Raw genomic sequence first — 113,341 nt, 5'->3', positions numbered from 1 at the left:
GCGCAGGCCGGTCACGGCCTTGTTCAGGCTGAGCGGCAGCAGGTCGGTCACGCGCACAGCCGAAGCCGTGGCGTCATCGCCCTGCTTCGGCGTGCCGAGCGATTGCAGATCGGCTGCGGTGCCACTCAGGTACTCGGCCTGCAGACGGACCAGCGATTGCAGGCCGCTCAGCAGCGCGAGATTGACGCCGGCCAGCGCCTCGATGTCCTTGCGACGGGACTCCAGGATCGCCACCGGATCAAGGCGGTTGTGTTTGACGAAGTCAAACAGCTTCTTGTGCGGGGCGAACGCGCCCGCGGTGTTGGTCGATTCCATCTTCATGGTCTCCATTCAGGTTGCGTTGAAAAACTGGGAACACTGCGACATGGCCGGGCGTCAGGCTTCGATCACGTAGCGTCCGGGGGCTTCGCCGCACGGCGCGTGGCGTGCGTTGCCAGGCGCCAAGGGTGCGTTGCGCTTCGGGCCGGACCGCTGCTTCAGCCACTGGCTCCAGTGGTTCCACCACGAATCGGACGTGGCCTCGGCACCGTCCAGCCAGGCTTGCGGGTCGGTCGTATCGTCGCCGTTCACGAAGAACTTCGCCTTCGCGTTGCCGGGCGGGTTGATCAGGCTTTGAATGTGGCCGCTGGAGCTCAGGACGAATTCGGTCTGTCCGCCAAAGGCACGTGCGGAGCGGTACACGCCCTGCCACGGGGTGATATGGTCGGTGACGCCGGCCAACACGAACTTGTCGCAGGCGACCTTCGACAGATCGATGGGCTCGCCCAGCACCGTCAGCGCGCCCGGGGTGGCAAGCAGGTTGTCCGAGAGGATGTCGAGCAACTGGCAATGGAATCCTGCGGGCAGCCGCGTCGTGTCGTTATTCCAGTACAGGACATCAAACGCCGGCGGCGCCTTGCCAAGCAGGTAGTTGTTGACCCAGTAGTTCCACACCAGATCATTGGGCCGCATCCATGCGAATACCCGGCCCAGTTCCTCGCCGTCGAGCACACCCCTCGCCTGGCTGCTTTGCCGCGCGGTGGTAACGGCCTCCGGCGTGGCGAACAGGCCTAGCTGAGACTGCTCGTCCAGGCCGAAGACGGACACCATCAGCGTGGCGGCATGTACCAGTTTCTCGCCACGGCTTGCGCAATAGCCCATCAGCGCCGCCATTGTCATCGCGCCGGCGCAGGCGCCATGCAGGTTCACATCATCACTGTCGGTGATATCGCGGATGGCATGGATCGCTTCGATCAGCGCCGCCACGTAGGTGTCGAGATTCCACTCGCGCTGCGCGGCAGTCGGATTGCGCCAGCTCACCATGAACACCTGGAATTCCTGCCCCACCAGGTACTCGACGATGCTCTTGCCCGAAGCGAGGTCGAACACATAGAACTTGTTGACCTGGGGCGGCACGATAAGCTGCGGGCGAGCGTGGACTTTGGCCGTGACGGGCGTGTACTGGATCAATTCGAGTACGTCATTGCGGAAAACCACCGTTCCCGGTGTCTTGGCCAGATCCTTGCCAACACGAAACGCGCCCTTGTCGACCTGGGAAGGCATGCCCTGATTGGTCAGGGCATCGGTCAGCAGGTTGGTCATCCCGGAGAGCAGGCTGAGACCGCCCGATTCGAACGTCTCCCTGAGCGCCGCCGGGTTGCCTAACAGCATATTGGTCGGCGCCAGGGCGTCGAAAACGAGTGATGTGAAGAACTGCGCGCGCTCCTTGCTGCGTGCATCCATGACAGAGCGGCTGACAAAGCCGGCCGCGGCATCCCGCCACGCAAGGTAGCCCTGCAGCGGCATGCGGAACAGCGGGTTGTCATGCCACTCCCGGTCCGCAAAGCGACGGTCGCGGGCTGGCGGGGCACTGGCCGTGCCGGCGAGCACGCGCAGCAGGTCATGCGCCAGTTGCGTCTGCTGTTCCAGCAGCAGCGCGGGCTCCTGAACGCATTGCGTGCCGATCTGGTGGGCGGTGGAAGCCAGATCCTCCGGGCGCAGGCCCACAAAGGGATTGGGGACGGCGGCGATGGCGCCACCGCTGTCGGGCAAGGCCGGCCGATTGGCCTTGGTTGGCTTGCCGGCCTTGCCTGTACGTTGCTTCGTCATTTCCATGGTTTCTCTCCTCAGGCCACCAGCAATGCCAGCGACTCGGCGACCAGAGCCGGCCGGGTCTGGCCCTCGATCTCCATGGTGTTCTCCGTCCTCAGCATGATGCGGCCTTCGCCTTTGTCCTCTGCCGCGAGCAGCTTCACACGATTGCGCACCCGGGCGCCGGCCCTCACCGGCGTCAGGAAGCGCGTTTTCTCCAGCCCGCAGTTCACGGCCGCTTTCGCATCGACCGGGACGATGCCCATGCGGGTCAGCTGGCCGCCCAGCAGGGAAAGCGTGAGGAACCCGTGCGCGACGGTGCCGCCAAACGGGCTTTCGCGACCCGCCCGGTCCACGTCCACGTGGATCCACTGGTGGTCGTCCGTGCAGTCTGCAAATGCATCGATGCGCGCCTGATCGATCTCGACCCATTCCGATATGCCCAACTCCTGGCCGACGAACGCGCCAAGCGTCGCCATGCTGTAACCGTCGATTTTCATGCTGCTGTCCTTCAATGTGTCTGGGTCTGGTCTGACTGCGTCAGAACTGCGCGTCGTTCAAGGCAAGGAATCCGTCCGTGCCGGCGACACTGGTGATCGCCGCTTCCATGGCCGGCGCGCGCACCAGGATATGGTTGGCAAAGAACGCCGCGGTGGCGATCTTGGCGCCGTAGAAGGCCTCGTCCTCGTGATGCTTCTCGATGGCAACGATGAGTGCCCGCGCCATTTGCCATCCGGTCAGCACAATGCCAGCCAGCTTCAGGTAGGCCACGCTGGCACCGAACACGGCGTTGGCATCGGTACGCGTTTTCGCGACGACGAACTCGATGACGTTCGCCAGTGCGGTGTGCGCCGCGCTCAGACGCTTGTACATTGCGCTGCATGCCGCATTGGCGCCACGTTCCGCGAGCGCGACAAGCGTGTCGTCGATCTGCGCGAGGATGGCCCGTGCGGTGGCGCCGCCGTCGCGCACGGTCTTGCGGCCAATCAGATCGTTGGCCTGGATGGCGGTGGTGCCTTCATAGATCGGCAGGATGCGCGCATCGCGGTAGTGTTGCGCCGCACCCGTTTCCTCGATAAAGCCCATGCCGCCGTGCACCTGCACGCCGAGGCTGGTGACCTCCAGCGACATCTCCGTGCTCCATCCCTTGATGACGGGCACGAGGTATTCGTAGACCGCGGCATGTTGCGCGCGCGTCTCGGGATCGGCAGCGGCGTGCGCGATGTCCGAGTAGCCGGCCGCCACCAGCGCGAGCGCCCGTGCGCCTTCGGTCAGCGCCCGCATTTCGGTCAGCATGCGGCGAACGTCGGGGTGCCGGATGATCGGGACGGGTTCCTTTGCCGTGCCGTCCACCGGGCGGCTCTGCACGCGATCCTTCGCGTAGGCGACGGCCTGCTGGTATGCGCGATCCGAAATCGCGATGCCCTGCACGCCCACGCCAAAGCGCGCCGAATTCATCATGACGAACATGTATTCCAGGCCGCGGTTCTCTTGCCCGATCAGGTAGCCCGTGGCGCCGCCGTGATCGCCGAACTGAAGCACGGCGGTCGGGCTGGCCTTGATGCCGAGCTTGTGCTCGATCGACACGCACTGGACATCATTGCGCGCCCCCAGCGAGCCGTCATCGTTGACGAGGAACTTCGGCACCAGGAACAGCGAGATGCCCTTCACGCCTTCGGGTGCGTCCGGCGTGCGTGCCAGCACCAGATGCACGATGTTCTCGGCCATGTCGTGCTCGCCGTACGTGATGAAGATCTTGGTGCCCGATACCTTGTAGGCGCCGTCCGCCTGACGCACGGCACGCGAGCGCACCAGCGCGAGGTCGGAGCCGGCCTGCGGCTCGGTGAGGTTCATCGTCCCGGTCCATTCGCCTGCGATCAGGCGCGGCAGGTAGCGCTGCTGCAGTTCGTCGGAGCCCGCCGTGAGCAGTGCCTCGATGGCGCCGTCGGTCAGCAGCGGACACAGCGCGAAGGACATGTTTGCCGCGTTCATCATCTCGATGCATGGCGTGGCGACCAGCTTGGGCAATCCCTGTCCGCCGAATTCGGTCGGATGGACCACGCCTTGCCAGCCGCCTTCCCCGAACTGGCGAAACGCCTCCTTGAAGCCGGCCGTGGTCCGCACTTCACCGTCGTGCCAACTGCTCGGGGCCCTGTCCCCTGCCACGTTCAGCGGCGCCAGGACCTCGCCGTGGAATTTCGCGGCCTCATCGAGAACCGCCTCGACCGTCTCCGGGGTGGCGTCCTCGAAACCGGGAAGCGTGGCAATCTTTGTCAGTCCGGCCAGATCCCGGATAACAAACAGCATGTCCTTGGTGGGTGCGGTATAGCTCATCTCGTGCCTCTTTATCTTGAGATGCAGCGCCCGCGGCTCGGTGGCCTGCTGCGCTGCGACATTGACGGAGTGATCGTAATGTCGGGCACCGCAAAGCCGATTACCCGAACTGGCCCATTCGCTGACAAATCGTGCCGCTTTCGGCCTCGAAGCCGCGCACGCACCCGGCAGACGGCGTGAGCGTCGCCTGAAGTGGCAGGATTTGTTAGTCGACGGCCAGGATTGACAGTCCGCACCGATCGACGCCAGCCGACGCCGATCGACGGATCAGAGCGGGCGACGGTAGGCGTTGGGGGTGCTGCCCGTCCAGTGCCGGAACGCCCGATGGAAGGCGGTGGGATTGTCGAAGCCTACGTCGTAGGCAATCGCGGCAATGGGATCTTCGGAGCGCGTCAGGCGCTGGATGGCAAGATCGCGCCGCACCTCGTCCTTGATGGCCTGGAACGTCGTGCCTTCGGCCGACAGACGCCGGCACAAGGTGCGCACGGAGTGGTGGAGTGCCTGCGCGACCGCATCGATGGTCGGCGACGCAGGCAGGCATTCGGCAAGGTGCTGGCGCACGCGGTGGCAGGTCAACTGCTCGGCGAACGCGACGAATATCCAGTCTTCAGGCGCGCGTGCAAGAAATGTTTCGAGGTCCGGCTTGCGTTGCCTGACCGGCAAGTCAAGGTAGGCCGCATCGAAACTGATCTGCGTGCGTGCGCAGTCAAAGCGGACCGGGCCTGGAAACAGATAGAGATGATCGCTGCTCTGCGGCGGGTGCGGAAAGGCGAACTCGGCACCATTGAGCACGATTCTATGGCGGATGAGCCACGAGGCCATCCCATGCACCAGCTTCAGCATCAGTTCGCAGCCCAGCACGCTCACGCCCGGGCCATCCGGGTTCGCCACCAGTTCGACATACCCCTCCCCACCCTCACGCCGTAACGTCAGACGAAATTCATCAAGGATCAGGTGGAAGAACTGGCCAAAACGATGCAGGGCTACCTCCAGCCTTGGCGCGTCTAGCAGGCTGAGACCCAGGAACTTCAGCACGCCATTACGCAGCGGACGGCTGAAGATGCCAGGCATTTCATCATCAAGCTCCATCGCCAGCAGCCGATAGAGCGTGGCGAACTGTTCCTGGGTGACCCGCGCGGCGGGTTGTTGCAGCAGTTCATGCGCAATACCCGAGCGGTCGGCAAGCCGCGCGATAACAGCCGGATCCGCGCCCGACAGGAAGCCGTTGACGACGGATATCGGGACGGTAGCGGACAGGCCTGTCAAGTGAGGGAGCCGGCAGTGTCACATCCGCAGGATCCCAGGTCGGGGTGGGAGCCCCGCCCGCCTGCCACCACCCAATCGATCTTCGCGCGTACGAAGCGGATCATCGAGTCCAGTTCCGCCGCCTTCGCTTCGAGTCCGGCAAGTTGTCCCTTCAGGATTTCGGTCCTGCGATCCGGAGAGAAGCCGGTTTCTCGGCGCTCGGTATCCAGGGCGGCGATTTCCTTGAGCGATAGGCCGAGGGACTGCCCCACCCGGACCACCTCGGCGGCCCGGCGATCCTCGTCGGTGAAAAGCTGATAGGGACGTCGCCCTCCCTTGCCGCTTGTTGTCGGCCGGAAAAGCCCGAGCCGTACGTAGAAGCGCACCGTCTCCCGCGACAGTCCCGTGATGTGGGAAAACTCCGAAATCATCATGATCGGTCTATTGACTATGTAGTGCAGTACACACTTAGAGTGTACGCATCTTCAACGACCTGTGGAAAAACATATGTCAAACGGCTCGCTTGGTTGGAAATCGACAGCAAACGATGTGCTGGCCGGGATCGACCTCAAGGGGAAACGGGTGCTGGTCACGGGTGTATCCGCCGGACTGGGCGTCGAGACTGCGCGATCCCTCGTGGCGCACGGCGCTGAAGTGGTGGGTGCGGCACGAGATCTGAGGAAGGCCGAGGCGGCGACTACCGACGTTCGCGCGGCGGCCAGCGGCGGCAATGGGCAATTCGAAATCGTGGAGATGGACCTGGCTTCCCTTTCGAGCGTCCGGCGCTGCGCCGATACGCTCCTTGCAGCAGGAAAACCTTTCGATCTGGTCATTGCCAATGCGGGAGTGATGGCAACGCCGTTTGGACGCACCGTAGACGGCTTCGAGATGCAGTTCGGCACGAACCACCTTGGCCATTTCGCATTGGTCAACCGGATCGCAACGCTCATGCCGGCTGGCGCGCGACTGGTCATGCTCGCGTCCTCGTCGCATCGGGTCGCAGACGTCGATCTGGAGGATCCGAACTTTGAACACAAGCCCTATTCCGAAGGACTAGCCTATTCGCAGTCCAAGACCGCCAACGTCCTGTTCGCCGTCGAATTCGATCGACGCAACAAGGCGCGCGGCGTGCGCGCGACGGCGGTCCACCCCGGCACCATCCAGACAGAGCTGGGGCGTTACGTAGATCCGGTCATGATCCAAGAACGAATTGAGGCGCTGAACGCCCAACTGGCGGCCGAAGGTAAGGCGACCATCCGCTGGAAGAGCATTCCTCAGGGAGCGGCGACTTCGGTCTGGGCTGGCGTCGTCGCATCGGCAGAAGACATCGGGGGACGTTATTGCGAGAATTGCCATGTCGTCGAGCCTTCCTCGGACGGCAGTTTCGTGGACGGCGCCAGCCCCCATGCCTTCAATCCGCAAACAGCCAAGGCGCTCTGGGCTAAAAGCGAAGAACTGGTGGGCGAAAGAATCGGGTAAAGCTTGCTACGGTGGCAGGTCCGATTAACGCCGTTTGGCAGCAGCGGCCTTCACGTCCAGGCGTACGATCCAAGCCACGACAATCACCATTGCGACGATGATTGCGTTCGATAGCGCGCCGCCCGCCTCGGCGCGGAGTGCGCCCATCAGCCAGCCGCCGCAAATCAGGACAACCAGCACCTTGACGATGGTGAGGCCGTAGGAGCGGATCAGGTTCGCTATGTAGTCGATCATGGTTAGGTTCCGGTTGCGAGCGCCGGGCTGCTCCGCCAGCGCCCTACAGGTAAGGCGCTGGCATTATGGGGCTCAGGCCTTGCCTACTCAAGGGCCACCCGTTGACGATGCATGCACAATTTTGCGCTTGCGCACGCGGACGGCCCCCGCAGGCGGTACCATGCCCGCTCCCACCCCCTAATTGGAACCCCCAATGCAAGTACTGGTTGACGCAGACGCCTGCCCGGTTGTCGTCAAGGAAATGCTGTATCGAGCCGCGCAGCGTGTCGAAGTGTGCGTCACGCTGGTGGCAAACCAGTACATGCGCACGCCGCCGTCCCGTTTTATCAAGACGATCCAGGTGCCGGCGGGGTTCGATGCCGCCGACAACCGTATCGTTGAACTGGCCTGCAGCGGTGACCTCGTGATTACGGCGGATATCCCTCTGGCCGCCGCGGCTTTGGACAAGGGCGCTCACGTGCTCGACCCTCGGGGAAGCTGGTTCAGTCGCGAGAATATCCAGGAGCGACTGACAATGCGCGATGTGATGGATCAGCTCCGCGCCTCAGGCATCGATACCGGCGGGCCGGCACCGTACTCGGCACAGGACAGCAAGGCGTTCGCTGGCCAGCTCGATCGATTCCTGGCACGCCAGGTGCCATCGGGCGGGGGCGCCCGGAACCCTTAGGCGAGCCACCTCCCCTGTTACTGGCTTCCCGACGTTACCGTCGCGCCCAACTATGGCGCGGGCAGCCGCGCGCAGAGCCGCGCCGCGCCGACCGATCCCGCCACCGCGAGCAGGACCGCCGGCACCAGCGCTTGGGGCAAACCGGTGAACTCCGCCACCAGAACGATGGCCGTCAGGGGCATGCGCATCGACGTAGCGAGGAATGCCGCCCCGCCGACAATCGCGCAGGCGCTTGCCGAAACGCCGGGCAAGGCGGCATTCCACAGCGCGCTGCACGCAATCGCAAGCAGCGCTCCGCACGCAAGCCCGGGCGTCAACAGGCCGCCGATGGCCCCCGCGCGCAACGATGCGCAGATGACGATCACCTTGAGTGCGAGCAGCGTGCAGGCCATGCCCAGCGCCATCTCGCCCTGGAATCCGAGCTGCGCCGGGCCCTTGCCGTTGCCCAGCAATTCCGGAAAACGCATGCTCAGGAGCCCCAGCACCGTAAAGCTCAGCATGCAGAGCACGGGCAGCAGCACGCCGCGCGGCGCGTGGGCGCGGGCAGTGGCAGTCGCCCGCCTGAATGCAAAGCCGGCGACACCGAAGATCGGCCCGAACAGGAGCGCCCACACCGTGAGCCAATGGTTGAGCGATAGCGTAGGAACAGCGTATTGCACGCCCGAACCGAGCCCGAGGGACGCGATGAGCGCCGCCAGCGCGGACATGAACAGCGCCAAGGCCGCCGCGCTCGGGTTAAACGTGCCGAGCAGGACTTCGAGGGTGAAGACCGCGCCGGCCAGCGGCACGCCGTAGACCGCAGCCAGCCCGGCTCCTGCGCCGGCGGCCACGATCCAGGTCCGTTGTTCCGCCGGTAGCGCGAAGACCGCAGCGAGGCGCGAGGCAATCAGTGCGCCGATCTCGCGCGGCGCCACTTCGCGGCCCAGCGGAGAACCCATGGCAACGGTGACGATCTGAAGCAGCGCGTGGACAATGGTCGACCCGGGCGGCATGGGCGCGCCTTCGTCGACAGCACGTTTGATGCTGACCAGCGGACGTCCATAGCGATAGAGGGCGAACCAGCCGACGCCCGCCACAACGCCCGCGCCCATCGCCACCGCCAGCCTCCGGTGCGGCGTGGCGCTCTCCACGCCGGCCAGGAAACTCTCACTGCTCACCACGTGAGAAAGGCTGTAGTGATAGGCCAGATGCTGGATCGCATGGAGTAGCAACGCCAGTGCCATCCCGCCCAGGCCTGCACCTACTGCCGTGAGCGTGGCAGCGAGGAGCAGGCGCCCTATCGCGGCGGTGTCGCGCACTACCGTGCGGTGCCTGTCGTCATCGATGCCAGCACGCCGTCACGCCGGATCATGCCGTGGTACAGCGCGGCCGCGATGTGAAGCAAGAGGACGGCGAGCAGCAAGAACGCGCCTACAGTGTGTGTCTCCCGCAAGAACGCATAGAGATGAGCGCTGTGCGGCAAGATGGGCGGCAGTTGCACCGCGCCGGCCAGCACCACCGGATAGCCGCCCGCCGAGAGCATGCCCCATCCGATCAAGGGCATGGCGAGCATCAAGCCGTACAGCACCACATGCGATGTCTTGGCCGCCACGCGTTGCAGCCGGGGCATCGACTGCGGCAATACCGGCGGCCGGCTCAACAGCCGGTTGCAGACACGAATCAGCGCCAGCAACAGAATGCCGATGCCAATCGCCTTGTGCAGCGACAACAGCGCCAGATACCGCGAGGACACCGTCGCCACCATGCCAATCCCGATGAACAGCATCGCAAGGATGAGCACCGCCATCGCCCAGTGCAGGATGCGGGAAGGCAGCGAGAAATCACGGACACTGGATTTCATGATCGACCTCCTGCCTGGACTTCGGCTTCTGTGACGGCACTGGGTGGCTTGGCGGTGCGCTCGCGTTGCCGCAGCGTGAACGATTTCGCGTACGCAGCCGAGCGGGCGCTCGGGATTGCATCCGCCGACGTGCGCATGCCGGCGGGCAGCACGGTCGGATCGAAATTGATGTCAGCGCAGGTGCCGCGCTCTTCCGCCGTCAGGTGGTCGAGCGTCACGGTGCCCACCTCCACGCGCGTTCGGTCGTCGGGCCAGGGAACGTTGGGACTGACCGGATCGGTGGGGTGGCCAATGGTGACCACCATCTTCCACTGCAATGGCTGTTGGGCGGCATCGGCAATCAGGCCATCGAAGAGGTAGTTGGGATCGTTGTGCGATGGGGGACCGGCCGGCGCGAACGCTCGCACAGGAACGGCGGACCACCGCACCGGTATGGCGACGCCTGCCTTGTTGACGAACAGGAAGGTGTCGAGTCCGTTGTAGGTGTCGTTTGCAAAGCCAGAAGACACCGCACGCTTGCTCACGATGGCGATGGCTGACCCGAACTCTGGATGCGTCGCGGCGAACGCCTTCATCTTCTCGGGGTCTGGCTTGCCGGTCCGCTGATCGGGAACCGAAGCGATCATCTGATCGTAGAACGCCTGCACGTTGGCGAACGGGAAGACCGGAATGTCGATCATCGCGGTTCGCCATTCCTCTCCGCCCCGGGGGTTGAACTGCAGGGCGAGGCTGCGCACCAGGGTCGGCGCATCCGGGATGAAAGGCATGCCCCCCGCAAAGGCGAAGCGCCCGGTCACGGGCACGCGCCCCGGCGCCAGCACATCGGCCTTGCTGAACGCCGTGCCCGCGCCCGTGCTGTCGAACCATCCGGTTGCGCACAGCCCCTTGGCGTGGTTGCGCCGGAAGCCGATGTGCCTGCCGTTGACGGCCTCGAAGCCGTCAATCACCTTGCCCTGGGTCAATCTCCCGGGCGTCAGCCATCCGCCGGCATAGGCGAAACCGCCTGCAATGCAGAGGATGACTGCGCCGATGGTGCCCAGCCGGATTGCCACGGCGGCGGCGCCAAGCTTGCTGGAGTCTTCGTCCATATTCGGTCCTCGTTGTACCGGCCCCTAGGGCAGTGAAGACCAATACTTGTCGATACGCCAGTGGTGCCCGTTTGGCGCGGGCAACCTATTGTCCGATCTGCACACTGATGCGCGGGCAGGCGCCTCTTAATGCGCATCCGCCGACGGCGCCTTGGGGGCGGCCACCTTGCGCATCAGCGGCACCATCGCCGTGGCAATGGCGAAGCACACCAGAATCATCAGGTAGATGTCGCCAAAGGTCTGCGTCTGCGCCTCGCGCCAGGCCAGCCCCCATAGTTGCCGCAGTGCTGCCGTCTGCGCATCGAGGGCGTCGTGGCCGGCCGCCATGAACCGCTCGGCAACGCTCTGCAGCAGGTTGCCCATCGCCTCATTGCGGATGTTCAGATGCTCCGCCTCGCGCAGGAAGTGCATGTTTCCGCGATCGTTGAGCACCGTGGCGCACGCCGCAATGCCGATGGCGCCGCCGAGGTTTCGCATCAGGTTGAATAGCCCCGACGCCAGCTTGAGCCGTTCCGGCGGCAGGCTGCCGAGCGTCAGCGTGACCGTCGGCGCCACCGCAAACTGCTGCGCCATGCCACGCAGCGCCTGCGGCAGCAGCAGCTCTGCCGATCCCCAGTCGTGCGTGATGGGCGCGAAGTACCACATCGAGATGCCGAACATCGCCAGCCCGAACATCATCAGCCAGCGCAGGTCCACCCGGTTCGCCAGGAAGGCATAGAGCGGGATCGACGCCATCTGGAACACGCCCGTGGAGAACACCGCCAGTCCGATATCGAGCGCGCTGAAGCCGCGCACGCGCCCCAGGAACAGCGGCGTCAGGTAGATGGTGGCGAAGATGCCAATGCCTGTGACGAAGGAGAAGAAGCAGCCGAGTGCGAAGTTGCGCTCCTTGAGCGCGCGCAGGTCCACCACCGGATTCGCATAGGTCAGCGAGCGCCAGATGAAGGCCACGCCCGCCAGACCGGAGATCCAGGCCGTGGCCAGGATCACGTCATCGCCGAACCAATCCCAGCGCGGCCCTTCTTCCAGCGTGTATTCGAGGCAACCCAGGAACAACGCCATCAGCCCCATGCCGAGGTAGTCCGCCCCGCGCACCAGCGACCAGTTGGGCCGGTCGACCTTGACCAGCAGCGGCACCGCCACGGTGACGAAGATGCCCGGCACCAGGTTGATGAAGAACAGCCAGTGCCAGGAGAAATGATCGGTGATCCAGCCGCCAACCGTCGGTCCCAACGTCGGCGCCAGCGAGGCCAGCGCGCCGACCGTGGCGGCGGCGATCACGCGCTGCGGCCCGCTGAAAAACGCGAAGGCCGTGGTGAACACCATCGGGATCATCGAGCCGCCCAGGAAGCCCTGCAGCGCGCGGAACGCGATCATGCTCTGGATGTCCCACGCCATGCCGCACAGCAGGCTGGTCACGGTGAAGCCGGCTGCGGAGGCGGCGAACAGCCAGCGCGTCGACATCACGCGCGAGAGCCAGCCCGACAGCGGAATGACGATGATCTCGGCGATCAGGTAGCTGGTTTGCACCCAGACGGTCTCGTCGGTCCCGGCGGAGAGCGCGCCGCCGATATCGCGCAGCGACGCGGAGACGATCTGGATGTCCAGCAAGGCGATGAACATGCCCACGCACATCGTGCCGAAGGCAAACACCTTGGCGGCGGTGGACATCTCGCCCGGAGGCGTCTCCGCCACGGCGCGCGGCGGGCTGGTCAGGCTGGCGGCCGTCATCACTGCACCTGCTTCGGCGGCAGCGTATTGACCTGCGCGATGACCGAGAGGCCCGGGCGCAGCACGCCAAGCCGGGCATCCTGCTCATCCAGTTGCACCCGCACGGGCACGCGCTGGACGATCTTGGTGAAGTTGCCGGTGGCGTTCTCCGGCGGCAATACGCTGAACTGCGCGCCGGTGGCGGGCGCCAGGCTTACCACGTGGCCATGGAAGACGCGGCCGGGCACCACGTCGGCCTCGATCTCCACCGGCATGCCGGGGCGCATATGCGCGAGCTGCCCCTCCTTGAAATTGGCGTCGACCCACAGCCCGCCCGCCGGCACGATGGCCAGCAACTGGCTGCCGGCGCCGGCAAAAGCGCCCACGCGGGCGCGCCGGTTGCCCACGGTGCCATCCACGGGCGCGCGCAGTTCCGTATAGCTCAGGTTCAGTTTGGCGATGTCCCGCTCGGCAATCGCCTGCGCCAGCGCGGCCTGCGCCTGCTGCTTCTGCGTGCCGATCACATCCAGTTGGCGCTGCGCGGCGAGCAGCGACGCACGCGCGCGCTCGCCATTGGCCTGCGCCTGCTTGTAGTCCGAATCCGCCTTTTGGGAGCTTTGGATCGAGACCGCCGCCTTGGCCACCAGGCTGGCGTAGCGGGCCTGGTCGTCGCGGGCGCGCACGGTGTCGGCGTTGGTCGACGCAATGCCAGCCTTTGCCTGCCCGATCACCGCCTCCTGCAAGCGCGCCGTCGCATCGAGGTTGGCCAGCAGTGCCTGCTGGGCCGCCACGGCGCCCTCGGCCTTGGCCAGCGCGGCGCGATAGTCGCGGTCGTCGATGCGCACCAGCAGGTCACCGGCGCGGACGGACTGGTTGTCGGTCACCGCCACTTCCGCGATATAGCCGCCCACCTTGGCGCCAATCACTGTGACATCGCCGCCGACGTAGGCATCGTCGGTGCTTTCCACGAACCGGGCGGATGTCCACCAGTGGTAGCCGTAGCCCACCCCGGCCAGCCCGGCCGCTACCAACAGGCCAGTCGCCAGCAGCCGCTTGGCGCTGACCTTGGATTTCGTCGCGGGAATGGAGTCGGCTCCGACCCGTTCAGTCAGCGCATCGCTGCTCATGGCACTTCCTCTCTGCATGCGGGGATTGCCCGCTGCCTGCGCAGCGGTGTTGATAAAGGGGGATGGATTCAGGGGATCGGCTCAGGCCTCGGCCGAGCGCTCCAGCCGCTGGCGCAGGCGCTCGGTGGCGGCGGGGCCGGGCACGACGTGGAAATCGTGTCCGACGATGGGACGTCCGCTGGCGGCATCCACCAGCACCGGCTCGACGCGCTCGCCGGTCTGACGGTCCACCAGTTGCACGCTTTCGCCTTCGGGCGCGAGATGCCTGTTACCCCAGGCGAGCATCGCCAGCAGCACCTGGCGGAAGTCACGGCCGCGGTCCGTCAGGATGTATTCGAAGCGCGGCGGGCGCTCGCAGTATTGGCGGCGCTCCAGCATGCCCTCCTCCACCAGCGAGTTCAGGCGGCGGGTCAGCATGTTCGGGGCGATGTCCAGGTTCTGCTGGAACGCATCGAAGCGGGTGATGCCGTAGAACGCCTCGCGCAGGATCAGCACGCTCCAGCTGTCAGCGACCCGGGCAACCGTGCGGGCGATGGGGCACGGCGTCTCGCCAAGTGGCTTTTTCTGCATCTCCGGACTCCTTGAAATACACGTTGCTATCAATTTGAAAGTTAGTCTAGACTAGTCACTATCATCATGCAAGTTAGTTGATGCAATTCTCCCTAGTTGCTGTCGAAAGGTGTCCGCAATGCCGCTTCATTCGCCCCGCCCCACCCGCGCCGGTCTCCCGCGCCTTCTCTCTACCTTGATCGCCGCCGGCGTCGCCGCCACCCTCGCCGCCTGCGCAGCCGGCCCGGACTACCACGCGCCCGATGCGAATATGCCGGCGGCCTATCCGCATGCCGCGGCCCTGGCTGCCCGCGAAGCCACCCAGCCCGCACCGTCACTGGATAGCTGGTGGCTGGGCTTCGACGATCCCGCGCTCACGCGGGTCATCCAGCGCGCGCTGGAGCAGAACCTGGATCTGGCGGCGGCCATCGCCCGCGTGGATCAGGCCCGCGCCGCCGCGCGCCGGGCCGGTGCCGAATTGCTGCCGCAGGGGTCGTTCTCCGCCAGCGTCGGCAAGCAGCGCCAGTCTCTGGAAGGGCCGCAAGGCAGGCTGGGCAGAAACCTGCCGGGCTATGACCGCAACCAGACGCTGTACAGCACGGGCGTGGGGGCAAGCTGGGAGATCGATGTGGCCGGTGGCCTGCGCCGGGGCGCCGAGGCGGCCAGCGCAGAAGCCCAGGCCGCCGAAGCCGAGCATCTGGGCGTGCGCGTGCTGGTGGTGGCGGAAGCCGCCGATGCCTACTTCCGCGTGCGCGGCGCGCAGCAACGCATTGCCATTGCACAGGAACAGGTGCGCACCAATGCCAGGCTGCTGGAGCTGGTGCAACTGCGACTGGCCGATGGCATCGGCGCCGAGCGCGAACGGGCCCAGGCGGAAGCGCAGCTCGCGCAGACGCGCGTCACGCTCCCGCCGTTGCAGATCGAACTGGAGACCCAACTCAACCGCCTCGACGTGTTGATGGGCGCGCAGCCGGGCACCTACAGCGCCGAACTGACGACGCCCACCGAGCGTATGACCGTACCGCAGATCTCCGTGGCGCAAGGGCCGGCCAACCTGCTGCAACGCCGGCCGGACGTGATCGCGGCCGAACGCCGTTTGGCGGCATCGAACGCCCAGATCGGCGTTGCCACGGCGGAGTACTACCCAAAGGTGTCGATATCGGCCCTGCTCGGTTTCGAGAGCCTGACCGCCAGCAAGCTGTTCACCGCGTCGGCATTCCAGCCCGCCGCTATCGCCGGGCTGCGCTGGAGACTGTTCGATTTCGGCCGGGTGGACGCCGAAGTGGCACAGGCCAAGGGCGCCAACGCCGAGGCCCTGGCCAACTATCGCAAGTCCATGCTGCGCGCCACCGAGGACGTGGAGAACGCGATCATCGCGCTGACCCAGCTGGAGGTACAAAGCCGGGAACTGGCCGTGGAAGTGGCAGCCCACGCCCGCTCGCGCGGCGCCGCCGAGGAGGCCTACAAGGGCGGCGCGGTCAGCCTGTTCGAAGTCCTCGAAGAAGACCGCCTGCTATTGGCGGCGCGTGACCAGCAGGCCAGCGTGCGCGCCGACAACGCCCGCGCAGCCGTGGCGACGTTCCGCGCGCTGGGCGGCGGGTGGACGGAGTGAAAGCGCGGCCACGCTAGCCGCGTCAGCCCGGGCGCGCGGGGTCTGCCGGCAAATTCAGATAGTCATCCACTGCGCTGCCCACGGTGGGATGAAAGCGATCATTGCTGAAGACCTCGGTCAGTTCGAAGCGCCTGAGCTTGTCGCGGACCGGGTCCTTCATCTCGGCGAAATGCAGCGCGATGCCGTCCGCGCTCAGGGCGTGGCTCAGTTCGCGCAGCATGTCCGCCGAGGTGACGTCGACACTGGTGACCGGCTCGGCGGCCACCACCACGCGGCGCACCGGGGTGGGCGAGTCCGCCACCGCCTCGGTGAGCCGTTGCTGGAATTGCTCGGCATTGGCGAAGAACAGCGGCGCGTCCCAGCGAAACAGCACCAGCCCGTCGATGCGCGCCGCCTCGGGGTAGCGCTTCATGTCGTGATAGCCGCGCAGCCCGGGCACCCGGCCCAGCACCGCGAAGTGCGGCCGCCAGCCGTCCCACAGGAACTCGATCACGGCGACCACCACGGCGAGGCAGATGCCGGGAATCGCACCGAACACGGCCACGCCGGCAAAGCACAGCATCGACAGCCAGAACTCCCATTGCTGGATGCGAAAGATGCGCTGCAGGTCCTTGAACTCGAACAGCCCGATCGCTGCGGCGATGACCACGGCGGCCAGCGCGCTGGTGGGCAGGTAGCGCAGCAGGTTGGGCGCGAACATCAACAGCGCCGCCACGGCGATGGCGCCGACCACGCCGGTCAACTGCGTGCGTGCGCCGGCCGCCTCCGCCACCGGGGTGCGTGACGCGCTGCTGCTGATCGGAAAGCCCTGGAAAAAGCCCGCCGCCAGATTAGCGGCGCCGAGCGCCACCATCTCCTGATTCGGGTCCACGCGCATATGCGCGCGCGCCGCGAAGGTGCGCGACAGCACGCTGGTATCGGCAAACGCGATCAGCGCCACGGCGCAGCCGCCGAGCACGATCTTGACCAGATCCGCCTCGCTGAGCCACGGCACCGCAAACGCCGGCAGGCCCTGCGGAATTTCGCCGAGGATCTTCACGCCGCGGCTATCCAGATGGAACAAGGCGACCGCCAGCGTGGCCAGGATCACGGCGATCAGGATGCCGGGAACCCGCTCGAAGCGCTTGAGCAGCAGGATCACGACCAGGCTGGCCGCCCCCACCGCGAAGCTGTAGCCGTTGGTCTGGCCATCGGCAATCGCCCGGCCCAGCTCCCACAACTCGCGCAACGGCCCGGCATCCTCGATCTGGATGGCGAACAGTTTCGGCAGTTGGCTGACCAGCACGGTCAGCGCAATGCCATTCATATAGCCGTAGCGGATCGGCTTCGACAGCAGCTCGGTGATGAACCCAAGGCGCAGCAGCCCCAGCACGATGCAAAACAGGCCGGAAACGATGGCCATCAGGCTGGCTGTGGCGATGGCGCGCGCCGGATCGCCGGCGGAAGCGGTAATGACGACGGCCAGAATCGGCGCCGCCAGCGCGGAATCCGGCCCCAGCACCAGAATTCGGCTCGGGCCGAACAGCGCGTAGGCCAGCAAGGGGACGATCGTCGCGTACAGGCCATAGACGCCGGGCACGCCCGATGCCTCGGCATAGGCGATGCCCACCGGTACCAGCATCGTGGTCAGGACCAATCCGGCAGCGATGTCACGGGGTAGCCAGGCTGGCTGGTAGGTCGCCAGGGTTGCCAGTCCGGGCAACCAGCGCCGCCACGGGGAGGCAGGCGCGTCACGCGGTGCAGAGGCGTTGGCCATGGATGGGGTGGGCAGGCACGCCGCATGCAGCGCGATGCTTCAGCATAGGCCGGGAACGCCGCAAAGGGAAATGGCGCGAACGTCAGGTCTGGATGAAGTCCCGGTGGGCCGGCGCGGCGCTCTTGGGGGCTTCGCCGATCATCTCCAGCACCGTCGATTCGATCATGTAGGACATGGCGGTCAGCGCCAGATCATTGGGTTCCTCGCCGAACGGCTCCTCGATCTCGGCGCTGAGCGCCTCCAGCGCGAAGAAGGTGTAGGCGATAAAGCAGACGATCACCGGCGTCATCAGCCCGATCGAATCCAGCAGGCCGAACGGCAGCAGCATGCAGTACAGGTAGATGCACCGATGGATGATGACGGAGTAGGTGAACGGGATCGGCGTGCCGGCCAGCCGCTCGCAGCCGCCCAGCGCCGTGCTGAGCTGATTCAGCGACATTTCCATCGACTGGGCCAGCGGCGGCGCCAGTTGACCGGCACGGAGTCGCTCCCCCACCCATTCACCCGCCATCAGCAGCACGATGGCGGGTTTGAACTTCGCGGCCTTGAGGCGGGCCGCATCCGCCTCGTCGAGGAACGGCGCCACATCGGGCCAGGCCTCGCTGCCGCGCAACTGATGGCGCAGCGCGTGCACGAACGCGCAGAGCCGATAGGCCAGCTGGCGCGCGTCGCGCGGGTCGGCCCCGAGCGTCAGCGCCTGCCGCGTCAGCGAGCGCGCTTCATTGAGCACGCTGCCCCAGAGCGTGCGCCCTTCCCAGAAGCGCGCGTAGCTGGTGCTGTTGCGAAAACCGAGGAAGATGGCCAGCGTCAGGCCGATCAGCGAGAACGGCACGAAGTTCAGCGACACCTTCCAGTCGCCAATCCGGCCGTGGAAGGTGGTGATCAGCGCGGCAAACAGCGTGATGGTGACGAGCTGCGGGGCGATCTTGGGCAGCACCGAGCCCCGCAGGACAAACAGCATCCGGAACCAGTGCAGCGGCGGGCGGGTAATCATGTCAGGGGGCCTCGCGCAGCCGCAGCGCCGCCAGTGCCAGCGGCTTGGCGACGACGGTCGTGGCGAGGGCCATCAGCAGCAGCCCCGAGAACGCCGCCGCGCTGATCAGGCGGTTCTCGAGCAGGATGGCCAGCACCACCACCTCCATCAGCCCCTTGGTCTGGGCCAGCGCGCCCAGCGTCCAGGCATCGCGCCGCCCCAGGCCGGCCATCCGCGCCGGCAGCGCCGTACCCGCCATCTTGCCCACCACGGCCACGACGGTGGCCACGGCAAACACCACGAGGGCGTCGCCGCCGGCCGTGGTCAGGTCCGTGCGCAGGCCAGTCATCAGGAAGAAGAACGGCATCAGCACCACCACCGTGGTCGGCTCCAGCTGCCGGCCGATATCGGCCGCCGCGCCCCGCGGCAGCACCACGCCGGCCAGGAATCCGCCCAGGATGTAGTGCAAGCCGATCAACTCCGACGCGCAGGCCGAGCCGAAGATCAGCACCACCACCGCCGCCAGCCGGGCATCCGTCCCGCGCAGGCGCGGCAGGGCTGCCGCCAGCAACGGCCGAACGATCAGGAACATGGCGGCGACGTAGGCAGCTCCCGTCAGCACGAGCCGCAGCGGCGCGTGGGCGGCCTGCCCGGTACTGGCGAGAATGCACGAAAGCACGATCCAGATGGCGGCATCGCTGACCGCCGCGCAGGCCACCGCGAGCCGGCCGGCCGTGGAATCGCTCAAGCCCATTTCCCGCAGGATGGCGCCGAGCACTGGCAGCGCGGTCACGGCCATCGACACCCCCACGGCAATCGCGAATTGCCAGGGCGTGGCGGCCTCCCCAAGCAGCCCGGGCCGATAGTGGCCGAGCCCCAGCCCGGCGCCCACGCCCAGCACAAACGGCACCAGCACGCAGCCCAGCGCGGCGCTAATGGCGATCTTCCGCAGGCCGCGCGCCTCGCCCCCGCCAATGTGCAGGCCGGACAGGAAGCCGAACAGCACCACGGCCAGCCATTGCAGGCCGGTCAGCGCGGTCAGCCGGGTGGCGCCGAACAGCGCCTGCCAGCTATCCGGCCAGAAGGCCCCGAGCAGCGACGGCCCCAGCAGAATGCCGCCCACGATCTGCATGACCACGAGCGGCACGATGCCACCCATGCGCAAGCCGCGCCACAGCAGCAGCGGTGTGCCGACGACCAGACAGGCCTGGGCGAAGAAAATCGAGGTGGGATTCATGGTCTGAGCGATGGTTGGCGCGATGCAGCGGCGATGATACCTCGCCCGCACCGCGCCTCATCGCTCAGGCCGGCGTCTTGCGGAAGGCAATCGCGAAGCGGTTCCAGGTATTGATCGCGGAGATCAGCAGCGTCAGGTCGACCAGTTCGGCATCCGAGAAATGGGGCCGCACGGCTTCCCAGACAGCGTCCGGCACGTGATCCTGCGAGACCAGCGTCACCGCCTCGGTCCAGGCCAGCGCGGCCTGCTCGCGCGCCGTGAAGAACGGGGTTTCGCGCCAGACCTGCAGCGTGGCCAGCCGGCGGTCGTCCTCGCCGCCTTTCCGGGCGTCGGCGGTGTGCATGTCGATGCAGTAGGCACATCCATTGATCTGCGAGGCGCGCAGGCGTACGAGTTCGACGAGCGACTTTTCCAGTTCGTTCTTGGCAATGCGATCTTCCAGCCCGAGGACGGCCTTGATGGCGGCGGGACTGGCCTTGTAGAAGTCGAGACGGTGTTGCATGGCTTGCTCCGGTAGTGGATGTAGTCGATTGCGGCGGCAGCGTCGTCGCGGCCTTGGATCCAAGCTTAGGAGCCGGAGTGGTATTTCCCAATTACCAATTTCCGGCATTTTCAGGTAGCCACCCGGCGTGGCGGGTTCACGTGATACAGGCATGATCGATCACACGCGCCAGCGGCATTAGGTCGCAGCCGCAACCGTCACCCGGAAGGTATCCTTGGCGCACGTTCTTTTCGCACGCCTCATGCCCCAAATCGCTCCCCGGCCCGCCGCCCTCGCCAGCGCGGACGCCTCGTACCGCATGCTCTGGCGCTGGCATTTCTACGCCGGCCTGTTCGTGATGCCGTTCCTGATCGTGCTGGCCGTGACCGGCACGCTCTACTGCTTCCAGCCGCAGATCGAGCCCCTGCTCTACCCGCAGTTGCTGAAGGTCGAGCCGTCCGGCGAGCGGCTATCTGCCCAGCGCCTGCTGGACCGCGCACGGGAGGCCGCGCCCACCGGGGCGACAGTCACCACCTACACGCTCAATACCGATCCCCGGGCGAGCGCCGAATTCGTCTTCCGCCTGCCTGCGGGCGGCAGCGACAGCGTCTTCCTGAACCCCTACACCGGCACCTACCTCGGCAGCCTGAGCGTGGAAGACCGCTTCATGAAGCAGGTGCGCATGATCCACCGCGCCCTGCTCGTCGGCAAGCCGGGCGAGTTGCTGATGGAACTGGCGGCATGCTGGGTGCTGGTGATGATCGCCACGGGCCTGGCGATGTGGTGGCCGCGCCTGCGCCAGCGCGGCGCGCGCGCCTTTGTGCCCGGCCCCGCCACGGGATCGCGCGGCGGATGGAAGGAAATCCATCTCGTGCTCGGCGCATGGCTGGCCGTGGGCGCCTTGGCGTTCATCCTGTCCGGTTTGCCGTGGACGGGTTCGTGGGGCAAGCAGTTCAAGGCGCTCGCCACGGCCGCGAATCTCGGCCGTCCGGCCGATGGTCAGGGCGACATGCACGCGCATGCCGCGCCCCCGGCCGCCGGCGCCGATCACGCCAAGCATCACCACACGATGGAATCGCTGCCGCTGGCAGACATGCCATGGGCCGTCGGCCTGACCGCCGTGCCCAGCGTAGCCCCGGCGCAGACCGCGCCGCTGACACTGGATCAGGTCGTGGCCGTGGTGGCCGCCCAAGGCATCACCACCGGCTGCCAGGTGGTCTTCCCGAAGGCGCCCGGCGGCGTCTATACCGCGTCCTGCTTCCCTGCCGATCCGAGCGGCGAGCGCACGCTCCATATCGATCCCGCCAACGGGCGAGTCGTCAAGGATCTCCGCTTCGCCGACTACGGGCCCGTGGCGCAGGCCATCTCGTACGGCACCTCCCTGCATATGGGCCGCTACTTCGGGCTGGCCAACCAGCTTATCTGCGCGGCGATTTCGTTGGGCCTGATGGCGATGGCCATCACGGGTCTGGTGATGTGGATCCAGCGCAAGCCGGCGCGCAAGCTCGGCGCACCGAGCCATCCCGCCGCATTGCCGCCGATGCGCGCCTGGGCCATCGGGCTGGGCCTGCTCGGCGCCGTGTTCCCGATGATGGGCGTCACGCTGCTCGCGGTCTGGCTGCTCGACCGCCGCATCGCTGGGGCGGGCGGTGTGCGGACTGCGCCGACGGTGTGACACGCCTTGCCGGGGAATTGGGGGTAAGATCGCCCCACTCCCCAGCCTTGCCTCCACCGTGGAAGACTTTCCTTACCTTGATTTCGACGCCTTGCAGCAACTGGCGCAGCGCACCGACCACGTCACCACCGACTGCACCTGCGCCGCCGACGCGCTACGCGGCTGGGCCAGCCTGCCAATTTCGTTTCCCGACGCACAACTGAAGAAGATCGGCACGCTGGTTGCCAGCGCCTATGAGGAAGCGACGTTCCAGGAGTACGACCCCGACAGCGTCGGCTTCTGGTCGCCCGAGGCCCCGGTGGCGCCGCTGTACTACCCGGCCAACCGCTGCGATGTCTGGGCCTGCACGGTCTGCGACCGCGCGTTCCTGCGCTATGTGGAAGGCGGCGGCTACTTTGTCGATCCCCGCATCCGCCGGCTCACGGGCCGCGTGCTGGTCGATGCCCGCCTGGGTTGAATCGCCCGACTAGCGCAGGCGCAAGCGCCTGACCCACCGGTCGCCGGCTGCCTGTACGCCGGTGACCAGCGCAATCAGCACCACAATCACCACGACCATCACCACCGTATCGAAGCGCTGGTAGCCGTAGCGGATCGCCAGGTCGCCCAGCCCGCCCGCACCGACCGCGCCGGCAATCGCGGACGCCCCGATCAGCGAGACCACGGTGATCGTGAACCCGCCGACGATGCCCGGCAACGCTTCCGGCAGCAGCACATGCCAGACGATATGGCGGCGCTGGCATCCCATCGCCTGGGCCGCCTCGATCAAGCCATGGTCCACTTCGCGCAGGCTCACCTCGGCAATCCGCGCGAAGAACGGTGTGGCGCTGATCGCGAGCGGCACCACGGCCGCCCAGACGCCAATCGTCACCCCTACCACCAGCCGCGTGAACGGCAGCAACGCCACCAGCAACACGATGAATGGCGTAGCGCGGAAGCCGTTGACCAGGGTGCCAGCCAGCCGATGGAAGCGCGGCGCGGGACGCATGCCGCCCGGCGCAGTCACCACCAGCAGCACGGCGAGCGGCAGCCCGGCCAGCGCGGCGATCAGCGCGGAGGCGCCGACCATCGTCAGCGTATCGAGGAAAGCGGCCCAGAGGCGGTCAATGAGTATCGGAGACATAACCTAGCGTGGTGACGTGATGGGCGATAGCCCCGGCCGACGCCACCGCAGCCTCCAGCGCGGCGTGGGCGGGGATGGAGAGCAGCAGCGCGCCTTGCGTGTGCCCCTGAATCCGGTCGAGACTGCCATGCAGCAGCCGCACGCCGGCGCCGAACGCGGCGGCCACGCGCGACAGATCCGGCACCTCGCCGCCGGCATAGCGCAGTTCGACCACTCGATGCCAGTCCCCCGCGCCCTCCGGCTGCGCATGCAGGCGCTGCGCGATGTCCTCGGGCACGCGCGTGGCCAGCGGCGCCAGCAGCGCCCGCGTGGCATCGTGCTGCGGATTCCCGAAGACCTGCCACACCGGCCCGGTCTCGGCGATGGCCCCGCGTTCCAGCACCAGCACGCTGTCGCAGATCGCCCGAATCACGCGCATTTCGTGGGTAATCAGCACGATGGTGATGCCAAGCCGCGCGTTGATGTCGCGCAGCAGGGCCAGGATCGACTGCGTGGTCTCCGGGTCCAGCGCGGAGGTGGCCTCGTCGCAAAGCAGGATGTCGGGGCGATGGACCAGCGCGCGCGCAATGCCCACACGCTGCTTCTGTCCGCCCGACAGCCGGCCGGGGTACGCATCCGCCTTGCCGTCGAGGCCGACCAGCGCCAGCAGCGACGCCACGCGCTCCGCGATCTCCGCCCGGGGCACGCCAGCCACCTTGAGCGGCAGCGCCACGTTTTCGGCCACGGTCTTGGCGGACAGTAGGTTGAAGTGCTGGAAGATCATGCCGATCCGCCGGCGCAACGTCACCAGCTCGCCCGTCCCCAGCGTCGCCACGTCCACGCCGCCCACGGTGACCCGGCCTGCGCTCGGCGTCTCCAGCCCGTTGATGGTGCGCAGCAGGCTCGACTTCCCCGCGCCGCTGCGACCGATGATCCCGAAGATGCCGCCAGCGGGAATCTCAAGGTCAATCTCGCGCAGCGCCTCCACCGGCCCGCTCGCCGCGTGATAAGTCTTGCCCACGCCCTCGAATCGGATCGAACCCGCATTGGGCGCGGTTGTGCCTTCCGCGCGTGCCACCGGCGGCGCGCTACGCGAAGCAGTCTGGAGAAGTCCCCTGCGGAACAACGGAAAGGTGGCGGCCATCTGCACGAGTCTCCAGTCAGGGCTTCAGCCAGGGCAGGCTGTAGAGCTTGTCGTTGTTCGCGAACGAGGTGCTGAGCTGCTTGCGCACCGCCGGCGACTCCTGGTAGATCTTCACGAAGCGCGCCACGCGGGCATCGCTGGCATTGTTCTCCCGCGTCACGAAGCGGATGGCGAAGTAGGTGTCGTCGATGCCCGAGTAGAGCAGTCCGGAGCCCGCCACCTGCGGCTTGCCGGCGTTGACGAAGTGCGCCGGGTAGCCCTGCGCGAGGTCCACGTCATCGAGCGCGCGCACGAGCTGCGGCCCCTCCACTTCCACGAACTTGAGCTTCTTGGGGTTGTCCACGATGTCGTTGACGCTGCCCTTCGCGCCCACGCCATCGCGCAGCTTGATCAGCCCCGCCTTCTGCAACAGCAGCAGGCCGCGCCCCTGATTCACCGGATCGTTCGCCACGCCCACGCGCGCGCCGTCCTTGAGGTCGCCGAAGCGCTTGATGTGGGTGGAATACAGGCCGATGTTGGGCAGCACCCCAAGCGCCACGCTGCGGAACTTGTAGCCGCGCTCCTTCACGGCGTTGTCCAGAAACGCCTGATGCTGGAAGTAGTTGATGTCGAGGTCCCCGGCAGCCAGCGCCACGTTCGGCGTGGTCCAGTCGGTGAACTCGATCACCTTGACGTCGAGACCCTGCTTGCGGGCCTCGGTGGCGGCCACCTCGACCGAGTCGGCCAGCGAGCCCGGCGTGACGCCAATGGTGAGCGGCGCGGCGTGCGCGGCTGAAGAGGCGGAAGCGACGATCGCCAGCGAAGCAAACAGGGGAAGCAGCAGTGAGGATTTCAGCATGGTGATGGGCAGGATGAAGAATCAAAGGCGGCGGAACTGCGCGGCCGCGTGGCGATCTGGCAGGCGGTCGCCGTCGCCGAACAGCTTGTGGCGCAGCGACCCCTCGGCATAGGCCGTCTTGTAGCGGCCCCGGTTCTGTAGCTCGGGAACGATCAGGTCGACGAAGTGCGTGTAGCTCTCCGGCACCACGGTGCGGCTCAGGTTGAAGCCGTCGATGCCGGTCTCGTCGATCCAGGACTCGAGTTCGTCGGCCACCTGTGCGGGGTCGCCAACGATGGCGGGATAGCGTCCGCCCAGCTCGAACAGATCCAGCAGCTTGCGGCGCGTCCAGCCATGCTGGGCGGCGGTGCGCTGCGCGGACTCGATGGCGTTGCCGCCGCCATAGTCCACCGGCTCATCGAGGCCATAGCGCGCGAAGTCCACGCCCGTGCTGGCGGCGAAATGCGCAAGCCCGGCTTCGCGGCTCGCGTAGTCGCGGTACTCGGCGTGGAGCGCGCGCGCCTCCGCTTCGGTGCGGCCCGTGACCACGGCAGCGCCGGCAAAGACCTTGACGTCATCCGGGCGCCGGCCCGCCGCCACCAACTGCTCGCGCAGTGCGCTGACGGTCTTGCGTGCCGCCTCCTTGCTCGGCGGCGAGATAAACACGCATTCCGCATGGCGCGCCGCGAACTGCTGCCCGCGCCCCGAACTGCCGGCCTGGAATAGCACCGGGGTGCGCTGCGCGGAGGGTTCCGCCAGGTGGTAGCCCTCCACGTCGTAGTAGCGGCCGTGATGGACCACCTTGTGCACCCGGGCCGGATCGGCGAATGTGCGCGAGGCCTTGTCGCGCAGCACGGCGCCCTCCTCCCAGCTGCCCTCCCAGAGCTTGTAGAGCACCTCCAGATACTCGTCGGCGCGGTCGTAGCGCTCGTCATGCGGGAACTGCCCGTCGAGGCCCATGGCGCGCGCCGCGCTGTCCAGATAACCGGTGACGATGTTCCAGCCGACACGGCCACGCGTCAGGTGATCGAGCGTGGAGAAGCGCCGCGCCAGCAGGTACGGTGCGTCGTAGGTCAGGTTGACGGTTACGCCGAAGCCGAGGTGGCGCGTGGCGGCGGCCATGGCCGGTACCAGCAGCAGCGGATCGTTGACCGGCAGCTGGATCGACTCACGCAGCGTGACATCGACATTGCCGCGATAGAGGTCGTAGACACCGACGATATCGGCGATAAACAGCCCATCGAACAACCCGCGCTCCAGCGTGCGCGCCTGCCCCACCCAGTATTCGAGCGTGTTGTATTCCGTGGAGCGGTCGCGCGGGTGGGTCCACAGGCCGTGATTGATGTGCCCGACGCAGTTCATGTTGAACGCGTTGAGCAGGATCTGCTTGCGCGCCATCAGAGGGCTCCGTGCCGCGTCGGCAGGCGGTCGTTGAGGTAGTAGTTGCCGATGGCGTGATACTTCCATCGCACCGGATCGTGGAGGGTATGGGTGCGCGCGTTGCGCCAGAAGCGGTCTAGCCCTTGCCCGTCGAGCGTCGATGCCGTGCCGCCCAGTTCGAACAGCCGGGTGCCGGCCAGCAGCGAGGCGGTGGTTGTGGCCGCGCGCGCTTCCGCCACGGCGATGGATGCCGCCGCTACGGTCTGGGCGTCGGGGCTGCGCTGCGCCGCATCGACGATGCGCCCGGCCCGCCGCACCAGCGCCTCGGCGGCGCGGAGCCTGACCTTGACGTCACCGACCTGATGGATCGTCAGCGGATCCTCGCTGGCATGTGCGACCTTCGCATCCACCCAGGGCCGCGCATGATCGCGGATGAACGGCAACGTGGCGGCGAACGCGCCGTGCCCAATGCCAAGGTCAATGGCCGCATGCATCAGCTGCGCCACGGGACCGATGGTGGTCGGCGTCTCGAACGACGCCTGGAACGGCAGCACCCAGTCCGCCTCGACGCGCACGTTGTCGAAGGTCACCGATCCGCTACCCGTGACGCGCTGGCCAAAGCCATCCCAGTCGTCGACGATGGTGATGCCGGCTGCATCGCGCGGCACGATAGCGATGTAAGTGACCTCGCGCCCATCCTCCTGCGCCACGGCCAGCGTGGGAATCTGGTGCGCGAAGACCGCACCCGTGCAATAGAACTTGTTGCCGATCAGCCGGAAGCCGTCGCCATCCGGCACCAGCCGCGTGCGGCGCTTGAAGTCCTTGTGACCGATCTCGGCCAGCGCATTGCCGAAGCGCTCACCGGCCAGCGCCCGGGCGTAGAACGCCGCTCGCTGCGCCGCCGTGCCGCCCACGCGCAGCACTTCGAGCGCGTAGTAGTGGTTCTGCGGGATCTGGCCCAGCGAGCCATCGGCAGCAGCGAGCGTTGCGATCACTTCGGCCAGCGTGCCGTTGGACACGCCGGCGCCGCCGTGCTCGCGCGGCACAGTGATGCCCAGCAGGCCGCTGGCGCTCAGCGCGTCGAGTTCTTCCCACGGCAGTCGGCGCTCGCGGTCACGCAGCGCGGCGTCGGGGGCAAAGCGTTCCGCCAGCAGTTGCGCGGCGGCGATGGCTTCGGCGTCATCGGCAATCCGATGGGCGCGCGGCGGCGGCGCGGCCGGTGCGGGACGGCTGTCCCGATGATCGGCAGCAGGTGGAGGCGTAAACAGCAAGGTCATATCAATTCCAGGAGTGCCGTGCCGGCTGAACGCCGTTGAGGTGATAGTTGCCGATCAGGTGGAGCTTCCAGCGCACCGGATCGTGCAGCGTATGGGTGCGCGCGTTGCGCCAGTGGCGGTCGAGGTTGTGCTTGGCGCGCGTGGCGGAGGAGCCCGCCAGCTCGAACAGCTTCTCGCTGGCCGCGAGCGCGATCTCGGTGGTCAGCACCTTGGCTTCCGCCACGGCCACCGACGCCTCCGCGCTCAGCGCATCCGTCACCGGGCCTGCGGCGATGGCATCGAGCGCGCGCCCAGCCTCGCCCAGCACTTCGCGCGCGGCGTGGAGATCCACGGCAAGCCGGCCGACATCGCCGATCAGATAGGGATCGTCGGTGGCGTGCTCCACTTTGGCGTCGATCCACGGCCGCGCGTAGGCGCGCACGAAGGCGATGGCATCGTCAAAGGCAGCCTGTGCGATACCCAGGTCGATGGCGGCCTGGATCAGCTGCGAAGTCGGCCCGTAGATCCCGGGGCGCTCCGCAAGCTGCCAGACCGGCAACACGTCTTCCTCTGAGACGGCCACGTTGTCGAAGAGCACCGTGCCGCTGGCGGTGGTGCGCTGGCCGAACGACGACCAGTCGTCGTTCACGGTCAGGCCCGCCGCATCGCGCGGCACCCATGCCTGCACGGCGCGGCCTTCGTCGTCCAGCGCGCGTACGGGCACCCGATGCGCGAACAGCGCGCCGGTCGAATAGAAGCGCTGGCCAGTCAGCCGCAAGCCCTGTTCTGTGCGGCGCAGCCGCGTGCCGGTTTGCAGGACGGTCTGGCTCGTGGCGGAGCGGCGTTCCGGCCCCGCATTGCCAAGCCGCTGCCCGGCGAGCACCTCGGCGTAGTAGCGCTGCTTCTGCGCCGGCGTGCCGATCTCGCGCAGCACGCCGAGCAGGCCGAAGTGATTCTGCGGGATCTGACCCAGCGAGCCATCGGCGGCGCTGAGGATCGCAAAGACCTCTGCGAGCGTGGCGTACGACACGCCGGCACCGCCGAACGCGCGCGGAATCGTGATCGCCCCAAGCCCGCTGCCGGACCAGCGGTTCAGCTCGCCCCAGGGCAGGATGCGCTCGCGGTCGCGTCGCGCGGCGCCTTCGGCAAAATCGGCCGCCAGGGCATGCGCCACGGCGATGGCTTCGGCGTCGTCCGCAATGCGCCGCACAGGCGCACCGGAGCGCTGTAGGACGTGCAATTCCGAGAGGTTGGTCATGGTGCAGCGAGTGGGGGAACAAGCGGCCATTGGAGCATGGCCCCCCTACACGTCACGACGAATTTTTTCGAGGATGCTTAGGCGCTGCGGCCCGCATATCGATAGCCGCAGGCAGACATCGGCTGGCGTCAGGAATGGCAGACGAGGCCGTCGCCAAGCTGGCTGGTTTCGTAGGCAATATCGCCGGCGCGCTGCGTACGGGCAGTGGCGAGCGCCCCGCCGATCTTCCAATGCCGCACGGCGCGATCGAGCCACGCTGCGGAGCGGGAGTCGTCCTGCCGGATCACGATCTGCGGACTGGCGTTGTCGGGAAGCAGGCCCGCGTCGAGCCGCCGATAGAAGCGCCACTCGGGCAATCCCATCAGCCGCGCCACCACAGGGGCGTCTTCCGCCAGCGCCTGGCATTCGCCGGCCATAAACGCGGCCACGGCGCGGATCGACGAAGAATACGAACGTACCTGCGCGCCCAGCGTCTCCGTGACGGGATGCGCATAAGGGCTACCCTGTGCGACACAGACCGCGCGCCCGGCGAGATCACTCGGCGCACGATAGTCGCTGCCGCGCAGCGTGACGAGCGCGCCGGCGCCGCCGGTGTAGGCGGTCGGCACGGCATACGGACCGCTATCGATGGCGCCGGCCACCACAAGATCGACACCGGGCACGCTCACGCCGCGCGCATCGGCAGGCAGGCCGACTACCCGCAGACGCACCTGCAATCGTTCAGCAAGATAGCGCGCGAGCGAGACATCGAACGCATCGGGTTCAGGCGGCGTCGGCCGGCTAGGCGGCGCGGGACGGGCGTATTGCCGCACGCCCACCACCAGCTCGCCACGCGCCCGCACGGCTTCGAGCAACGGGCCGCGCGGCAGCGTCGTCCAGTCGGGCTCCCGCTCCAGGTACCGCGCCCCCGCCTGCAAGGCAACCGGCAATCGTTCGACAAGATGCGGCGACTGTTCTAGCCAGCGTGGCGCGGCAGCCAGGCCGAGCAGGCCGGCCGCCACCGCCAGCGCGATGGCATGCCACGCGCCGGGGATCAAACGCGGCGCTTTGGCCGCCGGCGCGCACCCGCATTCGGACGCGATCTCAGCCATTGAGCGTGAGCCCCTTGCGCCAGCGCGTCATGCGGCGCTCCACCCGTGCCAGCCCATAGTTGAGCACCAGCCCCAGCACCGCCAGCAGCAGGATGCCCGCGTACATGGTCGGAATCTGGAAGACCTCCTGCGCGTTGAGCGTCATGAAGCCGAGCCCGGAATGCGCGCCGATCATCTCCGCCGCCACCAGCGCGGTGATGCAATACGTGCCCGCCAGCCGCACACCCGTGAAGATCGATGGCGACGCCGCCGGCAGCACGACCTTGCGGAACACGAACAGCCGCGACGCGCCCATCGAGCGGGCCGAGTCGATCAACAGCCGGTCCACCTGCTTGACGCCGCCAATCGTGCTCAGCAGCACCGGCCAGAACGACGCCCAGAAGATGATCGCCACCTTCGAGGTCTCGCCGATACCAAGGAACAGGATGAACACCGGGAACAGCGCGAAGGCCGAGGTCTGCCGGAACAGTTGCAGAATCGGATCGACAATCGCCTCGAAGCGGCTGAACCAGCCCATCAGCAGGCCCAGCGTCACGCCGAGCCCGATGGCGGCGGCCAGGCCCCACAGCGAGCGCTGGAGGCTGGCGAGCAGGTGTTTCCACAGCGCGCCGCTGCCAATCAGCTGCCAGATGGCGCCCAGGATCTGCGATGGCGGACTCAGGTAGGCGGCGCTGACGATGCCCAGCCGTGGCACCAGCTCCCACAGCAGCAGGAAGCCGATGATGCCCAGCACGCCGAGCGCGCGGTCGGTGGCTTTTCCGCTCATGATGCGGCCCTCGCCAGCACAGGTTCGGCGGCCGCACGCTCGCCGGGATTGGCCGTGGCGCCGAGCGGGCGCGGCACGGCGGCCGGGTTCGCGAACTGGACCTCGTCCTTGAGCACGTCCCACGCCTGCTGGCGCAGTCGCACGAACGCTTCGGAATTTCGCACCTCGGGCGCGCGTGGGCGCGGCAGCGGCACGTCGAGAATCGCCTTCACCGTACCCGGGCGCCGCGTCATGATGGCGATGCGGTCCGACAGGAAGATCGCCTCGTCGATACTGTGGGTGATGAACACGATGGTCTTGCGCGTCTGCTCCCAGATCCGCAGCAGTTCGCCTTGCAGGATCTCGCGCGTCTGTGCGTCCAGCGCGGCGAATGGTTCGTCCATCAGCAGCACTTCGGGCTTGTAGGCCAGCGCGCGCGCAATCGCCACGCGCTGCTTCATGCCGCCCGAGATTTCATGCGGAAAGCGCGGGCCGAAGCCGGTCAGCCCTACCAGTTCGAGGTACTCCCCCGCAATGCGCCGCCGCTCCGCACGCGGCACGCCGCGAATCTCGAGCCCGACCTCGATGTTCTCGAGCACGGTACGCCACGGGAACAAGGCGTAGCCCTGGAACACCACGCCCTGCGCCGGGTTGATGCCCTGCAGCGGCTTGCCGTCGATGGCGATGTTGCCACCGGTGCGGTCAGTCAGGCCAGCGAGGATGCTCAGGAAGGTCGACTTGCCGCAGCCGGACGGCCCCAGGATCGACAGCAGTTCGCCGTCGCGGATATCAAGGTCGAAGTCGCGCAGCACGGCCACGTTCTCCGGGCGCCCCGCCTCGTTGCGCACGGCATAGTCCATGCGCACGCCGCGCGCGGTGATCTTGTGGGAGTCGGTCGTGCTCATGCCTTCGCCGGTCCCTGCGTGGCGTACGGATTGAACTCGTTCGTGTAGAGATCGCGCGCGGCGACTTTGCCCTTGGGGAGCTTGCCCTCGGTTTCGAGGACGTCGATGTAATACTGGATCGGCGGCTCGGTGACGACGAGGTTATCGACGTAGGCGTAGCGGTCCACGTAGTCGAGCTGCAGGTTGATGCGCTTGGACACCAGCTTGCGCGCGTCCTCCGGGTTCGCGTTGACCCAGTTGGCCGCCTTGGCGAGCGCGGTCACGACGTCGCGCACGGATTCCGGATGCTCGCGAATGAACTTGCCGTGCGCGCTGTAGGGCTGCATGCCGCCCAGCCCGGCGTCGAGGTCGAAGTCGCTCCACAGCCGCACCAGCTTGTCGGCGTGGTCGGCGCGGCCCGAGAACGGTGCGTGGATGATCGCCAGGTCGGTGTTGCCGGTGACCAGCGTCTGCTCGGCCTGATCGTCCGGAATCACGACGAAGTTGATCTTGTTGACGTCCACGCCCTTCTCGCGCAGGTACGTCTTGGTGACGAACTCCGCGCACGCGCCGAAGCTGTTGATGCCGACGGTCTTGCCTTCGAGGTCTTTCGGGGCGCGGATGCCGGACGCCTTGCGCACGAAGTACTTCATGTGCGGCGCGTCCTGCAGCGTCTTGTTGCCGGCCGCCACTACCTTGATGTCGGAGCCGCTGGCCACCGCCGAGATCACCAGCGGCACCATGCGTGAGCCGAAATCGATCTCGCCCGTGCCCACCAGCGGGATGATCTGGGGCGCCGCCACCTTGCCGATGTACTCGGGCCGCGTGTTCGTGCCTTCGAAATAACCGAGCTGGTCGGCCAGGTAGACCAGATCGAAGGTCGGGTTGTCCGGGTAACGGAAGCGCACCTTGTCGCCAACCTTGCCGACCACCGCCGGCGCAGCGGCCGCCGCTTTCGGCGTGGCGGTCTCGTCGCCACGAGAGCACGCGGCCAGCAGCGAGCCTGCGCCGCTGGCAACGGCGAGGGATACGAGTTGTTTGAGCGCGGTACGGCGGGTGTTGGCCACGGAGTGCGACGGCATCGGAAGTCCCTGTTCAGATTGGAATGCGGAGCGGCATTCAGTATCGGAAAGGGGCGCGGCGCGCACAACGAAGTCTTTCAACTATCGATATTGCCCGGGCGCGGCGGGTCGCCGGCGGATTTCGCACGATGTTTGCACGATCCCACGGGGCTGCGGGCAGGAAGTCACCGGAGACGGAATAGCCGGCGCGGGCGGTTCGTCTGACTGCAGACAGCCCATGACGCTGCAATTCATCCCTCTACCTGATCGAAAGGACCGACCATGAAACTCCACCGCACCCTCCCGGCCACCCTGGCCGCGCTCGCCGCCCTCACCCTCGCCTCCGGCGCCATGGCGCAGACCCCGTCGCCAGCGAACACCGTCCCCGTCAAGAACATCGTGCTGGTGCACGGCCTGTATGCCGATGGATCGAGCTGGGAGAAGGTCATTCCGCTGTTGCAGGCGAAGGGCTACCACGTCACTTCGGTGCAGAACCCGACGACGTCGCTGGACGCGGACGTCGATGCGGTCAAGCGCGCCCTGGCGGTCCAGGACGGCCCCACGCTGCTCGTGGCGCACTCCTACGGCGGCATGGTCATCAGCCAGGCCGGCGATGACCCGAAAGTGGCCGGGCTGGTCTATATCGCCGCCCGCGCGCCGGACGCCGGCGAGGACTACCCCGCGCTGACAAAGACGTTCCCCGCCGCGCCGGCCTCGGGCGGATTGCAATGGGGTGCGGATGGATACGGCCGGCTTTCCGAACAGGCATTCCTGCACGACTTCGCCGGGGATCTGCCGGAAACGCAGGCGCGTGGCTACTACGCCGTCCAGCAGCCGATGGGCAAGGCCATCACCATGGCGAAGACCACCGTGGCGGCCTGGCGCGACAAGCCGACGTGGTACGCGGTGTCGACCCAGGACCGCACGATCAACCCGGACCTCGAACGCTTCATGGCCAAGCGCATGGGCGCGCAGACCGTGGAGATTCCGGCGAGCCACGTCTCGTTGCTGTCCCGCCCGCAGGAGGTGGCCAACCTGATCCTCCAGGCCGCCGCAGGCAAGTCGGCCGGATAAATACTTCCGCCTGACTGCATCCATTCGCTCCGCTGGTGTGTAGCGTCTGTGCGGCCTCCGGGTTCGCACCGATCCACGACACACCAAGGAGCCCCACCATGATCCGCCACGCCTGCCACCGGCACGCCCGGATGGTGGCATTCGCTGGCGCTCTGGCGCGGTATTGCCTTCGGGGCGACGGCCTGCTCGCTGCTGCTGGCCGCCATGCTGGGCCTGCGCGCGTTCGCGCCGCCCGCGCCGCCTGAAACTGATTCCGCTCGGCGCGCAGGCCGCGCCGACCAATCGCGCGCTGCAATTCTGGACCAAGGCCGACGACTGGAGCGGGCCGGTCTCGCTGGGTCTGGTACAGGCTGACCAGTCGCTCGATGTCGCGCTGGACCGCCTGCCGGCCCTCCAGGACAACCAGTTGTTCGAGATCACGCTCGAGCCCGCCGCCGGATCGCCCATCGGCCGCCCGACCGGCCCGGTGCTCTATATCGGCCGCGCGGTGCTGGTGCGTTAACCCGCCCCGGCTTACGGCGCCACCGTCACGCTGCGGAACCCCTGCCGGGCCGCCGGCAGGCGCTTGCATGCCACGCCATCGCGCAGCACCCCGCCGTCGTCGCTGAGAATGCGCAGGCGCTGCGTGCCCGGCATCGTGAAGATGGCTTCCGGCTTCAGCGTGGCGATGGCGGCCTGGCCGAACGCCACGGGCCGGTCATTGGCGGCGCCGGACCATTTATATAGGGCGAAGGTGCCATCGTCAGCCACCGGCCCTGCGGCGATCACATACCCCTGCCCCACGCGCTCGATGCTGCGGATGCCCCGTCCGCCCAGATCGAGCAGTAGCGGGCTGCCAAACTTCGCCGGCTTGCCGTCGATGAGCCCATCAGGGTTCTCCAGCGGCACGAGGATGGCCTTGCCATCGACCAGCGGATTGCGGAAGCCGATCAGCAAGCCGCCATCCGCTGCCGCGAGTCCTTCGATATTGAGCCCACCCGGGCTTTCCGGTGCCCGTTCGGCGGCCGTCTTGAGCGGCAGCGAGGCCAGCGCCGGAGACGCCACGAGATCTTTCAGCAGATCCTTGTAGGGCCGGCCCACCGGCTTCAGCGACAGCCGGCCCGGATCGAGTTCCACCGCGAAGAACCGGTGCCGGCGCCCCTGCTCCTTGCCCTTGGCATTGCGGCCGTGCGACGAGATGACGTAGGCGCGCTGGCCGACAACGGCGGCTCCTTCGAGGTCCGACTCGCCATCGTCATCGGTGCCGAGGAAGCCGCCAAGCGTGAAGGTCTTGACCGCGCGCGGCTGACCGGCCTGGTACACCGTCAGCACGTTGTGCTCGTCGCCCACCACGACGAAGTGGTCGGGGCCGAGGGCGAAGCCGGCCGAGGCGTCGCAGAGTCCGGTGTAGGTCTCCACGCCATCCGCCGGCCCAGTCGCCCCAGCCGGGCCTGCGCCAAGCATCAGACATATCGCCAGACAGGCCATGCCACGCAGGGGGATTCGCATCGTCCGTTCTCCGTTGGGGTCGAAGGTGCTACGCCAGATCGGCACCCGGGGCGCCATCCAGCCCGGTCCCAGCATACGCGCACCGGAAGCCCGCCGAGCGCAGTTCTTCGGCGATCAGGTCGGCAATCCACTGCTTGCGGGACTCCTGCATGCGGCTGCGGATGGCGGCCACGCTCACCGCCGCGAAGTTGCCCGGCGTGATTTCGAAGCGCATGCCGACGCCGCTCACGCCCTCGTTGACGAGGCTGTCCGTCTTGGCCAGCCCGGCCGAGCGCGCGCGCGTCACCAGCGTGCGCAGCTTGGCCAGCGACAGCCCGTGCGGCGTGAATTCGGACGTATGGCGCGCGTAGAGCGCGGCAATCTCGCCATCGTCGAGCATCGACAGCAGCGTCACGCCCGCCGAGCCGATGCCGAGCACGCGCATGCCGCCCACCTGCAGCACCAGCGCCTTGACCGGAAACGCGCCCTCCTCGCAATGGAGGCAGTGGCCGTAGTCGCCATTGCGCACCACGAGGAAAACCGTGTCCTCGGTGCGCCGCGCCAGCCGCTGCATCACCGGGCGGCAGCGGTCCAGGATCGGCGCGCCTTTCATCGCCGCCAGCCCGAGCTGCATGGCGTCCAGCCCGAGCCGGTACAGCCGTTGTTCGCGCTCGACCATGCCGGATTCGACCAGACTCGTCGCCAGCCGGTAGGCGGTGGCGCGGTCCAGCCCGGCCGCCTGCGCCAGCACGCCCAGCGCCACGCCGGTCGGGTGATGGGCCGCAATCAGCTTGAGCAGCACCATCGCCCGTGTGACGGTCTGTGCACCCTTGGGAGCGCTGCCGGTGTCCTCGCCGGCTTCCGTCTCTGCTTCTGTCTCTGCTTTTGTCATGTTTTCGGCCTCTCCCCGGTCGAGATGTTCACATAGTGAATATTGGTAAAGATTCCGTTTGAATACTGAACACGTCCGGGATGAAATGCAACCATACCAAGCACGAACACGTGCACACACCCGGAGACAACCCATGACGTTCCGCCGCCTCGCCAGTGCGATCCCCCGCGTGCTTTCCTTGCCGCGACTGGCCATCCTGCTTGGGCTGGCCGCCTCGCTGCAGCTACCCGCGCCCGCTCGTGCCGACACCTGGCCGACCCGGCCGGTGCGACTGGTGGTGGGCTATACCGCCGGCGGCGCGTCCGACACGGTGGGGCGAATCATCGCCAACGAGCTGGGCGCGATGATCGGCCAGCCGGTGGTGGTGGAAAACCGCCCGGGCGTGGGCGGCATGCTCGGCATGGGCACCGTCGCCAAGAGCGCGCCGGACGGCTACACGCTGGGCGTGGCGGTCAGCGGCACCATGGTGATCGGGCCGCATCTGGTCAAGGCCACGCCGTATGACCCGCTGACCGCGTTCGAGCCGGTCAGCATGATCGCCACGGCGCCGATGGTGATGGTGGGCGCGCCGTCCGCGCCGTTCAACAGCGTGCCGTCGCTGATCCAGACCGCCCGCGCGCAGCCGGACCCGATGATGTTCGCCTCCGGCGCCCAGGCGTTCGAGCTGGCGATGCGGCTGTTCGCCGCCAAGGCCGATCTGCGCATGGGCTCGGTGTCCTATCCCGGCGGCGGCCAGGCGTCCATCGACGTCATGGCGGGCCGCGTGCCGGTGATGGTGGACACCATCGGCGCCCAGCAGGCCAATATCAAGGCCGGCAAGCTGCGCGCGCTGGCCGTACTGGACAACAAGCGCTCCGCCATCCTGCCGGACGTGCCGACGGTCGCCGAAGCTGGCGTGGCCGGCTACCAGGCGGTGGGCTGGCTGGGCCTTGTGGCGCCGAAGGACACCCCCGAGGCCATCGTCACCCGCCTGAACGGCCACCTGCGCACGATCATGGCCAAGCCCGAGGTGCGCGACAAGCTGCTGACGCTCGGCTTCGAGCCCAACACGGACACGCCGCAGGCGTTCGCCCGGGACATCCGCGCCGAATACGCCAAGTGGGGCGCCGTCGTGAAGTCCGCCGGCCTGACTGCCCAGTAAGCGGCCAGTAAGCGCCCAATAACGCCCCATCCATCCGACTCCCTCGCACCATGACGACCGACATCCAGGCCGCCGCCAAATGGCAGGCCACGCTCGACCACGCCCTGCAAGACGCCAACTACCCCACCCTGCTGATGGTGCTGCTGCACCTGACCGGGGACCGCCGCTGGCTAGATCCGCGCTACCAGTGCTCGCGCATCCGCGGCCTGGAAGACAACGATCCCGGTGGGCTACCCGATGAGGTCCGCGCGGAAGTGCTGGCCGCCGCCCGCGACGCCATCCTGGCGTGGAAGTCCGGCGTGGCCCCCGCACTGCCCGCGCCAGACCCGGACACGCTGGTCGCCATGATGCGGCTGAGCGTGGGCGAGGACATCCCGGCCTCCTACGGGCCGATGATCGCCGCCTGGCTGGGGCTGGACGCGGACATGCGCATTGACCAGCGCGGCCGTATCGACGTGCCCGAAGGCTTCCGCGTGATCGTGATCGGGGCCGGCGTGGCGGGGCTGTGCGCCGCCATCCGCCTGCAGGGTGCCGGCATCCCCTTCGTGCTGATCGAGAAGAACGACGAGGTGGGCGGCACGTGGTACGAGAACCGCTACCCGGGCGCCGGCGTGGATACGCCGAACCATATCTACTCGTACTCGTTCGCCAAGGGCGACTGGTCGCGCTACTTCGCGCTGCGCGGCGAGATCCAGCAATACTTCGAGGACGTGGCGGACCGCTTCGGCGTGCGCCGTCATATCCGGCTGCGCACCACGGTGCAATCGGCCCACTACGATGAGTCCTCGCTGCGCTGGACCGTCCACACGCTCGACGCCGAAGGCCAGGCCGAAACGCTGCACGCCGACATGGTCATCAGCGCCGTGGGGCTGCTCAATGTGCCGAAGATGCCCGATATCGAAGGGCTCGACCAGTTCGACGGTCCCTGCTTCCACACTGCCCGCTGGCCCGAGGGCCTGGACGTGACCGGCAAGCGCGTGGCCGTGATCGGCAATGGCGCCAGCGCGATGCAGGTGGTGCCGGCCATTGCCGACCACGTGGCCGCGCTGACCGTGTTCCAGCGCTCGCGCCAGTGGGCCGCCCCCTTCGAGAAGTTCCAGAAGCCGGTGCCGGAGTCCGCGCGCTTCCTGCTGCGCGAGGTGCCGTTCTATCAGGAGTGGTATCGCCAGCGGCTGGCCTACATCTTCAACGACCGCATCCACGGCTCGCTCCAGATCGACCCGGCATGGCCGCACCCGGAGCGCGCCATCAACCAGACCAACGACCGCCACCGTGCGTACTTCACGGACTACATCAAGGCCGAGCTGGGCGAGCGCCAGGACCTGCTGCCGGACGTGCTGCCCGAGTACCCCCCGTTCGGCAAGCGCATGCTGATGGACAACGGCTGGTATCGCACGATGGCCCGCCCGCACGTCTCGCTGGTCACGGGCGGCATCGCCCGGGTGGAAGGCAACGCGGTGGTCACGGACAAGGGCGAGCGGCATGAGGCCGATGTGCTGATCGTTGCCACCGGCTTCGACGCCATCAACATGCTGGCCTCGTTCCAGCTATTCGGCCGGGGCGGGCGCTCCGTGCGCGAGGCGTGGGACCGCCACGGCGCCGAAGCCTACCTTGGCGTGGCCGTGCCGGACTTCCCCAACTTCTTCATGCTGGCCGGGCCGAACACGGCGCTCGGCCACGGCGGCAGCGTGGTCTCGCTGCTGGAGACGCAGGTCAGCTACATCCTCAACATCGTGCGGCAGGCCATGGCGCACAGCGCGGGGCGCTTCGAGATCGAGATCCGGCGCGACCGCCACGACGCCTTCAACCAGCGCGTGCAGGCCGCCCATAACGCCATGATCTGGACCCACAAGGGCATGAGCAACTGGTACCGCAACGCGCAGGGCCGCGTGGTGGCCACCACGCCGTTCCGCAACGACGACTACTGGCACATGACGCGCAAGGCCGATTTCTCTGACTACCGGCTGAAGACTGCGCCGGCCGAGGCGGCCGAGTCGCCCGCTGCCGACGCAGAACCCTCCACGCTGGAGGACCGGTCATGAAAACGCCCGGCCCGCACATGCTGAGCGGCCTGCGCATCCTCGACCTCGGCACGATGGTCGCGGGGCCGGTAGCCTGCACGCTGTTCGGCGACTTTGGCGCCGAAGTCATCAAGGTGGAGGTGCCCGAGCGCGGCGACACCGTGCGCGACCTCGGCCCCTTTGTGGACGACGAATGCCTGTACTGGCAGGTGGAGGCGCGCAACAAGAAGTCGATCACGCTGAACCTGCGCGAGCCGGCCGGGCAGGCGCTGCTGTACCGCCTGGTGCGCGAGGTGGACGCCGTGGTGGAAAACTTCCGCCCCGGCACGCTCGAGAAATGGAACTGCGGCTTCGAGACGCTGCGCCAGCACAACCCGGGCCTGATCATGCTGCGCGTGTCCGGCTTCGGGCAGACCGGCCCGTACCGGGAGCGCGCCGGCTATGACCGCATCGGGCTGGCCTTCGGCGGCCTGATGGGCATCACCGGCTACCCGGACCGCCCGCCGGTGCGCAGCGGCACCTCCACCGCCGACTACCAGACCGCCATCCTCGGTGCCTTCGCGCTAATGATGGCGCTTTACCACCGTGACGTGCACGGCGGCGAGGGGCAGGAAATCGACCTGTCGATGTACGAGTCCATCATCCGATTCACCGAGGTGCTGGTGCCCGAGTACGACCGGCTGGGCGTGGTGCGCGAGCGGCGCGGCAACAAGCATTTCGCCGCCGCGCCGGGCGAGCACTTCCGCACGCGCGACGGGCGCTACCTGATCTTCACCTGCTCGGCGGACGCCGGCTTCCAGCGCCTCTGCGTGGCCATGGGCCGCCCGGATCTGGCCGAAGACCCGCGCTACGCCTCGCACAGCCAGCGCTGGGAGCATGTGGACGAGCTGAACCGGCTGGTCGCGGACTGGATCGCCGCGGAGCCGGAGGACGCGCTGTGCCGCAAGCTGGACGCCGCGCGGCTGGCCTACTCCTTCATCTACACCATCGAGGACATCATGCAGGACCCGCACTACGCGGCGCGGGAGAGCATCGCCACGGTGGAGCACCCGAAGATCGGCCCGGTGAAGATGGCGGGCGTGTTCCCGAAGTTCTCGGGCGTGCCGGCCAAGCCGATCGAGCCGGCGCCGGCACTGGGCCAGCACAACGCCGAGATCTACGGCGAGCTGCTCGGCATCGACGACGACGCGCAACGGCAACTGGCGCTGGAGGGCATCATCTGATGGCCGGCCAGCATCGATTCCGCACGGCTGCCGTGTTCGGCGGCGGCGGCGTGGCGGGCATCGCGTGGGAAGTCGGCGTGCTGGCCGGGCTGGCGCGGGCCGGCGTGGCCGTGCATCGCGCCGGGCTGTTCGTCGGCACGTCGGCTGGCTCGGTGGTCGGCGCCCAGCTGGCGTGCGGCCTGCACATCGAGGCGCTGCTGCATGCCCAACTGCATCCGCCCGCCGATTCCCCCGAGCAGTTCCGTCCCTACTCGCAGGCCGAAGCCGACGCGCAGAACCGCAAGCTGGTGGCCAAGGTCGAGGGCGACCTGACGGCGGCGCGCCAGCGCATCGGCGACTTCGCCCGCCGCAGCGAGACCCCCGCCCCGGCCGCGCGCCGCGCCATCATCGCCGCGCGGCTGCCCCAGGCCGACTGGCCCGGGCATCCGCTGCGCATGGCGGCCGTGGATGCCGCCACCGGCGCGCGCCGGGTGTTCGATGCGGCCAGCGGCGTGCCGCTGGTAGAGGCCGTGTCCGCCAGTTGCGCCGTGCCGGGCGTCTGGCCGCCGGTGCAGATCGGCGACGCCTTCTATATAGATGGGGGGATTGCGTCGATGACCAACGCCGAGGTGGCCATCGACGCGGAGCGGGTGCTGGTCCTGTCGCCGTTCGGCTATGCCGAAGGCAACCCGGTCAGCGGCCACCTGGGCGCCGAAGTGGCGGCGCTGCAGGCGGCGGGCTGCGCGGTGCATGTGGTGGCGCCCAGCCCGGCCGCGCTGGAAGCGATGGGCCCGAACGTCCTCGACCCCGCCCGCCGCCCGGCCAGCGCCGCCGCCGGGCTGCACCAGGGCGACACCCTCGCCTATGCGATCCGGGACTGGTGGGGGGCGGCGATCGCGGCTTGAAGCCGCCACCCGGAGCGCGTCAATCGATCGACGCCGCCGTGCTCGCAAGTTCGGCGATGGCCCGTTTCAGCGCGGCGCGATCCGTCAACACCCGCTCGCGCATGGCGTCCACATCACCTCGCGCGGCGATCAGGTCGGCCTGTTGGGCCAGAACCTGCGCCTGCACCAGCACGGGCGATGGCCCGCCGGCAGCGGTGCGGGCGGCCACGCCGCATTCGGGGTCGAGGCTGCGCGCCACGGCCTCGGGCGACAGGTGCACGGCGCGGCCCGTGTGGCGCAGCGCCGCCGCATCGACCATCGCCGAATCGATCTCATTGGCGGGCAGATGGCGGTCCAGCGCATCGCGCACCACCGCGCCCACCACGTGGTGGGCCTCGCGGAACGACATGCCGGCGCTGCGCACCAGCGTGTCGGCCAGATCGGTGGCCATCGAAAAGTCCCGGCGGGCGCGCGCCAGCATGTGACCGGCCTGTGGCGTGGCGTGGGTCAGCACCAGCCGCAGCAGGGCCACGCAGCGCTTGCACTCGTCCGCCGCCTCCCAGAAGCCGCGCATGCTTTCGCGGTTGCCGTCGCCGCTATGCGTGAAATGGCTGCCCTTCAGCGCCGCCAGCGAGGCCGTGAGCAGACCGATCATGTGACCGCCCTTCCCCTTCAGGTACTCGAGCACGACCGGGTTTTTCTTCTGCGGCATGATGCTCGACGTGCCGGCCACGCTGTCCGGGAAGTCGATCAGCCCGAATTCCGGCGTCGCCCAGACATAAAGATCCTGCGCCACGCGGCCCCAGGTGACCGTGCCGATGGTGATGGCAGCGAGGATTTCCCACGCAAAGTCGCGCGAGGCCACGCCATCCAGCGAATTGGTGGTGGGGCCGGAGAAACCGAGCCAGCGCGCCGTGGCCGTGCGGTCGATCGGGAACGCCGTGCCGGCCAGCGCACCGGCGCCGAGCGGGCAGGCATCGAGCCGGGCCAGCGCCTGCCGGAGCCGGGCGATGTCCCGCCCCAGCGACTCGGCCACGCCGGCCAGGTAATAGCCGTAGGTGACCGGCTGGGCCGATTGCAGGTGGGTGTAGCCGGGCATGACCGTGCCGGCATGCTCGGCAGCCTTGTCCAGCAGCACCGTGCGGGTGGCCAGCAGTTCGTCGAGGATGGCCAGCGCGGCGTCACGGGCGCGCAGGCGGTCGTGAGTGGCCAGGATGTCGTTGCGGCTGCGCGCCACGTGCAGGCGGCCGCCCACGTCGGCGCCGGCCAGTGCCATCAGCCGGGCCTCGTAGTTGAAATAGGCGTCCTCGCGGGCCGGGTCCAGCGGCACGGCGTCCGGGCCTTCCGCCTCGATGCGCACCAGCGCGTGCGCCAGTTGCGCGGCCACCTCGGCCGGCACCAGCCCGGCGCCGTGCAGCATCAGCAGGTGCGCCTGGTTGATATCGCTCAAATACGGGAATCCACTGCCGAATTCGCGCGCCAGGCGCGGCAGGTAGATGTGTTCGCAGACCTCGGGGGCGGTGGCCTGGGTCAGGCGGCGGCTGACTTTCGATTCCATACGTGTGTTGTTCTCCGGTACGTTGGAGCCAAGTATGGAAATCCGACGGTCATATCGTCAAATCAGTTATTTCGGCCTGCACATACGGATTTGATATACCATCGCCCGTATGAATTTCAAACAGATCGAAGCCTTCCGGGCTGTGATGGTGACCGGCTCGATGACGACCGCCGCCACCCAGCTGCACACCTCGCAGCCGAACATCAGCCGCGTGATCTCGCAACTGGAGCGGGAGACGGGATTCAAGCTATTTGCGAGGATTGCCGGCCGGCTGACGCCGACCGTGGAGGCCGAAGCCCTGTTCCGGGACGTGGAGCGTTCCTTCCTCGGGCTCGACAGCCTGCGCGCCTCGGCGCGGTCGATCCGGGAGGGGGGCGTCGGCACGCTACGCATCGGCACCGTGCCGTCGATCGCCATGAGCGTGATGCCGCAGGCCATCGCCCGGTTCCGGGAGCAGCACCCGGACGTGCCCATCGCCGTGCATACCAGTGACTCGCCGACCGTCGCCAAATGGACGGCGAACCAGTTCTGCGACTTCGGGCTGGTGTCCTACGTGGTGGAGACGGCGGGCATCGACAGCGCGCTGCTGCGCGACGAGCCCGGGGTGTGCATCGTGCCCGCCGACCACCGCCTGGCGCGCAAGCGGGTGGTCCACGCGGCGGACCTCGACGGCGAGCGCTTCATCTCCCTCACCCATGGCGATGGTACGCGCGCCATCGTCGATGCCGCCTTTGTGCCGGACCGGCGCGTGCTGACGCTGGAAACGCCCTACGCGGCCACCATCTGCACGATGGTGGAGATGGGCCTCGGCGTCAGCGTGGTGAACCCGGTGGTGGTGCGCAGCCTGAAGCTGCCGGGGGTGCGCGCCATTCGCTTTGAGCCGGCCATCCCGTTCGAAAGCTATGTCCTGCACAACCAGCAGCGCCCGGTGCCGGCGCTGGCGCAGGCGTTCCTGGACTGCCTGCCCGCAGCCGACTAGTACATGCCCGCCTGATCGAGTTCGCGCGCGCGGCGGGCGTCCTCGGCGTGGACGTAGATCGACGTCGTCGCCAGCGAGGCATGGCCCAACTGGTGCTGCACCACATCCAGCGCCACCCCGCGTGCAATCGCATGCGAGCCGAAGGTGTGGCGCAGCCAGTGCGCGCTGGCCTGTCCGAGCCGTGCCGCGCCGGCCGGGTCATCGGCGGCCATGGCCTGCGCCGCCTGCGCGAAGAAGCCCTTCCAGATGGCATCGAGCTGCGCCACGGACAGCCGGCCCACGGCGCCATCGTCCTTCACCCGGCCAATCAGCGGCGTGGACGGGTGCAGCCGCTCCAACTCGCGCCCCAGTCCGCGCGCTTCCAGATAGTCACGCAGCGCCTCGATCACCGGGCCCGGCACATGCACCTCGCGGGCGCGCGTGCCCTTGCCGACGAAGGAGAGCGTCCACACGCCGCGCTGGTCGGCAGCCAGATCCTGCTGGGCGAGGTCGCCCACGGTCACCTGCGCCTGCTCGGAAATCCGCAAGCCGGTGGCGTAGACAAAGCGCAGCATGAACTGGAGCCGCGCCGTGCGCGGGTCATCGCCCGGCAGCGCGGCCGTGAACTTGCGCAGGAACTGCCACTGGGCGTCGGTAAAGCTGCGCGCCACCTTGATACGGCCCTGCCCCGCCGCCTTGGGCTTGGGCAGCAGCTCGAACGGGTTGTAGCGCAGGTACTGCGCGTTGACGAGCCACGCGCACAGCGATTTGACGATGGTGAACGCCTGCCGCACGCTGCCCGCCGACAGCGGCCCCTCGAACGGCCGCCAGTCGTGGCGATAGCGCGGCGTGCCGCGCGGGCCGACCCACTGGGCCGCCGGCTGCGGATCGGCCAGGAAGATCAGGTAGGCGCTGCAATCCTCGACGGTCAGATCGGACAAGGCCTTGCCGCGCGCGAACACGGCCCAGAGCAGGAAGCGCTCGGCCTGCGTGCGATAGGCGCGCCAGGTGTGGCCGCCCACGGGCGGATGCACGCCCAGCCAGGCGTGGATGGCCATCAGGTCGTTCTGGGCGGAAATGCGGGAATCGACGCCATGCGGCGTGCGGTTATGGCCCTGCCGGCCGTCCAGCGCGGGCGGCAGCAGCAGCGATTCGAGCGGCGCCACCGCCGCTGACGGCGCGCGCAGGCTCGCCAATTCGGCCGCCGTGGCGGTGCGGCGGGGCACCAGTGCGGCGGCGGGAATCGCGCCGATATCCTCGGCCTGATCGGCCAGCCAGGCCTCGATGCGCCGGGCGGTATGGTCGCCGATGCGCCGCGCATGGCGGTGCCAGCGCGGCCCCTCATGGCCGATCACGGCTTGCAGCGCGCCGAGCGTGGCCCAGCCCGCCTCGACCAGCCGCTGGGCGATGGCCGGCGCGAACCAGCCAGTTACGGCGTCATCGCGCGTGGGGCGGGAAACCAGTTGGGGCTTGAGGGCGTCGAGCACGCGCAACAGCTTGCGGCGACGGTTCTGGCGCGCGGTGGCGCTCTCGTCGGCCGGCGTGCGGAACAGCGCCAGCCAGGCGCGCTCGGAGATGGTCGGCTGGCCGTCTTCGCGGGTTTCCAGCCGTTTGACGCCGCGCGCCAATTCGGACTCGATCCAGCCGATGGTGGTCCGGGCGACGCGCAGGTCCAGCCCCGTCTCCAGATAGCGGTCAGCCAGCCGGGCGAGGTCGATGCCTTCGAGATAACCGCGATAGAAAGCGAAGTGATGCGGGCCAAGCAGCCGCTCCGGAGCAACCGGCGGGCGCTGCCGGCGACGGACGGCAGTACGTTCAGGGTCAGACAAGGTGCAATGCGGACATCAAGGCGAAGGGCGCGATGATACCGCTGTTTGTTTTTCTCCCCCCTCCCGCTTCCGGGAGAGGGGAAAACCACCTCTTACACAAACGCAGGTGACTTGATAATTACCATTATCTCGACCCTTCGTTTAACGCCACAAACTCAGCTACCTACCATCACGAACCCACGGTCACGAACCCACGGTCACGAACCCACGGTCACGAAGACCGGGTTCGAGTAGAACCAGAGGTCGTTGTAGTTGCGGGCGTTGATGGCGTTGAAGCGCGCGGCGTCCTCGGTGACCGTGGTCTTGGCGTCCGGGAGCGGATTGCCGTCCTGGGTCTCACCCGCCACGTTCATGCCGAGGTTGGTGCCACGCAGGCGGAAGTACTGGTTCTTCGTCGCCGTGTAGGTGTAGGTCACGGCGTAGTACCCGTCCGAATCCAGCTTCCAGTCGGCCGACGTGAAGGTGGCGATCACCTTGGTCGAGTCGTTGGTTTCCTTGCTGTAGCCCGCCGTGCCGGCCGCGGCGCGCGGCGTCACGTCACCGGCGATCAGGTCGATGTGGTCCACCGTGGGACGCACGTTGACGTTGATGCCGCTGTTGATCGGGTACTCGAAGTGGTTGCGGTCCGGGCTCTTGAAGCGGATGGTCACCTTCACGGTTTCGCCCGCGCGGGCCTCCAGCTCGCCGCCCATCTCGCTCTTGCCGGCGGCGCCGGCCACGTTGAAGTCGAGCGCGTTGATCAGGTCGCCGAACACCGAGAACATGCGGCCCGAGCGCACGCCCTCCAGCACGCCCTTGATGCCCGTGTACTGGTTTTCGATCCAGACATAGGTCTTGGCGTACTCGCCCGGGAAGTAGCCGCTGCTGTTCGAGCCGATGGTCTTGAAGTGGTGGTCGGAGTCGGCCACGTTCCAGAAGCGCCGGCCGTCACCGAGCAGCGCGTCCCAGATGCCGCCGACCTGCGCCACCACGTAGTCCACGCCACCGTAGACGCGGTTCTTCAGGTTGGCGTTCACGTAGGCGGTGGTATAGCCGCCGCGGTCCGGCTCCATCTGGTTGCCGACCATGCCCTCCACGCCGAAGGCGATGTTCGGGGCGGTGTCGTTGAATTCGCGGTAGTCGGCGGCGGTGTACTTGCCCGTGTTGCGCGAGGGGTGGTTGATCAGCGCGTAGCTGGTGTCGGGATAGTTGTCGCGCAGCCAGGCCACGGCCTTCACGGCGTCCGCGTGGGTGGTAAAGGCGCGCGGCCCCTTGGCGTTCCAGTTGGCCACGTCCACCGGATCGAACTGGGTGTCGGGGCGGTTCGTGAAGAAGTATTCGAACTCGTTGGCCGCCTTGGTGGCCGTGCCCAGCGGCGCGCCGCCGAAAATGCCCACGTTCATGTGGTCATGGGTGGGCATGTCCCATTCGAAGGCCGAGAAGATCAGTTTGTTGACGTACGAGCCATTGACCTGCATCTGGCGCACGGCCGGCATCTCGTACTCGGCCATGGCCCGTGAGAACGGCAGCGGGCCGCCGACGATGTTGGTGCCGTTCTGGTCGCGCGTGGACGGGCGCAGGTGGTTCGAAATGGCGGTCCAGTCGAGGTTGTTCTTGACCAGCGCCTCGTCCAGCACGTTGGCGAGCAGGCTCTGGGCGTCGTCCGATTCCACGGTGTGGACGTGCAGGTCGCCGGTGGTCCATTTGCCGGTCACTTCGGCGGGCTTGGGGTTGTCCGGCGTGCTGGGATCGTTGGGGGTAGCCGGGGTGGACGGGCCGGAAGGCGTGGCCGGGTTCGATGCCGGGGCATCGTCGCTGCTGTTGCAGCCGTAGAACAAGGCGGAGACAAGCACAGCTGCCGCGATCCCGATCGCGGAGTGGGTATAACGCATTTCAGACTTCCCTGATTTCTAGTTTGAGCGCCGATGGTGCCGGCGATTCGTGACAGGAAAGTGATAGTCGTGCGTATTGTCAGTGAATCGTTGCTTGAGGTGGAATGCTGCTACAGCACCAATGTGACAGTCGCCATGAAGGTGGAGGTGCTGTCGAGCCGGTTCTTGCTGCTCACCGTCGGCACCCAGCGCAGCCCGAACGAGAGGGGATGCTTGCCGCCAAGCTTGGTGTCGTAGGTGACGATCGGCCCCATGGCGAAGTCGTGGCCGTGGAAGCCGTGCAGCAGGTCTGCCGTGGGGCCGCTATCGCCGCCGAGCTGCTGCACCGTGCCCATGACCAGCCCCACGCCCCACGGGCCGAAGCGCTTCACGCCCATCACGTCCAGCGTGAACAGTGGCGCGTTCTGGTAGTCCGTGGCCGTGTTGCGCGTGTAGAACTGGAACGCGCCCACGGCATTGAACTCCAGCCCGTACTGCGGCATCAGGTGGGTGAAGGCCACCTGGGGGATGAAGGTCCAGTTGTTCAGGCTCGGGTTGGCCAGCGCGTCCTTGTTGTACTGGCCGGTCGGCGCCCAGACGTTGAAGCTCAACGCCATGTGGCTGGTCTTGGAGAAGTGATAGCCGGCGATGATCGGGGCGAAGTAGATATCGAACAAGTTCGAAGCCCGGTCCGACGTGCCGGTCGAGAAGTTGCCCAGCGCGCCGCTGGCGCCGGCCGTGGCGTGCACGGTGGTCCAGACATAGGGCAACGTGAAGCTGGAGGCGAAGTTCCATGCGCCGGGGCCGGTATCCCAGACCTTCATGGCGGTGGCCAGCGTGAAGGCGATCTTGGCTTCCACGCCGAGCGTGGTTCGCCCGCCGATGGGCACCTGCCGGTCATTGCCCACGGAGCCGTCGAGGTAGATCTCGCCGAAGTTGACCACCCAGACCGGCTCGGGCGGTACCACGCCTGCATTGGCCTGCACGCTGGTGCCGGACACCGGGCGACCCAGCGCCCCCTCCGTGGCCTGCGCGGCCAGCGGGACCAGGCCCGCGCAACACGCCGCCGCACCATAAAGAAGAACCGACTTCCCCATCATCGATTGCCCCCATCCCGTATCTGCCAGCATGCAGGCATGCTGACAGAATCCATACGGAATGGAATTCAGTTTTCTCGTCGGCGAGATGAAACTTTTCAGCGATTTTCGATGAATATCGAGAATCAGACCGCGCCGCGCGTCTCCACGTACAGCGCGTACAGCGAGTGGCTGGACGCCATATAGAGACGGTTGCGCTTGGGGCCACCAAAGCAGAGGTTCGGACAGCGTTCCGGCAGGTGGATATGGCCGATGGCCTTGCCCTGCGGATTGAACACGCGCACGCCGTCCAGCTTGGCCGGGTCCGCGCCGGGCGCCCCGCTACTGCCCCAGCCGGCCCAGATGTTGCCATCCACGTCGCACTTCATGCCGTCCAGCGCGCCGGGGCCGTTGGCGTCGATCAGCTTGGTCTTGTTCGACAGACCGCCGTCCGCCGCCACGTCATAGGCCCAGACCACGCGGTGCGGCTGCGCGCGCGCCTCGATCACGTAGAGCTTCTTCTCGTCCGGCGAGAAGCACAGGCCGTTCGGGCCGTTCAGATCGGCAATGACCTGCGTGACCGCGTTGTCTTTCGGATCAATCCGATAGACCGCGTGCGGCAGTTCTGGCGTGGCCTTGTCTCCCTCCCACTCGCCGCCGATGCCGAACGGCGGATCGGAGAACCACAGCGAGCCGTCGGACTTGCAGACGATGTCGTTGGGCGAGTTGAAGCGCTTGCCCTGGTAGCGGTCCGCCAGCACCGTGATGGAGCCGTCGTACTCGGTGCGGGTGACGCGGCGCGTCAGGTGTTCGCAACTGATCAGCCGGCCCTGCTTGTCGCGGCAGTGGCCGTTGCTGAAGTTGGCCGGCTGGCGGAAGACGCTCCACTGGTTGGCGGCTTCGTCGTAGCGAATGATGCGGTTGTTGGGGATATCCGAGAACAGCAGGTAGCGGCCGTCGCCGAACCAGACCGGCCCTTCCACCCAGCGGAAGCCCGTGGCGAGCTGCTCCACGGTGGAACTGAACAGGCGGTATTTGGCAAAGCTGGGGTCGAGGATCTCCACGGCCGCGTCGGGATAGCGCTGGCTCGGCTTGAACTCGAAAGCCTGGGCAAGTGCCCCGCCGCTGGCCGCAGTCGCAGCAGCCGCGCCGCCGGCTTTCAGCAGGGTCCGCCTGCGTGCGTCGAATGGGGTGTCTTGCATCGTGTTGTCTCCGTCCTCGTTATAGTTATCAGACATCATATGAGAACAAAAGCGGCGCTGCAAGCATTCGAATAAGTGATGTTGACCGAAATTACCCTAGTTGTACGATGACAAAGACATCTACCCAATGAGGCGCCGCAAGTGGCCCGCGATGCCCACTTCATGAGCACGGGTAAGGGACAGTGATAAGGTGAGCGCATCGGCGCGCCAGGCCCTCAGTTCCTCATGGCCGCGCGCCCACAGCATCTCCAACCTCCTGACCCTCGGCAGACCCTCATGGCCACCGCCATCCTCCTCGAAAATATCCACGCCAGCGCCCAGCAAATGCTGGGGCGCCATCAGATCGACGTCGCCACGCAGGGCAAGGCCCTCGCCGGCGAGCCCCTCCAGCAGGCGGTGCAGGGGCACGAACTGCTTGGCATCCGCTCCGCCACCACGCTCACGGCGGAAACGTTCGCCCAGCCCGGCAAGCTGCTGACGGTGGGCTGCTTCTGCATCGGCACCTCGCAGGTCGACCTCGGCGCGGCGGCCCACGCCGGCATTCCGGTGTTCAACGCCCCGTTCTCCAATACGCGCTCGGTGGCCGAACTGGTCATCGGCCAGGCGATCATGCTGATGCGCCGCATCCCCGAGAAAAGCCGCGCGGCCCATCTGGGCGAGTGGCAGAAGTCGGCCAAGGGCTCGTTCGAGATTCGCGGCAAGACCATGGCCGTGATCGGCTACGGCAATATCGGCGCGCAGGTCGGCATCCTGGCCGAAGCCATGGGCATGCGCGTGGTGTTCTACGACATCCGCCCGCGCCTTTCGCTCGGCTCGGCCATGCCCGCCCACACGCTGGAAGACGCGCTGGCGCAGGCCGATGTGGTGACGCTGCACGTGCCCGCCACGCCCCAGACGCGCGGCCTGCTCAACGCGCGGGCGCTTTCGTCCATGAAGCGCGGCGCCATCCTGCTCAACGCCTCGCGCGGCACGGTGGTGGATATTCCGGCCCTCGCCCAGCATCTGGACGACGGCCACCTGGCCGGCGCCGCCATCGACGTGTTCCCGGAGGAGCCGCGCAGCAACACCGATCCGTTCGTCACGCCGCTGCAGGGCAAGCCCAATGTCATCCTGACCCCGCACGTGGGCGGCAGCACCGAGGAAGCCCAGGAGAACATCGGCGTGGAAGTAGCGACCAAGCTCGCCAACTTCCTGGAGACCGGCGCGACCATCGGCGCGGTGAACCTGCCGGAGATCCAGCCGAACCCGCTCGAGGCCCCGGCGCGCATCCTGAACATCCACTACAACCGGCCCGGCACGCTGTCGCACTTCAACCAGGCGCTGGCCGAGATCGGCGCCAATATCGTGGCGCAGCAGCTGCAAACTGCCGGGGATATCGGCTACGCCATCACCGACATCAGCCTGGTGCCGCCGGCCGGCTGGGCCGAGGCGCTGATGCGTGACGATGCCTTCATCCGCACCCGCGTGATCGCCGCCTGACATTCGTCGGGCGCGCTTCCTCCAACGCTCCCCCGGCGCCTCCGGACTTACCCGGAGGCGCCAATGCAGCCGGCGCATGACGTCGATGAAATCGACGGATAGCGGGCTCGCACCTTCTACCAGGCGCCCCGCGCGCCCTGTCTCCCGGTCATACTGCGGCAGATGTATTGCCAGCCGGACAACCACGATCCGGCGTGACGAACCCAAGGAGACAACATGCAACGTCGTACCTTTGTCCGCTTCGCCATGGCCGGCGCCGCCGTGGCCGCCACGGGCGCCGGCATCCTGCCGGGCGTCGCGCAGGCCGCCGATGAATTCCCCACCCGCCCGATCCGCCTGATCGTGCCCTACGGCGCCGGCGGCGTGACCGACCAGGTGGCCCGCGCGCTGGCCGATGCGGCCGGGCGCGAGCTGGGCCAGACCATCGTGGTGGAGAACAAGCCGGGCGTCAGCGGCACGCTGGGCGCCACGCAGATGGTGACCACCGAGCCGGACGGCTACACGCTCAGCATGGCGCCGGTGGTGATCTTCCGCCTGCCGCACGTGCAGAAGATGCGCTACGACCCGCTCAAGGACCTGACCTACGTGTCGATGATCGCGGACTACAACTTCGCGGTGGCGGTGAAGAAGGACGCCAAGTGGCAGACCATGCAGGAGCTGATTGCCGAGGCCAAGGCCGACAAGCGCGGCATCAGCTACGGCACCACCGGCATCTATGGCAGCCAGCATCTGACGATTTCGGAACTGGCGCGCGTCTCCCAGTCGAACTGGACCCACGTGCCTTATAAGGGCGACGCCGAGGCCATCACCGCCCTGCTGAGCGGCTCGTCGGACGTGGCTGTGCTGTCCAACACCCTGCTGCCCTATGTGCAGAGCGGCCAGATGCGGGTGCTGGCCACGCTGTCGGAGAAGCGCGCGGCGGACTTCCCGGACGCCCCCACGCTCAAGGAAATCGGCTATCCGGTCTGGTCGAACTCGCCGTTCGGCGTGATCGGGCCGGCCGGCATGAAGCCCGCGGTGGTCAAGCGGCTTGACGAAGCGTTCCGCAACGCGCTCAAGGACCCCAAGTTCCTGAACGTGACGCGCCAGTACGGCATGATCACCAACTACATGGGCCCCGAGCAGTATTCGGCCTATGCGCAGAAGGCATTCAAGAGCGAGGGGGAGATCATCGCGCGGCTGGCTGCGGCGATGAAGAACCAGTAAGGGAGCCGAGCAGACGAAATTTGAACGAGATCAGGCGACGGCTGGCCGGTGGCCTAGAACCGGTCCAGCACGTCCTTGATGCGCGCCTTGCGCAACTGCGTGGCCTCCGCGAGGTGGTCCGCATCGAGCGTGGCCATCAGGTCGGCATAAACGAGGACGGGCGGCGCCAGGTCCGGCCGGCCCGGCGGCGGGGACTCCAGCCCCTCTACCGATGGGTCCCAGAACGCTTCGAGCACCTCCACCGTGCCGTCCGGGTCCGGCTGCAGCCGGTGTTTCTGGGTCAGCATCTGGAGCGCGCCCGCCATCCGCGCGGGGGCGATATAGAGCGTCTGGCTGGCCGGACGAATCCCGCCGACCATCGCCGCCGCCGCGACCTCGCCACTCCAGTAGCCGCCCAGCTCCGTTGCGTTGACCGCCTGCCACCAGTCCGCCGCCGGCGCACTGAAGCGGCGCGGCTGTAGCCGGTGGCGCAGGATGGTCGGATAGTTGGCCACCCATTCATCGAGCAGCCGGTCCGGCGCGGTCAGGCGCCGCCCCTCGTCCTCGCGCGTCTCCAGCAGCCAGCCGCGCGCGGACAGCCCGTTGAACACCGCCCCCACCGAGCCCAGCGCAATGCCGCTGACCCGGGCGATTTCCCGGTACGTGGCCTGGAGCAGTTCCGGCTGGCACAGCAGCGCGAAGACCATCCGCTGGGAACTCGGGTTGCCGCTGATGCGCACGGCGGGCCGCACCACGCTGTCCGGCGGGGTCTGGCCGATGACGAAGACGAACAATTCCGGGGCATCGAGGAAGGTATTGCCGGCCGTGTCGAGGAACTGGAGCCCCATCTCGCGGCACTGCCCGGCCAGCGCCGGGGTCAGGTAGGTGGTGACGAGCAGGCCCGGCGCGCGCTCCTGCAACTGGGCGCGCACCACGGAGAGGTCCGCGACCGTGCGCACCGAGCGCCGGCACTCCACCGCGTAGCGATGGGCGGCGTCGCCGCGCCGCAGGGAAATGGCGGCCACCGGCGCCTCGCCGCCCGGGTCGCGCCGGCCATGGCGGATGCGGGCCTGCATGCCCGTAGTGCGGTGCAGGGCCACCAGCGCGGCCTCCACCCAGTCGATATCGCCCGCCTTCTGGTCCATGGCTGCGTCCTCCGGGTCGCCGAACGGGAATCGGGAAAAGTAACCCCGATCATGGACCAAAGGACGCCGCTGTTCAACTTTTCGCGCTGTTCAGCCCGATTGAACAGGCGGCGAAACATGAACATGGCGGGGGGCGCGGGCGCTCCCGCCGCGACGAGATCCGCCCGCGTCACGCGCCAAGCGGCGGCCACCGACAGCCCTGTCAGACAAACGCCGATGCAGCATGCCGGGGTCGCCATCCGAGAATATTGGCAGTCCGCGTGGAGACGGACCTCTCAATAATCGGGAAGCGACCAGGAGCACATTCACCATGCCGAAGAATTTTCACATCGTGCTGAACGACGGCTTTTGGGATCTGCGGGCGGACGGCGTGCCGCGCGCCATCAGCCGTCACAAGACCCGGGACGAAGCCATCCGGGTGGGCCGTGCGGCAGCGGAGCGCCTCAAAGTCTCGCTGCGCGTGGAGGACGAGCAGGCTGAGGCAGCAGACGACGTAGAAGAAACGGAAGAGGCCGAAACATCCAGCCCCTCCACGTTCCAGATGGATTGCGGGATTGCGCGCATGGCTGCGGCCTGACGCCCATCCCCCCGTCCTGTGGCAACGCCCCCTCGGGGGCGTTTTTCATGTCAGGAGCGGTTGTCCACGGGCGGCGCATCGGGGTCGCGGCTGCCGGGGTCGTGGAGGTCCTGCTCCCCCACGCCGGGTGGCGCGTTGCCCCGCTCGTCCGGCTTGCCCCGCTCCGCCTGCGGGTTGGACTGCGGGCCGGAGGGCTCGGTGTTGGACTGCGGGCTGGATTGCGGGCTGGATTGCGGCGCCTGCGGGTTCTCGCCACGCTGGCCGGCATCGGCGCCAATCGCGTCATGGTTGCGACGACGGTCGCGGTTGCGCCGGCGGCGCGTTCCTGCATAGGCGAATGGCATGGGCGTCTCCTTCTTCTTGCTGTGATACGGATGGTCGTCCTGCGTTGCAACGTCCGGCTTGATTCGTTCCGCGTTAAGGTTCCGCGTTCAGTCTTTCCGCGCTTTCCGCTAGCGGCCTGCCGAAGACCGGTCAGGCGCCACGCGGACGCGGTTCTCCACGGCGCGCACGCCGGGAATCCGGTCGATGGCGTCCTCGACGCGCGCCCGGTCAGCCCGGGTGCCGATGGCGCCTTCCAGCGTCACCGCGCCTTCTTGCACGGTCACCGACACCTCGCTCACATCGATCCCGCTGCGCCAGAGGCGCTCGCATAGCAGGTCATGTAGCGACGCATCGGAGCGCACGCGCGTGGCGCGCTGGCTGCGGTCGGCGCCCGCGCCGGGCGCCGGGTTCAGTTCACTCATGGTGGCTCCCTTCCATCAGGTGGACGATTTGCCGGTTGGGGTCGAACCGGACTGCGGATCTGTGCCCGTGGGCGCCTTGCCGGTCCGGCCGGCCTCCAGTGCGCTGGTGTAGCCGCTGGACGAGGAACCGGGGGTGGTGCTCGCACTGCCCGAGCTGCCCGAGCTACTCAAACCGCCGAGACGGCTGCCCGATTGCATGGCCGATTGACTGCCCGATTGGCCTCCCGCTTCGCGCTGCACCCGCAACTGGTTCTGCACGTCCTTCACGCCGAACACATCGTCGGCAATATCCTCGATGCGGTACTTCTGCTGCCGGTCCATCACCGAGCCGCTCAGCGTGATCACGCCGCCAGATACCGTCACCTCCACGTCGCGGACGTTGAGGCGGCCGCTGTGGGTCAGGCGTTCGCAGAGGTCTTCGCGGATACGTTCATCCGACCGCTGGTAGCCCTTGGGCGCCACGCGCTGGGCACGCGCCGCCGCCGAGCCGCCCGCGCCGCCATAGCCGCGATTGAGCGAGCTACGCTCGTTGGCACCTGTGAACTGCTCGTAGGCCCGGTCGTCGCGGTCGTAGCCGGCCCGGTCGAACCCGGCCGAGCGGCTGGCGCCGCCATAGCCGCGTGATCCGGCGGACTGGCCGCCCCAGTTACGGGTGCCCTGCTGCCCGGCGGATGGCTCGTAGTCGGACACGCCATAGGCGCCGGGATAGTGGGTCCGCATATCCGGCGAATGCCCCGGCTCATCCCACGGCGCGCCGCCGCTGCGTGACGCGTCAGGCCACTGACCGCTCATCTGGCGATTGCGCTCCTGCATGCGCGGGTTCTGCTGCTGCATGCTGCGGCTCCGCTGCTGGCTTTCCCAGCCGCCGCGCGCGCCGCCCTGGCTGCGGCCCTGGCCCCATTCGTCACCCTGGCTGCCTTGCTGGCTCGACCATTCGCTGCCACGGCCGGCACGGCCTTCCTGATGCCAGTCGCCCCAGCGCTCACGCTCGCCCGAGCCGACAAAGCGCTCGCGCGATCCAGATCCGCGCTGCTGGCCTTCGCCATACTCGCCGTAGCGGCCTTCGCCATAGCCGGCGGGGCCGCCCTGATCCCGCGCGGCGCCGGGGTTCCAGCCCTCGCCGGCGCGGTTGCCGCCGTAGCGGTGCGCTTCCATGCGGCGCGGATCGCCGCCGTAGCCGCTGCGCTGGCCGTACAGCGACGAGGGGTCCTCGCCATAGCGTTCGCGTTCGCCCCGGCTACGCTCGTTCTGCTCGCTGCCGTAGCGCTCCGATTGACCCTGATAGCCGCCGTAGCCGCTTCCCGTCCGCACGGAGGATTCCTGCGAGGTGCTCTGGTTGCGGCCCTGCTGGTTGCCGCCCTGTTGGCCGCTGCCCTGCCAGTCGCTGCCGCCGCCCTGCTGCTGGCTGGGGCGTCCTTGCCAATCGGAGCCGCCGCCTTGTTGCTGATTCCCTTGCTGCTGATGGGACAGCCAGTTGCCGCTGTCGGCCTGTTGCTGGCGCTGCCAGTGGCTGCCGCCCTGATTCTGCCAACCGGCGCGCTGGGTGCTGCCACGTTGGTCGTCGATGTTGCGATCGTCGTCGCGGTCACTGCCGTAGCCGCCCGAGTTGCGGTCGTCGGACCCGCCACCCCTGTAGTTGCCCTGGTTCATGTGGATCTCCGGTTGATCGTCGATCGCGGCGCCCTCTCTTGCCACGCCACGCCGCCGTGCTTCTCTCGTGCTTCTCAACCGGGACGCAAATTCCATACCGCGCGCCACACCACGGCCCGTGCGCCCCACGGCGCACGCCGGGCGTCCTCGTACCCATCTCCGACCTTTCCCCTTTTACATGCCGATATAAAACGTGCAAAACCCAGCACCGGCGGCAAAGTAGTCGATGTCCTACATGCGTTTCAGGCATCGCCCCCAAGTGGCAGGCGGCCGTCCCGAATATCGTGGAACTACCGTGAGGACACAATCTTGGAGAAACCGACATGAAACGCACGCTTACCGCAACCGCCCTCGCCCTCAGCGCGCTGATCGCGATGCCTGCCATGGCCCAGGGGGGCGGCCAGGCCCCCGTCTCGCCGAACGTGCCGAACCCGAGCGCGCCGCCGGCCCCTGAAGGCCCCAGCACGCAGCGCGGCACCTTGCCTTCTGCCACCCAACCCGGCAGCAGCGGCACGATGAGCAGCGGCTCGACCATGCACAAGGACAGCTCGACCACCAAGAAGGACTCCACGGCACGTTCGAAGAAGCCGCGCGAGCAAGGCGCCCCCGCGGTGCCGACCGCCGACGCACCGTCCGGCCCGAAGGGTGACTCGCCGGACCCGGCGCCGGGCACCAAGCGCTAAGTTCGCGCCAAGCCCGCCGACCGGTCATCACCCGCGCCGCCCCCTGCGTTTGCAGGCGGGCGGCGTTTTGCGTGCACTCAACTCAGATCTGCACGAAATTTCAGGGCGATATGGATAGGGCTTTGGTCCCGGAACGGCTACCGTCTCCTACAGTGAGACATGACAAGACAACTGCAAGGACATGACGGAGACGTAGATGGATGCATTGACTACTACACTCGCCCGACTGAGCCGCCATGCCCAGTCGTGCGCAGAGTCGTTGTCCGCCGTGGCCGCTGCGGCGTCTGACCCGCAGATGCGCGCCGTGCTGGCGCATCGGGCGAACATGCAGCGCTGTGCGGCAGCCGAACTGGCCGTCCGGGCCGGCGCCAGTCTGGGCGACGGACACGGTACATCGCACGGCTCTGCCGTGCCCCCACCGCGGCGCGATACGCCGGGCAGCCCCGGCACGCCCTCGCCGGACGCCGGCGAGTTGCTGCTGCTGCGCCACGCGGCACAACAGGCCGGCCGCGCGGCCAGCGCCTATGGCGCACTGCTGCGCGAGCCGATCGACGATCCGGACCTGCGGCTGCTGCTCGCCCATTACTACCGGGGCGCCACGGAATTGCAGCGGCTGCTCGAGCATCGCGTAGCCGAGTTCTCTCCCGCGCGGGCCGCAGGCATGACGTCGCGGCGGATGAGTCCGCCGCTGCACTAGGAGGGCAGCGCCCTAACCTTGCGGATAGCCGGCGCGCAGCAGCCCCGCCTGGCGCGGCGCGGTCAGTTCCTGCTGCGGCTGGTACGGCCGGATCACCAGCGCCACATAGTCGTCGTCCTTGGGCGACACCACCAGGTACACCAGACCCGACATGACCAGGGCCACCTCGCCCAACTGCGCGGCGATGCGCGCGGCAATGAAGCGCTGGAGCAGCACCGGGTCCACGGTGGCGTCGATGGCAAGCGCGGCCGTGCAGATCGTCATCAGGCACTGTTCCACGGCGCGGCAGACCACCACCACCTCGTCGATGGCGTACCCGGTGTGGGCCGCGCGCACGAGCACGGAAATGCCCTCGCTGGTCTTGGCGCGATGCCAGCCGGGTTTGGCGCGGAAATCGGGCAGCGCGAGGCGAGACCCGGCGCCCGTCGCCACGGCGTTGAACTGGTGGGCGAAGTCGCGCGGACTGATGGAGAGCAGTTGTTTTTCCACGGGCGTGGAGGAGACGGCTACCGACGAGGCCAGGCTCATCGTCACCAGGATGCCGGACAAGTTCATCGTGATCTCCCTGGCTGACGCCTGGCGGTGCCCTGCACCGCGTAGGTCACGCAGCCCACCATCCCTGAGCAATTGGCATTCCAGCCTCTGGCGGGCGGTCTGCGTGGCGAATGTGTGTCGCGGTCCCCTGCCTGGAACTATAGGCGGCGGCGGGTCTTGGTGAAAACCCTAAACCTTCGCCCCTGCCGTTGCGCATGCCGGCCGCCCCGCCGAGCGGGATGTGCCGACTGGCATGCAACTTGCCGCCCTTCTTGTCGAAGGACATGTGAACCGACCATGAATCGATCATCAGGAGCCCCATCATGAGCAAGACGTCCCGCCATCCGCATGACACGCCCTCCCGACCAGGGGACCAGACCGGCGCCAGCGACCCCGAGAGCATCCCCAGCACGCTCGATCCCAACCTGGACACCGATGCCAGCGACTTGGAACGGGAGTTGGGCCAGGCCGAGCGCGACCTCCACGTGGCCGAGGAAGACAACCCCGAGGACGAGATCTCCGACGAAGTGCAGCGCGCCGCCGAGTCCCTGCCGTCCGACACCCCGGTCGACCGGGCCGACCAGACCGACAAGCGCATGGAAAATCCGCCGAACGGCAGCGATCTCTAGGGTGCCCGTCTCCGGGCCATCCCATGAAAAATGCCCCGGCGAACCGGGGCATTGTCTTTCGCGAGGGGGGCAAATCGGACTAGTTCGACACTAGTTCGACACTAGTTCGATTATTCCGAGGCCAGCACGCCATACGGGCGGATGTGGAGCTTGTTGATCACATCCGTCACGCCGAAGGTGTCATCGGCAATGTCTTCCACCTCGTACTTGATGCGCCGATTGTCCACCGAGCCGGTCAGGGTGACGATGCTGCCCATGACCGTGACGTCCACCTCGCTCACGTCGAGGCCCGACTGATGGGCCAGCCGCTCGCACAGTTCCTCGCGGATGCGCTCGTCGGTGCGGGTGTAGTTCTTCGGTCCCACCCGGCGCGAATAGCCATAGGGCGACCGCTCCTGCCCGAACGACTGGTCACCGCGTGAGCGCTGGCGGTAGTTGCGGCCGGCCTCGGCCTCGTAGCCGCGCTGGGGCTGGGGCTGGGGCTGGTAGGGCTCGTAAGGGGGATTGGGGTCGGCGCGCCGGGCGGGCGTGGTGCCGGGCGAGCGCGAGGCGGCCTGATAGCCATCCTCATAGCCGCTGCTGTAGGCGGTCACGTAGCCGCGGTTGTGCGGCGTGCTCTCGTCGCGGTTCTCGTCGTAGGTGGAGCGGGCTGGATAGTAGACCGGACCGCCACGTGCCTGGTTGCCCTGCCGGCCCGATTCCGTGCCCCATGCCGTACGGCCGCGCCGCCAGGCGCCATCGTCGCGCACATTGTCGTCGGGCGCGTTCCAGCCGTTGTCGCTGGCGTCATAGGGATTGCGGTCGCGCGTGTTGCCGTACCGGCCGCCCGACAGGTCGCGTTCCCGCCAGTTCCGATCATCGCCCGGTACGTGACCGTAGCCTTGCTCCGAGCCGCCGTAACGCTGGTCCGGCCACCGGCGTCGGCCATAGTCGTCTGATCGCTTCATTGCGTTCCTCCATGGGCTGGGGCGCGAGACGCGGCCCCGATACGGAAGAAGCGGCAAGTTTCATACCGAGCGCGGCAGGCGCCAGGTGTGGCGAATCATCCACCTACGGCATGCAGTTTCTACAAGCTGTGCGCGCACAAAGCGGCGCCGCTTATTTCCTGATTATTTGCCGGCGGCCCGCATCGCGGCGCTGTCCGCGCTGTCCGCACTTTGCGGCGTCACCAGCCGCAGGCCGCTGGCGATGGCCGCCAGCCCGGCAAAACCGGCGCCGAGCGACAGCGCCAGGGTCGGCCCATGCTCGCCGGCAATGCTGAACGACAGCGCCACCAGCGCAGCGCCCGTGGCCTGACCGATCAGGCGCGCCGTGGCAATCACCCCGCTGGCACCGCCCGAGCGCTCGCGCGGCGCGCTGCCCATCAGTGCCTTGAGGTTGGGCGACTGGAAGAAACCGAAGCCAGCCCCGCAGATCGCCATGCGGATGCCGATGTTCAGCGCGCTGGCATCCGCCGGCATCATCGCCAGCGACGCCATGCCGACCGCCATGACGGCCAGCCCCACCCCGCCGAGCAGGCCGGGCGGATAGCGGTCAGACAGGCGCCCCGCCAGCGGCGCCATCAGCGCGACCACGGCGGACCACGGTGTCAGGAGGAAGCCGGTTTCCACCGGATTGCGCCCCAGCACATGCTCGAAATAGAACGGCAGCGACACGAAGGCCAGCCCCTGCGCGGCGAACGAGCAGACGGCGGTCAGCGTGGACAGCGCGAACATCGGCCGACGGAACAGGTCCACCGGCAGCATCGGGGCCGGATGACCGCGTTCGCGGCGCAGCAGCAGCACGAAGGCGATGAGGAACACCACGGCGGCTGCCACCACGTATTCCACCGGCTCGCGCTGCACGCCCTCGCCGAGCGCGAAGATCAGCGCCGCGAAGGTAATGACGTTGAGGATGGCCGCCACGGGGTCGAAGCCATGCGTGCTGCGCTTGCTCTCCGGCAGCGAGCGCCAGCCGATGGACAGCGCCAGCAGCCCGATCGGCAGGTTCACGGCGAACAGCCACGGCCAGGTGCCGAACGAGAGGATGACGGACGCCACGGTCGGCCCGACCGCGAACGACACCCCGACGATCAACGCGTTCAGCCCCAGCCCGCGCCCAAGCCGGTGCATCGGAAAAATCGCGGAAATCAGTGCCGTGTTCACGCTCATGATGGCGGCGGCGCCGATGCCCTGCAGCGCCCGCGCGGCAGCCAGCGACGGCAGCGACCACGCCATGGCGCAGATCACCGACGAGATGACGAAGACGATCACCCCGCTCAGATACATGCGCCGGTGACCGACGATGCCGCTCAGCGCGGCGAACGGCAGCAGCGTGGCCACCATCGCCAGTTGGTAGGCGTTGATGATCCAGACCGAGGCCTGCGGGGTGCTACGCAGGTCCGCCGCGATGGCCGGCAGCGCGGTATTGGCGATGGCCGTGTCGAGCGTGGCCAGCGCCACCGCGATCATGATCGCCGCCATGCCGCGCTTCTCGCGGGGCGTCATGGCGTTGTCGAGCGGGGGCTGCGTGGCCGGGCTGGGCGGCGCGGAGGACGGCTGGCTGGCGGGGGTCTGCACGGTCGGATTACCAGTAGGGGCGATCGGGGCGAAGGCGCCGGACGGGGGGCCGTCCATGTCGCCAGATCGAGACAATACGGGAAAACGCGCGGGCCTGCTGAAGCCGCTTCAGCGTCCGCTTAATAGATCAGAGGGAAGTTGCCGGGAGATCGCGGCCGATGGGAAGAGGTTTCCCACCGTTAGCAGCGCGATATCAGCGAAATGCTGGATAATTCAACGATTCAGAACCGCATCTGCACGTCGTCCACGCGGCTGGTGCGCGTGTTGAACAGGCAGGTGTAGCGGAAGGCCATGGCCGAGTCCGAGGCATCGGGCTCGAAGGTGCCCTCGCCGTTGACGCCGGTTTGCGTGCTGGTCTGCTGATAGATTCGTTCACGGTCCGGCATCATCATCACACTGCCGGGCTGCGGATAGCGCTGCTTGACCGCGTTGGTGACGGCCTTTTCGCAGGCGTTGCCGGCGGCTTCCATCTGCGAACGGCTCAGGCCACCGGAGCCGCCATAGGTGACGCCCGGCGCCGGTGTAATCGTGGTGGAGGGTGACGCAGGCATGCGCTGCGGCGGGGCCGGGGGCGCCGTGGTGCACGCCGCCAGCAAGGCGACTGTGGCCAGCCCGAGGCTGGCCAACGGCACATCAGAGAAACGAGAAAGAAAGCGTGATGAAAAACGGGGCATCGGGTCGGTTCCGGTATCGGCTACGGACCGTCGGATGACGGGGATATCGGAACGACTCTATGCCAGGAATGCAGTGGGAGCAACCTGGATCAGGTCTTTTTCATCACATTCACGCTTATTCCACCCTCATTCCACTGCGATCCCCCGCTTTTCCTGCTCGGCGCCTTCGTGGGGTTCGCGCGCCAGCACCGGCACCAGCGCCGCGCCGGTATGGCTCGCCGCGTTGCGCGACAGCGTCTCCGGGTCCGACGCGCCGACGATGGTGCCGCCGGCCGCCCCACCCTCCGGGCCGAGATCGATGATCCAGTCCGCTTCGGCAATCACGTCGAGGTCATGCTCGATCACCACCACGCTGTGCCCGCCATCGGTCAGCCGGTGCAGCACGCGAATCAGCCGCGCCACATCGGCCATATGCAGGCCCACGGTCGGTTCATCGAGCACATACAGCGTGTGCGGCGCCTTCTGGCCCCGGCGCGTGATGTCGTCACGCACCTTCGACAGCTCCGTCACCAGCTTGATCCGCTGCGCCTCCCCGCCAGACAGCGTGGGCGATGGCTGCCCCAGCGTCAGGTAGCCGAGGCCGACATCCTTCATCAGTTGCAGCGGATGGGCGATCTGCGTGATGGCGCCGAAGAACTCCACCGCCTCGTCGATCTCCATGGTCAGTACATCGCCGATGTTCTTGCCGCGCCAGGTCACCGCCAGCGTCTCCGGGTTGAAGCGCTGGCCATGGCAGACGTCGCACAGCACCTTCACATCGGGCAGGAAGCTCATGCCGATGGTGCGCACGCCCTGGCCCTCGCAGGCCGGGCAGCGCCCGTCGCCGGTATTGAACGAGAAGCGCGAGGCGCTGTAGCCGCGCGCCTTGGCCTCCAGCGTCTCCGCAAACATCTTCCGGATCGCGTCCCAGACACCGATATAGGTGGCCGGGCACGAGCGCGGCGTCTTGCCGATGGGGGTCTGGTCGACCTCCAGCACGCGATCGATGGACTCCCAACCGCTGATCGACGTGCAGCCATGCCACGCATGCGCCACATTCAGCGCGCGCGTGGCCGTAGGCTTGCCGGCCTTCTCGGCGGCAGCCCGGGCCCGGCGCGTGGCCGGCGACGACATTACCGAGCGCCCCACGGCGTCCAGCAGGTTGGTCATCAGCACGTCCCGCGCGAGCGTGGACTTGCCCGAGCCGGACACGCCGGTAATCGCCACCAGACGCGCCAGCGGAATCCGCGCCGTGACATGGCGCAGGTTATGTAGATGCGCACCCTCCACGGTCAGCCATTGCGCCGGCTCGGCTTCCCGGCCCGCGCGCGCCGGCCGCACCGCGCGGCGCGGCTGAAGCGGATGGATGATCGGCCGCGCCAGGAACTGGCCCGTGGTGGAGTCCGGTGCGGCGGCCAGCGCCGCCACCCCGCCCTGCGCCACGAGATGCCCGCCGCGCTTGCCGGCGCCGGGGCCAATATCGATGATGTGGTCGGCACGGCGGATGGTGTCCTCGTCATGCTCCACCACCACCAGCGTGTTGCCCTTGTCGCCAAGCTTGCGCAGGGCGTCCAGCAGGATCTGGTTGTCGCGCGGATGCAGGCCGATGGTCGGCTCGTCCAGCACGTAGCACACGCCCTGCAGGTTGCTGCCGAGCTGTGCCGCCAGGCGGATGCGCTGCGCCTCGCCGCCCGAGAGGCTCGGCGCGGCCCGGTCCAGGCTCAGGTAGCCGAGCCCCACTTCCTCCAGGAACTGCAGCCGGCTGGCGATTTCCGACACCACGTCGCGCGCGATCTCGGCATCGCGGCCCTTGAGCCGCAGGCCGTCCACCCAGCGCCGCGTATCGGACACGGTCCATTGGGCGACATCGGTAATCGCGCTGGCCTCGAAGGTCACCGCGCGCGCCACCGGGTTCAGGCGCGTGCCGCTGCAATCGGCGCAAGGCGTATCGCCCACGCCTTCCGGCTCCTGCTCCTCGGACGGCAGGCTTTGCTCGCGCCCGCGGTTGTCGTCGGCGCCAAGCACCGTGTCGTCGTATGCCGCGCGCTGCTCGCGGGTCAGCGCCAGCCCCGTGCCCACGCAGGTGGTGCACCAGCCATGCTTGCTGTTGTACGAGAACATGCGCGGATCGAGTTCCGGGTAGCTCGTGCCACAGACCGGACAGGCGCGCTTCGTCGAAAACACCTTGGTTTCGCCGACGTGGCGGGTGCCGTTGCCATCATGGATGGCGTCGTGCAGCCCATCCAGCGGCGCCAGCAGGTGCATCACGCCCTTGCCCACCTCCAGCGTCTGGTCCAGCAGCGCGCGCAGCGCCGCCTCGTTATCCGCCGAAATCACGATGTCACCCACCGGCAGTTCGATGGTGTGCTCGCGGAAGCGGTCCAGGCGCGGCCACGGGTCCACCGGCAGGAATTCGCCGTCCACGCGCAGGTGGGTGTTGCCGCGCGCCTTGGCCCATTTGGCCAGATCCGTATAGACGCCCTTGCGGTTCACCACCAGCGGCGCCAGCAGGCCCACATGCTGGCCGCGATGGTCGCGCAGCAGTTGCGCCACAATGGACGCCGCGCTCTGCGACGTCACCGGCGCGCCGTCATGCACGCAGTGCTGGATGCCCAGCTTCACGTACAGCAGGCGCAGGAAGTGCCAGACCTCGGAGGTCGTCGCCACCGTGCTCTTGCGGCCACCGCGCGACAGCCGCTGCTCGATGGCCACGGTCGGCGGAATGCCATACACCGCGTCCACCTCCGGCCGCCCGGCCGGCTGCACGATCGAACGCGCATAGGCATTCAGCGATTCCAGATAGCGGCGCTGGCCCTCGTGGAACAGGATGTCGAAGGCCAGCGTGGATTTGCCCGAGCCCGAGACGCCCGTAATCACATTGAACTTCCCGTGCGGGATATCGACATTCAGCGATTTCAGGTTGTGCTCGTGCGCGTTGACGATGCGCACCACTCCCTCGCCCTCGATGGCCCGGCGCGCGCGCTTGGCCTGCAGCGCGGCTTGCAGCGGCAGGCCGTGCCCGGCCATCTCGGCGCGCTCGGCGGCCAGCGTGCCGGCCTCGCCCATGGCCTGGTCATACTGGATCAGCGCATGGCCGGTATGCGAGTGTTCGCAGCCCTTGACGTCCTCGGGCGTGCCCACGCACAGCACCTCGCCGCCGGCGTCGCCGCCTTCCGGGCCCAGGTCGATCAGCCAGTCCGCCGCGCGAATCACATCCAGGTTGTGTTCGATCACGATCAGCGAATGGCCGCCGTCCAGCAGCTTGCCGAACGCGCGCATCAGCTTGGCGATGTCGTCGAAATGCAGGCCGGTGGTGGGTTCGTCGAACATGAACAGCCGCCGGGGCAGGATCACCGCCTTGCGGTTCTTCACCGGCTGGGTCTGCGCGGTCTCGGCCAGGAAGCCGGCCAGCTTGAGCCGCTGGGCCTCCCCGCCGGACAGCGTCGGCACGGGCTGGCCCAGCTTCACGTATTCCAGGCCGACGTCGGCAATCGGCGCCAACACGCGCAGGACGGCGGCATCGTCGGCGAACAGCGCCGTCGCCTCGCTGACGGTTAGCTCCAGCACATCGGCCACGCTCAACTGGCGCGACGGCTGGCCGCGCACCGCGCGGGCGATCTTCACCTCTAGCACCTCGGCGCGATAGCGCGTGCCGTCGCAATCGGGGCAGCGCAGGTAAACGTCGCTCAGGAACTGCATCTCCACGTGCTCGAAGCCCGAGCCGCCGCAGGTCGGGCAGCGCCCGTCGCCCGAATTGAAGCTGAACGTGCCGGCCGTGTAGCCGCGCTGGAGCGCCAGCGGCGCGCGGGCGAACAGCTTGCGGATCTCGTCGAACGCGCCCACGTAGCTGGCCGGGTTGGAGCGCGCGGTCTTGCCGATGGGCGACTGGTCCACGAAGACCACGTCATCCACCTGCTCGGCGCCGATCAGGTCGCGGAACGCGCCGGGGGACTCGGTGGCCTTGCCGAAATGGCGCGCCATGGCCGGGTACAGCACGTCCTGCAGCAGCGTGGACTTGCCCGAGCCGGACACGCCAGTCACGCAGACCAGCCGGTTCAGCGGAATCTCGACGCTGACATCGCGCAGGTTGTGCTCGGTGGCGCCTTCCAGCCGGAGGCGCGGCGTGTCCGCATCGACCTTGCGCGCCTGCCAGTGCGACGCATCCGTCACAAGGCGCCGCCCGCCGAGGTAATCGCCGGTCAGCGTACGTTCATGGCGGATGGCCGCCGGGGTGCCGTCGAAGACGATGTCACCGCCGCGCTCGCCAGGGCCGGGGCCCATGTCGATCAGCCGGTCGGCGGCCAGCATGACCGAGGGGTCGTGCTCCACCACCACCAACGTGTTGCCGGCGTCGCGCAGCCGATGCATCGCCTCGACGATCCGGTTCAGGTCGCGCGGATGCAGGCCGATGCTCGGCTCATCGAGCACGAACAGCGTGTTGACCAGCGAGGTGCCCAGCGCCGTGGTCAGGTTGATCCGCTGGACCTCCCCGCCAGACAGCGTGCGGCTCTGGCGGTCCAGTGTCAGGTAGCCCAGGCCCACGTCGCACAGGTATTTCAGGCGCGTGCGCACCTCGGCCAGCAGCAGCTTGAGGGCGTCGTCGAGCAAGGCGCTCGGCAGCGTCAGATCGTCGAAGAAGCGGCGGATGCGGGCAATCGGCATCAGCATCAGGTCGTGCACGGTCAGGCCCGGCAGCGCCTCCAGCTGGGTGCGATCCCAGTCCACGCCGCGCGGCAGGAAGCGGTGATCCGGCTGGAGCACGGCGTCTGCATTGGCCTTGTCGCCCAGGCGCCAGAGCAGCGATTCGGTCTTGAGGCGCGCGCCGCCGCAGGTTTCGCAGGGCGTGTAGCTGCGGTACTTCGACAAGAGCACGCGGATGTGCATCTTGTAGGCCTTCGATTCCAGGTAGCTGAAGAACCGCATCACGCCGTACCACTGCTTGTTCCACTGGCCGTTCCAGTCCGGCGAGCCGTGGATGACCCAGTGCTGCTCGGCCTCGCTGAGCTGGTTCCACGGCAGGTCGCGCGGAATGCCGGCGCGGGCGGCGTAGCGCATCAGGTCGTCCTGGCATTCCTTCCAGGCCGGCGTCTGCATCGGCTTGATCGCCCCGTCGCGCAGCGATTTGCGGCTGTCGGGAATCACCAGGCCCAGGTCCACGCCGATGACCCGGCCGAAGCCCCGGCAGGTCTCGCAGGCGCCATAGGCGGAATTGAACGAGAACAGCGCCGGCTGCGGGTCCGCGTAGCGGATATCGCTTTCCGGGCTGTGCAGGCCGGTGGAGAAGCGCCAGACCGGGCCGTCGCCGGCGTCGGTCACCACCTGCACGCTCACGCGACCGCCGCCGCGCTTGAGGGAGGCTTCGATGGCCTCCACGGCGCGGGCCTTGTCCACATTGGCGATGCGGAAGCGGTCTGCCACCACGTCCAGCACCTTGCGGCTGCCGGTGGCGGACTCGACCACGCGCTGGCCGTGCACGCGCGTGTAGCCGCTGACGGACAGCCATTGCGCCACTTCTTCCTCGGTGGCCGAGGCCGGCAGTTCCACGGGGAAGGTCACCACCAGCCGGGCGTCGGCAAAGGGCTGGCCGGGCGCGGTGCGGGCGGCCAGTTCGGCGTAGATGGTCTCGGGGGAGTCATGACGCACCGGCAGCGCCGTCTGGCGGTCGAACAGTTCGGCCGCGCGCGCGTAGAGCAGCTTCAGGTGGTCGTTCAGCTCGGTCATCGTGCCGACGGTGGACCGGGAACTGCGCACCGGGTTGGTCTGGTCGATGGCGATGGCCGGCGGCACGCCGTCCACCTTGTCCACCTGCGGACGGTCCATGCGGTCCAGGAACTGGCGCGCGTAGGCGCTGAAGGTCTCCACGTAGCGGCGCTGGCCTTCCGCGTAGAGCGTATCGAAGACCAGGCTGGACTTGCCCGAGCCCGAGGGGCCCGTTACCACGGTCATCTGGCCCGTGTGCAGGTCAAGGTCGATATTCTTGAGATTGTGCTGACGGGCGCCGCGGATGCGGATCAGGCCATGGTCGGACAATTTTGCCTCGCAAATCAATGGGTTAAGCGCAATGCAGGGGGCGGACGCACCGCCGGAGCCCACCATCGTACTCCGATCGGCTCGGCGAATTACGATGGCTTCGCAGGCCCCGGCGGGGTCTGGTGTGGCGCTACTATACTGTACAAACGTACAGTATGTGGAGCGCGGCTTGCTGCGGCAGAGTGCGCAGCGGAGGGAGAGAGAAAATCTGGGCTGGGGACGGCTACCCCAGCCGGTAGGCCAGCGCCACGATGATCGGCCCGAGTACGGGAAGCATCACATTGGCGATGGCATAGGTCACCGTATAGCCGAGCAGCGGCACCGAACTCTGGCTGGCGGCCAGGATGGCGCTGATCGCCGGCGTGCTCACGTGCTGCCCGGCGATGGCGCCAATCAGCAACGGGCCCTCGATCTTCAGGAACACGTGGCCGATCCATAGCGACAGGCAAGCCGGCACGAGCGACACGGCGAGGCCGACCAGCGGCAGCATCGCGCCATGCTCGCGCACCAGCGTGATGGCATCCGGCCCCGCCGACAATCCCACGCTGGCGACAAATATCGCCAAGCCGAGGTCCTTCAGCAACTGGACGCCAGCCGGCGGCATGTCCCCCAGCCCGGGCCGCTTGAAGTTGATCCAGCCGAACACCAGCCCGCTCAGCAGCGCCCCGCCGCCGCTGCCGAGCGAGATCGGAATCCCGTACACGGTCACGGACAGCATGCCCACCAGCAGACCCAGCAGGATCCCCACGCAGAGGAAGACGAGATCGGTGGTGTCCACGTGGCGCACGGCCGTGCCCAGCTCCTGCGCGGCCGCGCTCAGCGCCGGGTCGGTGCCGACCAGCGTCAGGCGGTCGCCGTGCAGCAACTGCGTGGCCGGCGTAATCGGCAGGCTCATGCCGGAGCGCATGATCTGTTGCACCCAGACGAAGCGGATATGCCGCTGCGTGGCCGCCCGGGCGAGATCGCCCAGCGTGCGGCCGTTCAGACCGGGCTTGTTGACGATGACCTGGCGTTCGTCGAGCTGGAGCACATCGTGGTGGGCCGCCGGCGGCAACACCTCCACGCCGACCCGTTCGCCCGCATTGACCAGCCGCTCGCGCACACCGATCAGGGCGACGATGTCGCCCGCCTCGATCTTCTGGTCCGGGTCCGCCGTGACGGCCTCACTGCCGCGGAACAGGCCCGCGACGAGGGTGCGCCCGCCAATCTGGCGTTCAAGCTGGCCGACGGTCAGCCCGGCGGCCCCTTCGGCGCGATAGGCGCGGCCTACCAGACGCGGGAGCGCCGGTTGCGTGGCCACGTCGTCATCCGAGGCGGCCTCCAGCCGGGTGGCGAGCTCGCGGGACGCCGTCTTCAGGTTGAGCCGCAACAGCATCGGCGCGACCTGACTGGTGAAGAAGACAATGCTGACGAGGCCGACCAGATAGGTCAGCGTGTACGCGGTGGCGATGTTCGATTCCATCCGCGTGGTTTCCGCCGCGCCCAGGCCAAGGTGCTTGAGCGCTTCGGCCGCCGTGCCGACCACAGCCGATTCGGTGGCAGCGCCAGCCGCCAGCCCCGCCGCCGTGCCGGGGTCCAGGCCCATCATCCGCGTGGCGGTGAGTACGATGGAGATGACGGCAATCGCCTCGATCAGGGGCAGCACCATGAACCGCAGGCTGGAGCGGTTCAGGTTGGCGAAGAACTGCGGGCCGCCGGAATAGCCCATCGCGAAGATGAACAGCGCGAAGGCCACCTCCTTCAGCTCCCCGTGGAGCTGGCAGCCGGTCTGCCCGATCAACAGCGCCACGATCAGCGTGCCGCACACCCCACCGAGCCCGATCGGCCCGATCTTGAGCTTGCCTACCGCATAGCCGAGGCCGACGGTCACGAACAGGACCGCCATCGGCACGTCGTTGAAGATTCCGACCGAACATTGCATGGTGACCTCTCCAGCGGCCGGCGATTGCAATGCTCGCCGTGCGACGATTGTGCTTCGGGGGGCGGACTAGCGCCGGCTGCTCGCTACATGGCTCGCCAGCGAAGATCCACCCGCCATGGCAAATCGCGCCGCCAGCACCGTCGCCACGCGGGTTTGGGCGGCGGGCTCGCCCACGACTACGACCAGTCCGGCATCCACAGCCTGCGCCCAGCCGATGCGGCCGTCCAGCAAGGCGCGCAGCACGGGTTCCCCGGTCACCACGACCACGTCGCCATCGGCCGGGCCCGCGTCGTGATGCGCATCGGGGGCGGCGTGCCGGCGGCTCGCCGCACCATATCGCGTCCAGAGCCGCGACTCCACCTGCAGCAGCGCCATCGGCGGCAGCTTCGGCCCGGCCGATGCGAGCCGCTGCTCCAGCCTATGTGCCGCATCGTCCGCACGTTCTCGCGCCTGCGCGCCGGTATTGCTTTCGGCAGCTGGCAACCTGCCCGCGCCAATGGCATCGTGAAGCGCGAAGGCCACGCCAATGGAGGCCGGATGCGCGGCGCCGACTTCGTCTCCCAGCACGAAGTCGGAGCCGCACGCCGCCACCGTCGTCGGGAGGGCCCCAAGCCACGCTACCAGCGTGGCCATCAACACCGCGGTCGTCGTCTTCATGGCGTCACGATGTTGAACCAGAACGGGAAGGTGTCGAGCAGGGCGAGGAACTCGCTCAGTGCCTCGCGGCGGCCCTCCACCTTCATATCGCCCTTGGCGATGGCGTTCTCGATCGTGGTCTCCTTGAGCTGGATGGCGTCAAGCGTCGCTTTCGAGAGCGTGACCTTTGCGTCGGGCTGCGCCAGCGGCTTGCCATAGTTCAGCACCGCGTTCTCGACCGCCAGCCCGTACTGCTTCTTCAGGTCGGTAAAGTCGAGGTTCAGCCCGATCTTCTTGCCAGCGGCCTTCGGCCCGTTCAAGCGAACCGCCAGATAGTCGAACAGCATCTCCGGCGGCATCGCCTTGATGGTGTCCGGGCTCGCGGTCGTCGTCCCGCCGGCCTTGGGCACGCCATTGCGCAGTTCATAGGCGCCCATCAGGTAGACCGAGCGCCATGGGCCGCTCTCCGCCTGGTATCCCAGCTGCTCGAGGGAATCGGCCAGCAGGTCCTTGCCCGCCTTGCCGTTGGGGTTGGCGAATACCACATGCTTGAGGACTTCGGCCGTCCAGCGATAGTCGCCCTTGCTGAAATCCGCCCTGGCGCGCTTGAGCACCGCCGCTTCGCCGCCCATGTACTCCACATATTTCTTGGCGGCCATTTCCGGCGGCAGGTTGTTGAGGTCGGACGGATTGCCGTCGTACCAGCCCATGTAGCGCTGGTAGACCGCCCGGGAGTTGTGGCGCAGCGTGCCGTAATAGCCCCGGTTCGGCCAGAATTTGTCGAGTTCCGGCGGCAGCTTGATCATCTCCGAGATCTCTTCCCCGGTGTAGCCGTTGTTCATCAGGTTGACCGACTGGTCATGCGTGTACTTGTACAGGTCGCGCTGCTTCTTCCAGTAGTCGATGATCTTGGCGTTGCCCCACATCGGCCAGTGGTGGGCCTGGAACTTGAAATCGACATCCTTGCCGTAGGTGTCGATGGTCTCGTTCAGGTAGCTCGACCACTTCAGTGCGTCACGCACCTGAGCGCCACGCAGCGTCAGGATGTTGTGCATGGTGTTGGTCGTGTTCTCGGCCATCCACATGCCCCGGAACTGGGGGAAGAACGTGTTCATCTCGGACGGCGCCTCGGTGCCTGGCGTCATCTGGAACACCATCTTCACGCCATCCACGGTGATCTCGGTGCCGGTCTTGTTGATGATGTCCGTGGGGACGATCAGCCCCGCGTCGCCGGTCGACACGGTCTGCCCCAGCCCGCCGTTCACGCCACCGCGCGCGTTGCGGGGCAGCAGCGCCCCATACATATAGACGGCGCGGCGCCCCATCGCATTGCCGGCGATGACGTTCTCGCTGACCGCATGCTCCGTGAAGCCTTCCGGCGCGAAGATCTTGACCTTCCCGGACCGGACATCGGCTTCGTTCACGACGCCGCGCACGCCGCCGTAGTGATCCACGTGCGAGTGGCTGTACACCACGGCCACCACCGGCTTCTGCCCGAGGGTTTTCGTGACGAATTCCAGCGCCGCCTTGGCCGTCTCGGCCGAGATCAGCGGGTCCAGCACGATCCATCCCGTGTCACCCTGCACGAAGGTGATGTTCGACAGGTCGAAGCCACGCACCTGGTAAATCCGGTCCGACACCTTGAACAGTCCGTTCTGCATGCCCAACTGGGCGTTGCGCCACAGGCTCGGATTGACCGTGTCCGGCGCCGCCTTGTCGAGCCCGATGTATTGCTTGTAGGCTTCCAGGTCCCAGACGACGTCGCCCTTGGCATTGCGGATGGTCAGCGTGTCGGGCTTGGCCACCAGACCGCGCTGGGCATCCTCGAAGTCGGCCTTGTCGTTGAAAGGGAGTTCGTTCAGCACGGCCGCGTTCGCTGCCTTGGTCGCTGCCGTCGCGGGCTTGCCGCCAATGGGCTGGGCCTGGGCCCACCCCGATGATGTCCACGCCAATGTCGTCGCGGCGATGAGGAGAGGGGCGAATTTCATGGCTGGCACTCCCGGTTAGGACAAACCAATCAAACAACGGCAACCGATAGACCCTAGCGCTTCAGCGCGGTCTCCAGGTTGTGCAAGTTCTGGGGTGGGACACGAATCAAACCGCCGCGCGGGCTGTCGATGTCCGCGATCAGCGCCAGTGACAGCGATATCGTCATCGGCAGCACCAGCAACAGGGCGGCCTTGGCGCTCTTGGTGCGCGCGCCATAGCCCTGCATCAGGCTGCTAAAGAACGCAATCACGATCATCAGGCACCAGGCCGACACCGGGATCCGGTTCAGCCACGCGGCCTCTGTATAGCCCTGGGAATTGAGGACGTCGTTCATGCCCGACACCACCAGCGACGTGATCGGGGTGGGCTTGTCGCGCGCCACGCCGCGCACCACCTTCCACAGGTCGTCGCCGATTTGTGCCGTGGCATGCTCGATTTTCTGCAGGGCGTCGGGTTCGCGCGTGCGGTAATAGAGGATGCGCTGGTCCAGGTAGCGGATCAGCAATGCCCTGATCTGCGCGGTCTCCGGCCCCTCCACCAGCTCGGCCCGCAGGAATTCGGTACCGATCGCGTTGGCCTCTTCTTCCTCCAGGTTCTTGCGCTGGTCATAGCGGCCGACCGCCATGGAGAGCGTGAACCCGATCAGCAGGGCGAGCAGCGTGAGCGTGGCGCCCTGCACGATATTGAAGTCGTCACGGCTGTCGTCCGCCATCGGCCTGATGCGGCGCAGCACCAGGAATCCGATCCCCGCCGCCAGCGCCATGAGCACGATCATGGCCAGGAAGAGGATGGCCGGATGCCTGGTGAGGTAGGTCATGGGACGATGGCCCGGAAGCCGTCAGTTCAGGCTGCCCGGATCCCGCGCGGCTTTCTGCTGCTTGGCGCGCGCCGCGAAGTAGGCCCCGATCTGCTTCTGCGTGATGCCATTGGTCTTCTTGGTGTCGATCTTGTCGTAATTCTTGAAGACTTCCGGCATGCCGGCCTCGGCCTCTTCGCGGCTCAACTTGCCGTCCTGGTTGGTATCGGCGGCCTTGAATTTCTCGGCGAAGGCGGCCTTGGCCTCCTGCGCGTTGGCCGGTTTTTGCTGCTGCGCACTGGCGGCCGTGGACATGAAGGCGGCAATCGCAGAAAGGCACGCAACGGCTACGAATTTCGAAGTCATGGTTGTCTCCCAGGTGTGTTTTGTATTCAGCGCTTGGGGCGCCACAGCCTGTGTGACTCTATCGCAGCGAATTGCGGTCTCGTAGTTAGACTTTTTGCGTCAGATATGAAAATAGTCGGGAGTCAGCGGGGCTTCGACAACTCCCCAAAGATTGTCGGAATCAACTCCGATACGGTCGGATGGATGGCCATGGTCTGGGTCATCTGCGTGGCGGTCATGCCACCGGCCATCGCGGCCAGCACCATATGGACCGCCTCGTCGCCGCCCGGGCCGAGGATGGCGGCGCCGAGAATCTGGTCGGTATCGGCATCCACCACCACCCGCATCGAGCCCTGCGCCTCGCCCTTCTCCACGGCCCGCGCCACGCGCGTCATCGGCCGCATGCCGATGCGCACCCGGTGGCCGGCCTGCCGCGCCTGGGCTTCGGTCATGCCCACGCGGCCGAGCGGCGGATCGGTGAACAGCGCGTAGACCGGAATCCGGTCACCCACGGAGCGCTGGGCCCCATCGAGCAGATTGGCCGCCACCACTTCGAAATCGTTGTAGGCGGTGTGGGTGAAGGCGCCGCGCCCGTTGCAATCGCCCAGTGCCCAGATGCCGTCCACGCTGGTGCGGAGCTGGTTGTCGACATCGATATAGCCGCGCGCATCGGTGGCCACGCCGGCCTTGTCGAGGCCCAGGTCGTCGGTGTTCGGCCGCCGGCCCACGGCCAGCAGCACGTGGGTACCGGCGATCTCTTCCGCGCCTTCCGGGCAGCCCGGCCCACTCACGCCCACCGCCGCACCTTCGGCATGCGGGTGAAGCTGGATGCACTCGGCGCCGCAGCGGATGCGGATGCCTTCCGCTTCCAGGATCTCCCGCATCTGCAAGGAAACGTCCGGATCTTCCCGCGCAATCAGGTGCTGGCCGCGCTCCACTACCGTGACCTGCGCGCCGAGACGGCGGAATACCTGCGCGAACTCCAGTCCCACATAGCTGCCGCCGATGACGATCAGGTGCCCGGGCACCTCGGTCATCGCCACCATGTTCGTATTCGTCAGATAGGGAACCTCGGCCAGCCCGCCGATTTCCTTGGGCGCCAGCGCACGGCCGCCCACATTGAGAAAGATCTTGTTCGCGCGCAGCAGGCGGTCGCCCACGCGCACGGTGCGGGGGCTCTCCAGCCGGGCGTGGCCACGGATCAGCGTGCAGCCTTGCATGCCCCCGAGCCAGCCTTCCAGCCCCGTGCGGGACTTGCCGCTGATCTCCGCCACGCGGGCGCTGACCCGGGCCATGTCGATGCGGGCCGGCCCCGGCAGCATCACGCCGTAGTCGGCGGCGCGCGCCGTCAGATGGGCCGCATAGGCGTTGGCGACGAGCGCCTTGGTCGGCGTGCAGCCCACGTTGACGCAGGTGCCGCCGACCTGATGGCGCTCGATGATCGCCACGGTCATGCCCGCCTGCGTCAGCCGGCCCGCCAGCGACGGGCCCGCCTGGCCAGTGCCGATGATGATGGCGTCGAAGATTTCAGGGGAATCCGACATACAGCCTCCTCATCGGCCCGCCGGCCGCATGGTCGCCGAACTTACAACTGGGGCGCTACACGCATTACACGCGCGCCGGCAGCTTCCAGTTCGGGCGCACGAAGTGGCAGGTATAGCCATTCGGCAGCCGCTCCAGGTAGTCCTGGTGCTCGGGTTCCGCCTCCCAGAACGGGCCGGCCTGGGAAATCTCGGTCACCGCCTTGCCCGGCCACAGCCCGGAGGCGTCCACGTCGGCCACGGTGTCCTCGGCCACCTGTTTCTGCTCGTCATCCATATAGAAGATGGCGGAGCGGTAGCTGGTGCCGACATCGTTGCCTTGCCGGTTCTTGGTGGTCGGATCGTGGATCTGGAAGAAGAATTCGAGGATTTGGCGAAAGCTGATCTGCTTCGGATCGAACACGATCTCGATGGCTTCCGCGTGGGTGCCGTGGTTGCGATAGGTCGCGTTCGGCACATCGCCGCCGGAGTAGCCCACGCGCGTGGAGAGCACGCCCGGATAGCGGCGCAGCAGGTCCTGCATGCCCCAGAAGCAGCCGCCGGCGAGGATGGCGGTTTCGGTTTGCGTCGTCATACGTCTGATCCTTTCATTCGGGCGGCCGGCGAGAGCGCCGGCGCATCGACCAGTAATATACGCATGCCTCAGGAATTTCGCAGAATGGCTATGCCGTCCCCACCTTACTCGCCGGGTCTTTCCCCCGGTTTCGCCCCCGATGCCGTGCAGCGCCTACGCCACGAGATCGCCGCCTGCACGCGCTGCGCGGCCGACCTCGCCGCCGGGCCGCGCCCCGTGGTGCAGTTCAGCGCCACGTCACGCATCCTGATCATCGGCCAGGCGCCGGGCTCGCGCGTGCACGCCAGCGGCGTGCCATTCGACGACCCCAGCGGCGACCGCCTGCGCCACTGGACCGGCCTCAGCCCCGAGGTGTTCTACGACGCCAGCCGCGTGGCCCTGATGCCGATGGGGTTCTGTTATCCGGGCAAGGGGCCCAGCGGCGACCTGCCGCCGCGCCGCGAATGCGCGCCGCTCTGGCACGAGGCCATCCTGGAACACCTGCCGCCGGACCGCCTGACGCTGCTGGTCGGCAGCTACGCCCAGGCGCGCTATCTGCCGAAGGGTGCCGGCGGATCGATGACGGACGCCGTGCGCAACTTCCGCGCAGCCGGGCCGCATGTGTTCCCGCTGCCGCATCCGTCCTGGCGGGTGGTGGGATGGATGCGCCAGCATCCGTGGTTCGAAGCCGAGCTGCTGCCCGCGCTGCAAGCCGCCGTGCGGGAGCAACTCGCTGGATAACTACGCGGCGGAAGCCAGCACCGCCGGTCGCGACGACACCAACCGGGGCGTGGCCGACCCGGGCGTCTCCAGCATCCGCCAGAACTCCAGCAGCGTGGGATTGCTGCTGATTACGGGCCGAAACGCGACGATCTCGAGTTCCGCGTACCAGGACGCATCGCCGGCATGCACCAGCGTGCCGTCGGCCAGCGCCTCGGCGGCGGTGCTCAACGGCAGCCACGCCAGCCCGTGGCCCTCGGTCGCCATCTTCAGCAGCAGCATGGCCATGTCGGCCTCGTAGCAGCGCACCAGCCCCCGGTGCGCGTTGTGCGTCTCCAGCACGGTGTCGAGCACGCGCCCGAGCGTGGTGTTGGGGGTGTAGGCCAGGAAGGGGATGGGCGGCGCGTCGCCCGGGGAGGCGGCGGGCACGGCGAAGCGCGGGCGGCCATCGGGCCGGGGGGCCGAGACCGGCAGCAGCGTGTCGGCGCCCACGGTCAGGCTCAGGAAACGGTCCGCATCGAGCGAGACCGGCACGCGCGGGTGGTTGTAGCCGAGCATCAGGTCGCAGTGGCCTTCGGACAGCGCCACCACGGCGTCCAGCACATTGGCCGCCACCACACGCGCGTGGAAGTCGCCGAAGCGTTGCTGGCAGCGCTTGAGCCAGGCCGGCAGGAAGGCCAGCGAGAGCGTGTGCCCGGCGGCGATGTCGATGGCATTGCCAGGCAGCGACGCCTCGCGCCGCAAGGCGGCGCGGGCGTCCAGCAGCAGGTCCGCCGCCTGCCCGGCCGTCTCGCAGAAAGCCGCGCCGGCCCGTGTCAGCGCCAGCGGGTAGGTGTTGCGGTCCACCAGTTCGGCGCCGACCCAGTCCTCCAGCGAGCGGATGCGGCGCGACAGCGCCGACTGCGTGATGTGCCGCAACTCGGCGGCACGCGAGAAACTGCGCGTGCGTTCCAGCACGAGCAGGTCTTCGATCCATTTCAACTGCATGATGCGACCCCATGACCGGGCCACGGATGCCTGCGGCGCCCGGATGCGCAGGCCCTATTCCGGTTTCGCATAGGTCCATGGCCAATTTGCATCCCATGATGCACGGACCGTGCCTAGAATCGATCCCACTCCCAACAGCAGGCCGCCCCAAGGCGCGCGGCCCCTGGCATGACAGGCGCGACAGAGCCCGCGAGACAGCGGCCGGTGCGTCAGATGTTCCGCAACCCATCGCCCTCGGAGTCTCTCCCATCATGTTGAAGTCGTCGTTCCCGTCTCCCTTGCCCGCCTGCACCGCGCCGGCGCATGCGCGCACCATCCTGAACCGCGCCCTGCCGCTGCTCGTGGCCGCCGCCGGCCTCTCGGGCGCCCTGGCCGCACCGGCCGCATTCGCCGCACCCGCCGAGTATCCGGATCGTCCGATCCAGCTCGTGCTGTCGTTCCCGCCCGCCGGCGCCACCGACGTGCTGGCCCGCGCCGTGGGCACGCGGCTCTCGCAGGTGCTCAAGCAGCCGGTGGTGGTGGAAAACCGCCCGGGCGCCGGGGGCGCGCTGGGCATGGGCTACGCCGCCAAGGCCGCGCCGGACGGCTACACGCTCTACATGGCCGCCGTCAGCAATGCCGCCATCGCCGCCGTCACCTACAGCAACCAGCCGGCCAACCTCGCCAAGGATTTCGTGCCGATCGCCGGCATCGGCAATGTGCCGCACATCCTCGTGGTGCCGTCCACGCTGCCCGTGAAGACCGTGCCGGAACTGGTGAAGTACCTGAAGGCGTCGCCGGGGCAGTACAACTTTGCCTCGCAGGGGTCGGGCACGCTGTCGCACCTGGAGTCGGAGCTGTTCCGGCTGCGCACGGGGGTGGACGTGATGCACGTGCCGTATAAGGGCAGTTCGTTCGCGCTGCCGGACCTGATGGCGGGCCGCTCGGCGATGATGTTCGACAGCATTCCCTCGGCCCTGCCGCACGTGAAGGCGGGCAAGCTGCGCCTGCTGGCGGTGGCCTCCGACCAGCGCGTGAAGTCCCTGCCCGAGGTGCAGACCATGGGCGAAGCCGGCATCCAGGACTTCCGCGCCAACAACCTGTTCGGCCTGGTGGCGCCCAAGGGCACCCCGCCGGCCGTGATCGAGAAACTGGCCGCCGCCACCAAGGCCGTGCTGGCCCAGCCGGATCTGGTCGACACGATGGATGCCCAGGGCGTGCAGATCGTCTATTCGGCGCCGGACAAGTTCGGCCGCATGATCAACGAGGAAATGCGCGACTGGGCCAAGGTGGCGCAGGCCGCGAAGGTCAAGGTGGACTGAATATGACGGCTTTCTGGGATTTTCCGTACACGGCGCGCCGCTTGCCGGTGCTTGCCGACAATGTGATCGCCACGTCGCAGCCGTTGGCCGCCGCCGCCGGGCTGCGCATGCTCGCGCGAGGCGGCAATGCCGTGGATGCCGCGCTGGCCACCGCCATCGCCCTGACCGTGGTGGAACCGTGCATGAACGGCATCGGCGGCGACGCCTTCGCGCTGATCTGGGACGGCGAGACGCTGCACGGCCTCAACGCCTCCGGCCGCGCGCCGCGCGCCTGGACGCCAGAATCGTTCGCCCGCCACAGCACCATGCCCTTCACCGGCTGGGACAGCGTGACGGTGCCCGGCGCGGTCTCGGGCTGGCGCACCACGTGGGAACGCTTCGGCTCGCTGCCGTTCGAGGACCTGTTCGAACCCGCCATCGAGTACGCCACCAATGGCTACGTGGTCTCGCATACGGTCCATCGCCAGTGGCAGGCGCAGGTGCCGGTGCTGCGCAACGAGCCCGGCTTTGCCGAGTCGTTCGCCCCGCGTGGCCGGGCGCCGCTGCCCGGCGAGCGCTTTATCTGCCCGGGGCAGGCGGAGACGCTGACGCGCATCGCCCGCTCCGGCGGGGAGGACTTCTATCACGGCGAACTGGCGCGCAAGATTGCCGATCACGCGCGCGCCACCGGGGGCCGCATCGACGAAGCCGACCTCGCCGCCCACCGTGCGGACTGGGTCGAGCCGATCCGCATGGCCTACCGCGACCTGGAACTCTATGAAATCGGCCCGAACGGCCAGGGCATTGGCGCGCTGATGGCGCTGGGCATGCTCGAGCATTGGGATATTGCCGAGTCCGGGCTCGATAGCGCCCGCACCATGCACCTGCAGATCGAGGCGATGAAGCTCGCCTTCGCCGACCTGCAAGCCCATGTGGGCGATATCGATGCCATGCGCCGGCCCGGCGCGGTGTCGCCCGAGGCGCTGCTCGATCCCGCCTATCTGGCCGAACGCGCGCGCGCCATTCGCCCCGACCAGGCCTCGTATCCCGGCCCGGGCAAGCCGCACACGGGCGGCACGGTCTACCTGACCGCCGCCGACCGCAACGGGATGATGGTGTCGTACATCCAGTCGAACTTCAAAGGCTTCGGGTCCGGCGTGGTGGTGCCCGGCACGGGCATCGCGCTGCATAACCGGGGCTGGGGCTTCAGCCTGGAAGCCGGCCATCCGAACCAGGTGGCGCCGGGCAAGCGCCCGTTCCACACCATCATTCCCGGCTTCCTGATGCGCGACGGTGCGCCGCTGGCGTCGTTCGGCGTGATGGGTGGGTCGATGCAGGCGCAGGGCCACGTGCAGATGACGAGCCGACTGGCGGATTTCGGCCAGAACCCGCAGGCCGCCAGCGACGCGCCGCGCTGGCGCGTGATGGACGATAACGTGGGGGTAGCCGTGGAAGCCCATTGCCCGCCCGCCACCGTGGAGGGGCTGCGCGCCATGGGACACAAGGTGGAGCAGGCACCCGCCGACAGTCTCGACTTCGGCGGGGCCCAGATGGCGATGAAGATGCCGCACGGCTATGCGGCGGCATCGGATTCCCGCAAGGATGGCTATCCGGTGGGGTTCTGACCCCGCCGGACGGCCATCCCGCCTCAGCGGGGGCTTACCAGCGGTAGCGCATGCCCAGTTGCGCCTTGCCGGCCGTGTAGTCCTGCGCGCCGGCCTCGACGCCGATGCTGCCCCACACGGTCAGGCGCCGCGTGACATCGCCCTGCATGCCGACCCGGGCTTCGAGACGGTTGGCAGGCAGGTCCTCGCGGACGACGAGCGAGTCGAACTGCGCGGTCTGCGTGGCGGGGCCATGCCACCAGTTGATTTCGGCAAACGGTTTCATCCGCATCATGCCGATGGGGCTGCCGGCGGTCTCGGGATGGCTGACATCGCCATGCAGGCGCAGGCCCAGCCGCGTGGTGATGCTGCTCTCCGAGAGCTGGCTGACCACGGTGCCGCCCTGCTCGACATGGCGATCCGCCCAGTAGTTCGCGTAGAGGATCTGCAGTTGCGGCTCCAGATACGTCTGCACGTCCGCCGAGCGTTGGAGCGGGAAGGCGTGGCCGGTTTCGATGGAGGTGACGAGGTTCGACGAGCGATAGCGCTCCGAGGGCAGGCCCGCGCCGTTGACCTCATTGTCATAGGCGCCATACATGACCCACGCATCCACGTAGGGGCCGGTTTCCGTGTGGCGATTGCCGTACCAGGTGCCGTAGACCCCCGCGCTAACGCCATCGACCTTGCCGTGCGCGGCCAGCGGCCCGTTGTTCGACACGTTGCGGCTGCCGCCGTACGCGCCCATCACCCCCACATGGATGCTGCCCTTGTCCACCGGCAAGCGGAGCACATCGCTGCCGCCATGCACGAGGTAGCGGTTGTCGCTGCCGGTCAGGCCCAGCGCGCTGTCGCGGCTGGCCGTGGCGCCGACCGTGCGCAGCCAGGCGTGGCGGCCTGCGCGGTTGGCGTCGCCGGTACCGGCGGCGGTGCGCTCGCCCTCCCGGTCGCGCAGGGTGTGGAACAGCAGGGTGCTGGCGGCGAGCTTGTTGTTCAGATAGGCGCCGACCTCCGGCCGCAGCGGCGGCAGCGGGTCGACGTCGTCAGGCTTCCCGTCGGACCGCACCTGCGCCACCAGATACCAGTCTTCGGCCGTGCCACCCTCGCCGCCCCGCAGCAGTTGGTAGTCATAGGCGCCGGCGGCGATCGATCCCACGCCTTGCCGGTAGCCGTCCGAGCCGGGGTTCAGGCGGAACGCCCTGGCGTCCGTGGCGCCGCCGTTGCGCGTCTCCACGAGGCGGATGCCTTGCACGGTCTGCGCGCCTTCGCCGCCAGCATGGCGGATCAGCAGGCTGGTATCGCCCGAGGCGCGCGCGCCGTCGAGCACGATCTTGTCGGTGGCCGATCCATCGCCGCCCATCTGCGTGGCGAGCCGCACGGTACCGCCGTTGCCGGTGTAGTCACGCGTCACGGTCAGCGTGTGGCCGGGGGCCGTGCCGGTGACGAGGTTGACCATGCCGCTGTTGGCGAGGCTGGCGACCACGGCATCGCCCTGGGTGTTCCAGGTCGATAGCGGGTCCACGGACAGGTTGAAGGTGCTGCCGGCCTCGATGCGCGCCGCGCCGTCCAGCGTCGACGATTCCAGGCCGAGGTTCAGCGTTGCCGGGGCGGCAGCGTTGCCATTCACCAGTTCGATGACGTGCGTGCCGCCGGATACCGTCGCGCGCCGCAGCGTCGCGTCCAGCGTGGTGCCCTCCACAAGGATGCCCGCACCCTGATGGGCCACGAGCCGCGCGTCGGACACGAGGGCTGAACTCGTGCCCTGCCCGTAGGCCGTGGCGACCAGGGCCGCCGCGCCCGCGCCGTGCGTCGTGACCGAGCCGTGATGCAGGTGCAGGCTGGCGGCGCCGCCCAGGACCGTGCCATGGGCGTCAGCGCCGTGCGTGGCGATGTCGACATCGTGCGTGATCAGCGTGGCGGGATGGGTCGTGCCCGGTTTCTCGCCGATCGCCAACAGGCCGTAGGCTTCCGCGCCCTCGGTGGTCACGGCGCCGCCGGTGAGCGCCACCTGCGCCCCGTGCATGGCGAAGGCGCCTGCGGCGCGCTGCCCTTTGGTCGTCACGGCCAGATCGCGGGCCTCAAGCTTGCCGCCCGACAGCGCGCCCAGGCCGTGGGCGAGCGCACCCTGCGTCTGCACGGTGCCGCCCCGGATATTGGCCGTGCTGACGTAGTCGTGCTGGTCGTTGACGCCCTCCACCCAGACGCCGGCGGCACCTTCCCCGCCGGTGACGATATCGGCCTGCGCCACGTTGATGGCGCCGGACATCGCATGGGCGCCGTGCGCCGCCTTGCCGGTGGTGCGGATGCGCGTGCCGGTGGCCTCGACGAGGGTGCCGTGGCTCAGGCCGATCGCCTCCAGCCCGTGGCCGCGCAGCCCGCTGGTGTTGATCACGCCGCCCGTGATGGTGACGGTGGCCTCGCTGTTGGCCTCCACCGCGCTGATATGGTCGCCGCTGGTGTTGATGGTGGTGTCACGCACGTCGATCCGGGCCCCGCCACTGAAGGCCATCACGCCATGGCCGGCTTCGGCCGTGATCGTGCCGCCCGTGATGCCGATGCGCGCACCGTCGTCGGCCCGCGCGCCTTCGTAGGTCTGGCCCGCGAAGACCTGTACGTTGTGGAGGTCGATGCGGCTGCCGTCGTCATAGGCAAACAGGCCCATGCCTTGCTCGGCGCTGATGCCGCCGCCGCGCATGGTGATGACGCCGCCGCCATGCGCCACCAGCCCATGGGCGCCGCCGCCATGCGTGGCGATGGCGACCGCGCCATTGGTATCGACGATGTTGACGATGCCGCCGTCGTAGGCCAGGACCGCGGCGCCTGCCCGCCCGACCGTGCCGCCGGTGTCGATGGCGCGACCATCATCGACCTGAACCTGAACGCCGTTGGCGACGACCTGCTGGGCGATTGAGGAATGGGAAAAAACGAGACAAGCCGTGGCGATCACGGACAACGGCGTGCCGACAGCCCTGCGCTGTCGGCGGGCCTGCACTGGAGGTAGCACCTGCATGAATGGACTCGAAGAGTAAGTAGGAAGGGCCGGTCCGCCCCGCCTTGTGAGCGAGGCTTCCCGGGCGCCCGCGCATTCTCACGAGTCACATTTCCTGTTTCTATGGGCATTTCCTTAAATTGCAGCAGGATGCCAGTCGCATCAATGTCTACCCCAGCGGCAGCGCCGTGCTGTACAGCACCTGCTTCAGCGCGAAGCTGGAGCGGATGCTGGCCACGCCCGGGATGCGCGTGATCTGATCGATGATCAGACGCTCGAGCGAGTCCACGTCGGCCACCACCACCCGCAGCAGGTAGTCGGCATCGCCCGACATCAGGTAGCACTCCATCACCTGTGGCAGCGCGGCGATGCGGCGTTCGAACTCGTCCAATGTCTCGCGGCGCTGCTTGTCGAGCGTGATCGAGATGAACACCACCACCTTGAGGCCGAGCCGGCGCGCGTCCAGCAGCGTGACCTTGCGCGCGATCACGCCCGATTTCTCCAGTTGCTTGACCCGCGCCAGACAGGGCGACGGCGACAGGTTCACGCGGCTGGCCAGCTCCACATTGGTGAGGCTGCCGTCGCGCTGCAATTCGCTCAGGATCCGGATATCTGTGGCGTCGAGATCGATGTCCAGCATGTTGCGCTTCCTATTCGTGCAAAAACGGCATTCTATGCTGGAATCGGAGGTCAGCGCAGTTGTATCCGGTGATTGCTGCGGCGCAACCAGACGTAGACTTTTCAGCACCCCGCACCCGTTCCGGAAACCTTTCCCGATGTCTGCCCAAGCTCCCGCCGGCGCCGCTCCGGCCGCTGGACTCAAGAAATTCCTGCCCCTGATCGGGGCCGTCGCCATCTGGGGCGGCAACTGGCCCGTGATGAAACTCGGCTTGGCCCACGTCAGCCCGCTGTGGTTCGCGGCGCTGCGCTTCGGCTCGGCGGCGCTGATCAGCGTGGTGGTGCTCGGCGCGCTGCGCCGGCTGCGCCTGCCCACGCGCCAGGAATGGCCGCTGGTGATCAGCGTGGGGTTGTTGCAGATGGGTGCCTTCACGGCGCTGGCGCTCTGGGCCTTGCAGTACGTGGCGCCGGGGCGGGCCTCGGTGGTGGCCTACGCCACGGCGATCTGGGTGATTCCGCTGTCCGCGCTGGTGCTGGGCGAGCGGCCGTCGCGGCTGCAATGGCTGGCCACGGCGTTCAGCTACGCGGGCATCGCCGTGATCGTGGCGCCCGCGCTGGGCGACTGGGAGTTGCATACCGTGATGGGGCTGACCATGTTGCTCGGCGCCTCGCTCGCGTGGTCGGTCAGCATCATCCATCTGCGCGCGCACCGCGCGGTGCGGCTCGGCGCGGACATGATTCCGTGGGAATGCGCGGTGGCCACGGTGCCGCTGCTGTTGCTGGCCCTGTTCCGCGATGGCGCGCCAGATCTCGGCGCGATGGCGGACATCTGGCCGATCATCCTCTACACCGGCCCGCTCGCCACGGCGCTGACCTTTATCGTCGTGCTCAATGTCACGCAGGCGCTGCCGCCGGCAGCCACCTCCATCGCCATGCTCGGCGTGCCGCTGCTCGGCCTGCTGCTCTCGGCGGTGGCCTGGCACGAGCGCATTTCCGCGGATCTTTCGATTGGCCTCGCGCTGATCGGCCTCGGCGTCATTACCACCGCGCTGGCGCCCCGCCTGGGCAGGCTGGCTGCGCCGCGCTGATTTCTCGGAAAACGCGGCAAACGGCTAGGGCTGCACTGAAGGCTCGCGCTTCAGGGTGCGCAGCACGAAGGTCGAGTGGCTGTGCCGCAGGCCGGGCAGCTTGTAGAGCTTGTGGCGCAGGAATTCCTCGTAGCCCTCGGTGCCGGCCACGGCCACCTTGATCAGATAGTCGTACTCGCCCGTCAGCAGATGGGCTTCGAGCACTTCCGGCAGTTCGGCCAGCGCCTCGCCAAAGCGGCGGAACATGTCGTCGTCGTGGCGATCCAGCGTGACTTCGATTAGCACCGTGTCCGGCAGGCCCAGCGCCTTCTGGTTCAGCAGCGCCGCGTAACTCTCGATCACCCCTGCTTCCTCCAGCGCCCGCACCCGGTTCCAGCACGGCGTGGCGGACAGGCCAACCAGCTCGGCCAGCTTCGCATTGGAGATGCGCCCGTCGCGGCGCAGTTCGCGCAGGATGCGGCGGTCGATGTCATCGAGCTTGGGAAGGTTCGACATGGCGGATTCGCTTCAAGAAGAATAATCATCCGATGATTGTATGACAATCAGCGATTTCTTCTTCATCCGTACTCATATCGAAGAAAAATCAGAAGCTCATTTTCCGCCGGCGCTGGTAAATTTACCGGACACCTTTCGCATCACATCCGGACCGCCTGCCATGCCGCTTCCCACCCTCGACCTCGCCCTCGAACTCGATCCCGCCGATGTCTTCGGCAGCCTGGAATGGGTGCTCGCCAATGCCCGCCGCACGGGCCTGACGCTGCAGGCGCTGCGCTTCGACGCCAATGCTGCGCAGGGCGTGCGGTTCTCCGCCAGCGCGCCGGTGCCGGAACTGCTGCACGTGTTCGTGCGCCGCATCGGCCATGGCGTCGATGTGCGGATCGTGGACGCGGAATTTGGCGATGACGTCGATGGGCTCGACGGCCTGATGTCCGTCACGCTGCCCGAGCCGGCGGCGCTGCCCGCCTGACCTGGGTCAGGCGGCGGCATGAATCAGAACTAGGTTAGAAATCGGTCGAAAAACCGGCCTCATGCGCGCGTAGCTGTGTCTTTGTGTCACATGGTGCGCGCGCAGGCCAGGCCGTATCCTCTCGGGAAAAATTCCAAGAGGAAGTCATGAATCGAGCCAATCCGTGGCGCCGCGCGGCAGTCTTGCCCGTGGCCGCCTTGTCCACGGCTGCGCTGGGCCAGGCGGCCAGCGCGCCCGACCCCGCACCCGAACACGTGCTGCCCACCGTCACCGCGACGGCCCCGGCGGCGGGATCGCTGACCGCGCCCAGCGTCAGCCAGCAGCGCCGGTCGCTGTTCGAATCGGCGGGCTCGGTGGGGTTTGTCGACGCGGCGTCGTACACCAACACCTACGCCAGCGATCTGCGGGATGTGCTCAAGGATGCACCCGGCGTCTACGTCCAGGAACGCTACGGCCAGGAACTGCGGCTGTCGATACGCGGCTCGGGCGTGGCGCGCGGCTTCCACACGCGCGGCATCGACATCCTCCAGGACGGCGTGCCGACCAACTTCGCCGATGGCAGCGGTGACTTCTACCAGATCGATCCGATCGGCCTGTCGGCGGCGGAGATCTACAAGGGCGGCAACGGCCTCGCCTACGGCAGCACCACGCTGGGCGGCGCGATCAACTTCACCACGCCGACCGCCCTGAACGCCGAGGCGCCGAACATGGCGCGCGTGGACGGCGGCAGCTTCGGCACGATCCGCGCGAGCGGGCAGGTGTCGCGCCAGATCGGCGCGTGGGACTTCCTGGCCAACCTGACCGTGAACCATTCGGAGGGCTACCGGAACCACGAGCGCGGCCAGTACGAGCAGCTCAACGCCAACCTCGGCTACCGCTTCAGCCCGTCCGTGGAAACGCGCTTCTACTTCGGCGCGTACATCGTCGATCAATTGCTGCCCGGCACCCTGAGCCTGAACGACGCGCTGAACAACCCGCGCATGGCCTCGGCCAGCGCGCTGGCGGGCGACCAGGCCCGCAACACGCGCACCGAGCGGCTGGCCAACGTGACGACCGTGAAGCTCGACAACGGCCAGCTCGATTTCAGCACCTGGGTCATCCACAAGAGTCTGTACCACCCGATCTTCCAGGTCATCGACCAGGATTACTGGACCTACGGCTTTGCGCCGCGCTACACGGGCAATTTCACGCTGGGTGGCATGCGCAACCAACTGATCGCGGGCGCGCGCTTCTTCGGCGGCAACAACGATGCGCGCCAGTACGTGAACGTGAACGGCAGCCGGGGGGCGCAGACGCTGAACGCGGCGCAGGATGCGTATAACTACGAGGCGTATCTGGAAGACCGGCTCTACGTGGTGCCCACCGTGGCGCTGATGGCCGGCGCCAAGGCGTACCGCAACCGGCGCGAGTACCAGGACTACGGCGGCCTGCCCGCCAGCCCCACGGCCAAGTCGGACGGCGCCACCTACAGCGGGGTGAACCCGAAGTTCGGCGTGCTCTGGGAACCGCGCAAGGACGTGCAGGCCTTCGTCGACATCACGCGCAGCGCCGATGTCCCGGATTTTTCCGATCTGAACCAGACCATCGGCGCGACCAACCAGTTCGTGCCGCTGGCCGCGCAGCGCGGCTGGACGCTGGAGGCCGGCACGCGCGGCCAGGTGGACCGCTTCGGCTGGGATCTGACGGTGTACCGCTCCCTCGTGCGCGACCAGTTGCTGCAATACACGGTCAGCCCCGATGTACCGGCTTCCACCTTCAACGCCAATCGCACCATCCTGCAAGGCGTGGAGCTGGGCGCCAGCGCCGACGTACTGCGCAACGTGGCCGGCCCCGGCGACAAGATCACCGTGTCGCAACTGTGGAATTTCAGCGATTTCAGATTCGACAACGACCCGGTGTACGGCAACAACCGCATCGCCGGCATCCCGAAGCACGTGCTGCGCACGACGCTCGCGTATAGCCAGGTGGCGGGATTGCGGGTGGCGGGAACGATCGACTGGGTGCCGACCGGCGCCTATGTGGATTACGCCAACACGATGAAGGTGCCGGCCTACGTGCTGTTCGGCATCCAGGCCAGCTACGAATTCCAGCGCGGCGTCACGCTGTTCCTCGATGCCCGCAACCTGGCCGACAAGCGCTATATCAGCGACTTCGGCACCGTGGCCGACGCACGCACCGCCAACACCGCGGTGTTCTACCCGGGCGTGGGGCGCGCGTTCTACGCGGGCGTGAAGTTCAAGTTCTGATGGGGGTGGGCCGCCGGTTCGCGCGTCAGTTCACGCGCTGCACGGCCGGCGGCGCCCACTTGCCTTCCAGCATGGCCTGGTCCGGCCAGTAGGCGCGCAGCACGAGGTTGAAGCCATCGGGCGGCGCCGGCAGCCAGTTGGTCGCGCGCGCGCCGTCGGGGCGCTCGTACTGGATATAGATGTCGAGCGAGCCGTCGCGGTTGTAGCGCAGGCGGTCGCGGCTGCCGAGCGCGTAGCGCTGGATCGCGTTGTTCACGAACGTCTGCTTGTTGTTATAGAGCGTGAGCGACCAGAACGCCTTCACCGGCGGCAACTGCCCTTTCTCGAAATGCAGCACGTAGCGGCTGCCGCCATCGAACGGCCGGCCCGTGGCATCGGCGCGCGTGGCGGGATAGACCGCGTCCTCGGGCAGGTTCGCGCCCAGGCCCACCATGGCGATGGCCGCGCGCTTGGTGTAGTCGGTGCCGTAGCTGCCGAGGTCACGCGTCACGCGCCAGCCGGTGCTGCCGGCCGCGCCCTTGCGCGCTTCGGCGGCAATCCCGGCCAGCGCCGCGGTGGCGCCTTCCTGCACGGCGCGCGCCGTGGACGGCTCCAGCACGGTGGTCTTGAACGGCTCGCCGGCCTCGATCCCCATCCGACGCATTTTCCCGACCATCGCCGCATCCTCGGGCGCCGGCGGGTTGGCCTCCAGCAAGTCGGCCATGCGTGTGAAGAACGCCTGCGCGTCCATGGCCGCTACCTGCTCGACGGGCGGCGTCTGGGTGTCGATCAACGTGGCACGCGGCGGCGCGGCCGGCGGCGCCACGCGAGCGCCCTTCTGCCAGGCGGAAAGCGGAATCAGGCGATACTGGTCCTGGAGCCGGTGCACGTTCGGGAAGTCCTGCTTCCCGTTGGTCTGCGTGCGGCCAATCAGCCAGACCATGGCGGTGGGCGAGCGAATCTCCTTCACGCCCTTGGGCAGCGTGCCCTGCCAGTCCGGCCCGACGATGGCGAACGCGCCGCGCTTGGTGCCCGAGGTGCGCTTGCCCGGCGACGCGAAGACATTGGTCCACGCATCCATCAGCGGCATCAGGTAGTAGCGGCCCGCGGTATCGGGCACGGACAGAATCACGGGCTCCTTCGACAGGTCCAGCCAGGCCGTCGAATACAGCGTATCGGCGTTGGGGCTGACCACGTCGGTGAACATGGCATCCGGGAAGTTGCGCTTGTGGACGAAGGTGTTCGCCGGCGTGCGGGCCGTCATCACCTCGCGTGTCACGTCCATCAGCACGAGTGGATAGCCGTACGTGAACACCTCCGCGGACAGGGCCTTCATGGCCTGATCGGAGGGCGGCTGCTCCACGGCCGTGGCGGTGGTCGCACGTTCGTTGGTGGACGAACATGCGGTGAGCAGGACGGCCAGCGCGACCACGCTGGCCAGATTGCGAATGGAAGGATTCATGACCCCGTTTCCCTTTGGACTGGCGGCCTTCCGGATAGACGGGCAAACGGACGGGTAAAGCGTCGCTTGTCGCCCCGGAGGCGCATCTCTTCCGGACGAATGATGTGCCCGCCGATCCGCCCGTGTCAATGTCCCGGCAACCCAATTAAGGGGGGAAACGAACACGCTTCGGGCGAATACCGGCAAGGGCTGCCAGGTCGGGAACCCAGCGCTACAGGTAGGTGGCGATCACGACATAGCCGGCGGGGGTGCCGACAGGGATGCCGGGGCCATCCGCCGGCCGGACATTGAGGTGATAACGGCCCACGGACTCGCCCTCCCCGGCTGCCGGCAACGCCAGGGTCCGCACGACGGCACCACCTGGCACCGGGCAGCGCGACTGGAGCGTCGGCCGCTCCCCGGATTGCGGCTGGATGTCGCAGGTCGGCGCGGTGACGGCCCCCTCGAACCGGATCGTCCCGCCCTCGGCGCACGCCACCCCCACCTGCCCCATCAGCAGCCCCGCCGCCACCGTCATCGCCGCCATCGGGAATGCCCACGTCTGCGCCTTCATGCTTCTCTCCTTGATGTCTGAGACTGCCTGAGAAATTTCCTAAGCGACCAGTGTAGCGACGCGACAGATCAGCGAGAAGTGAAGGATTTCGGGATGGTGTGAACGGACGGGGGATGGCGGCTTCGCGAGGCGGAAGCCGAATAGCGGGAGGACCTGCAGGAGGATGTCCGAGGACAAAAGAAAAACGGGATTGGCAAACGCCAATCCCGTGTTCCTTGCAAATAGTGGCGCGGCTGGCAGGATTCGAACCCACGACCCCTTGGTTCGTAGCCAAGTACTCTATCCAACTGAGCTACAGCCGCACGCGAGGCCGCAATTGTATCGCAATTCGCCTTTCGTGCAAGCGTTTGATGAAAAAAATCGGCATGGTTACCAGCGGTACCGTGCGCCGAGCGTTGCGCCTGGGTTACGACCGGCGCGCCCCTTCATCCAGACCTTCAGGCCGGTGATGGAATTGCGCTGGGCGCCGACGTTGAACGACAGCAGTCCGCGCAGCAGGTCGGTGTCGATGCGGGTGCCGTTGATGTTGATGGTCTTGGCGCGGTTGTCCTGCCACCAGTCGGCTTCCACATAGGGATAGACGCCGGAGATGCGCGTCGGGCGGGAGCCGTAGAGGCGGACGGCCAGGCCGGTGGCGCTGGACTCGCCGGGCGGGGCGTCCCAGTTATTGCCGACGGGCGACATGCCCGGGCGATAGGCCATCTCCACGCGCGACTGCAGCGTCAGTCCTTCCGCGTTGCGCGACAGTGGCGTGTTCATTGCCAACGCCATGCTGCGCACGCTGCTGTCGACAAAGCCGGTGGCGGAGGTCACGTCGTCGAGGTGCAACCGGGCGGGTCGGGGCGCGCCGCGATAGGTCTCAACCTGGCGATCGATGGCGCCGGGGCCCGGCGCGTCGTCGACGGGCCGCGATTGCGCGGACAGCGAAGCGTAGTGCGGACGGGGCAGCCCCGGACCGTCATCGCCGTCCACCATGCGTGGCGGCGCGAGGGCATCGGGCTGGGCGGGGGACTTGGGATGCCCGCTGGCGAGTTCGGGCGGCGCGGCGCCTTCGCCGGTGGGCCCGGGCGCAGGGGCGGACGCGGCGGCGGGCGCGTTCCAACTGTCCGCCTCCTCCGCATGGACCACAACTGCGCCGGCCATCAACGCCATGAGCAACCACCATCGGAGCGACGGATGATGTGCCCAGTCTGTCGCGGCACAAGGTTTCCATCCGGGATGGCACCCGGACCGCTCCTCTCTCTCACGCAACGCCAGCTTTCTCATGGCAACCACCTTGCCGGGCGTTTCTGACCATGCCCGATCAGACTTGAGCATAGGTCAAACATCCGGCGATGGTGAATGCCTGTGTGAACTGCCGCGCAAGCCAAAACCCGCAGAGATCGTACAAGCGCCGAAAACGAAAAAGGCCCCGAGGGGCCTTTTCTTCCGTACAAATAGAAATGGCCCCGCTTTCGCGGGGCCATTTAAATATTGGTGCCCAGAAGAGGACTCGAACCTCCACAGTGTTGCCACCGCTAGGACCTGAACCTAGTGCGTCTACCAATTCCGCCATCTGGGCTTCGTCTCGCTGCATGTCTGCGGCGATGCGAAGAAAGAGATTATGCTGCGATGGTCAGCCTCTGTCAACAGGCTATCGAAAAAATCTTAGCGCAACTGGAAGTCCACCTGTGATGGCCGGCCGTCCAGCGTCAGCGTGGCGGTGGCGGCCGGGGCCCGGGCCACCACCTTGCCGGCGCGCAGCACGGCCAGCCGCGTGGCGCGCAGGCGGAGGGCCTCCACCGGATTGCGCGCCTGCAACAGCACCAGGTCCGCCCGGCAGCCCGGGGCCAGGCCGTAGCCGTCCAGGCCGAGGATTTTGGCTGGCGTCTCGGTCACGGCGGCAAAGCAGGCGCGCATGGCGTCCTGCCCGGTCATCTGGGCCACGTGCAGGCCCATGTGGGCGACTTCCAGCATGTCTCCGGTGCCGAGCCCGTACCACGGATCCATCACGCAGTCGTGCCCGAAGGCCACCGGCACCCCCGCCGCCAGCAGCTCCGGCACGCGCGTCATGCCGCGCCGCTTCGGGTAGGTGTCGTGCCGGCCCTGGAGCGTGATGTTGATCAGCGGATTGGCGATGGCCGCCACGCCGGCCTCGTGCATCAGCGGCAGCAGCTTGGACACGTAATAGTTGTCCATCGAATGCATCGACGTCAGGTGCGAGCCCGTGACGCGCCCCTGCAGCCCAAGCCGCACGGACTCGCTGGCCAGCGTCTCGATATGGCGCGACATCGGGTCGTCGCTCTCGTCGCAATGCATATCCACGCGCAGGCCGCGCGCGGCGGCTTCCTCGCACAGCAGCTTTACGGACGCCGCCCCGTCCGCCATGGTCCGCTCGAAGTGCGGAATGCCGCCGACCACGTCCACGCCCATGTCTAGCGCGCGGCGCAGGTTGTCCAGCGCGCCGGGCGCCCGCAGCACGCCGTCCTGCGGAAAGGCCACCAGTTGCAGGTCGAGGTAGGGCTTTACGCGCTCGCGCACGTGCAGCAGCGCCTCCGTAGCCAGCAGGCGCGGATCGCAGACATCCACGTGCGAGCGGATGGCCAGCAGCCCCTTGGCCACGGCCCAGTCGCAATAGGCCAGCGCGCGCTCCACGATGGCCTCCTGCGTCAGCAGCGGCTTCAGTTCGCCCCACAGGGCGATGCCCTCGAGCAGCGTGCCGGACTGGTTCACGCGCGGCAGCCCATAGGACAAAGTCGAATCCATGTGGAAGTGGGCGTCGACGAACGGCGGCGTGACGAGCTGGCCGGCGGCGTCGATCTCCTCGCCCGCCGTGGCGGCCAGGCGCGGCTCCACGGCGGCGATCTTGCCGTTGGCGATGCCGATGTCGATGTCGGTACGGCCATCGGGCAGACTGCAGCGGCGCAGGATCAGGTCGAACATGTGGAATCTCTCTCTTATATATATAGGGGGCGATGGGACCGGATCAGCGCTCGCCCTTGCGGTACGGCTTCATCAGCGCCTGCGGATAGGCCGCGCGGCGCGCCACCAGCACCAGCGCCAGGATCGACAGCACATAGGGCAGCATCAGGTACACCTGGTACGGCAGCGGCGGCAGCCCCGGCAGGCTCGCCCCGCCCTGTTGCAGACGCAGTTGCAGGGCGTCGAACGCGGCGAACAGCACCGCGCCGAGCAGCGCCCGGCCCGGCCGCCACGAGGCAAAGACCACCAGCGCCACGCAGATCCAGCCGCGCCCGTTGATCATATTGAAGAAGAACGCGTTGAAGGCGGAGAGCGTCAGGAAGGCGCCGCCCACGGCCATCAGCGCCGAGCCGGCCATGATCGCACCGATCCGCACGGCCGCCACGCGGATACCCTGTCCCTCCGCCGCCGCCGGATTCTCGCCGACCATGCGCAGGGCCAGCCCCAGCGGCGTGCGATAGAGCAGCCAGCCGATCAGCGGCGCCATGCACAGCGCCAGCAGCGTCAGGGCTGTCTCGGCGGCCATCACGGGACCGATGACGGGTACCTGCGCCCACCAGGTCATCGGCGCGAACGGGGTGATCGTCGGCGGCGACGACACCTGCGCGAAGTTCAGCCGGTAGGCGTAGTAAGACACGCTGGTGGCCAGCATCGTCACGCCCAGCCCCGCCACGTGCTGGGACAGCGCCATCGACACGGTCAGCCAGCCGTGCAGCAGCCCGAAGGCCAGCCCCACGCCCGCCGCCACCGCCACGCCGCCCCAGAGCGGCGCGCCGAGGTAGACCGCCAGCCAGCCGGAGAAGGCGCCGGCCACCATGATCCCTTCGATGCCGAGGTTGAGCACCCCGGCGCGCTCGCACAGCAGCACGCCCAGCGTGCCGAAGATCAGCGGCGTGGCCACGCGCAGCACGGCGACCCAGAACGGCGCCGCGCTCACGATATCGAGCAGTTCCATCAGGCGGCCCTCCCGATGCGGTCGAGCCGCACGCGGTAGCGCGTCAGCATCGTGGCTACCAGCATGGTCAGCAGCGCCACGGCGACGATCACGTCGGCGATGGCATTCGGCACGCCCACGGCGCGGCTCATGCCGTCCGCGCCCACCAGCACGCCCGCCACGAACACCGACGCGGCGATCACGCCGATCGGATGCAGCCCAGCCAGCATGGCGATGACCACCCCGGCGTAGCCGTAGCCGGGCGAGATGTCGAGGGTCAGGTAGCCGGTGCGCCCCGCCACCTCCACCACGCCGGCCAGCCCTGCCAGCGCGCCGGACAGCATCGCCGCCAGCAGGGTCACGCGCGTCACTGGCATGCCCGCGAAAGCCGCCGCGCGCGCGTTGGCGCCCACCGCACGCATCTGCAGGCCGAACACCGTGAAGCGATTAACCGCCCACAGGATCACGGCCAGCGCCACGGCGATCAGCAGCCCGCTATGCACGCGCGAGCGCTCCAGCAGCCGCGACAGTTCGAGTTCCGGCACCAGCGCGACGGACTGCGGCCAGCCCATCGCCAGCGGGTCCTTCATCGGTCCATCCAGCATCATCGACACGCCCAGCAGGACGATAAAGTTCAGCAGCAGCGTGGTGACCACCTCGTCCACCCCCAGCCGCAGCTTCAGCAGTGCCGGCACCAGCAGCAGCAACCCGCCGGCCAGCATGCCGGCCGCCACCATCAGGCCGAACAGCAGCCCGTTCGGGAGCGAAGCCGCCCAAGGCACGGCAGCCCCATCCACCTGCCCGCCCACGGCCACCGCCGCCAGCGCGCCCAGGTACAACTGCCCTTCCGCGCCGATATTGAACAGCCGCGTGCGGAACGCCACCGCCACGGCCAGCCCGGTCAGCATCAGCGGCGTGGCGCGGGTCAGCGTTTCCGACCACGCGAAGCGCGAGCCGAAGCCGCCTTCGAGCAACAGCCAATACGCCTTGCCGACCGGCGCGCCGGCCCAGGCGACCAATACGGCACAAATACCAAGTGTGGCGACGATGGCCCCGAACGGCGCGGCCACCAGCGCGGTGCGCGAGACCGTGGTGCGTGCTTCAAGCCGCATGGGCCACCTCCCCGTGCGTTGCGGCGTGGTCCGCGCCGGCCATGGCCAGACCCAGCGTGCCGAGCGTCCAGCCGGACGCCGCGCGGGCCGGCGTCAGCCGTCCGCCATGGATCACGGCGATGCGGTCGGCCAGCGACAGCAGTTCGTCGAGATCCTCGGAAATCAGCAGCACGGCGGCCCCGGCCGCCGCCGCTTCCAGCAACTGGCGATGGACGTAGGCCACCGCGCCGATGTCCAGCCCCCAGGTGGGCTGGCTGGCGATGACCAGCCGAGGCGTCTGCGCGCCGCGTACCGACAGCGCGCGCCCCAAAATCAGCTTCTGCATATTGCCGCCGGAGAGCGTGCGCGTGGGGGCGTCGATGCCGCCGCCGCGCACATCGAATTTCTTGGCCAGCGCCGCCGCAAAGCGCCGCGCCGGTCCGCTGCGGATCACCCCGCCGCGCACGAACGCCGGGTTGCCCAATTGCTCGGCAATCGCGTTCTCCCACACGGCCAGGTCGCCCACGGCGCCTTCGGCATGGCGATCCTCGGGCACGCGCGCCACGCCGGCGGCAATCCAGCGCCGAGGCACGGCCGGCAGGTCGATGCCTTCCACGGTCACCGTGCCGGACGATGGCGCGAGCATGCCGCTCATCAGCTCGGCCAGCGTCACCTGCCCGTTGCCGGACACGCCGGCGATGCCGACGATCTCGCCCGCATGGAGCGCCAGCGTGACATCGTGCAGTGCCACGCGGCCCTCGGCCGCCGCCACATTGGCGCGGCGCAGGGTGGCGACCAGTTCCCCAGCCGTCTCGACGGCCACGCGCCGCGGCATCTCCACACGCCGTCCCACCATCAGTTCGGCCAGCTCCTGCTTGCTGGTCTCGCCGACCGCGCGCATCGCCACCAGCTTGCCGCCGCGCAGCACCGCCACGCGATGTGATACACGCAGCACTTCGTCGAGTTTATGGCTGATGAAAATGACCGACAGCCCTTCGGCGATCAATTGCGCCAGCGTGGTGAACAGGCTGTCCACCTCCTGGGGCGTCAGCACGGCTGTGGGTTCATCGAGAATCAGCACCCGGGCGCCGCGATACAGCGCCTTGACGATTTCCACGCGCTGGCGCTCGCCCACGGACAGCGCGCCGACCCGCGCGTTGGGCTGGACGGCAAGGCCGAAGCGCTGGGCGATGGCCTGAACGCGCCCGAGCGCGGCGGCGCGCTGCTGGCGCCAGCGCCAGAGCGGCTCGGTGCCGATCAGGATGTTGTCGAGCACGGTGAGGTTGTCGGCCAGCGTGAAGTGCTGGTGGACCATGCCCACGCCAGCCGCCAACGCTGCGCGCGGGTTGCCGGGCGGCAGCGTCGCGCCATCGACCTCGACGCTGCCGGCATCGGCAACGTAGTGGCCGAACAGGATATTGACCAGCGTGCTCTTGCCGGCGCCGTTCTCGCCGAGCAGGGCGAGCACCTCGCCACGCTGGAGATCGAGCGAAATGTCGTCGTTGGCGGTCAGCGGGCCGAAACGCTTGGTGATATGGGAAAGACGGAGGACGGGAGGCGATGCCATTTCAATGTTCGTGGGTGTTCTCCCCTCTCCCGCACGCGGGAGAGGGGAGTAAAACCAACCTTACGGCGTGGACTTCGGCTCCGTTTCCACCACCTTGACCGTGAACTTGCCATCGAGGATGGCGCGCTCCTTGGCCTTGACCTTGGTCATCACGTCAGCCGGCACCTTGCCCTCGAAGGTGCCCAGCGGCGCCAGCTCGGCGCCCTTGACCTTCATCAGGGAATACTGGCCGTAGTCCTCGTTCTTGAACTGGCCGGCCTTGACCTTGGCCAGCGCGGCGCCAATCGTCGGCTCCATGTTCCACAGCGCCGAGGCCACCACCGTGGCCGGGTATTGCGGCTGGGTGTTGATCACGTTGCCGATGGCCAGCTTGCCGCGCTCCTTGGCCGCGTCGGAAACGCCGAAGCGCTCGGCGTAGAGCACGTCCGCGCCCTTGTCGATCATGGCGAAGGCCGCTTCCTTGGCCTTGGGCGGATCAAACCAGGAGCCGATGAAGCTCACCGTGAACTTCACCTTCGGGTTCACCTCGCGCGCGCCTTCCATGAAGGCGTGCATCAGCCGGTTCACCTCGGGAATCGCATAGCCGCCGACCATGCCGATGTGGTTGGTCTTGGTCATGCCGCCCGCGATCATGCCGGTCAGATAGGACGGCTCCTGAATGTAGTTGTCGAACACCGAGAAATTCGGCGCCTGCGGCTTGCCCGAGGAGCCCATCAGGAAGCCGACCTTCGGGTAGTCCTTGGCGACCTTGCGCGCGGCGGCCTCCACGGCGAACGATTCGCCCACGATCAGCCCCGAGCCCTGCTCCGCGTACTGGCGCAGCACGCGCTCGTAGTCGGCATTCGACACGCTTTCCGAGAACACATAGTCGATCTCGCCGCGCGCCTTGGCCTCGTTCAGCGCCTTGTGGATACGCGAGACCCACTGCTGCTCCACCGGCACCGTGTACACCGCGGCCACCTTCACCTTTGTCTGGGCATGGGCCAGCGGCGTGGCGCCGAGGGCCACGATACCCGCCAGCGCGGCCCCCGCCGCCGCCACTTTCAGCCAGGTGCGGCGATAGCTTTCAATAGGCATGACTTCACTCCCCTTTCGCGTCGTTGCGCGTGATCGAGTACTGCGTTGGAATTCTTTTTTTCTGGTCCAGCATTGGCCTCAGGCCATGCCATGCGCGCGGGCGGACGCTGGCTCGAGCCCGCAGCCGCGCAACAGCAAGGCCACCAGATGCTCGGTGGCTTGCTGGAAGTCCTGGGCGTCCAGCCGCTTCACGCCCAGCACGGCACAGATCTGGGTTTCGAAGTCGGCATAGGTCTGCGTGGCGGCCCAGATCGTGAAGAACAGATGCTGCGGGTCCACCGCCGCCATCTGCCCGCCGGCGATCCAGGCGCGGATCACCCCCGACTTGCGCGCCACCAACTCACGAAGTGCCTCACGCAGCACCCCGCCGATCTCGGGCGCGCCATGGAGCAGCTCGTTGGCAAACACGCGCGAGGCGTCCGGGTGGCTGGCGGAGAGCCGCATCTTGGCGCGGATGTAATGCTCCAGCGCCACCTCCGGCGGATAGTCGACGCTGATGATGTCGGTCTCGGACAGCCACAGTTGCAGCGTATGGGCCAGCACCGCGCGGTACAGCGCCTGCTTGGTGCGGAAGTAGTAGTGCAGGTTCGACTTCGGCACGCCGGCGCGCAGGGCGATGTCGGCCATCGTCGCCCCGGCGAAACCCGCGCGGGCGAACACGTATTCCGCCGCGCGCAGGATCAGCGCCTCGTTCTCCTGTCGAATGCGGCCCGCCGCTTCGCGGGCGGCGGGCGCGACCAGCGCGTCCATTACTTCGTGCCGTAGAGCCGGTCGCCGGCGTCGCCGAGCCCCGGCACGATGTAGCCGTGCTCGTTGAGCTGCTCGTCGATGGCCGCCGTGACGATCGCCACGTCCGGGTGCGCCGCGCGCAGCGCCTGGAGCCCCGGGCGGGAGGCAATCAGGCAGACATACTTCATGGTCGTCACGCCGGCCTCCTTGAGCCGGTTCAGTGCCGCGATGGCGGAGTTGCCCGTGGCCAGCATCGGGTCCACCACGATCACCATGCGCTCGTGGATGTCTTCCGGCATCTTGAAGTAGTACTCGATGGGCTCCAGCGTCTCGGGGTCGCGGTAGAGCCCGATATGGCCAACGCGCGCGGCGGGCAGCAGGTCCAGCATGCCGTCCAGGAAGCCGTTGCCGGCGCGCAGGATCGACACCAGACAGAGCTTCTTGCCCGACAGCACCGGCGACACCATCGGCGCGATCGGCGTCTTGATGGCGATGGTCTCCATCGCCAGGTCGCGCGTGGCCTCGTAGGTCAACAGTTGGCTGATCTCTCGCACCAGACGGCGGAAGTTATCGGTAGTCGTTTCCTCGCTGCGCGCGAGCGTGACCTTGTGCTGCACCAGCGGGTGATTGACCACCATCACCATGGCTGACGGCGACGTCTCTGTATCGGCAATGGCTTGCGCGGCCGTAGGCACGGCGGACAGGTCATTCATGGTGCGCTCCTTGGGTCGACTCGCTGGTTTCATCAGGCACGACGGGCCACTGGCCCGCCGCGCCCGGCTGCCTGCAAAAACGTGGGTGGTAAAAGGCTCTCGTCAGAACACCGTGCCGTCGCTCTGGATCGCGAACGGGGGCGTGCCGCCCGGCCTGCGCTGCGCGGCAATGCGCCGGCCCGCGGCCCAGGTGCCGCCCTCCAGCACCCGCGCCAGCGGAAAATCCTCCTGGGTGACGCCCAGCGCCTGCCGCACCCCTTCGGCCACGAGGTCGAGCCCGGTCACGGTCAGCGCGCGCCATTCCACGATCACCGGCTCATCCACCGTGTGCGTGCCCGCCGCGAAATCGGGGTTGCGCGGCACCATCAGCTCGAAATCGAACAGCAGGCCGCCGTTGCGGTACTCGGGCAGGCCGGTCAGGGCGTCCAGCCCGGTGACGATGAGGCCGGCGTCCTCGAGCGGCTCCAGCAGCGAATAGGTCAGCCACTGGGTGAGCTTGTGAAACGGCACCAGCCCGTCGGGCGCGGCTTCATGGTGCCAGCAGTCGCCCAGCGAGATGCCATCGAGCTGCACGCGGCCCGGCCAGACCGGCCCGAGCGCCACCAGCAGCGTGCGCAGCACGAAGCTGGCCTCGATGCGGCCATCGACGGCATGTTTGGCGAAGTAGTCGTACAGATTGCCGAGCCGGGCCGGCGTGCCGAAGACGGCCGGGGTGGCTTGCACCACCTCCCCCAGCCGGCGCAGCAGGCCGGCGCGGCCTTCCAGCCCCACCAGCGGGTTGTGCGCGGCCACCTGGAAAGCGGTGGCGATGGTCGAGGCGTCCATGCGCGCCAGCCGCTCGCCATCGGCACGCAAGGGGTCGCCATGCTCGGCGGAGAAGCCGCCGCGCGCGAAGAGATCGAAGCTGGCCACGCCGAGGCCCTCGGAGCGGGTCAGCATCAGGTCGCTGGCCGGATCGCGGTAGCGCCAGTCAGCGCCGGCACCGGCATCGAGCAGTACGCTCGGGATGACCAGGTCGATGCCGATGCGCGCGCGTTCCTCGCAATGATCGGCGCCGGACATGCCCGCCCGCTCGCACAGGATCTGCCAGCGGTCGAGCTTTTCCTCGCCCGGACCGCCGCTCTCGAAATGGCGCCAGCGGCTGTGATACGGCACCTTGAGGTCGCGGTAGCGGCGCCGGATGGTGGCCGCCACGTAGTCCGCCACGGCGTGCACCCGGTCTGGATGCCAAGTAAAGAGCGCAGAGTCGCCCGCCGCCACGTATTCCGTCACAATGGCGCACCGGCTGCGCACAGCCTCCGCGCTCAACAGCGCCGAGGCGGGATGGTCCGGCGGCACCGGGGTGTGCCAGCCGCTGCCATCGCCATCGATCCGTGCGTCCTGCCCTCCTTCGGAATGCTGGTTCATTCGTTCAACCCCCTGCCCTTTGCCAGGGCGAGTTCGTCGGCGTCCGGCGGCGTGTACCGCGTGAAGTACCCCGCCGCCACCTTTGCATCGATTTCCACGCGCGCGTCGGCCGGGATCAGCGCCTCGGGAATGGCCACCTGCTCCACCACCTCGATGCCCTGCGCGGTCAGCGCGCCATGTTTCATATTGCTCATGGACGCCCAGCGGTCGATCCGCCGGATGCCCAGCCAGTGGAAGACGTCGGGCATCAGTTCCTGGAACCGCATGTCCTGCACGCCCGCCACGCATTCGGTCCGCGCGAAGTAGGTTTCGGCGCGGTCGCCGCCCACCTGGCGCTTGCGCGCGTTGTAGACCAGGAACTTGGTCACCTCGCCCAACGCGCGGCCCTCCTTTCGGTTATAGACCACCAGGCCTACGCCGCCCTGCTGCGCCATCTCGATACAGACCTCGATGCCGTGCGCCAGATAGGGCCGGCACGTGCAGATGTCGGAGCCGAACACATCCGAGCCATTGCATTCGTCGTGCACGCGGCAGGCCACGCGGGTCTCCGGCTGGCCCAGCTTGGCCACATCGCCGAAGAAATAGAGCGTCATGCCACCGATGGGGGGGAGGAAGACCTTGAGGTCGGGCCGCGTGACGAGTTCCGGGAACATGCCGCCGGTCTGCTCGAACAGGCTGCGCCGCAGGATGCTTTCCTTGATATTGAAGCGCCGCGCCAGGCCCGGCAGGTACCAGACCGGGTCCACGGCGGCCTTGGTCACGCGCACATCGCCATTGGGATAGAGGATCTCGCCATCGGGCACCAGCCGGCCAGCGGCGATGGCCGCCGTCAGCTCCGGCATATTGATATGGGCGCGCGTGACGGCGATGGTCGGGCGGATGTCCACGCCGGCGGCGATGCGGTCTGCGAAGACGGTGGAGACGAGGTGGCCCCAGGGGTCGAGCGAGACGATCTTGTCCGGATCGCCCCACTGGGCATGGGGCCCGATGGACTCGGCCGGCGCCGTGTCGGTCAGGTCCGGCCGATGCGCGCGCTGCAGGCTGCCCGAGGCCACCGCCAGCGCGCGATAGATCGCATAGGCCCCGGCGTGGGTGCCGATCACGTTGCGGCGCGTGAGGTCCGTGAGGCTGGCGATGACCGGTCCCCGCTCGGCCGCCGTGGGGGCGCCCCAGTGGATCGGCTCGGCCGGCTTGTCGCGGCGCGCGTGCGAGGTCAGGACGATGTGATCGGACATGACAGCCTCTTCCCCGGATGCCCCGGTATCTGGAATCCTGACCAAATGGTCAGGTTTGTATCTCCATACTAGGCAACGTTCGTGCCATCGCCCAAGTGGGGTTGTTACGGTAGGTGTTGCGCCGAACGCACCGTGGCAGTGCGTTGCCCGCGCCAAGGCGAGGCGGTGGGCACCATCAGGGCGATGGGGTCAATTTAGGACTTCGGCTATGTCGAGGTCGACAGGCATTTTCCATACTGGCTGCATCGCGCCCCAGACGGGGCCAGCCACAGCATGGAGAACATCATGAAACTACTATCCGCCTTAGCGGCAGTCGCCGCATCCCTCAGCGTGTTGGCGCCTGTGGCGGCGCATGCCGCGGGGACATCGGCCAGCCCGCTGCCCGCCTCCTGCGTGACGGTGTCGGCGCAGGCCGGCGAGGCCCAGCGGGCACCCGGGCCGCGCGTGCGGTGCGTGCTGCCGTCCGGCAAGGTGTCGGGCATGGTGCCCGTGGGAGGGATGTCGCACGGGGCGCCCGCGGACTGGCGCCGGGTCATCGAGGACCCGGCCGCCCGCAAGGCGCTGGTGCCGACATACAGCTGAGAGCGCTAAGGCGCTAAGGCCAGATCAGGCCTCGGAAGTGACCGACTTGTCACGCGCCGGCCAGATCGCCTCGCGCAACACATGGAGGACATCGACCGATTCCACATAGCGATGGAACACCGCCCCGGCCAGATTGCTGGCGACCCAGGCGGCCCCCATGCCCAGTGCGTTGAGCACGGGCTGCCCCGGCGCCAGGTGCGAGACCGCCGCATTGACCACCAGGCAAACCGGAAAGTGGACCAGGAAGACCGAATAGGAAATCTTGCCGAAATAGGCCGAGAGATCCGCCAGACGGCCGCCGGGCCAGCGCTCCAGCCAGTCCCCGCGCCGGGAGATGGCCAGTAGCAGCGCCGTGGCCAGCGCCACCGCGATGCGCAGCCGGAAGTCCACCACCAGCGCCGCCACGCCCAGCGAGGCCAGCAGGATCAGCGCCATCGGCGAGCGCCCCGGGTTCGACACCCAGTAGGCCAGCGTGCCCATGCCATAGGCACCAAAGAAATAGATCGCCCAGATATCCCAGCTGGCGTCGCGGTTGAACCAGAACAGCGACGCCACGGCCAGCGCACCCACCAGCGCCATGCCCCACGGCAGGCGCCGACGCGGCGCCGCGCGCGCCACCCACAGCACCATCACGAGCAAGGCGAACAGTTGCAGGTCGATGGCGATATACCAGACGCCGGCGGACAGCGCGTCCACATCGAGAATGTTGTGCAGCAGGAGCAGATGCGCGACGAACTGCGCCAAGTGCGGGGCGGCCGGAATGGAGTCATGCGTCATCCAGGTGCGCGCCAGCGCAGCCCCGGCAATCGCCACGAGAATGGCAACGGCAAACGGCACCACCAGCTTCTGATAACGGCGCCAGATGGTCCCCAGCGGATTCGCGGCCGTCAGAATCCCGCCCGGCGCCAGGCTGCGCGCGGCCAGGAAACCACTGACAACAAGAAAGACCTGCACGGCAATGCGCGCATAGTCGGCCAGCCAGCCAATCAGCCCCGGGGCAAGGGCGTGCGCGGCATCGGACATCGGCCCGTAGAAGGCCAGATGGTGCAACACGATCAGCTGTGAGCTGACCGCCTTCAGCGCGTCAATGCACGCCAAACGAGAAGGACGGGTGCCCATTTGTTATGAGAACGATACAAAGGTGCGGGATTGTACCTTGTTGGTGCAGGGACGGATGGGGGTCAAAGGTTACGGATGTAACAAGGATAGGTGGGATGGCGCGCCGGCCACGATGAAAGTCAAACCATGCCCAATTCTTGGGCGCGTCTGATAGACCTCTCAGACAATGCGCGGGTAGAACGTCTGCTGGTTCAACCCTATCGGCTTCTTGGCACGACGCCGACGCCACGGGAAATCATCGAACTTCTGGATCTCGAAGGAACTGCCCGGCGCATCGAAATAAGGAGTTTATGTATTGTGCAAAAGATATGGAATTACAGGTTCGTTATTAAAATAATCGCTGGCATCATTCTCGCCTTCATCGTCGTTATTATGCCTGCAGATATCTGGGACGCATGGACTGTCCCTCATGAATACCCCTTTGGAGAGGAAGGCCCAGCCGCTTCGATGTGGGCTTATCGGTCCCAGCAGAATTATCTGATATCAAGCATCTCACTCTGGACCACCAGCACCCTCGCCCTCTGGTCCCTGCTTGCCAGGCGCACCCGCATGCGGACCCGCATCCTGCGCGCGCTCCCCTTTGCCGTGGTCTGGGCGCTGATGGCCTATGACGGCTCCCGGTTGACCTAGCGCGGCCCGTTCCCCAAAACCGGGCATTTGCTTATGACGAGAATATCCTTCCTGCGCCGCAGGCCCGGGGTATACCCTTGCCGCTTTCGTCAGCACCCTCGGATCCCATGTCGCCGTTTGCCTCGTTTTCGTCCCTGCAACGCCTGATTGCCGCTGCTGCCCTGCTCGCCGGGGTAGTGGCGCCTGCTCTCGCCCATGCCGATAGCCCGGTTCTCAACAAGATTCGCGAGACGGGCACGATTACGCTCGGCTATCGGGAATCGGCGTTGCCGTTCTCGTTTGCCGACGACAAGGGCCAGCCGGCCGGGTATGCGGTGGATCTCTGCCTGCGTGCCGCCGAGGCCGCCCGCGTCAAGGCCGGGTTGAAGGAGATCAAGGTGCGCTGGCTGCCGCTGACGCCGCAGAACCGCATTCCGGCCGTCGTCAATGGGCTGGTCGACCTCGATTGCGCGCCCAATACCAATACGCTGGAGCGCCAGAAGCAGGTGGCGTTCAGCGTTTCGCACTATGTATCCACGGTGCGGATGCTGGTACGGGCCGATTCGGGTATCAAGTCGCTCGAGGATCTGCGTGGCAAGACCGTGGTGACCAGCGCCGGCTCCACCGGCGACCGCCACGTGCGACGCCTGAAGGCCGACTATGGCTATCGGGACGTCTACGCCAAGGATCATGGCGAGTCGTTCCTGCTGCTGGAGACGGGCCGCGCCCAGGCCTTCGTCATGGACGATGTGCTGCTGGCCGGGCTGCGCGCCAAGTCGAAGGATCCGTCGCAGTTCGTGATTGTCGGCCCGGCGCTGTCGGTGGAGCAGAACGCGCTGATGATGTCCAAGGCGGACCCGGAGTGGAAGCGGCTGGTCGATCAGGCGCTGGCGGGCACCTTCGCCACGCCGGACGTCGTCGCGCTGCAAAAGCGCTGGTTCCAGCAGCCGATTGGCACGCGTGGCACCAACCTCGCGCTGGCGCCCTCCGCCGAGGTCACACAGGCCTGGAAGCACCCCTCTGACGCCGTGACCGAATAAGCACTTTTCGGCATCCATCTCGGGGCGGCACGCGGCTGCCGCCCCCGGAAAACCCCTGAGTTGACGGCTTCACCGGCCTTGGACACACTGGCCCGAGCGGGCTGACATGCTGTTTACTGGCCGGTAAGCCCGCACAACGCGAACCGCCGGAAGGCGGCACCACTCAGGAGATCCCATGAACAAGATCATCGCCACCGCAGTTGCGCTGGGCCTGGCTACCGCCTCCGTGGCGGCCATTGCACAGGACAAGAAGCAGTTCGACCCGTACTCGCAAGGCGCGAAGTCCGGCGAGAAATTCGACACCTACAGCCAGGGTGCGAAGTCCGGCGACAAGTTCGACCCGTACAGCCAGGGCGCGAACAAGAGCACCCGTGCGGATCTGGTGGATCAGTCGGGCCAGCCGAAGAAGGACAAGACCAAGAAGACCACCAAGAAGCCCACGCAGGGCAACTGATTGGCCGCTGGCCGGTCACGGATCTTCCCGTGCGGAAACAGACCCCCCAAGACATTGGGGGGTTTTTTATTGGCCGGATGCGGGTGTCAGCGCTCCGCCGGGGCCTCGGGGTCCAGCATTTCCAGCCCGGTCACGTCCACGCGCTGGACCTTGTTGTTCTGGCGGACTTCGGTGCGCAGCACGAAGGCCTCCATCGGGCAGTACCAGTCGGTGACGTGCAGCACGCTCGGCTCCAACTGCAGGATCTCGTCGCCCACCATCAACGGGCCCAGCGAGGTGCGCTTCTCATAAGTGATGGGCATGCACTCCTTGCGTCCCATCACGGTATTGATCATCTGGCGTCGCCCCACCATGCGGGAGCCGACGATGATCGACGCATGCAGGGCCTGCATCGTGCCCACCACCTCGTCGGCGCCGAGCGGATAGATCTTCAGCGAGACGCTCGACTGGAAGGTCTCGCCCTCGAGCATCGCCCCCTCCTTGATCTCCACGCCGGCATAGTTGAAAACGCCGCTACCCGTAAACGACGCCTCGCCGAACATCMGCGCATATCGGGCCCGGGCGTTGATCACCGCGTTGCGGCTGTCGATGCGCGTGCGCATGGTGGCGCTGCTGCGGTCGATATTGATCTCGTGCACCTGGTCCATCACCACCGGGGGGCCCATCAGCGCCGACAGCGCCGACTTGGAGCGCACTTCGAGCTGGGCGCTGCAGCCGCGCGCCGTGCGCATCACCTCGCGCAGCGTCATGGTGATCGACATCGGCATCTCGCCGTCGCCTTCCATCTGCACGCGGGAGCCGGAGCGGAACCACGGGGCGTCGCACAAGGCTGCACCGGCCGGCATGGGCACGGGGGACATGCCGGCCACGGGCGCGGCGTCGGCGGCCGGGGCGGCCGGGGCGGCCGGGGCGGTCTGAGCGATCTGGGCGATTTCGGCAGCCGGCTCCGATGCCTGTGAATGTGCTCCATTCGCCACTGCGAGCAGGCTGAAACAGAGACCGGACATCAGGGCCGTTTTCATCGTAGTTTCCTGAGGATTCGACAAACCGGCCTGCCGGGACTGATCGTGGCGCGGTGCAGCCGCCAGTATTACGCGAATCCGGCACATGGGGAATCCTGGCCGGCGGCGGCACCGGCGCGTCGTGCTAACATTGCGCGCCAATTTGGCGACCGGACGGGGGAGCAAATCGGCCATGGCCGGTCGTTCCAGGGGAACCCCTGCCCTTCCGCGAGGTTCTCACCGCGGCGGGGAATGCGTGTCCACCGAATCCGGCCCTGCGGCGTTGTGTGGTGTCTGCTGCACAACCGGGACCACATCGCTTCCGGTTCGCCGGCCATTTCAGGAGAGTTATGCGTAGTTCCACGCCCTCGCGCTATGCCGGGCTACCCGTCGGCATGATTGCCCTGGTCGTCATCGCAATCCTGCTGGTCTGGTTCGGCACGCTCGACTTCCGGCACCTGCTGAAGCCGGACGAAGGCCGCTACGCGGAAATCTCGCGCGAGATGTTCGCCAGCGGCGACTGGGTGACCATCCACTACAACGCCCTGAAGTACTTCGAGAAGCCCCCGTTCCATATGTGGGTCACCACGCTGGCCTACGAGGCTTTCGGCGTGGGCGACTGGCAGGCGCGGCTGTGCGTGGCGCTCTCGGGCATCCTCGGGCTGGGCGTCACGGTGCTCGCCGCCACGCGCTGGTTCGGCGCGCGTGCCGGCCTGCTGGCCGGGCTGGCCCTGCTGGCGGCGCCGATGTGGAGCATCGCCGGCCACTTCAACGCCCTCGACATGACGCTGTCCGGCGCGCTCGCGTGCGTGCTGGCCTGCATGATGCTTGCCCAGCATCCGGACGCCACGCCCGCCGCCCGGCGCGGCTGGATGCTGGCCTGCTGGGTCGCCATGGGCGTCGCCATCCTGACCAAGGGTTTGGTCGGCATCGCGCTGCCGGGCCTGGTCCTCGTGGTTTACTCGCTGATCACGCGCGATCTGGCGCTGTGGCGGCGCCTGCATCTGGTGTCCGGCATCGTCGTCATGCTGATCGTCACGGTGCCGTGGTTCTGGCTGATTTCCTCGCGCAACCCCGAATTCCCCCATTTCTTCTTTATCCACGAGCACTGGGACCGCTATACGTCCACCGTGCATGCGCGCAAGGGCACGCCGTTCTACTTCGTGCCGCTGCTGCTGCTGGGCTTCCTGCCGTGGCTGGGCCTGACGCCGCGCATGTGGACCGCCGTGCGCGAGCGCGCCGGGGCCGCGCGCGGGGCCGGCGGCAAGCCGTTCCAGCCCGCGCTGATGGCACTGATCTGGGCCGTGGCGATTTTCGTCTTCTTCAGCATGTCCGGCTCCAAACTGCCCGGTTACATCGTGCCGATCTTCCCCGCGCTGGCGATGCTGGCCGGCGTGGCGCTGGACGACATCACCGAGCGCTCCTGGCAACGCCAGGTCAACGCGCTGATGGCGCTGGCCGTGGTGGGCCTGCTGGCCACGCCGTATGTGGCCACGCTGCATCGCCCGTCCAATCCAAACGAGGTCTTCCGCACGTTTGCCGTGTACACGGGCGTCGCGTTTGCCGTACTCTTGGGCGGCACGATACTGGCGCGCAAGCTGTTGCAGTCAAGGGGCCTGTTCCCCAGCATCACGGCGTGTGCGCTGGCGATGTTCCTGACCTGCACCATCGGCCTGATGGGCCATGAAGTGATGGGCCGGCGGGCGTCCGGCGTGGATCTGGTGCCCGCCATCCGTGCCGTGCTGAAAGACGATATGCCCCTGTACGGCGTGCGGGTACTCGACCATACCCTGCCGTTCTACCTGGGACATCCGCTGACGATGGTGGAGGAGCCCGATGAGCTTGAATTTGGCGTGCAGCAGGCCCCGGACCAGTGGATTCCCACACTGGACCAGTTCATCGCGCGCTGGCGCGACGGCCAGCCCGCGCTGGGCATCATGGACCCGAGCCTCTACGACGAGCTGTCGGCACGGCAGGTCCCGATGCATGTGGTGGCGCGCGATAGCCGGCGCGTCGTGGTCAGCAACTTTCCGCCGTCCGGTGCCCCGGCACCGGCAGGCACTCCGGAACCCAAGCCCGCGTCATGACGCTTTCGACTTTCGCTTTCATCCTGACCGGCGTGATGCTCAACGCCGCCGCGCAGTTGCTGCTCAAGGCCGGCACCAATGCCGTGGGCGCCATCACGCTGGACCGCGCCACGCTGTTCACCACCGCGTTCCGCGTGCTGACGCAATGGCCGGTGATCGGCGGCCTGACGCTGTACGTGGTCAGCGTGGCGGTGTGGATCGTCGGGCTGTCGCGCGTGGACGTGTCCATCGCCTACCCCATGCTGTCGCTGGGCTACGTGGTCAACGCGCTGGCGGCGTGGTGGCTGTTCGGCGAGATGATTGGTCCCTTGCGCGTAGCCGGCATCCTGCTGATACTGGCCGGAGTCTTCCTGATTGCACGATCCTGAGCGTACGCGCCTGAGCCCCCGTGCCCCACAAAGAACCATGACCGTTACCGCAGCCCAGCCCTTCCTGCCGTTCGTGCGGCCCGAGATCGACACCGAGACCATTGCCGAGGTCGGCAAGGTGCTTGCTTCCGGATGGATCACTTCCGGCCCGAAGATGCAGGCGTTTGAAGCGGCGCTGTCCGATGTGTTCGGCGGCCGGCCGGTGCGGACGTTCGCCAACGGCTCCGCCACGATGGAGATCGCGCTGCGCGTGGCCAATATCGGCCCGGGCGACGAAGTCATCACCACGCCGATCACCTGGGTGGCCACGGCCAACGTGGTCCTCGCGGTGGGCGCCCGCCCGGTGTTCGTCGATATCGACCCGCGCACCCGCAACCTCGACCTGGACGCCGTCGAGGCCGCCATCACGCCGCGCACGCGGGCGATCATGCCGGTCTACCTGTCCGGCCTGCCCGTGGACATGGACCGGCTCTACGCCATCGCGGACAAGCACCAGCTGCGCGTGATCGAGGACGCCGCCCAGGCCATCGATTCCCGCTGGCGCGGCCAGCGCATCGGCGCGTTCGGCGACCTGGCCAGCTTCAGCTTCCAGGCGAACAAGAACATCACCACCATCGAAGGCGGCTGCCTCGTGCTGAACTCGCCCGAGGAAGCCCTGCGTGCCGAGCGCCTGCGCCTGCAAGGCGTGATCCGCACCGGCATGGACGGCATGGACGTGGAAGAACCCGGCGGCAAGTTCAACCTGACCGACGTCAACGCCGCCATCGGGCTGGCGCAGCTGCCGAAGCTGGACGCCATCACCGCCAAGCGCGCCGCGCTGGCCGAGACCTACTTCCGCTGCGCCGCCGACACGGGGCTGGCCGATCTCGGCATCGAGCTGCCGCTGCCGCTGGACCCCGCCGGCGCCACCACCAACTGGCACATGTTCCAGGTGGTGCTGCCCACGGACCGCCTGCGCGGCGGCCCGGCGGAAGCGCGCCGCCACGTGATGGAGGCGCTGCGCGAGCAAGGCATCGGCACGGGTGTCCACTATCCGCCCATCCACCTGTTTACCCACTACCGCTCACTCGGCTGGCGCGAAGGCATGCTGCCCCACGCCGAGCGCATCGGACGCGGCATCGTCACGCTGCCGCTGTTTCCTGCCATGCATGCCACCGACGTGGAGCGGGTATGCGCAACTCTCAGCGAAACATGCAAACGCCTTTCTCTCTAAGCCCCGTCGAGGTCTCGGTCGTCGTCCCCGTCTACAACGAGGAGGACGGCCTGCAGGCGCTGTTCGATCGCCTTTATCCGGCGATGGATGCCATGGGCGAGTCGTACGAGCTGATCTTCATCAATGACGGCAGCCATGACCGCTCCCCGCAGATCCTGGCAGCGCAGTTCCACAAGCGTCCGGACGTCACGCGCGTGGTGCTGTTCAACGGCAACTTTGGCCAGCACATGGCCATCCTGGCCGGGTTCGAGCACACGCGCGGGCGCATCGTCATCACGCTGGACGCGGACCTGCAGAACCCGCCCGAGGAAATCCCGCGCCTGGTGGCCGCCATGCGCCAGGGCCATGACTACGTGGGCACGATTCGCCGCCAGCGCAACGACACGGCGTTCCGGCGCTATGCGTCGCGCGCGATGAACCAGCTGCGCGAGCGCATCACCAAGATCAAGATGACGGACCAGGGCTGCATGCTGCGCGCCTATGACCGCAACATCATCGACACGATCAACGCCTGCCGCGAGGTGAACACCTTCATCCCGGCGCTGGCGTACACGTTCTCGTCCAATCCGGTCGAGATCGAGGTCGGCCACGAGCAGCGCTTCGCGGGGGAGTCGAAGTATTCGCTCTACCAGCTGATCCGCCTCAACTTCGACCTCGTTACCGGCTTCTCGATCGTGCCGCTGCAGTGGTTCTCGGCGATTGGCACGCTGCTGTCGATCTCCTCGGCGGGCCTGTTCGTCGTGCTGCTGATTCGGCGCTTCCTGCTCGGCTCGGAAGTGCAGGGGGTGTTCACCCTGTTCGCCCTGAACTTCTTCCTGGTCGGCATCATGCTGTTCGGCATCGGCCTGCTTGGCGAATACGTGGGCCGGATCTACCAGGAAGTGCGCGACCGCCCGCGCTACCGCATCCAGGCCGTGCTCGAGCGTGACCCGCTCCGGACGCCGTCGGACCAGACCGCCGTGGAGGAATCGTGCGCGCGGTAGTCTTCGCCTACCACAACGTTGGCGACCGCTGCCTGCGCGTGCTGCACGCGCGGGGCGTGGACGTGGCGTTGGTGATCACCCATCGTGACCGGCCCGACGAGAACATCTGGTTCCGCCGCGTGGCCGATACCGCCGTGGAGCTGGGCATCCCCTTCCTGCACGGCGAAGATCCGACCGACCCGGCACTGGCCGAGGCCGTGCGCGCCGCCCGGCCCGATGTCATCTTCTCGTTCTACTACCGGGCGATGATTCCGGCCGAGGTGCTGGCCATCGCGCCGCAGGGCGCATTCAACATGCATGGCTCGCTGCTGCCGAAGTATCGCGGCCGCGTGCCGGTGAACTGGGCGGTGATCCACGGCGAGACCGAGACCGGCGCCACGCTGCACGCGATGGAAGCCAAGCCGGACGCCGGCTATATCGTCGACCAGACCGCCGTGCCGATCCTGCCCGACGACACCGCCGGCGAGGTCTTTGAGAAAGTCACCGTCGCCGCCGAGCAGACGCTCTGGCGCGCCCTGCCGGCCATGATGAGCGGCCATACGCCCAAGCGTCCCAATCGGCTGGCCGATGGCAGCTACTTCTCGGGCCGCAAGCCCGAGGACGGTCGCATCGACTGGCACCAGCCGGCCTCCGCCGTCTACAACCTGATTCGCGCGGTGGCGCCGCCCTACCCGGGCGCGTTCACCGAGCTGGACGGCCATCGCCTGATCGTGGCCGCCGCGCGCCGTATCCCTGCCCTGCCATCGGTCCCGCTGCAGCCCCAGGGGCTGCGCGTGATCGATGACCGCATCGTCGCCGTCTGCGGCGACGGCGGCATGCTGCATGTCCGTACGCTGCTGGAAGGCGCCTCCGCCGATCACGCCGCGCCGGTTACCGTTTCTGCCCTTCAATCCATCATCGCAACTGCACAGTCCAGAGAGGAAAACCGATGAAAAAGGTCCTGATTCTTGGTGTCAACGGCTTCATCGGCCATCACCTCACGCGCCGCATCCTGGAGACCACCGACTGGGAGGTCTACGGCATGGACATGGCCTCCGACCGCCTCGGCGACCTGGTGAGCCATCCGCGCATGCACTTCTTCGAAGGTGACATCACCATCAACAAGGAGTGGATCGAGTACAACATCCGCAAGTGCGACGTGGTGCTGCCGCTGGTGGCCATCGCCACCCCGGCCACCTACGTGCGTCACCCGCTGCGCGTGTTCGAGCTCGATTTCGAGGCCAACCTGCCGATGGTCCGCGCGGCCGTGAAGTACAAGAAGCACCTGGTGTTCCCGTCGACCTCCGAGGTCTACGGCATGTGCGCCGACGATGAGTTCGACCCGGAAGCGTCCCCGCTGGTCTACGGCCCGATCAACAAGCCGCGCTG

The 113,341-nt window shown here is 67.6% G+C and carries 102 protein-coding genes and 2 tRNA genes (1 of these 104 cut by a window edge); 34 read left to right on the top strand and 70 right to left on the bottom strand.

What is annotated here, in order from left to right:
* The 6 genes from AC1DFU_RS12725 to AC1DFU_RS12700 form a co-directional block, all read right to left on the bottom strand.
* Positions 1-315 carry the 5' portion of a phasin family protein gene (locus AC1DFU_RS12725; protein WP_441593056.1) on the bottom strand. It extends 111 nt beyond the left edge of the window, so the window shows 315 of its 426 coding nt (coding positions 1-315); the start codon lies at positions 313-315; its stop codon lies off the left edge, out of view.
* A gap of 60 nt (positions 316-375) precedes the next feature.
* Positions 376-2,088, bottom strand: coding sequence for an alpha/beta fold hydrolase (locus AC1DFU_RS12720; protein WP_441593054.1), 1,713 nt, complete (start codon positions 2,086-2,088; stop codon positions 376-378).
* Positions 2,089-2,105: 17 nt separating this feature from the next.
* On the bottom strand, positions 2,106-2,570 hold the full coding sequence (locus AC1DFU_RS12715) for a MaoC family dehydratase (RefSeq protein WP_441593052.1): 465 nt from the start codon (positions 2,568-2,570) through the stop codon (positions 2,106-2,108).
* Between the two features lie 40 nt (positions 2,571-2,610).
* Positions 2,611-4,404: an acyl-CoA dehydrogenase gene (locus AC1DFU_RS12710; RefSeq protein ID WP_441593050.1), complete on the bottom strand. Its 1,794-nt coding sequence runs from the start codon at positions 4,402-4,404 to the stop codon at positions 2,611-2,613.
* A 267-nt stretch (positions 4,405-4,671) separates the two neighbouring features.
* The gene (locus tag AC1DFU_RS12705) at positions 4,672-5,670 is read right to left on the bottom strand and encodes an AraC family transcriptional regulator (RefSeq protein ID WP_441593048.1); all 999 of its coding nucleotides are present in this window, start codon (positions 5,668-5,670) and stop codon (positions 4,672-4,674) included.
* On the bottom strand, positions 5,667-6,083 hold the full coding sequence (locus AC1DFU_RS12700) for a MerR family transcriptional regulator (RefSeq protein ID WP_441593046.1): 417 nt from the start codon (positions 6,081-6,083) through the stop codon (positions 5,667-5,669). Before AC1DFU_RS12700 ends, AC1DFU_RS12705 begins: the two co-directional genes overlap by 4 nt.
* 73 nt (positions 6,084-6,156) lie before the next feature.
* Here AC1DFU_RS12700 and AC1DFU_RS12695 point away from each other — a divergent pair, with 73 nt between their 5' ends.
* Positions 6,157-7,128, top strand: coding sequence for an SDR family NAD(P)-dependent oxidoreductase (locus AC1DFU_RS12695; RefSeq protein ID WP_441593044.1), 972 nt, complete (start codon positions 6,157-6,159; stop codon positions 7,126-7,128).
* Between the two features lie 24 nt (positions 7,129-7,152).
* Here the strand turns inward: AC1DFU_RS12695 and AC1DFU_RS12690 are convergent, their stop codons facing one another.
* Positions 7,153-7,362 (bottom strand): hypothetical protein, encoded by a 210-nt coding sequence (locus tag AC1DFU_RS12690; protein WP_092300466.1) that lies wholly within the window; start codon positions 7,360-7,362, stop codon positions 7,153-7,155.
* 193 nt (positions 7,363-7,555) lie between these two features.
* Between AC1DFU_RS12690 and AC1DFU_RS12685 the strand changes: the two genes are divergently transcribed.
* Complete coding sequence (locus tag AC1DFU_RS12685; protein ID WP_092300469.1) at positions 7,556-8,029, top strand: YaiI/YqxD family protein; 474 nt, start codon at positions 7,556-7,558, stop codon at positions 8,027-8,029.
* A gap of 50 nt (positions 8,030-8,079) precedes the next feature.
* Here the strand turns inward: AC1DFU_RS12685 and AC1DFU_RS12680 are convergent, their stop codons facing one another.
* From AC1DFU_RS12680 to AC1DFU_RS12655, 6 genes are all read right to left on the bottom strand, one after another.
* Positions 8,080-9,252 carry a chloride channel protein gene (locus tag AC1DFU_RS12680; protein WP_441593042.1) on the bottom strand — a complete coding sequence of 391 codons (1,173 nt, stop codon included), beginning with the start codon at positions 9,250-9,252 and terminating at the stop codon, positions 8,080-8,082.
* Between the two features lie 74 nt (positions 9,253-9,326).
* Complete coding sequence (locus AC1DFU_RS12675; RefSeq protein ID WP_441593041.1) at positions 9,327-9,869, bottom strand: cytochrome b; 543 nt, start codon at positions 9,867-9,869, stop codon at positions 9,327-9,329.
* Positions 9,866-10,957, bottom strand: coding sequence for a catalase family peroxidase (locus tag AC1DFU_RS12670; RefSeq protein WP_441593039.1), 1,092 nt, complete (start codon positions 10,955-10,957; stop codon positions 9,866-9,868). Before AC1DFU_RS12670 ends, AC1DFU_RS12675 begins: the two co-directional genes overlap by 4 nt.
* A gap of 126 nt (positions 10,958-11,083) precedes the next feature.
* The gene (locus AC1DFU_RS12665) at positions 11,084-12,688 is read right to left on the bottom strand and encodes a DHA2 family efflux MFS transporter permease subunit (protein ID WP_092300478.1); all 1,605 of its coding nucleotides are present in this window, start codon (positions 12,686-12,688) and stop codon (positions 11,084-11,086) included.
* Positions 12,688-13,794, bottom strand: coding sequence for an HlyD family secretion protein (locus tag AC1DFU_RS12660; protein ID WP_092300481.1), 1,107 nt, complete (start codon positions 13,792-13,794; stop codon positions 12,688-12,690). The genes AC1DFU_RS12665 and AC1DFU_RS12660 overlap by 1 nt, the downstream gene beginning before the upstream one ends.
* An 81-nt stretch (positions 13,795-13,875) precedes the next feature.
* On the bottom strand, positions 13,876-14,364 hold the full coding sequence (locus tag AC1DFU_RS12655) for a winged helix-turn-helix transcriptional regulator (protein ID WP_092300484.1): 489 nt from the start codon (positions 14,362-14,364) through the stop codon (positions 13,876-13,878).
* A 118-nt stretch (positions 14,365-14,482) separates the two neighbouring features.
* Here AC1DFU_RS12655 and AC1DFU_RS12650 point away from each other — a divergent pair, with 118 nt between their 5' ends.
* Positions 14,483-15,955, top strand: coding sequence for an efflux transporter outer membrane subunit (locus tag AC1DFU_RS12650; RefSeq protein WP_441593036.1), 1,473 nt, complete (start codon positions 14,483-14,485; stop codon positions 15,953-15,955).
* A 22-nt stretch (positions 15,956-15,977) separates the two neighbouring features.
* Here the strand turns inward: AC1DFU_RS12650 and AC1DFU_RS12645 are convergent, their stop codons facing one another.
* The 4 genes from AC1DFU_RS12645 to AC1DFU_RS12630 all read right to left on the bottom strand — a co-directional run bounded on the left by AC1DFU_RS12645 (position 15,978) and on the right by AC1DFU_RS12630 (position 20,423).
* Complete coding sequence (locus AC1DFU_RS12645; protein ID WP_441593034.1) at positions 15,978-17,711, bottom strand: SulP family inorganic anion transporter; 1,734 nt, start codon at positions 17,709-17,711, stop codon at positions 15,978-15,980.
* A gap of 82 nt (positions 17,712-17,793) precedes the next feature.
* Positions 17,794-18,705: a bestrophin family protein gene (locus tag AC1DFU_RS12640; protein ID WP_092300493.1), complete on the bottom strand. Its 912-nt coding sequence runs from the start codon at positions 18,703-18,705 to the stop codon at positions 17,794-17,796.
* A 1-nt stretch (position 18,706) separates the two neighbouring features.
* A complete protein-coding gene (locus tag AC1DFU_RS12635) occupies positions 18,707-19,921 on the bottom strand; it encodes a cation:proton antiporter (RefSeq protein ID WP_441593032.1) in 1,215 nt (404 codons plus the stop codon).
* A gap of 64 nt (positions 19,922-19,985) precedes the next feature.
* Complete coding sequence (locus AC1DFU_RS12630) at positions 19,986-20,423, bottom strand: carboxymuconolactone decarboxylase family protein (RefSeq protein ID WP_092300499.1); 438 nt, start codon at positions 20,421-20,423, stop codon at positions 19,986-19,988.
* 241 nt (positions 20,424-20,664) lie between these two features.
* Between AC1DFU_RS12630 and AC1DFU_RS12625 the strand changes: the two genes are divergently transcribed.
* Both AC1DFU_RS12625 and AC1DFU_RS12620 read left to right on the top strand, forming a co-directional pair.
* Entirely contained in the window at positions 20,665-22,077 is a 1,413-nt protein-coding gene (locus tag AC1DFU_RS12625; RefSeq protein WP_441593030.1) for a PepSY-associated TM helix domain-containing protein, read from the top strand.
* Positions 22,078-22,135: 58 nt separating this feature from the next.
* A complete protein-coding gene (locus AC1DFU_RS12620; protein ID WP_441593028.1) occupies positions 22,136-22,534 on the top strand; it encodes a hypothetical protein in 399 nt (132 codons plus the stop codon).
* Positions 22,535-22,543: 9 nt separating this feature from the next.
* Here the strand turns inward: AC1DFU_RS12620 and AC1DFU_RS12615 are convergent, their stop codons facing one another.
* The 10 genes from AC1DFU_RS12615 to AC1DFU_RS12570 form a co-directional block, all read right to left on the bottom strand.
* Complete coding sequence (locus AC1DFU_RS12615; protein WP_092300508.1) at positions 22,544-23,197, bottom strand: methionine ABC transporter permease; 654 nt, start codon at positions 23,195-23,197, stop codon at positions 22,544-22,546.
* Positions 23,178-24,320, bottom strand: a complete 1,143-nt coding sequence (locus tag AC1DFU_RS12610) for a methionine ABC transporter ATP-binding protein (protein WP_092300511.1) — start codon at positions 24,318-24,320, stop codon at positions 23,178-23,180. The genes AC1DFU_RS12615 and AC1DFU_RS12610 overlap by 20 nt, the downstream gene beginning before the upstream one ends.
* A 16-nt stretch (positions 24,321-24,336) precedes the next feature.
* Complete coding sequence (locus AC1DFU_RS12605) at positions 24,337-25,158, bottom strand: MetQ/NlpA family ABC transporter substrate-binding protein (RefSeq protein WP_092300514.1); 822 nt, start codon at positions 25,156-25,158, stop codon at positions 24,337-24,339.
* Positions 25,159-25,179: 21 nt separating this feature from the next.
* Positions 25,180-26,535 carry an LLM class flavin-dependent oxidoreductase gene (locus tag AC1DFU_RS12600; RefSeq protein WP_441593025.1) on the bottom strand — a complete coding sequence of 452 codons (1,356 nt, stop codon included), beginning with the start codon at positions 26,533-26,535 and terminating at the stop codon, positions 25,180-25,182.
* Positions 26,535-27,794: an SfnB family sulfur acquisition oxidoreductase gene (locus AC1DFU_RS12595; protein ID WP_441593023.1), complete on the bottom strand. Its 1,260-nt coding sequence runs from the start codon at positions 27,792-27,794 to the stop codon at positions 26,535-26,537. The genes AC1DFU_RS12600 and AC1DFU_RS12595 overlap by 1 nt, the downstream gene beginning before the upstream one ends.
* Before the next feature lies 1 nt (position 27,795).
* Positions 27,796-29,031, bottom strand: a complete 1,236-nt coding sequence (locus AC1DFU_RS12590; RefSeq protein ID WP_441593021.1) for an SfnB family sulfur acquisition oxidoreductase — start codon at positions 29,029-29,031, stop codon at positions 27,796-27,798.
* Between the two features lie 128 nt (positions 29,032-29,159).
* The gene (locus tag AC1DFU_RS12585) at positions 29,160-30,122 is read right to left on the bottom strand and encodes a type 2 periplasmic-binding domain-containing protein (RefSeq protein ID WP_441593019.1); all 963 of its coding nucleotides are present in this window, start codon (positions 30,120-30,122) and stop codon (positions 29,160-29,162) included.
* A complete protein-coding gene (locus AC1DFU_RS12580; protein ID WP_092300528.1) occupies positions 30,115-30,888 on the bottom strand; it encodes an ABC transporter permease in 774 nt (257 codons plus the stop codon). Before AC1DFU_RS12580 ends, AC1DFU_RS12585 begins: the two co-directional genes overlap by 8 nt.
* Entirely contained in the window at positions 30,885-31,772 is an 888-nt protein-coding gene (locus tag AC1DFU_RS12575) for an ABC transporter ATP-binding protein (protein WP_092300530.1), read from the bottom strand. The genes AC1DFU_RS12580 and AC1DFU_RS12575 overlap by 4 nt, the downstream gene beginning before the upstream one ends.
* Complete coding sequence (locus AC1DFU_RS12570; protein WP_092300533.1) at positions 31,769-32,833, bottom strand: ABC transporter substrate-binding protein; 1,065 nt, start codon at positions 32,831-32,833, stop codon at positions 31,769-31,771. Before AC1DFU_RS12570 ends, AC1DFU_RS12575 begins: the two co-directional genes overlap by 4 nt.
* A 261-nt stretch (positions 32,834-33,094) precedes the next feature.
* Between AC1DFU_RS12570 and AC1DFU_RS12565 the strand changes: the two genes are divergently transcribed.
* Together AC1DFU_RS12565 and AC1DFU_RS12560 are read left to right on the top strand one after the other, a co-directional pair.
* Positions 33,095-33,886, top strand: coding sequence for an alpha/beta hydrolase (locus AC1DFU_RS12565; RefSeq protein ID WP_441593016.1), 792 nt, complete (start codon positions 33,095-33,097; stop codon positions 33,884-33,886).
* A 163-nt stretch (positions 33,887-34,049) separates the two neighbouring features.
* Entirely contained in the window at positions 34,050-34,388 is a 339-nt protein-coding gene (locus AC1DFU_RS12560; protein ID WP_441593014.1) for an anti-sigma factor, read from the top strand.
* A gap of 11 nt (positions 34,389-34,399) precedes the next feature.
* Here AC1DFU_RS12560 and AC1DFU_RS12555 read toward each other — a convergent pair whose 3' ends face one another.
* Together AC1DFU_RS12555 and AC1DFU_RS12550 are read right to left on the bottom strand one after the other, a co-directional pair.
* On the bottom strand, positions 34,400-35,374 hold the full coding sequence (locus AC1DFU_RS12555; protein ID WP_441593012.1) for a DUF3616 domain-containing protein: 975 nt from the start codon (positions 35,372-35,374) through the stop codon (positions 34,400-34,402).
* A 28-nt stretch (positions 35,375-35,402) separates the two neighbouring features.
* On the bottom strand, positions 35,403-36,245 hold the full coding sequence (locus AC1DFU_RS12550; RefSeq protein WP_092300551.1) for an IclR family transcriptional regulator: 843 nt from the start codon (positions 36,243-36,245) through the stop codon (positions 35,403-35,405).
* A 133-nt stretch (positions 36,246-36,378) separates the two neighbouring features.
* Between AC1DFU_RS12550 and AC1DFU_RS12545 the strand changes: the two genes are divergently transcribed.
* Genes AC1DFU_RS12545 through AC1DFU_RS12530 form a run of 4 tightly spaced genes read left to right on the top strand, consistent with a single transcriptional unit; the run spans position 36,379 to position 41,514 of the window.
* Positions 36,379-37,386, top strand: coding sequence for a Bug family tripartite tricarboxylate transporter substrate binding protein (locus AC1DFU_RS12545; RefSeq protein ID WP_441593011.1), 1,008 nt, complete (start codon positions 36,379-36,381; stop codon positions 37,384-37,386).
* 50 nt (positions 37,387-37,436) lie between these two features.
* Positions 37,437-39,428: an FAD-dependent oxidoreductase gene (locus AC1DFU_RS12540; RefSeq protein ID WP_441593009.1), complete on the top strand. Its 1,992-nt coding sequence runs from the start codon at positions 37,437-37,439 to the stop codon at positions 39,426-39,428.
* On the top strand, positions 39,425-40,630 hold the full coding sequence (locus AC1DFU_RS12535; RefSeq protein ID WP_092300559.1) for a CaiB/BaiF CoA transferase family protein: 1,206 nt from the start codon (positions 39,425-39,427) through the stop codon (positions 40,628-40,630). The genes AC1DFU_RS12540 and AC1DFU_RS12535 overlap by 4 nt, the downstream gene beginning before the upstream one ends.
* Positions 40,630-41,514: a patatin-like phospholipase family protein gene (locus AC1DFU_RS12530; protein ID WP_441593007.1), complete on the top strand. Its 885-nt coding sequence runs from the start codon at positions 40,630-40,632 to the stop codon at positions 41,512-41,514. Before AC1DFU_RS12535 ends, AC1DFU_RS12530 begins: the two co-directional genes overlap by 1 nt.
* 19 nt (positions 41,515-41,533) lie before the next feature.
* On the opposite strand, the gene argH is transcribed toward AC1DFU_RS12530, so the two are convergent.
* Positions 41,534-43,051: an argininosuccinate lyase gene (gene argH / locus AC1DFU_RS12525; RefSeq protein WP_441593005.1), complete on the bottom strand. Its 1,518-nt coding sequence runs from the start codon at positions 43,049-43,051 to the stop codon at positions 41,534-41,536.
* A gap of 109 nt (positions 43,052-43,160) precedes the next feature.
* Between argH and AC1DFU_RS12520 the strand changes: the two genes are divergently transcribed.
* Complete coding sequence (locus AC1DFU_RS12520) at positions 43,161-44,030, top strand: LysR family transcriptional regulator (protein ID WP_441593004.1); 870 nt, start codon at positions 43,161-43,163, stop codon at positions 44,028-44,030.
* On the opposite strand, the gene AC1DFU_RS12515 is transcribed toward AC1DFU_RS12520, so the two are convergent.
* The 4 genes from AC1DFU_RS12515 to AC1DFU_RS12500 all read right to left on the bottom strand — a co-directional run bounded on the left by AC1DFU_RS12515 (position 44,027) and on the right by AC1DFU_RS12500 (position 49,966).
* The gene (locus tag AC1DFU_RS12515; protein WP_441593002.1) at positions 44,027-45,838 is read right to left on the bottom strand and encodes a tyrosine-type recombinase/integrase; all 1,812 of its coding nucleotides are present in this window, start codon (positions 45,836-45,838) and stop codon (positions 44,027-44,029) included. The two genes, AC1DFU_RS12520 and AC1DFU_RS12515, sit on opposite strands and share 4 nt — an antisense overlap.
* Before the next feature lie 197 nt (positions 45,839-46,035).
* A complete protein-coding gene (locus AC1DFU_RS12510) occupies positions 46,036-47,709 on the bottom strand; it encodes an S-layer protein (RefSeq protein ID WP_441593001.1) in 1,674 nt (557 codons plus the stop codon).
* A 110-nt stretch (positions 47,710-47,819) separates the two neighbouring features.
* Positions 47,820-48,788, bottom strand: coding sequence for a SphA family protein (locus tag AC1DFU_RS12505; protein ID WP_255370978.1), 969 nt, complete (start codon positions 48,786-48,788; stop codon positions 47,820-47,822).
* 122 nt (positions 48,789-48,910) lie between these two features.
* Positions 48,911-49,966, bottom strand: coding sequence for an SMP-30/gluconolactonase/LRE family protein (locus tag AC1DFU_RS12500; RefSeq protein WP_441592999.1), 1,056 nt, complete (start codon positions 49,964-49,966; stop codon positions 48,911-48,913).
* 276 nt (positions 49,967-50,242) lie between these two features.
* On the opposite strand from AC1DFU_RS12500, the gene serA reads away from it, so the two are divergent.
* Both serA and AC1DFU_RS12490 read left to right on the top strand, forming a co-directional pair.
* Positions 50,243-51,445: a phosphoglycerate dehydrogenase gene (gene serA, locus AC1DFU_RS12495; protein WP_092300584.1), complete on the top strand. Its 1,203-nt coding sequence runs from the start codon at positions 50,243-50,245 to the stop codon at positions 51,443-51,445.
* Positions 51,446-51,661: 216 nt separating this feature from the next.
* Positions 51,662-52,651, top strand: a complete 990-nt coding sequence (locus AC1DFU_RS12490) for a tripartite tricarboxylate transporter substrate binding protein (RefSeq protein WP_441592996.1) — start codon at positions 51,662-51,664, stop codon at positions 52,649-52,651.
* A gap of 53 nt (positions 52,652-52,704) precedes the next feature.
* Here the strand turns inward: AC1DFU_RS12490 and AC1DFU_RS12485 are convergent, their stop codons facing one another.
* The gene (locus AC1DFU_RS12485) at positions 52,705-53,775 is read right to left on the bottom strand and encodes a type IV toxin-antitoxin system AbiEi family antitoxin (RefSeq protein WP_092300590.1); all 1,071 of its coding nucleotides are present in this window, start codon (positions 53,773-53,775) and stop codon (positions 52,705-52,707) included.
* A gap of 310 nt (positions 53,776-54,085) precedes the next feature.
* Between AC1DFU_RS12485 and AC1DFU_RS12480 the strand changes: the two genes are divergently transcribed.
* The gene (locus AC1DFU_RS12480; protein ID WP_441592994.1) at positions 54,086-54,352 is read left to right on the top strand and encodes a DUF2188 domain-containing protein; all 267 of its coding nucleotides are present in this window, start codon (positions 54,086-54,088) and stop codon (positions 54,350-54,352) included.
* Between the two features lie 50 nt (positions 54,353-54,402).
* On the opposite strand, the gene AC1DFU_RS12475 is transcribed toward AC1DFU_RS12480, so the two are convergent.
* From AC1DFU_RS12475 to AC1DFU_RS12465, 3 genes are all read right to left on the bottom strand, one after another.
* Positions 54,403-54,696: a hypothetical protein gene (locus AC1DFU_RS12475; protein WP_092300596.1), complete on the bottom strand. Its 294-nt coding sequence runs from the start codon at positions 54,694-54,696 to the stop codon at positions 54,403-54,405.
* Between the two features lie 108 nt (positions 54,697-54,804).
* On the bottom strand, positions 54,805-55,098 hold the full coding sequence (locus AC1DFU_RS12470; protein ID WP_441592992.1) for a BON domain-containing protein: 294 nt from the start codon (positions 55,096-55,098) through the stop codon (positions 54,805-54,807).
* A gap of 15 nt (positions 55,099-55,113) precedes the next feature.
* A complete protein-coding gene (locus AC1DFU_RS12465) occupies positions 55,114-56,748 on the bottom strand; it encodes a BON domain-containing protein (RefSeq protein WP_441592991.1) in 1,635 nt (544 codons plus the stop codon).
* A gap of 323 nt (positions 56,749-57,071) precedes the next feature.
* Here AC1DFU_RS12465 and AC1DFU_RS12460 point away from each other — a divergent pair, with 323 nt between their 5' ends.
* On the top strand, positions 57,072-57,431 hold the full coding sequence (locus AC1DFU_RS12460; RefSeq protein ID WP_441592989.1) for a hypothetical protein: 360 nt from the start codon (positions 57,072-57,074) through the stop codon (positions 57,429-57,431).
* Positions 57,432-57,627: 196 nt separating this feature from the next.
* On the top strand, positions 57,628-58,128 hold the full coding sequence (locus tag AC1DFU_RS12455; RefSeq protein WP_092300604.1) for a hypothetical protein: 501 nt from the start codon (positions 57,628-57,630) through the stop codon (positions 58,126-58,128).
* A 12-nt stretch (positions 58,129-58,140) separates the two neighbouring features.
* On the opposite strand, the gene AC1DFU_RS12450 is transcribed toward AC1DFU_RS12455, so the two are convergent.
* Positions 58,141-58,683, bottom strand: coding sequence for a malto-oligosyltrehalose synthase (locus AC1DFU_RS12450; protein WP_092300607.1), 543 nt, complete (start codon positions 58,681-58,683; stop codon positions 58,141-58,143).
* 302 nt (positions 58,684-58,985) lie between these two features.
* On the opposite strand from AC1DFU_RS12450, the gene AC1DFU_RS12445 reads away from it, so the two are divergent.
* Positions 58,986-59,291: a hypothetical protein gene (locus AC1DFU_RS12445; RefSeq protein WP_441592987.1), complete on the top strand. Its 306-nt coding sequence runs from the start codon at positions 58,986-58,988 to the stop codon at positions 59,289-59,291.
* A gap of 110 nt (positions 59,292-59,401) precedes the next feature.
* On the opposite strand, the gene AC1DFU_RS12440 is transcribed toward AC1DFU_RS12445, so the two are convergent.
* From AC1DFU_RS12440 to msrA, 11 genes are all read right to left on the bottom strand, one after another.
* Complete coding sequence (locus tag AC1DFU_RS12440; protein WP_092300614.1) at positions 59,402-60,238, bottom strand: BON domain-containing protein; 837 nt, start codon at positions 60,236-60,238, stop codon at positions 59,402-59,404.
* A 162-nt stretch (positions 60,239-60,400) separates the two neighbouring features.
* A complete protein-coding gene (locus AC1DFU_RS12435) occupies positions 60,401-61,777 on the bottom strand; it encodes an MFS transporter (protein WP_092300759.1) in 1,377 nt (458 codons plus the stop codon).
* Between the two features lie 293 nt (positions 61,778-62,070).
* Complete coding sequence (locus tag AC1DFU_RS12430) at positions 62,071-62,400, bottom strand: short-chain fatty acid transporter (protein WP_441592985.1); 330 nt, start codon at positions 62,398-62,400, stop codon at positions 62,071-62,073.
* Between the two features lie 249 nt (positions 62,401-62,649).
* On the bottom strand, positions 62,650-68,532 hold the full coding sequence (gene uvrA / locus AC1DFU_RS12425; RefSeq protein WP_441592984.1) for an excinuclease ABC subunit UvrA: 5,883 nt from the start codon (positions 68,530-68,532) through the stop codon (positions 62,650-62,652).
* A 223-nt stretch (positions 68,533-68,755) separates the two neighbouring features.
* Positions 68,756-70,453: an aspartate-alanine antiporter gene (aspT, locus tag AC1DFU_RS12420; protein ID WP_441592982.1), complete on the bottom strand. Its 1,698-nt coding sequence runs from the start codon at positions 70,451-70,453 to the stop codon at positions 68,756-68,758.
* A gap of 66 nt (positions 70,454-70,519) precedes the next feature.
* Positions 70,520-71,110 carry a hypothetical protein gene (locus AC1DFU_RS12415; protein WP_092300626.1) on the bottom strand — a complete coding sequence of 197 codons (591 nt, stop codon included), beginning with the start codon at positions 71,108-71,110 and terminating at the stop codon, positions 70,520-70,522.
* Entirely contained in the window at positions 71,107-73,077 is a 1,971-nt protein-coding gene (locus AC1DFU_RS12410) for an alkyl/aryl-sulfatase (RefSeq protein ID WP_441592980.1), read from the bottom strand. Before AC1DFU_RS12410 ends, AC1DFU_RS12415 begins: the two co-directional genes overlap by 4 nt.
* 53 nt (positions 73,078-73,130) lie before the next feature.
* The gene (locus AC1DFU_RS12405) at positions 73,131-73,895 is read right to left on the bottom strand and encodes a bestrophin-like domain (RefSeq protein ID WP_441592978.1); all 765 of its coding nucleotides are present in this window, start codon (positions 73,893-73,895) and stop codon (positions 73,131-73,133) included.
* Between the two features lie 21 nt (positions 73,896-73,916).
* On the bottom strand, positions 73,917-74,240 hold the full coding sequence (locus tag AC1DFU_RS12400; protein ID WP_092300635.1) for a calcium-binding protein: 324 nt from the start codon (positions 74,238-74,240) through the stop codon (positions 73,917-73,919).
* A gap of 122 nt (positions 74,241-74,362) precedes the next feature.
* Positions 74,363-75,763 (bottom strand): FAD-containing oxidoreductase, encoded by a 1,401-nt coding sequence (locus AC1DFU_RS12395; protein ID WP_441592976.1) that lies wholly within the window; start codon positions 75,761-75,763, stop codon positions 74,363-74,365.
* Positions 75,764-75,827: 64 nt separating this feature from the next.
* Positions 75,828-76,334 carry a peptide-methionine (S)-S-oxide reductase MsrA gene (msrA, locus tag AC1DFU_RS12390; RefSeq protein ID WP_092300641.1) on the bottom strand — a complete coding sequence of 169 codons (507 nt, stop codon included), beginning with the start codon at positions 76,332-76,334 and terminating at the stop codon, positions 75,828-75,830.
* 90 nt (positions 76,335-76,424) lie between these two features.
* Here msrA and AC1DFU_RS12385 point away from each other — a divergent pair, with 90 nt between their 5' ends.
* A complete protein-coding gene (locus AC1DFU_RS12385) occupies positions 76,425-77,054 on the top strand; it encodes a uracil-DNA glycosylase family protein (protein ID WP_441593317.1) in 630 nt (209 codons plus the stop codon).
* Here the strand turns inward: AC1DFU_RS12385 and AC1DFU_RS12380 are convergent, their stop codons facing one another.
* Positions 77,055-78,020: a LysR substrate-binding domain-containing protein gene (locus AC1DFU_RS12380; RefSeq protein ID WP_092300647.1), complete on the bottom strand. Its 966-nt coding sequence runs from the start codon at positions 78,018-78,020 to the stop codon at positions 77,055-77,057.
* A gap of 251 nt (positions 78,021-78,271) precedes the next feature.
* Between AC1DFU_RS12380 and AC1DFU_RS12375 the strand changes: the two genes are divergently transcribed.
* A complete protein-coding gene (locus tag AC1DFU_RS12375; protein WP_441592974.1) occupies positions 78,272-79,321 on the top strand; it encodes a Bug family tripartite tricarboxylate transporter substrate binding protein in 1,050 nt (349 codons plus the stop codon).
* 2 nt (positions 79,322-79,323) lie between these two features.
* Positions 79,324-80,925, top strand: coding sequence for a gamma-glutamyltransferase family protein (locus tag AC1DFU_RS12370; protein ID WP_441592972.1), 1,602 nt, complete (start codon positions 79,324-79,326; stop codon positions 80,923-80,925).
* Positions 80,926-80,959: 34 nt separating this feature from the next.
* On the opposite strand, the gene AC1DFU_RS12365 is transcribed toward AC1DFU_RS12370, so the two are convergent.
* Positions 80,960-83,911: an autotransporter family protein gene (locus AC1DFU_RS12365; protein WP_441592970.1), complete on the bottom strand. Its 2,952-nt coding sequence runs from the start codon at positions 83,909-83,911 to the stop codon at positions 80,960-80,962.
* Positions 83,912-84,059: 148 nt separating this feature from the next.
* On the bottom strand, positions 84,060-84,530 hold the full coding sequence (locus AC1DFU_RS12360) for an Lrp/AsnC family transcriptional regulator (protein ID WP_092300659.1): 471 nt from the start codon (positions 84,528-84,530) through the stop codon (positions 84,060-84,062).
* Positions 84,531-84,666: 136 nt separating this feature from the next.
* Here AC1DFU_RS12360 and AC1DFU_RS12355 point away from each other — a divergent pair, with 136 nt between their 5' ends.
* Positions 84,667-85,596, top strand: coding sequence for a DMT family transporter (locus tag AC1DFU_RS12355; RefSeq protein ID WP_092300662.1), 930 nt, complete (start codon positions 84,667-84,669; stop codon positions 85,594-85,596).
* Between the two features lie 24 nt (positions 85,597-85,620).
* Here the strand turns inward: AC1DFU_RS12355 and AC1DFU_RS12350 are convergent, their stop codons facing one another.
* Positions 85,621-86,091 (bottom strand): Lrp/AsnC family transcriptional regulator, encoded by a 471-nt coding sequence (locus AC1DFU_RS12350; protein ID WP_092300665.1) that lies wholly within the window; start codon positions 86,089-86,091, stop codon positions 85,621-85,623.
* A gap of 160 nt (positions 86,092-86,251) precedes the next feature.
* On the opposite strand from AC1DFU_RS12350, the gene AC1DFU_RS12345 reads away from it, so the two are divergent.
* Positions 86,252-86,563, top strand: a complete 312-nt coding sequence (locus AC1DFU_RS12345) for an AsnC family transcriptional regulator (protein WP_441592968.1) — start codon at positions 86,252-86,254, stop codon at positions 86,561-86,563.
* Between the two features lie 146 nt (positions 86,564-86,709).
* Positions 86,710-88,809: a TonB-dependent receptor family protein gene (locus tag AC1DFU_RS12340; RefSeq protein ID WP_441592966.1), complete on the top strand. Its 2,100-nt coding sequence runs from the start codon at positions 86,710-86,712 to the stop codon at positions 88,807-88,809.
* A gap of 25 nt (positions 88,810-88,834) precedes the next feature.
* On the opposite strand, the gene AC1DFU_RS12335 is transcribed toward AC1DFU_RS12340, so the two are convergent.
* From AC1DFU_RS12335 to AC1DFU_RS12270, 14 genes are all read right to left on the bottom strand, one after another.
* Positions 88,835-90,250 carry a DUF1254 domain-containing protein gene (locus AC1DFU_RS12335; protein ID WP_092300675.1) on the bottom strand — a complete coding sequence of 472 codons (1,416 nt, stop codon included), beginning with the start codon at positions 90,248-90,250 and terminating at the stop codon, positions 88,835-88,837.
* 211 nt (positions 90,251-90,461) lie between these two features.
* Entirely contained in the window at positions 90,462-90,803 is a 342-nt protein-coding gene (locus AC1DFU_RS12330) for a hypothetical protein (RefSeq protein ID WP_092300678.1), read from the bottom strand.
* A gap of 225 nt (positions 90,804-91,028) precedes the next feature.
* Positions 91,029-91,105: transfer RNA gene (locus AC1DFU_RS12325), tRNA-Arg, on the bottom strand.
* Positions 91,106-91,172: 67 nt separating this feature from the next.
* Positions 91,173-91,955, bottom strand: coding sequence for a hypothetical protein (locus tag AC1DFU_RS12320; protein WP_441592964.1), 783 nt, complete (start codon positions 91,953-91,955; stop codon positions 91,173-91,175).
* 322 nt (positions 91,956-92,277) lie between these two features.
* A tRNA-Leu gene (locus tag AC1DFU_RS12315) sits at positions 92,278-92,364 on the bottom strand.
* 86 nt (positions 92,365-92,450) lie between these two features.
* On the bottom strand, positions 92,451-93,725 hold the full coding sequence (locus tag AC1DFU_RS12310; RefSeq protein WP_441592963.1) for an amidohydrolase family protein: 1,275 nt from the start codon (positions 93,723-93,725) through the stop codon (positions 92,451-92,453).
* Between the two features lie 43 nt (positions 93,726-93,768).
* Positions 93,769-94,722 carry an ABC transporter permease gene (locus AC1DFU_RS12305; protein ID WP_092300762.1) on the bottom strand — a complete coding sequence of 318 codons (954 nt, stop codon included), beginning with the start codon at positions 94,720-94,722 and terminating at the stop codon, positions 93,769-93,771.
* Positions 94,719-95,810: an ABC transporter permease gene (locus tag AC1DFU_RS12300; RefSeq protein WP_092300687.1), complete on the bottom strand. Its 1,092-nt coding sequence runs from the start codon at positions 95,808-95,810 to the stop codon at positions 94,719-94,721. Before AC1DFU_RS12300 ends, AC1DFU_RS12305 begins: the two co-directional genes overlap by 4 nt.
* Entirely contained in the window at positions 95,800-97,356 is a 1,557-nt protein-coding gene (locus tag AC1DFU_RS12295) for an ABC transporter ATP-binding protein (RefSeq protein WP_441592961.1), read from the bottom strand. The genes AC1DFU_RS12300 and AC1DFU_RS12295 overlap by 11 nt, the downstream gene beginning before the upstream one ends.
* Before the next feature lie 60 nt (positions 97,357-97,416).
* Complete coding sequence (locus AC1DFU_RS12290; protein ID WP_092300693.1) at positions 97,417-98,433, bottom strand: BMP family protein; 1,017 nt, start codon at positions 98,431-98,433, stop codon at positions 97,417-97,419.
* A 78-nt stretch (positions 98,434-98,511) separates the two neighbouring features.
* Positions 98,512-99,183: a TetR/AcrR family transcriptional regulator gene (locus tag AC1DFU_RS12285; protein WP_092300696.1), complete on the bottom strand. Its 672-nt coding sequence runs from the start codon at positions 99,181-99,183 to the stop codon at positions 98,512-98,514.
* Positions 99,183-99,875 carry a uracil phosphoribosyltransferase gene (gene upp, locus AC1DFU_RS12280; RefSeq protein WP_092300699.1) on the bottom strand — a complete coding sequence of 231 codons (693 nt, stop codon included), beginning with the start codon at positions 99,873-99,875 and terminating at the stop codon, positions 99,183-99,185. Before upp ends, AC1DFU_RS12285 begins: the two co-directional genes overlap by 1 nt.
* 102 nt (positions 99,876-99,977) lie before the next feature.
* Positions 99,978-101,282, bottom strand: coding sequence for a URC4/urg3 family protein (locus tag AC1DFU_RS12275; protein ID WP_092300702.1), 1,305 nt, complete (start codon positions 101,280-101,282; stop codon positions 99,978-99,980).
* Positions 101,279-102,517, bottom strand: coding sequence for a GTP cyclohydrolase II (locus AC1DFU_RS12270; RefSeq protein ID WP_092300705.1), 1,239 nt, complete (start codon positions 102,515-102,517; stop codon positions 101,279-101,281). Before AC1DFU_RS12270 ends, AC1DFU_RS12275 begins: the two co-directional genes overlap by 4 nt.
* 285 nt (positions 102,518-102,802) lie before the next feature.
* Between AC1DFU_RS12270 and AC1DFU_RS12265 the strand changes: the two genes are divergently transcribed.
* Complete coding sequence (locus AC1DFU_RS12265; RefSeq protein WP_441592958.1) at positions 102,803-103,099, top strand: hypothetical protein; 297 nt, start codon at positions 102,803-102,805, stop codon at positions 103,097-103,099.
* 24 nt (positions 103,100-103,123) lie between these two features.
* On the opposite strand, the gene AC1DFU_RS12260 is transcribed toward AC1DFU_RS12265, so the two are convergent.
* The gene (locus AC1DFU_RS12260; protein ID WP_092300711.1) at positions 103,124-104,218 is read right to left on the bottom strand and encodes an acyltransferase family protein; all 1,095 of its coding nucleotides are present in this window, start codon (positions 104,216-104,218) and stop codon (positions 103,124-103,126) included.
* A gap of 126 nt (positions 104,219-104,344) precedes the next feature.
* Here AC1DFU_RS12260 and AC1DFU_RS12255 point away from each other — a divergent pair, with 126 nt between their 5' ends.
* From AC1DFU_RS12255 to AC1DFU_RS12245, 3 genes are all read left to right on the top strand, one after another.
* Positions 104,345-104,848, top strand: a complete 504-nt coding sequence (locus AC1DFU_RS12255; RefSeq protein ID WP_441592957.1) for a hypothetical protein — start codon at positions 104,345-104,347, stop codon at positions 104,846-104,848.
* A 107-nt stretch (positions 104,849-104,955) separates the two neighbouring features.
* On the top strand, positions 104,956-105,867 hold the full coding sequence (locus AC1DFU_RS12250) for an amino acid ABC transporter substrate-binding protein (protein ID WP_441592955.1): 912 nt from the start codon (positions 104,956-104,958) through the stop codon (positions 105,865-105,867).
* Between the two features lie 175 nt (positions 105,868-106,042).
* Positions 106,043-106,321, top strand: coding sequence for an amino acid ABC transporter permease (locus AC1DFU_RS12245; RefSeq protein WP_092300721.1), 279 nt, complete (start codon positions 106,043-106,045; stop codon positions 106,319-106,321).
* An 86-nt stretch (positions 106,322-106,407) separates the two neighbouring features.
* Here the strand turns inward: AC1DFU_RS12245 and AC1DFU_RS12240 are convergent, their stop codons facing one another.
* A complete protein-coding gene (locus AC1DFU_RS12240) occupies positions 106,408-107,343 on the bottom strand; it encodes a hypothetical protein (RefSeq protein ID WP_477159861.1) in 936 nt (311 codons plus the stop codon).
* Positions 107,344-107,672: 329 nt separating this feature from the next.
* Between AC1DFU_RS12240 and AC1DFU_RS12235 the strand changes: the two genes are divergently transcribed.
* From AC1DFU_RS12235 to AC1DFU_RS12210, 6 genes are all read left to right on the top strand, one after another.
* Positions 107,673-109,409, top strand: a complete 1,737-nt coding sequence (locus tag AC1DFU_RS12235; protein WP_092300726.1) for a glycosyltransferase family 39 protein — start codon at positions 107,673-107,675, stop codon at positions 109,407-109,409.
* Entirely contained in the window at positions 109,406-109,777 is a 372-nt protein-coding gene (locus AC1DFU_RS12230; RefSeq protein WP_092300729.1) for a DMT family transporter, read from the top strand. The genes AC1DFU_RS12235 and AC1DFU_RS12230 overlap by 4 nt, the downstream gene beginning before the upstream one ends.
* Positions 109,778-109,814: 37 nt before the next feature.
* Entirely contained in the window at positions 109,815-110,990 is a 1,176-nt protein-coding gene (locus tag AC1DFU_RS12225; protein WP_092300732.1) for a DegT/DnrJ/EryC1/StrS family aminotransferase, read from the top strand.
* Complete coding sequence (locus AC1DFU_RS12220; protein ID WP_092300735.1) at positions 110,969-111,973, top strand: glycosyltransferase; 1,005 nt, start codon at positions 110,969-110,971, stop codon at positions 111,971-111,973. Before AC1DFU_RS12225 ends, AC1DFU_RS12220 begins: the two co-directional genes overlap by 22 nt.
* Positions 111,961-112,905 carry a formyltransferase gene (locus AC1DFU_RS12215; RefSeq protein WP_441592951.1) on the top strand — a complete coding sequence of 315 codons (945 nt, stop codon included), beginning with the start codon at positions 111,961-111,963 and terminating at the stop codon, positions 112,903-112,905. The genes AC1DFU_RS12220 and AC1DFU_RS12215 overlap by 13 nt, the downstream gene beginning before the upstream one ends.
* The coding region (locus tag AC1DFU_RS12210; RefSeq protein ID WP_441592950.1) for a bifunctional UDP-4-keto-pentose/UDP-xylose synthase at positions 112,902-113,341 on the top strand (440 nt) is incomplete at its 3' end. The genes AC1DFU_RS12215 and AC1DFU_RS12210, both read left to right, overlap by 4 nt.

It is taken from the genome of Cupriavidus sp. 10L45 (genome assembly GCF_056395225.1).
This window is presented reverse-complemented; position numbering and strand designations above follow the sequence as displayed.

Coding starts and splice junctions, on each gene's coding strand:
- AC1DFU_RS12275 (WP_092300702.1), bottom strand. CDS start 101,282: ATGAACCAGCATTCCGAAGGAGGGCAGGACGCACGGATCGATGGCGAT.
- AC1DFU_RS12585 (WP_441593019.1), bottom strand. CDS start 30,122: ATGGCTGAGATCGCGTCCGAATGCGGGTGCGCGCCGGCGGCCAAAGCG.
- AC1DFU_RS12505 (WP_255370978.1), bottom strand. CDS start 48,788: ATGATGGGGAAGTCGGTTCTTCTTTATGGTGCGGCGGCGTGTTGCGCG.
- msrA (WP_092300641.1), bottom strand. CDS start 76,334: ATGACGACGCAAACCGAAACCGCCATCCTCGCCGGCGGCTGCTTCTGG.
- AC1DFU_RS12675 (WP_441593041.1), bottom strand. CDS start 9,869: ATGAAATCCAGTGTCCGTGATTTCTCGCTGCCTTCCCGCATCCTGCAC.
- AC1DFU_RS12540 (WP_441593009.1), top strand. CDS start 37,437: ATGACGACCGACATCCAGGCCGCCGCCAAATGGCAGGCCACGCTCGAC.
- AC1DFU_RS12380 (WP_092300647.1), bottom strand. CDS start 78,020: ATGCAGTTGAAATGGATCGAAGACCTGCTCGTGCTGGAACGCACGCGC.
- AC1DFU_RS12335 (WP_092300675.1), bottom strand. CDS start 90,250: ATGAATCCTTCCATTCGCAATCTGGCCAGCGTGGTCGCGCTGGCCGTC.
- AC1DFU_RS12225 (WP_092300732.1), top strand. CDS start 109,815: ATGACCGTTACCGCAGCCCAGCCCTTCCTGCCGTTCGTGCGGCCCGAG.
- AC1DFU_RS12625 (WP_441593030.1), top strand. CDS start 20,665: ATGCCCCAAATCGCTCCCCGGCCCGCCGCCCTCGCCAGCGCGGACGCC.
- AC1DFU_RS12270 (WP_092300705.1), bottom strand. CDS start 102,517: ATGTCCGATCACATCGTCCTGACCTCGCACGCGCGCCGCGACAAGCCG.
- upp (WP_092300699.1), bottom strand. CDS start 99,875: ATGAATGACCTGTCCGCCGTGCCTACGGCCGCGCAAGCCATTGCCGAT.
- AC1DFU_RS12290 (WP_092300693.1), bottom strand. CDS start 98,433: ATGCCTATTGAAAGCTATCGCCGCACCTGGCTGAAAGTGGCGGCGGCG.
- AC1DFU_RS12575 (WP_092300530.1), bottom strand. CDS start 31,772: ATGAGCACGACCGACTCCCACAAGATCACCGCGCGCGGCGTGCGCATG.
- AC1DFU_RS12430 (WP_441592985.1), bottom strand. CDS start 62,400: ATGCCTGCGTCACCCTCCACCACGATTACACCGGCGCCGGGCGTCACC.
- AC1DFU_RS12630 (WP_092300499.1), bottom strand. CDS start 20,423: ATGCAACACCGTCTCGACTTCTACAAGGCCAGTCCCGCCGCCATCAAG.
- AC1DFU_RS12345 (WP_441592968.1), top strand. CDS start 86,252: ATGCCGCTTCCCACCCTCGACCTCGCCCTCGAACTCGATCCCGCCGAT.
- AC1DFU_RS12465 (WP_441592991.1), bottom strand. CDS start 56,748: ATGAACCAGGGCAACTACAGGGGTGGCGGGTCCGACGACCGCAACTCG.
- AC1DFU_RS12690 (WP_092300466.1), bottom strand. CDS start 7,362: ATGATCGACTACATAGCGAACCTGATCCGCTCCTACGGCCTCACCATC.
- AC1DFU_RS12550 (WP_092300551.1), bottom strand. CDS start 36,245: ATGACAAAAGCAGAGACAGAAGCAGAGACGGAAGCCGGCGAGGACACC.
- AC1DFU_RS12450 (WP_092300607.1), bottom strand. CDS start 58,683: ATGAACTTGTCCGGCATCCTGGTGACGATGAGCCTGGCCTCGTCGGTA.
- AC1DFU_RS12510 (WP_441593001.1), bottom strand. CDS start 47,709: ATGCGTTATACCCACTCCGCGATCGGGATCGCGGCAGCTGTGCTTGTC.
- AC1DFU_RS12470 (WP_441592992.1), bottom strand. CDS start 55,098: ATGAGTGAACTGAACCCGGCGCCCGGCGCGGGCGCCGACCGCAGCCAG.
- AC1DFU_RS12355 (WP_092300662.1), top strand. CDS start 84,667: ATGTCTGCCCAAGCTCCCGCCGGCGCCGCTCCGGCCGCTGGACTCAAG.
- AC1DFU_RS12640 (WP_092300493.1), bottom strand. CDS start 18,705: ATGATTACCCGCCCGCCGCTGCACTGGTTCCGGATGCTGTTTGTCCTG.
- AC1DFU_RS12635 (WP_441593032.1), bottom strand. CDS start 19,921: ATGAATCCCACCTCGATTTTCTTCGCCCAGGCCTGTCTGGTCGTCGGC.
- AC1DFU_RS12520 (WP_441593004.1), top strand. CDS start 43,161: ATGAATTTCAAACAGATCGAAGCCTTCCGGGCTGTGATGGTGACCGGC.
- AC1DFU_RS12710 (WP_441593050.1), bottom strand. CDS start 4,404: ATGAGCTATACCGCACCCACCAAGGACATGCTGTTTGTTATCCGGGAT.
- argH (WP_441593005.1), bottom strand. CDS start 43,051: ATGGAATCGAAAGTCAGCCGCCGCCTGACCCAGGCCACCGCCCCCGAG.
- AC1DFU_RS12490 (WP_441592996.1), top strand. CDS start 51,662: ATGCAACGTCGTACCTTTGTCCGCTTCGCCATGGCCGGCGCCGCCGTG.
- AC1DFU_RS12695 (WP_441593044.1), top strand. CDS start 6,157: ATGTCAAACGGCTCGCTTGGTTGGAAATCGACAGCAAACGATGTGCTG.
- AC1DFU_RS12410 (WP_441592980.1), bottom strand. CDS start 73,077: ATGAAATTCGCCCCTCTCCTCATCGCCGCGACGACATTGGCGTGGACA.
- AC1DFU_RS12320 (WP_441592964.1), bottom strand. CDS start 91,955: ATGGCGTTGATGGCCGGCGCAGTTGTGGTCCATGCGGAGGAGGCGGAC.
- AC1DFU_RS12330 (WP_092300678.1), bottom strand. CDS start 90,803: ATGAAGGCGCAGACGTGGGCATTCCCGATGGCGGCGATGACGGTGGCG.
- AC1DFU_RS12615 (WP_092300508.1), bottom strand. CDS start 23,197: ATGTCTCCGATACTCATTGACCGCCTCTGGGCCGCTTTCCTCGATACG.
- AC1DFU_RS12570 (WP_092300533.1), bottom strand. CDS start 32,833: ATGCCGTCGCACTCCGTGGCCAACACCCGCCGTACCGCGCTCAAACAA.
- AC1DFU_RS12365 (WP_441592970.1), bottom strand. CDS start 83,911: ATGCAGGTGCTACCTCCAGTGCAGGCCCGCCGACAGCGCAGGGCTGTC.
- AC1DFU_RS12680 (WP_441593042.1), bottom strand. CDS start 9,252: ATGGCACTGGCGTTGCTACTCCATGCGATCCAGCATCTGGCCTATCAC.
- AC1DFU_RS12250 (WP_441592955.1), top strand. CDS start 104,956: ATGTCGCCGTTTGCCTCGTTTTCGTCCCTGCAACGCCTGATTGCCGCT.
- AC1DFU_RS12260 (WP_092300711.1), bottom strand. CDS start 104,218: ATGGGCACCCGTCCTTCTCGTTTGGCGTGCATTGACGCGCTGAAGGCG.
- AC1DFU_RS12375 (WP_441592974.1), top strand. CDS start 78,272: ATGTTGAAGTCGTCGTTCCCGTCTCCCTTGCCCGCCTGCACCGCGCCG.
- AC1DFU_RS12580 (WP_092300528.1), bottom strand. CDS start 30,888: ATGAGCGGAAAAGCCACCGACCGCGCGCTCGGCGTGCTGGGCATCATC.
- AC1DFU_RS12245 (WP_092300721.1), top strand. CDS start 106,043: ATGAACAAGATCATCGCCACCGCAGTTGCGCTGGGCCTGGCTACCGCC.
- AC1DFU_RS12340 (WP_441592966.1), top strand. CDS start 86,710: ATGAATCGAGCCAATCCGTGGCGCCGCGCGGCAGTCTTGCCCGTGGCC.
- AC1DFU_RS12405 (WP_441592978.1), bottom strand. CDS start 73,895: ATGACCTACCTCACCAGGCATCCGGCCATCCTCTTCCTGGCCATGATC.
- AC1DFU_RS12610 (WP_092300511.1), bottom strand. CDS start 24,320: ATGGCCGCCACCTTTCCGTTGTTCCGCAGGGGACTTCTCCAGACTGCT.
- AC1DFU_RS12555 (WP_441593012.1), bottom strand. CDS start 35,374: ATGCGAATCCCCCTGCGTGGCATGGCCTGTCTGGCGATATGTCTGATG.
- AC1DFU_RS12700 (WP_441593046.1), bottom strand. CDS start 6,083: ATGATGATTTCGGAGTTTTCCCACATCACGGGACTGTCGCGGGAGACG.
- AC1DFU_RS12415 (WP_092300626.1), bottom strand. CDS start 71,110: ATGAAGACGACGACCGCGGTGTTGATGGCCACGCTGGTAGCGTGGCTT.
- AC1DFU_RS12670 (WP_441593039.1), bottom strand. CDS start 10,957: ATGGACGAAGACTCCAGCAAGCTTGGCGCCGCCGCCGTGGCAATCCGG.
- AC1DFU_RS12595 (WP_441593023.1), bottom strand. CDS start 27,794: ATGACCTTGCTGTTTACGCCTCCACCTGCTGCCGATCATCGGGACAGC.
- AC1DFU_RS12650 (WP_441593036.1), top strand. CDS start 14,483: ATGCCGCTTCATTCGCCCCGCCCCACCCGCGCCGGTCTCCCGCGCCTT.
- AC1DFU_RS12295 (WP_441592961.1), bottom strand. CDS start 97,356: ATGGCATCGCCTCCCGTCCTCCGTCTTTCCCATATCACCAAGCGTTTC.
- AC1DFU_RS12460 (WP_441592989.1), top strand. CDS start 57,072: ATGAAACGCACGCTTACCGCAACCGCCCTCGCCCTCAGCGCGCTGATC.
- AC1DFU_RS12285 (WP_092300696.1), bottom strand. CDS start 99,183: ATGGACGCGCTGGTCGCGCCCGCCGCCCGCGAAGCGGCGGGCCGCATT.
- AC1DFU_RS12300 (WP_092300687.1), bottom strand. CDS start 95,810: ATGCGGCTTGAAGCACGCACCACGGTCTCGCGCACCGCGCTGGTGGCC.
- AC1DFU_RS12530 (WP_441593007.1), top strand. CDS start 40,630: ATGGCCGGCCAGCATCGATTCCGCACGGCTGCCGTGTTCGGCGGCGGC.
- AC1DFU_RS12455 (WP_092300604.1), top strand. CDS start 57,628: ATGGATGCATTGACTACTACACTCGCCCGACTGAGCCGCCATGCCCAG.
- AC1DFU_RS12360 (WP_092300659.1), bottom strand. CDS start 84,530: ATGCTGGACATCGATCTCGACGCCACAGATATCCGGATCCTGAGCGAA.
- AC1DFU_RS12545 (WP_441593011.1), top strand. CDS start 36,379: ATGACGTTCCGCCGCCTCGCCAGTGCGATCCCCCGCGTGCTTTCCTTG.
- serA (WP_092300584.1), top strand. CDS start 50,243: ATGGCCACCGCCATCCTCCTCGAAAATATCCACGCCAGCGCCCAGCAA.
- AC1DFU_RS12660 (WP_092300481.1), bottom strand. CDS start 13,794: ATGAGCAGCGATGCGCTGACTGAACGGGTCGGAGCCGACTCCATTCCC.
- AC1DFU_RS12600 (WP_441593025.1), bottom strand. CDS start 26,535: ATGGCGCGCAAGCAGATCCTGCTCAACGCGTTCAACATGAACTGCGTC.
- AC1DFU_RS12685 (WP_092300469.1), top strand. CDS start 7,556: ATGCAAGTACTGGTTGACGCAGACGCCTGCCCGGTTGTCGTCAAGGAA.
- AC1DFU_RS12445 (WP_441592987.1), top strand. CDS start 58,986: ATGAGCAAGACGTCCCGCCATCCGCATGACACGCCCTCCCGACCAGGG.
- AC1DFU_RS12400 (WP_092300635.1), bottom strand. CDS start 74,240: ATGACTTCGAAATTCGTAGCCGTTGCGTGCCTTTCTGCGATTGCCGCC.
- AC1DFU_RS12485 (WP_092300590.1), bottom strand. CDS start 53,775: ATGGACCAGAAGGCGGGCGATATCGACTGGGTGGAGGCCGCGCTGGTG.
- AC1DFU_RS12605 (WP_092300514.1), bottom strand. CDS start 25,158: ATGCTGAAATCCTCACTGCTGCTTCCCCTGTTTGCTTCGCTGGCGATC.
- AC1DFU_RS12350 (WP_092300665.1), bottom strand. CDS start 86,091: ATGTCGAACCTTCCCAAGCTCGATGACATCGACCGCCGCATCCTGCGC.
- AC1DFU_RS12480 (WP_441592994.1), top strand. CDS start 54,086: ATGCCGAAGAATTTTCACATCGTGCTGAACGACGGCTTTTGGGATCTG.
- AC1DFU_RS12370 (WP_441592972.1), top strand. CDS start 79,324: ATGACGGCTTTCTGGGATTTTCCGTACACGGCGCGCCGCTTGCCGGTG.
- AC1DFU_RS12435 (WP_092300759.1), bottom strand. CDS start 61,777: ATGACGCCCCGCGAGAAGCGCGGCATGGCGGCGATCATGATCGCGGTG.
- aspT (WP_441592982.1), bottom strand. CDS start 70,453: ATGCAATGTTCGGTCGGAATCTTCAACGACGTGCCGATGGCGGTCCTG.
- AC1DFU_RS12590 (WP_441593021.1), bottom strand. CDS start 29,031: ATGACCAACCTCTCGGAATTGCACGTCCTACAGCGCTCCGGTGCGCCT.
- AC1DFU_RS12665 (WP_092300478.1), bottom strand. CDS start 12,688: ATGACGGCCGCCAGCCTGACCAGCCCGCCGCGCGCCGTGGCGGAGACG.
- AC1DFU_RS12385 (WP_441593317.1), top strand. CDS start 76,425: ATGCCGTCCCCACCTTACTCGCCGGGTCTTTCCCCCGGTTTCGCCCCC.
- AC1DFU_RS12715 (WP_441593052.1), bottom strand. CDS start 2,570: ATGAAAATCGACGGTTACAGCATGGCGACGCTTGGCGCGTTCGTCGGC.
- AC1DFU_RS12255 (WP_441592957.1), top strand. CDS start 104,345: ATGCCCAATTCTTGGGCGCGTCTGATAGACCTCTCAGACAATGCGCGG.
- AC1DFU_RS12235 (WP_092300726.1), top strand. CDS start 107,673: ATGCGTAGTTCCACGCCCTCGCGCTATGCCGGGCTACCCGTCGGCATG.
- AC1DFU_RS12310 (WP_441592963.1), bottom strand. CDS start 93,725: ATGTTCGACCTGATCCTGCGCCGCTGCAGTCTGCCCGATGGCCGTACC.
- AC1DFU_RS12565 (WP_441593016.1), top strand. CDS start 33,095: ATGAAACTCCACCGCACCCTCCCGGCCACCCTGGCCGCGCTCGCCGCC.
- AC1DFU_RS12655 (WP_092300484.1), bottom strand. CDS start 14,364: ATGCAGAAAAAGCCACTTGGCGAGACGCCGTGCCCCATCGCCCGCACG.
- AC1DFU_RS12440 (WP_092300614.1), bottom strand. CDS start 60,238: ATGAAGCGATCAGACGACTATGGCCGACGCCGGTGGCCGGACCAGCGT.
- AC1DFU_RS12265 (WP_441592958.1), top strand. CDS start 102,803: ATGAAACTACTATCCGCCTTAGCGGCAGTCGCCGCATCCCTCAGCGTG.
- AC1DFU_RS12720 (WP_441593054.1), bottom strand. CDS start 2,088: ATGACGAAGCAACGTACAGGCAAGGCCGGCAAGCCAACCAAGGCCAAT.
- AC1DFU_RS12230 (WP_092300729.1), top strand. CDS start 109,406: ATGACGCTTTCGACTTTCGCTTTCATCCTGACCGGCGTGATGCTCAAC.
- AC1DFU_RS12500 (WP_441592999.1), bottom strand. CDS start 49,966: ATGCAAGACACCCCATTCGACGCACGCAGGCGGACCCTGCTGAAAGCC.
- AC1DFU_RS12645 (WP_441593034.1), bottom strand. CDS start 17,711: ATGGCCAACGCCTCTGCACCGCGTGACGCGCCTGCCTCCCCGTGGCGG.
- AC1DFU_RS12535 (WP_092300559.1), top strand. CDS start 39,425: ATGAAAACGCCCGGCCCGCACATGCTGAGCGGCCTGCGCATCCTCGAC.
- AC1DFU_RS12475 (WP_092300596.1), bottom strand. CDS start 54,696: ATGCCATTCGCCTATGCAGGAACGCGCCGCCGGCGCAACCGCGACCGT.
- AC1DFU_RS12395 (WP_441592976.1), bottom strand. CDS start 75,763: ATGTCGGATTCCCCTGAAATCTTCGACGCCATCATCATCGGCACTGGC.
- AC1DFU_RS12220 (WP_092300735.1), top strand. CDS start 110,969: ATGCAAACGCCTTTCTCTCTAAGCCCCGTCGAGGTCTCGGTCGTCGTC.